Source organism: Staphylococcus sp. GDH8C109P, assembly GCF_017893405.1.
Classification (GTDB): domain Bacteria; phylum Bacillota; class Bacilli; order Staphylococcales; family Staphylococcaceae; genus Staphylococcus; species Staphylococcus cohnii.
Genome location: NZ_JAESMX010000023.1, coordinates 1 through 95310 on the forward strand (window position 1 = coordinate 1; position 95310 = coordinate 95310).

At 32.4% G+C, this 95310-nt stretch carries 96 protein-coding genes, 8 tRNA genes, 1 pseudogene and 1 riboswitch; of the genes and pseudogenes, 15 read left to right on the forward strand and 90 right to left on the reverse strand.

Going from position 1 to position 95310, the window contains the following annotated elements; genetic code table 11:
- Nucleotides 1–29: 29 nt before the first annotated feature.
- The 18 genes from KA867_RS11805 to KA867_RS11890 all read right to left on the reverse strand — a co-directional run bounded on the left by KA867_RS11805 (nt 30) and on the right by KA867_RS11890 (nt 15576).
- A tRNA-Gly gene (locus KA867_RS11805) sits at nt 30–103 on the reverse strand.
- A 33-nt stretch (nt 104–136) separates the two neighbouring features.
- A tRNA-Leu gene (locus KA867_RS11810) sits at nt 137–219 on the reverse strand.
- 350 nt (nt 220–569) lie between these two features.
- Complete coding sequence (locus KA867_RS11815) at nt 570–1022, reverse strand: SprT family protein (RefSeq protein ID WP_210138154.1); 453 nt, start codon at nt 1020–1022, stop codon at nt 570–572.
- On the reverse strand, nt 1015–3165 hold the full coding sequence (locus KA867_RS11820; RefSeq protein WP_210138155.1) for a Tex family protein: 2151 nt from the start codon (nt 3163–3165) through the stop codon (nt 1015–1017). Before KA867_RS11820 ends, KA867_RS11815 begins: the two co-directional genes overlap by 8 nt.
- 144 nt (nt 3166–3309) lie before the next feature.
- Entirely contained in the window at nt 3310–4080 is a 771-nt protein-coding gene (sigB, locus tag KA867_RS11825; RefSeq protein WP_210138156.1) for an RNA polymerase sigma factor SigB, read from the reverse strand.
- On the reverse strand, nt 4055–4537 hold the full coding sequence (gene rsbW / locus KA867_RS11830; RefSeq protein ID WP_019468013.1) for an anti-sigma B factor RsbW: 483 nt from the start codon (nt 4535–4537) through the stop codon (nt 4055–4057). The genes sigB and rsbW overlap by 26 nt, the downstream gene beginning before the upstream one ends.
- Nucleotide 4538: 1 nt before the next feature.
- Complete coding sequence (locus KA867_RS11835) at nt 4539–4865, reverse strand: anti-sigma factor antagonist (protein WP_019468012.1); 327 nt, start codon at nt 4863–4865, stop codon at nt 4539–4541.
- Between the two features lie 68 nt (nt 4866–4933).
- The gene (locus KA867_RS11840; RefSeq protein ID WP_210138157.1) at nt 4934–5935 is read right to left on the reverse strand and encodes a SpoIIE family protein phosphatase; all 1002 of its coding nucleotides are present in this window, start codon (nt 5933–5935) and stop codon (nt 4934–4936) included.
- 343 nt (nt 5936–6278) lie between these two features.
- Complete coding sequence (locus tag KA867_RS11845) at nt 6279–6641, reverse strand: type II toxin-antitoxin system PemK/MazF family toxin (protein ID WP_019468010.1); 363 nt, start codon at nt 6639–6641, stop codon at nt 6279–6281.
- The gene (gene mazE, locus KA867_RS11850; protein WP_019468009.1) at nt 6638–6808 is read right to left on the reverse strand and encodes a type II toxin-antitoxin system antitoxin MazE; all 171 of its coding nucleotides are present in this window, start codon (nt 6806–6808) and stop codon (nt 6638–6640) included. The genes KA867_RS11845 and mazE overlap by 4 nt, the downstream gene beginning before the upstream one ends.
- A gap of 87 nt (nt 6809–6895) precedes the next feature.
- Complete coding sequence (gene alr, locus KA867_RS11855; RefSeq protein ID WP_210138158.1) at nt 6896–8044, reverse strand: alanine racemase; 1149 nt, start codon at nt 8042–8044, stop codon at nt 6896–6898.
- Between the two features lie 105 nt (nt 8045–8149).
- Nucleotides 8150–8500 (reverse strand): holo-ACP synthase, encoded by a 351-nt coding sequence (gene acpS / locus KA867_RS11860; protein ID WP_210138159.1) that lies wholly within the window; start codon nt 8498–8500, stop codon nt 8150–8152.
- Between the two features lie 35 nt (nt 8501–8535).
- Nucleotides 8536–9027 (reverse strand): PH domain-containing protein, encoded by a 492-nt coding sequence (locus KA867_RS11865; protein WP_210138160.1) that lies wholly within the window; start codon nt 9025–9027, stop codon nt 8536–8538.
- Complete coding sequence (locus tag KA867_RS11870; protein WP_210138161.1) at nt 9020–10525, reverse strand: PH domain-containing protein; 1506 nt, start codon at nt 10523–10525, stop codon at nt 9020–9022. The genes KA867_RS11865 and KA867_RS11870 overlap by 8 nt, the downstream gene beginning before the upstream one ends.
- Nucleotides 10518–10997: a PH domain-containing protein gene (locus KA867_RS11875; RefSeq protein ID WP_210138162.1), complete on the reverse strand. Its 480-nt coding sequence runs from the start codon at nt 10995–10997 to the stop codon at nt 10518–10520. Before KA867_RS11875 ends, KA867_RS11870 begins: the two co-directional genes overlap by 8 nt.
- Nucleotides 10998–11221: 224 nt before the next feature.
- Nucleotides 11222–12739 (reverse strand): degradosome RNA helicase CshA, encoded by a 1518-nt coding sequence (gene cshA / locus KA867_RS11880; RefSeq protein ID WP_019468003.1) that lies wholly within the window; start codon nt 12737–12739, stop codon nt 11222–11224.
- Between the two features lie 398 nt (nt 12740–13137).
- Nucleotides 13138–14493 carry a UDP-N-acetylmuramoyl-tripeptide--D-alanyl-D-alanine ligase gene (locus KA867_RS11885; RefSeq protein ID WP_210138163.1) on the reverse strand — a complete coding sequence of 452 codons (1356 nt, stop codon included), beginning with the start codon at nt 14491–14493 and terminating at the stop codon, nt 13138–13140.
- Nucleotides 14494–14505: 12 nt separating this feature from the next.
- Nucleotides 14506–15576 (reverse strand): D-alanine--D-alanine ligase, encoded by a 1071-nt coding sequence (locus KA867_RS11890; protein ID WP_210138164.1) that lies wholly within the window; start codon nt 15574–15576, stop codon nt 14506–14508.
- Nucleotides 15577–15835: 259 nt separating this feature from the next.
- On the opposite strand from KA867_RS11890, the gene KA867_RS11895 reads away from it, so the two are divergent.
- Nucleotides 15836–17023, forward strand: a complete 1188-nt coding sequence (locus KA867_RS11895; RefSeq protein WP_210138165.1) for an FtsW/RodA/SpoVE family cell cycle protein — start codon at nt 15836–15838, stop codon at nt 17021–17023.
- Between the two features lie 437 nt (nt 17024–17460).
- On the opposite strand, the gene KA867_RS11900 is transcribed toward KA867_RS11895, so the two are convergent.
- The 3 genes from KA867_RS11900 to csoR all read right to left on the reverse strand — a co-directional run bounded on the left by KA867_RS11900 (nt 17461) and on the right by csoR (nt 18374).
- On the reverse strand, nt 17461–17601 hold the full coding sequence (locus KA867_RS11900) for an Lmo0850 family protein (RefSeq protein WP_002482742.1): 141 nt from the start codon (nt 17599–17601) through the stop codon (nt 17461–17463).
- 258 nt (nt 17602–17859) lie between these two features.
- Nucleotides 17860–18066 carry a putative copper chaperone CsoZ gene (csoZ, locus tag KA867_RS11905; RefSeq protein WP_107384548.1) on the reverse strand — a complete coding sequence of 69 codons (207 nt, stop codon included), beginning with the start codon at nt 18064–18066 and terminating at the stop codon, nt 17860–17862.
- Nucleotides 18067–18080: 14 nt separating this feature from the next.
- On the reverse strand, nt 18081–18374 hold the full coding sequence (csoR, locus tag KA867_RS11910; RefSeq protein WP_210138166.1) for a copper-sensing transcriptional repressor CsoR: 294 nt from the start codon (nt 18372–18374) through the stop codon (nt 18081–18083).
- Between the two features lie 129 nt (nt 18375–18503).
- On the opposite strand from csoR, the gene cls reads away from it, so the two are divergent.
- A complete protein-coding gene (cls, locus tag KA867_RS11915; protein ID WP_210138167.1) occupies nt 18504–19988 on the forward strand; it encodes a cardiolipin synthase in 1485 nt (494 codons plus the stop codon).
- Between the two features lie 277 nt (nt 19989–20265).
- Nucleotides 20266–20910, forward strand: a complete 645-nt coding sequence (locus tag KA867_RS11920; RefSeq protein ID WP_210138168.1) for an HD domain-containing protein — start codon at nt 20266–20268, stop codon at nt 20908–20910.
- Nucleotides 20911–21109: 199 nt separating this feature from the next.
- Here the strand turns inward: KA867_RS11920 and yidC are convergent, their stop codons facing one another.
- From yidC to KA867_RS11955, 7 genes are all read right to left on the reverse strand, one after another.
- The gene (yidC, locus tag KA867_RS11925; RefSeq protein ID WP_210138169.1) at nt 21110–21979 is read right to left on the reverse strand and encodes a membrane protein insertase YidC; all 870 of its coding nucleotides are present in this window, start codon (nt 21977–21979) and stop codon (nt 21110–21112) included.
- Between the two features lie 86 nt (nt 21980–22065).
- Nucleotides 22066–22704 (reverse strand): thiamine phosphate synthase, encoded by a 639-nt coding sequence (gene thiE / locus KA867_RS11930; RefSeq protein ID WP_210138170.1) that lies wholly within the window; start codon nt 22702–22704, stop codon nt 22066–22068.
- Nucleotides 22705–22706: 2 nt separating this feature from the next.
- A complete protein-coding gene (gene thiM, locus KA867_RS11935; RefSeq protein WP_210138220.1) occupies nt 22707–23486 on the reverse strand; it encodes a hydroxyethylthiazole kinase in 780 nt (259 codons plus the stop codon).
- Nucleotides 23479–24300 (reverse strand): bifunctional hydroxymethylpyrimidine kinase/phosphomethylpyrimidine kinase, encoded by an 822-nt coding sequence (gene thiD, locus KA867_RS11940; RefSeq protein ID WP_210138171.1) that lies wholly within the window; start codon nt 24298–24300, stop codon nt 23479–23481. Before thiD ends, thiM begins: the two co-directional genes overlap by 8 nt.
- The gene (gene tenA / locus KA867_RS11945; protein WP_210138172.1) at nt 24293–24982 is read right to left on the reverse strand and encodes a thiaminase II; all 690 of its coding nucleotides are present in this window, start codon (nt 24980–24982) and stop codon (nt 24293–24295) included. Before tenA ends, thiD begins: the two co-directional genes overlap by 8 nt.
- Nucleotides 24983–25062: 80 nt before the next feature.
- A riboswitch (TPP riboswitch) is annotated at nt 25063–25160 on the reverse strand.
- A 297-nt stretch (nt 25161–25457) separates the two neighbouring features.
- Nucleotides 25458–26159: a transglycosylase family protein gene (locus KA867_RS11950; RefSeq protein WP_107385184.1), complete on the reverse strand. Its 702-nt coding sequence runs from the start codon at nt 26157–26159 to the stop codon at nt 25458–25460.
- A 445-nt stretch (nt 26160–26604) separates the two neighbouring features.
- Nucleotides 26605–27024 (reverse strand): single-stranded DNA-binding protein, encoded by a 420-nt coding sequence (locus KA867_RS11955; protein ID WP_210138173.1) that lies wholly within the window; start codon nt 27022–27024, stop codon nt 26605–26607.
- Between the two features lie 189 nt (nt 27025–27213).
- Here KA867_RS11955 and KA867_RS11960 point away from each other — a divergent pair, with 189 nt between their 5' ends.
- Entirely contained in the window at nt 27214–27654 is a 441-nt protein-coding gene (locus KA867_RS11960; RefSeq protein WP_210138174.1) for a YwpF-like family protein, read from the forward strand.
- A 51-nt stretch (nt 27655–27705) separates the two neighbouring features.
- Here the strand turns inward: KA867_RS11960 and fabZ are convergent, their stop codons facing one another.
- From fabZ to fdaB, 27 genes are all read right to left on the reverse strand, one after another.
- Nucleotides 27706–28143, reverse strand: a complete 438-nt coding sequence (gene fabZ / locus KA867_RS11965; RefSeq protein WP_046207765.1) for a 3-hydroxyacyl-ACP dehydratase FabZ — start codon at nt 28141–28143, stop codon at nt 27706–27708.
- Nucleotides 28144–28203: 60 nt separating this feature from the next.
- Nucleotides 28204–29469: a UDP-N-acetylglucosamine 1-carboxyvinyltransferase gene (gene murA / locus KA867_RS11970; RefSeq protein WP_210138175.1), complete on the reverse strand. Its 1266-nt coding sequence runs from the start codon at nt 29467–29469 to the stop codon at nt 28204–28206.
- A 101-nt stretch (nt 29470–29570) separates the two neighbouring features.
- Nucleotides 29571–29804, reverse strand: coding sequence for a DUF1146 family protein (locus KA867_RS11975; protein WP_019468304.1), 234 nt, complete (start codon nt 29802–29804; stop codon nt 29571–29573).
- Between the two features lie 381 nt (nt 29805–30185).
- The gene (locus KA867_RS11980; RefSeq protein ID WP_019468303.1) at nt 30186–30590 is read right to left on the reverse strand and encodes a F0F1 ATP synthase subunit epsilon; all 405 of its coding nucleotides are present in this window, start codon (nt 30588–30590) and stop codon (nt 30186–30188) included.
- 18 nt (nt 30591–30608) lie between these two features.
- Nucleotides 30609–32021, reverse strand: a complete 1413-nt coding sequence (gene atpD / locus KA867_RS11985; RefSeq protein ID WP_210138176.1) for a F0F1 ATP synthase subunit beta — start codon at nt 32019–32021, stop codon at nt 30609–30611.
- 21 nt (nt 32022–32042) lie between these two features.
- On the reverse strand, nt 32043–32909 hold the full coding sequence (gene atpG / locus KA867_RS11990) for an ATP synthase F1 subunit gamma (protein ID WP_107384838.1): 867 nt from the start codon (nt 32907–32909) through the stop codon (nt 32043–32045).
- Nucleotides 32910–32939: 30 nt separating this feature from the next.
- The gene (atpA, locus tag KA867_RS11995; protein ID WP_210138177.1) at nt 32940–34454 is read right to left on the reverse strand and encodes a F0F1 ATP synthase subunit alpha; all 1515 of its coding nucleotides are present in this window, start codon (nt 34452–34454) and stop codon (nt 32940–32942) included.
- Nucleotides 34455–34474: 20 nt separating this feature from the next.
- Nucleotides 34475–35014 (reverse strand): F0F1 ATP synthase subunit delta, encoded by a 540-nt coding sequence (locus tag KA867_RS12000; RefSeq protein WP_210138178.1) that lies wholly within the window; start codon nt 35012–35014, stop codon nt 34475–34477.
- A complete protein-coding gene (locus KA867_RS12005; protein WP_026034759.1) occupies nt 35014–35541 on the reverse strand; it encodes a F0F1 ATP synthase subunit B in 528 nt (175 codons plus the stop codon). Before KA867_RS12005 ends, KA867_RS12000 begins: the two co-directional genes overlap by 1 nt.
- A 97-nt stretch (nt 35542–35638) precedes the next feature.
- Nucleotides 35639–35845 carry a F0F1 ATP synthase subunit C gene (gene atpE / locus KA867_RS12010; RefSeq protein ID WP_002482721.1) on the reverse strand — a complete coding sequence of 69 codons (207 nt, stop codon included), beginning with the start codon at nt 35843–35845 and terminating at the stop codon, nt 35639–35641.
- A gap of 38 nt (nt 35846–35883) precedes the next feature.
- Nucleotides 35884–36606, reverse strand: coding sequence for a F0F1 ATP synthase subunit A (gene atpB, locus KA867_RS12015; RefSeq protein ID WP_019468297.1), 723 nt, complete (start codon nt 36604–36606; stop codon nt 35884–35886).
- Between the two features lie 27 nt (nt 36607–36633).
- Nucleotides 36634–36984 (reverse strand): ATP synthase subunit I, encoded by a 351-nt coding sequence (locus KA867_RS12020; RefSeq protein ID WP_210138179.1) that lies wholly within the window; start codon nt 36982–36984, stop codon nt 36634–36636.
- A 154-nt stretch (nt 36985–37138) separates the two neighbouring features.
- Nucleotides 37139–38269: a non-hydrolyzing UDP-N-acetylglucosamine 2-epimerase gene (gene wecB / locus KA867_RS12025; protein WP_210138180.1), complete on the reverse strand. Its 1131-nt coding sequence runs from the start codon at nt 38267–38269 to the stop codon at nt 37139–37141.
- A gap of 22 nt (nt 38270–38291) precedes the next feature.
- A complete protein-coding gene (gene upp / locus KA867_RS12030) occupies nt 38292–38921 on the reverse strand; it encodes a uracil phosphoribosyltransferase (RefSeq protein ID WP_019468295.1) in 630 nt (209 codons plus the stop codon).
- Between the two features lie 16 nt (nt 38922–38937).
- Nucleotides 38938–40176, reverse strand: a complete 1239-nt coding sequence (gene glyA / locus KA867_RS12035; RefSeq protein WP_210138181.1) for a serine hydroxymethyltransferase — start codon at nt 40174–40176, stop codon at nt 38938–38940.
- Between the two features lie 21 nt (nt 40177–40197).
- Complete coding sequence (locus tag KA867_RS12040; RefSeq protein ID WP_107384845.1) at nt 40198–40722, reverse strand: TIGR01440 family protein; 525 nt, start codon at nt 40720–40722, stop codon at nt 40198–40200.
- 143 nt (nt 40723–40865) lie between these two features.
- On the reverse strand, nt 40866–41288 hold the full coding sequence (locus tag KA867_RS12045; RefSeq protein ID WP_210138182.1) for a low molecular weight protein arginine phosphatase: 423 nt from the start codon (nt 41286–41288) through the stop codon (nt 40866–40868).
- Nucleotides 41285–42328 carry an L-threonylcarbamoyladenylate synthase gene (locus KA867_RS12050; RefSeq protein WP_210138183.1) on the reverse strand — a complete coding sequence of 348 codons (1044 nt, stop codon included), beginning with the start codon at nt 42326–42328 and terminating at the stop codon, nt 41285–41287. The genes KA867_RS12045 and KA867_RS12050 overlap by 4 nt, the downstream gene beginning before the upstream one ends.
- 95 nt (nt 42329–42423) lie before the next feature.
- Nucleotides 42424–43263, reverse strand: a complete 840-nt coding sequence (prmC, locus tag KA867_RS12055) for a peptide chain release factor N(5)-glutamine methyltransferase (RefSeq protein ID WP_210138184.1) — start codon at nt 43261–43263, stop codon at nt 42424–42426.
- On the reverse strand, nt 43247–44323 hold the full coding sequence (prfA, locus tag KA867_RS12060) for a peptide chain release factor 1 (protein ID WP_210138185.1): 1077 nt from the start codon (nt 44321–44323) through the stop codon (nt 43247–43249). The genes prmC and prfA overlap by 17 nt, the downstream gene beginning before the upstream one ends.
- Nucleotides 44323–44922: a thymidine kinase gene (locus KA867_RS12065; RefSeq protein ID WP_019468288.1), complete on the reverse strand. Its 600-nt coding sequence runs from the start codon at nt 44920–44922 to the stop codon at nt 44323–44325. Before KA867_RS12065 ends, prfA begins: the two co-directional genes overlap by 1 nt.
- A gap of 202 nt (nt 44923–45124) precedes the next feature.
- On the reverse strand, nt 45125–45382 hold the full coding sequence (locus KA867_RS12070; RefSeq protein ID WP_019468287.1) for a type B 50S ribosomal protein L31: 258 nt from the start codon (nt 45380–45382) through the stop codon (nt 45125–45127).
- Between the two features lie 134 nt (nt 45383–45516).
- The gene (rho, locus tag KA867_RS12075; RefSeq protein WP_107384850.1) at nt 45517–46833 is read right to left on the reverse strand and encodes a transcription termination factor Rho; all 1317 of its coding nucleotides are present in this window, start codon (nt 46831–46833) and stop codon (nt 45517–45519) included.
- A gap of 843 nt (nt 46834–47676) precedes the next feature.
- Complete coding sequence (locus KA867_RS12080; RefSeq protein WP_210138186.1) at nt 47677–49107, reverse strand: aldehyde dehydrogenase family protein; 1431 nt, start codon at nt 49105–49107, stop codon at nt 47677–47679.
- Between the two features lie 417 nt (nt 49108–49524).
- Nucleotides 49525–49845, reverse strand: a complete 321-nt coding sequence (locus KA867_RS12085; RefSeq protein WP_019468284.1) for a winged helix-turn-helix transcriptional regulator — start codon at nt 49843–49845, stop codon at nt 49525–49527.
- An 87-nt stretch (nt 49846–49932) separates the two neighbouring features.
- Entirely contained in the window at nt 49933–51192 is a 1260-nt protein-coding gene (locus tag KA867_RS12090) for a UDP-N-acetylglucosamine 1-carboxyvinyltransferase (RefSeq protein WP_210138187.1), read from the reverse strand.
- Between the two features lie 362 nt (nt 51193–51554).
- Nucleotides 51555–52415, reverse strand: a complete 861-nt coding sequence (gene fdaB, locus KA867_RS12095; protein WP_107505277.1) for a class IIb fructose-bisphosphate aldolase FdaB — start codon at nt 52413–52415, stop codon at nt 51555–51557.
- A 219-nt stretch (nt 52416–52634) separates the two neighbouring features.
- On the opposite strand from fdaB, the gene KA867_RS12100 reads away from it, so the two are divergent.
- On the forward strand, nt 52635–53156 hold the full coding sequence (locus tag KA867_RS12100; protein ID WP_210138188.1) for a DUF2529 family protein: 522 nt from the start codon (nt 52635–52637) through the stop codon (nt 53154–53156).
- A gap of 81 nt (nt 53157–53237) precedes the next feature.
- Here KA867_RS12100 and KA867_RS12105 read toward each other — a convergent pair whose 3' ends face one another.
- From KA867_RS12105 to KA867_RS12120, 4 genes are all read right to left on the reverse strand, one after another.
- The gene (locus KA867_RS12105) at nt 53238–54848 is read right to left on the reverse strand and encodes a CTP synthase (protein ID WP_107384758.1); all 1611 of its coding nucleotides are present in this window, start codon (nt 54846–54848) and stop codon (nt 53238–53240) included.
- Between the two features lie 325 nt (nt 54849–55173).
- A complete protein-coding gene (gene rpoE, locus KA867_RS12110) occupies nt 55174–55716 on the reverse strand; it encodes a DNA-directed RNA polymerase subunit delta (RefSeq protein WP_210138189.1) in 543 nt (180 codons plus the stop codon).
- 107 nt (nt 55717–55823) lie between these two features.
- Complete coding sequence (locus KA867_RS12115) at nt 55824–56684, reverse strand: GNAT family N-acetyltransferase (RefSeq protein WP_210138190.1); 861 nt, start codon at nt 56682–56684, stop codon at nt 55824–55826.
- Nucleotides 56685–56770: 86 nt separating this feature from the next.
- On the reverse strand, nt 56771–57136 hold the full coding sequence (locus tag KA867_RS12120; RefSeq protein ID WP_210138191.1) for a VOC family protein: 366 nt from the start codon (nt 57134–57136) through the stop codon (nt 56771–56773).
- Nucleotides 57137–57227: 91 nt separating this feature from the next.
- On the opposite strand from KA867_RS12120, the gene coaW reads away from it, so the two are divergent.
- A complete protein-coding gene (coaW, locus tag KA867_RS12125; protein WP_210138192.1) occupies nt 57228–58028 on the forward strand; it encodes a type II pantothenate kinase in 801 nt (266 codons plus the stop codon).
- Between the two features lie 137 nt (nt 58029–58165).
- Here coaW and KA867_RS12130 read toward each other — a convergent pair whose 3' ends face one another.
- The 3 genes and pseudogenes from KA867_RS12130 to KA867_RS12140 form a co-directional block, all read right to left on the reverse strand.
- On the reverse strand, nt 58166–58831 hold the full coding sequence (locus tag KA867_RS12130) for a DUF2750 domain-containing protein (protein ID WP_210138193.1): 666 nt from the start codon (nt 58829–58831) through the stop codon (nt 58166–58168).
- A gap of 153 nt (nt 58832–58984) precedes the next feature.
- Nucleotides 58985–60190 (reverse strand): L-aspartate--L-methionine ligase LdmS, encoded by a 1206-nt coding sequence (ldmS, locus tag KA867_RS12135; RefSeq protein ID WP_210138194.1) that lies wholly within the window; start codon nt 60188–60190, stop codon nt 58985–58987.
- Nucleotides 60187–61372, reverse strand: a pseudogene (locus tag KA867_RS12140) (M20 family metallopeptidase). The gene ldmS and the pseudogene KA867_RS12140 overlap by 4 nt, the downstream one beginning before the upstream one ends.
- Before the next feature lie 257 nt (nt 61373–61629).
- On the opposite strand from KA867_RS12140, the gene KA867_RS12145 reads away from it, so the two are divergent.
- A complete protein-coding gene (locus KA867_RS12145; RefSeq protein WP_210138195.1) occupies nt 61630–62100 on the forward strand; it encodes an S-ribosylhomocysteine lyase in 471 nt (156 codons plus the stop codon).
- 975 nt (nt 62101–63075) lie between these two features.
- On the opposite strand, the gene KA867_RS12150 is transcribed toward KA867_RS12145, so the two are convergent.
- The 4 genes from KA867_RS12150 to deoC form a co-directional block, all read right to left on the reverse strand.
- Nucleotides 63076–63429, reverse strand: a complete 354-nt coding sequence (locus KA867_RS12150; RefSeq protein WP_210138196.1) for a DoxX family protein — start codon at nt 63427–63429, stop codon at nt 63076–63078.
- Nucleotides 63426–64622 carry a phosphopentomutase gene (gene deoB / locus KA867_RS12155; protein WP_210138197.1) on the reverse strand — a complete coding sequence of 399 codons (1197 nt, stop codon included), beginning with the start codon at nt 64620–64622 and terminating at the stop codon, nt 63426–63428. Before deoB ends, KA867_RS12150 begins: the two co-directional genes overlap by 4 nt.
- An 11-nt stretch (nt 64623–64633) precedes the next feature.
- Nucleotides 64634–65935: a pyrimidine-nucleoside phosphorylase gene (locus KA867_RS12160; protein WP_210138198.1), complete on the reverse strand. Its 1302-nt coding sequence runs from the start codon at nt 65933–65935 to the stop codon at nt 64634–64636.
- A gap of 67 nt (nt 65936–66002) precedes the next feature.
- Nucleotides 66003–66665 carry a deoxyribose-phosphate aldolase gene (deoC, locus tag KA867_RS12165; protein WP_019468268.1) on the reverse strand — a complete coding sequence of 221 codons (663 nt, stop codon included), beginning with the start codon at nt 66663–66665 and terminating at the stop codon, nt 66003–66005.
- 179 nt (nt 66666–66844) lie between these two features.
- On the opposite strand from deoC, the gene deoD reads away from it, so the two are divergent.
- A complete protein-coding gene (gene deoD, locus KA867_RS12170; RefSeq protein WP_019468267.1) occupies nt 66845–67555 on the forward strand; it encodes a purine-nucleoside phosphorylase in 711 nt (236 codons plus the stop codon).
- 250 nt (nt 67556–67805) lie between these two features.
- On the opposite strand, the gene KA867_RS12175 is transcribed toward deoD, so the two are convergent.
- The 9 genes from KA867_RS12175 to KA867_RS12215 form a co-directional block, all read right to left on the reverse strand.
- Entirely contained in the window at nt 67806–68255 is a 450-nt protein-coding gene (locus tag KA867_RS12175; RefSeq protein ID WP_019467684.1) for a Dps family protein, read from the reverse strand.
- A gap of 179 nt (nt 68256–68434) precedes the next feature.
- Nucleotides 68435–69298 carry a ribokinase gene (gene rbsK / locus KA867_RS12180; protein ID WP_210138199.1) on the reverse strand — a complete coding sequence of 288 codons (864 nt, stop codon included), beginning with the start codon at nt 69296–69298 and terminating at the stop codon, nt 68435–68437.
- A gap of 23 nt (nt 69299–69321) precedes the next feature.
- Nucleotides 69322–69705 carry a thiol-disulfide oxidoreductase DCC family protein gene (locus tag KA867_RS12185; protein ID WP_210138200.1) on the reverse strand — a complete coding sequence of 128 codons (384 nt, stop codon included), beginning with the start codon at nt 69703–69705 and terminating at the stop codon, nt 69322–69324.
- A gap of 326 nt (nt 69706–70031) precedes the next feature.
- Entirely contained in the window at nt 70032–71399 is a 1368-nt protein-coding gene (locus tag KA867_RS12190; protein WP_210138201.1) for an EVE domain-containing protein, read from the reverse strand.
- Nucleotides 71400–71471: 72 nt separating this feature from the next.
- Nucleotides 71472–72452 (reverse strand): YeiH family protein, encoded by a 981-nt coding sequence (locus KA867_RS12195; RefSeq protein ID WP_210138202.1) that lies wholly within the window; start codon nt 72450–72452, stop codon nt 71472–71474.
- Nucleotides 72453–72646: 194 nt separating this feature from the next.
- Nucleotides 72647–72877, reverse strand: coding sequence for a hypothetical protein (locus tag KA867_RS12200; RefSeq protein ID WP_210138203.1), 231 nt, complete (start codon nt 72875–72877; stop codon nt 72647–72649).
- A gap of 22 nt (nt 72878–72899) precedes the next feature.
- On the reverse strand, nt 72900–73838 hold the full coding sequence (gene manA, locus KA867_RS12205) for a mannose-6-phosphate isomerase, class I (protein WP_210138204.1): 939 nt from the start codon (nt 73836–73838) through the stop codon (nt 72900–72902).
- Nucleotides 73839–74394: 556 nt separating this feature from the next.
- Nucleotides 74395–75093: a FadR/GntR family transcriptional regulator gene (locus KA867_RS12210; RefSeq protein WP_210138205.1), complete on the reverse strand. Its 699-nt coding sequence runs from the start codon at nt 75091–75093 to the stop codon at nt 74395–74397.
- Nucleotides 75094–75224: 131 nt separating this feature from the next.
- Nucleotides 75225–75884: an SDR family oxidoreductase gene (locus tag KA867_RS12215; protein WP_210138206.1), complete on the reverse strand. Its 660-nt coding sequence runs from the start codon at nt 75882–75884 to the stop codon at nt 75225–75227.
- A 149-nt stretch (nt 75885–76033) separates the two neighbouring features.
- On the opposite strand from KA867_RS12215, the gene KA867_RS12220 reads away from it, so the two are divergent.
- Together KA867_RS12220 and czrB are read left to right on the forward strand one after the other, a co-directional pair.
- Nucleotides 76034–76333 carry an ArsR/SmtB family transcription factor gene (locus KA867_RS12220; protein WP_019467693.1) on the forward strand — a complete coding sequence of 100 codons (300 nt, stop codon included), beginning with the start codon at nt 76034–76036 and terminating at the stop codon, nt 76331–76333.
- A gap of 26 nt (nt 76334–76359) precedes the next feature.
- Nucleotides 76360–77313 carry a CDF family zinc efflux transporter CzrB gene (gene czrB / locus KA867_RS12225; protein WP_210138207.1) on the forward strand — a complete coding sequence of 318 codons (954 nt, stop codon included), beginning with the start codon at nt 76360–76362 and terminating at the stop codon, nt 77311–77313.
- A gap of 125 nt (nt 77314–77438) precedes the next feature.
- Here the strand turns inward: czrB and KA867_RS12230 are convergent, their stop codons facing one another.
- A complete protein-coding gene (locus KA867_RS12230; protein ID WP_019467695.1) occupies nt 77439–78170 on the reverse strand; it encodes a metallophosphoesterase family protein in 732 nt (243 codons plus the stop codon).
- A gap of 131 nt (nt 78171–78301) precedes the next feature.
- Here KA867_RS12230 and KA867_RS12235 point away from each other — a divergent pair, with 131 nt between their 5' ends.
- Nucleotides 78302–79390: a hypothetical protein gene (locus KA867_RS12235; protein WP_210138208.1), complete on the forward strand. Its 1089-nt coding sequence runs from the start codon at nt 78302–78304 to the stop codon at nt 79388–79390.
- A 237-nt stretch (nt 79391–79627) separates the two neighbouring features.
- Here the strand turns inward: KA867_RS12235 and KA867_RS12240 are convergent, their stop codons facing one another.
- The 4 genes from KA867_RS12240 to glmS form a co-directional block, all read right to left on the reverse strand.
- The gene (locus KA867_RS12240) at nt 79628–80479 is read right to left on the reverse strand and encodes an HAD family hydrolase (protein WP_210138209.1); all 852 of its coding nucleotides are present in this window, start codon (nt 80477–80479) and stop codon (nt 79628–79630) included.
- A gap of 51 nt (nt 80480–80530) precedes the next feature.
- A complete protein-coding gene (locus KA867_RS12245) occupies nt 80531–81331 on the reverse strand; it encodes an ABC transporter ATP-binding protein (protein WP_210138210.1) in 801 nt (266 codons plus the stop codon).
- Between the two features lie 26 nt (nt 81332–81357).
- A complete protein-coding gene (locus tag KA867_RS12250) occupies nt 81358–81717 on the reverse strand; it encodes a DUF2200 domain-containing protein (protein ID WP_210138211.1) in 360 nt (119 codons plus the stop codon).
- A gap of 702 nt (nt 81718–82419) precedes the next feature.
- Nucleotides 82420–84225: a glutamine--fructose-6-phosphate transaminase (isomerizing) gene (glmS, locus tag KA867_RS12255; protein ID WP_210138212.1), complete on the reverse strand. Its 1806-nt coding sequence runs from the start codon at nt 84223–84225 to the stop codon at nt 82420–82422.
- Between the two features lie 644 nt (nt 84226–84869).
- Here glmS and KA867_RS12260 point away from each other — a divergent pair.
- From KA867_RS12260 to KA867_RS12275, 4 genes are read left to right on the forward strand one after another with little or no spacing between them, the layout of a single operon-like run.
- On the forward strand, nt 84870–86405 hold the full coding sequence (locus KA867_RS12260; RefSeq protein ID WP_210138213.1) for a PTS mannitol transporter subunit IIBC: 1536 nt from the start codon (nt 84870–84872) through the stop codon (nt 86403–86405).
- A gap of 37 nt (nt 86406–86442) precedes the next feature.
- Entirely contained in the window at nt 86443–88473 is a 2031-nt protein-coding gene (locus tag KA867_RS12265; protein ID WP_210138214.1) for a BglG family transcription antiterminator, read from the forward strand.
- 5 nt (nt 88474–88478) lie between these two features.
- Complete coding sequence (locus tag KA867_RS12270) at nt 88479–88913, forward strand: PTS mannitol transporter subunit IIA (RefSeq protein ID WP_210138215.1); 435 nt, start codon at nt 88479–88481, stop codon at nt 88911–88913.
- A complete protein-coding gene (locus tag KA867_RS12275) occupies nt 88913–90016 on the forward strand; it encodes a mannitol-1-phosphate 5-dehydrogenase (protein WP_210138216.1) in 1104 nt (367 codons plus the stop codon). Before KA867_RS12270 ends, KA867_RS12275 begins: the two co-directional genes overlap by 1 nt.
- Before the next feature lie 339 nt (nt 90017–90355).
- Here KA867_RS12275 and glmM read toward each other — a convergent pair whose 3' ends face one another.
- The 10 genes from glmM to KA867_RS12325 form a co-directional block, all read right to left on the reverse strand.
- On the reverse strand, nt 90356–91711 hold the full coding sequence (glmM, locus tag KA867_RS12280; RefSeq protein WP_210138217.1) for a phosphoglucosamine mutase: 1356 nt from the start codon (nt 91709–91711) through the stop codon (nt 90356–90358).
- Nucleotides 91712–91736: 25 nt separating this feature from the next.
- The gene (locus tag KA867_RS12285) at nt 91737–92669 is read right to left on the reverse strand and encodes a CdaR family protein (RefSeq protein WP_210138218.1); all 933 of its coding nucleotides are present in this window, start codon (nt 92667–92669) and stop codon (nt 91737–91739) included.
- Nucleotide 92670: 1 nt separating this feature from the next.
- Nucleotides 92671–93477 (reverse strand): diadenylate cyclase CdaA, encoded by an 807-nt coding sequence (cdaA, locus tag KA867_RS12290; protein WP_019467737.1) that lies wholly within the window; start codon nt 93475–93477, stop codon nt 92671–92673.
- A 141-nt stretch (nt 93478–93618) separates the two neighbouring features.
- Nucleotides 93619–94524: an arginase gene (gene rocF, locus KA867_RS12295; protein ID WP_210138219.1), complete on the reverse strand. Its 906-nt coding sequence runs from the start codon at nt 94522–94524 to the stop codon at nt 93619–93621.
- 258 nt (nt 94525–94782) lie between these two features.
- Nucleotides 94783–94855 (reverse strand) — tRNA-Lys (locus tag KA867_RS12300).
- Nucleotides 94856–94858: 3 nt separating this feature from the next.
- Nucleotides 94859–94933: transfer RNA gene (locus KA867_RS12305), tRNA-Gln, on the reverse strand.
- Between the two features lie 4 nt (nt 94934–94937).
- Nucleotides 94938–95021 (reverse strand) — tRNA-Tyr (locus KA867_RS12310).
- An 18-nt stretch (nt 95022–95039) separates the two neighbouring features.
- Nucleotides 95040–95115, reverse strand: a tRNA-Val gene (locus tag KA867_RS12315).
- Between the two features lie 14 nt (nt 95116–95129).
- Nucleotides 95130–95201: transfer RNA gene (locus tag KA867_RS12320), tRNA-Glu, on the reverse strand.
- Between the two features lie 3 nt (nt 95202–95204).
- Nucleotides 95205–95279, reverse strand: a tRNA-Asn gene (locus tag KA867_RS12325).
- Nucleotides 95280–95310: the final 31 nt, after the last annotated feature.

Here is a 95310-nt window from a genome sequence, read left to right on the forward strand (position 1 = left end):
TTTTCAATGTTCATTTTAATATTTCTCAATGGAGCGGGTGATGGGAATCGAACCCACAACATCAGCTTGGAAGGCTGAGGTTTTGCCATTAAACTACACCCGCATATTTTTATAAATGATATGTAAAGTATTTTGATGCGGCCGAGAGGACTTGAACCTCCACGGGATAAATCCCACTAGGCCCTCAACCTAGCGCGTCTGCCATTCCGCCACGGCCGCTCGGTTGACGCTAAAAACTTTCGTTTATCAAGTTAACGTATTTCATTATAATATGTTTGAAATGTTTTGTCAATAAGTTTTTAAAATTTCTTTAACAAACTTAATAACTCCTTCATTTAATTTCATATTATTTTCGCAACGTTTAATATCATATAACATAAATTATACAACGTCAACACATACAAATAACAAATTAGAGTAAATATTCATTTTAAGTTGTTTTGTCTACTTAAATAAACAATATTCATATAAATCTAATGATTTTCATCTAAAAATAACAAATAATAAGTGGTTCATAATAAAAAGAGAGTTGAAAAGTATCAACTCTCTTTTTAATTAAATTCACGTTTTTAAACACGTTTTTTTTCTATCAGTTTACCTTTACAGTGTCCACAAAACATCTTATTTATATTCACTTTTCTTATTCTAGTATATTTCGCACCACAATTTGAACATTTATAGATGTACCTGACCCTATCTTCATAACTTTCAATCGCTGAACAAAATCTCGGAGATCCTGTCTGTGCACTTAACACTTTGAAATCTTTATCTCTATGCTTATATCCCTTTCCTTGAATATGAAGATGGTAATGACATAATTCATGCTTAATAATATCAATAACGGCATTTTCTCCAAATGCATCATATTGTTTTTCATTTATTTCTATATTGTGTGTATTTAGTATATAACGACCGCCTGTTGTTCTAAGACGTTTATTAAAATAAGCGTTATGTTTAAAAGGCCTTTCAAAAACTGTGATAGAAATATACTCTGTCATTTTTTGTAGCTTTTCATTATCCATGAGGATCAATCATAGTTAATGAAACTTTTCCTTTCTTGTCATCGATGTCTAATATCCAAACATCGACAATATCTCCAACACTGACAACATCCATAGGATTTTTAACAAATTTCTTAGATAATTTTGAAATGTGTACAAGCCCATCTTGTTTAACACCAATATCCACAAAAGCTCCAAAGTCAACGACATTTCTTACAGTGCCACTTAATTTCATATCTTTTGATAAATCTTCTATTGATAAGACATCTGATTTTAAAATTGGTGTCTCAAATTCATCACGAGGATCTCTATTAGGTGCAATTAATGATTTGATAATATCTTCAAGCGTTGGTTTTCCAATGTTTAATTTTGCAGCCATGCTCGTCAAATCCACATGATTTAATGCCGCTTTCAAATCATCATTTCCTAAATCTTCTGCACCAAAACCTATTTCATTTAGCAATTTATAGGTTGCATGGTAGCTTTCTGGATGAATTGATGTATTATCTAAAGGTTCATTGCCATTTATAATTCTTAGAAAACCAATACTTTGTTCAAATGTTTTAGCACCTAATCTTTTAACTTTGGCAATATCCTTATTATGTTTAATAGGACCATTTTCTTCACGATACAAAATTATATTTTGAGCTATAGAAGAAGACAAACCAGAGACATATTGCAGCAATGAACGTGAAGCCGTATTTACATCAACCCCCACTTGGTTAACAGCTGTCTCAACAACAAACGTTAACGCGCCTTCCAACGCTTTTTGGTTAACATCATGTTGATATTGACCAACTCCAATTGATTTTGGGTCAATTTTTACAAGCTCACTTAATGGATCTTGCACTCTTCTTCCAATCGAAACAGCACTACGTTCTTCTACTTGAAAATCTGGGAATTCTGAACGAGCGACTTCTGAAGCTGAATAAACGGAAGCTCCAGCTTCATTAACTATAATGAATTGTGTTTTTAATTTATGCTTCTGAATCATTGAAGCTACAAATTGTTCTGTTTCTCTACTAGCAGTACCATTACCAATAGCAATTAAATCAACGTCATAATTATTTACAAATTGAATAAACGTTTTCTCCGCGTCTTCTTTTTTATTTACTGGTGGATGTGGATATATGACTCCTTTAGCAACAAAAGTACCAAAAGGGTTTATTACAGCTAATTTACATCCTGTTCTAAAAGCAGGGTCCACACCTAAAATTTGTTTACCTTTCATTGGTGGTTGTAATAAAAGATTTCTTAAATTCTCGCTAAATACATCAATAGCATGATTTTCAGCTTTTTCCGTTAAATCCCCTCTAATTTCCCTTTCGATTGAAGGCATAATTAATCTTTTTAAACTATCAGAAATCGCATTTTCAATGATATTCGAACCATCGTGATGATATATTACTTCATACTTGCGAATAAAATTTTCAATTCCTTGAATATCCATTTCTACTTTGACTGTTAATATTTTTTCTTTTTCTCCACGATTAATTGCTAATGTTCTATGGTTAGCAATTTTTTTTATTGGTTCTGAATAATCGTAATACATTGAAAAAATTTCTTGTTCATCCTCAGCATTCTTTTTCTTTTGTGTAACGATTTTTCCGTGTTGGAAAGTATCTTTAAGAATTTTAGTTCTATATTTTGGTTCATCCGAAATTTTTTCAGCGATAATGTCTTGTGCGCCTTGTATTGCTTGTTCTACATTTTCTATTTCTTCATTTAAAAATTGTGTTGCTTTTTCTTCTATTGTCATGTCTAAACTAGAACTTTTAATCCATTTTGCAAGAGGTTCTAAACCTTTTCTTTTAGCTTCCGTAGCTCTTGTTTTCTTCTTCTGTTTATAAGGTCTATATAAATCTTCAACTCTCTGTAGTTTAGTTTGCTTGAAAATGTCATTTTTTAATTCTATAGTCAATAAACCTTGCTCTTCTATATTATGTATAACTTCTTCTTTTCTTTTTTGAAGATTGACCATATATTGATATTCATCATTAATTTGCTTTATTTCTACTTCATCTAAACCGCCAGTCTGCTCTTTACGATAACGCGCAATAAATGGCACCGTATTTTTTTCTTCAAGCAAAGTTAATACTGCATTAATTTGTTTGCTTGAAAATTTATATTTTTCTTTTATAGATTGTATTAAATTACTATCCATAGTATCCTCCACTCATAAATAAAAAAATTAATTACTATTACTAATATATTCTAACATATTACGTTATATTGATTCTTTTTATAAAAGTAAACGAAGTATAAAAAAGCAGAATTCATCGAATGAATTCTGCTTTTAGCATGTATTTTATTGATTTGCTGCTTCTTGCAGTTTTTTTATAGCCGTTCGTTGTAAACGAGATACATGCATTTGACTTAAACCTATTCTTTCACCTGTTTCTTTTTGACTCAAACCTTCAATAAATGTGCACTGTATAATTTCTCTTTCACGTTCAGACAAAATTGGAAGTATTTTTTCTAAAATCATACGCTTTTCTGTTAAATCATAATTATCATCTTGTTGCCCCATAATATCTAATAATGTAACAGTCGAGCCATCTTTATCCGCTTCTATGGAATGATCTACACTTAAAGCATTGTAACTTTGCCCCATTTCCATAGCTTCGAGCACATCTTCTTCATTGACTTCTAACTTATCAGCAATTTCTGCAATAGAAGGTGAACGCTCTAATTCATTTGTTAACTCATCAGTAACTTTCTTAATACGGGGACCGATTTCTTTAATTCGTCTTGGAACATGCACACTCCACGTTTTATCACGTAGATAACGCTTAATCTCACCAATTACAGTTGGTACTAAAAAAGCTTCGAACTTTCTATCAAAAGATAGGTCGAATCGGTTAATTGCGCCAATTAAACCAACCATACCAACCTGAACGAGATCTTCGTGATGAGATTGACCTTTTGAATATTTATATGCCAATGATTCAATCAACTTTTTATAATGTTTAACAAGTTTATCTTGTGCATCTGTATTCTCATTATTTTGATGCTCCATTATCCACTGGTTGATTTGTTCAGGTGATACGTCATTAACTGATTTCGACTCTCTCGCCATTATTTCGCACCTGCTCTTTTTTTATATACTTAATCATGCTAATGGTTACACCAGAGTTTTTATCTACTGTAACTTCATCCATTAATGATTCAATTAAAAATAAACCAAGACCTCCTTCTCTAAGGAAATCTATATTTTCATTATCTTTATATGGTCCTAATTTTGCTTTAGTTTCTTCATAATCAAAACTTTCACCTTGGTCGGAAATAACTATTTTAATTTTATCATCGAAAATTTCAAAACAAAGGTTAATCATACCTATATCTGTAGCATCGTTTTTATATGCATGTTTTACTGCATTTGTTACTGCTTCACTCACTGCAATTTTGGCATCTTCTATATCGTCATATGAAGCTCCAGCACGAGAAAATACACCTGATAATGTCAAACGTATTAAACTTACATACTCTGCTGATGCTGGTAAACGCATTTCTATATAATCTTGTTTAAGTTGCATGTTATTCGACCTCCGTTCCTTCATTAACATGCATCAAATCTTTTAAACCTGTGATATCAAATAGTCGACTTATTCGATCTGAAGCACCTAAAATATATAATTCTTTATCATTTTGATTTAAAGCTTTTAATGTTCCCACAAATAACCCTAAACCAGTTGAATCCATATAACTTACATTTTCCAAATTTACATATATGTCATGTGTTCCCTCTTGTCTCATCGGCACGAGCACCTCTTCAAGTTCCGGAACAGTATAAACATCTAATTCTCCGCCAACTTTGACTTCATAATGTGTATCATGTGATATTGTTTCAATATTTAGATTCATAAATTACACTCCTAAGCATAGTCTCATTAATAACCGTTATACCCTTTTATTTTAATCATTAATCTTCTTTAATTCACTCTTTTTATAATCAATATTGTTAAATCATCTCTTTTTTCTGGATTCTGTATTTTTAAAATTGCCTCATATAAAAGTTGAACGATATCTTGTGGATGCATATGTTTATACTTTTTTATCATGTCGAGTAGGTAACTTTTATCTAAAAAGTCGCCTACTTCATTTCTAACTTCAGTGACACCATCTGTAAAAATGATGACTAGGTCATCTAAATGAACTGGTATTTCTTGCTGATTGTATCTTGTTTGTTGGCTGACACCTAAAACGCGACCTCTCACTTTAATTTCTTCGAATGTTTCGGTTTCAGCTCTATAAATATACCCTGGTTCATGACCGGCAGAACTACAATATAATAAGTGATTTAATTCTTCATATAACCCATAAAACATTGTTACGAACATATTTTGATTCACATTTTTTTCTACCACACGGTTCAATCTTTTAAGCCCATCGCTTGGCAATTGTGAATGCCCATATGAATCCATACCAAATTTGATCATACTCATAGCTAATGCAGCAGGTATACCTTTACCTATAACATCTGCTACCGCAAAACTCATCGTACCATCTTTATGATCTATTAAGTTAAAGTAATCACCGCTTACCTTTTGCGCCGCTACAGAAATTACACCGATTTGTATACTATCAAATTGAGGAATATCAGTCTTAAGCATCGTTTGTTGTAAACGAGATGCTAAGTCGATTTCTTTATCATGATATTGTAATCGATTTACAAGATCTTGATAATCTCTATAATTATAGCCAAATCCTTTTACTACCTCTTTAAGCACATTAAATGTTTTAGTAATTTGTTCATTATCTAACTCTAAGACTTGAACATAATTTTTATGAATTTCAACGATGTCTTCAGGTAGTAAGTCTTTTCTTTTCACTTCTTCAGTAAAGCCTTCACACTTTTTTAATAAATCTGTCTCATTTATTGTGTGTAGACTTTCGTCAATTAGCGCTTTATATTGATTTTTGAACTCTTTCACTCAGTATTTCCTCCTCAAAATGCAAATATAAATCGCATACATCGGTTTTAACATGAATATATTCTGTTATATGTATGTGTATTAAATGATTAAACAAGCAATACAGTTTTCATTTCTACCAAAACAAAATATTTTTAAATATATGATTTACGTTGATATCGAAAAAAGCTTTAGGATAACCTAAAGCTTTTCAACTTAAACATCCTATTCAAAAATATTTGATTACAAACACATGCTATGTTTTCTCTGTTCTATTTCAAATTATCTTGCAATTAAGTGTTTGTTGCATGTATAAGGAATTGATGTCTATCATTCGCTATTTTATTACGCTCGCTTTTAAAAATTATGTTCTATGATTTCTAATATTATGTAAACCTAGGCTAATATCTATAGCATTATTAACTTCTTGCATTTTTTCTTCAGATAAATATGTCAGCTTTTCTTTTAATCTATTTTTATCTAAAGTCCGTATTTGCTCTAACAATATAACAGAATCTTTGTCGAGTTTATACTTGCTTTTTTCTATTTCTACATGTGTAGGTATTTTAGCTTTATTAATCCTACCTGTAATTGCAGCTACAATTACGGTAGGACTATACTTGTTACCAGTATCATTTTGTATAATGACTACGGGTCTTATTCCCCCTTGTTCAGAACCCTGTACTGGTGACAAATCAGCTAAATAAACGTCTCCTCTTCTCATCATTCATTGTTATTCTTAGATATAATGTAGACTTCATTGCAATCGCAAGCTTCACATTCAAATGGAAATGCTTCCGCCGCAAGGGAGAGATTCAAGTCAGCCATTTGAGAATAGCCTTCTTTTAAAAGTTGTTCAATACTATGATTTCTGTTTTGATTAAAACTTGCCATGAATAAAGACCTCCATGTGACTAAAATAGAATATATTGAGATTTCTTGTTAGATATATAATAACAAATTTTAAATACAGTGACTATACTATTTTAGTAATTCATTGAGGATTTCTAGGTCTTGGGTACCATAATATATACGTGGTAACCTTCTGCTCAAACGACATAAAACTTCATAATTGATTGTATGTTGTTGATATGCCAGCGCTTCCACAGATTGTTGACTGTCCGAATGATGATCCAACAATATCACTTTATCTCCTGTTTGAATTTCTTCTGGAATTTTAATAATTATTTGATCCATGCAAACTTTTCCAACAATTTCACATTGTCTGCCATTAACATTGACAGAAAATCCGGTCATCATTCTTGGAAAACCATCTGCATATCCAACGGGAATGATACCTATTTTTGTAGGTTCTGTTGCTGTGTAAATGCTGCCATAACTAACAGATTCTCCAGGTTGTAAGACTTTTGTTTGTACAATTTCACTAATCCATTGTGCGCTTGGCTTTAAATGTATTTTCACACTGTCTTTGACATAAGCAGAGGGATAGTAACCATATAATGATATACCCACTCGTACTGTATTACAAAATTGGCTATCTTTCATTAATGCACCTGCAGAATTTTGTGAATGTATATATTGTGGTTTTTCATCTTCATTGACAATTGATTCAAATAAACTTTGTTGTTGATTCATCGATTCTCCAGGCTCATCTGCACAAGCAAAATGTGTAAACACGCCTTCAAATACTAAATGCTCATGATTATTGATCAACTCAATAATTTCTTTGTACTCATTTGTATCTTTAATGCCTAATCTTCCCATACCAGTATCTATTTTTACATGCAACCATAAATCTTTGTCGTTATCTACTGGAATTTCTTCTAATGCTTCAACTAACCATGCTTTTGATGGAACGGTAATGGCTACACGATGTTGTATGGCTTTATTTATATTATATGTAGGTATAACTCCCAGTATTAAAATTTTGGCATCTATACCGTGCATTCTTAATTCTATCGCTTCATCTAAAGTTGCTACGCCAAAAAAATCAGCCCCATGATCCATTAGATGCCGTGCTATTTTCACACTGCCAAGCCCATAAGCATTTGCTTTTACGATTGGCATCACCGTTTTATTTGGATGTAATTTTTGAAAAACTTGAAAATTTGCCACAATTGCATTTAAATCTACGTTTAAATAAGTGGATCTATAATACTTATCAGTCATGAAACGAGACCTCCATTTCAAAAAATAAAATTACGCTTTGACATACATTAAGTTAAGTTTATAACAATTAAATAAAGATAGCCAAATCTTTATATTAAAATAGTTCTATTTTTCTATAATGACTTGACTCACCGCGTAATGTTCTGTATGTGAAATACTTACATGAACTGTAAAACCATCATAATTTATACATGGTTTACCAAGTTCATCATTAAAACAGTCAATTTCATTTAATGCAATCTTTTTACCGAGTCCGGTACCGAGCGCTTTGCTAAAGGCTTCTTTACAGGTGAACCTTCCCGCTAAAAATTCTATTTTACGAGATTCACTTTTAAACTGGTGAAAGCAATTTTGCTCATTTTTTGACAAAACACGTTCTACTAATTTGTCTTGTCTGTGGTAAAGTTTTTTAATTCTATCAATTTCAATTAAATCAATGCCAATACCATATATCATTAGTTACTCCTAACTTTCTATGACAAGTATTTATATTATAAACTCTGTTGCATAGAATAATTACCTTTTTTTATTTCTTGCTTTAAAGCATTTGCTTTATTTTTGTCAATTAACTTTATTTCAGTATTCCCACCAGCTGTAGACAAGGTTAAACTCGCTAAATTATATTTTCGCATTATGATACCCTCACGTGTATCTACATTTTGAATACGAAACAAAGGAATGTTTACTACATTAACAAACCACAAACCATTTCTAACCGTTATTTCTTGATTTTCTAGCTTATATCTAAATATTTTATATCTATAAATTGGTGCTATAATCCCACCTATTATTATAACAATTAATGCAAGTGTGATATTAATCGTCCATAACCAAAACAATACTTTAGAACTTATGAAATGTAGCCATATTTTATCAATTATTGTAACAATTGATAAAATTAAAATTAATAGGATTCCTGTAATTATAGAAGTAATACACATTACTGTTTTACCAGATTTATGCATATAATTATATTCATTCATCAAAATCACCTCTCAAATACCATGACTTTAGTGCCTCTACATTAGTGACATCGCTATATTTCAATCCTATTTCTGCACTACCAGCAGCCTTGGCAATTATAAACTTAAAGTTCGTTAGGCTACTGCGAATTAGAAAAGGATTTTCTGACATCTGCATCCCTAATAATTTATTGTGTTTAAAGTATGTGCTTTTAAATCCAAACATGGTTACATTCCGTACAACTAATTCATCACGATTTAAATTCAAGCCTGAATACTTAATAACGATAAAACTATGAAGAATCATTAATAAAATTAAGCCCCCTGCAATAACAAACGACCAGGTAGACCAATAATAAGTACCAATCGCAGCACCAATAAGTAATACTAGAGACTCTCTCCAAAAATATCTATGAAATCCTCTCCAAGGCATGCCTAGTTTCGGTTTCGTAAATTTCATATCCGGAATAAGATGCTTTATAAGTTCAAATGCTTTTTTTCTCTTAATAAATGGCAAGATCATTACATTGCCACCTAGTGTAACATCATCTTTATCTAAACTATCCATGTCACTGGTAATAACGAAATGAATTGAAGTATAGCCAAATAACTTCCTTAAAAATGATTGACGTTCTACGATTGCTTGCACTCGGTCAGTCGGTACAGTAATGCTTTTGACATTAAACAAACCATACTGAATATTTAATTGTGTCCCTTGCTGCGTAACCGTATAATTGAAATTTCTTATTATCTCAATGACAGTTCCAAAAATATAACTTGCTACAATGACTAATATGACAATCATTAAAATAATCATAAAAGTAGCTTGAAAGATTTCAGAAAATGTATCTGTAATTTTGTCCCAAGGTATAATGTCATTAAGTGCAAACATAATTGGTGAAAGTGTTGCAAAAGCTACACCAATTACACCACTCGTTAAAGCCATAAATAAAAGTTCTTTAAAATTTAGTTTATAGATATTCATAGCTGGTGACTGCATATTTTGCTCTTTTTCAGTATCCTGCTCTGCAAACGAAGTATCAGTGTCATTGATTTCGCTATTTTGAGTTAAGCTTTGTTGCTTTTCTTTTAAGGTTTGCTGGATAAAATCACTTTGCTTTTTTGATACTGTATCTAACTCTATACCATCACTTGGTGTTTTAATTTGAAGTATTACCCCACCAACAATTTGATTAATAATACCTTGTGAGGTATCTAGCGTTTGAATTCTCCGTATATTTAACTCTTTTTTTTCTTTGCTAAAAATACCGGTAGCCAAGATAAAATGATCATTTTCAATCCAGTATCTAGTGTTATAAACCTTTAATATTTGTAATACAAACGAGATTAAAAAAATAATAGTAACAATTCCTGGATAGATATATGATTTATAATCGGTAAAATCAAAGTCACGTAAATTGAAAACTAAAAAAATGATAATTAAAATAATATTTTGCTTAATCGCTTCAATTATTCCAGTAATATAAGAAATTGGATGTAATTTTTGAGGACTATACATCGTAATCAGCTCCTCGTAAGTATTCTAAAATATTATGTTCAAATACTTCAATTTCCTTTGTTAACATCAATGGGAAATCAAGTGAATGTCCAGCTGTCATCAAAGTTAGCTTTGATATATGTAATTGCCTTAATAATGGGTTGCTTTTTCTTTTTAAAAATTGTGTACGTTCAAATTTAACAATTTCATACTTTTTAAAAAATAATCCCTTTTTTATTTCTATATAGTGGTCTTTCACACAATAAAATGTGTATTTATACTTCAACCAAGGTCTTAATAGCATATAGATAACATCAAAAATTATTATTGCAATAAATATGTAAATTAAAAAATGCCACCAATTATAATGACTCCATAAAAACACTAATGCCACCATAAATATTAAACTAACAATCAATTCAAGAACTTCAAGTATGTAATAATATCTCATTGCTTGCTTAGGGCTACGCCTAAATTGTTGGTCGTTAGTCATAATTACACTCCTTAATAAAATTTTTCAATTCATTATAACATAGCGATATGCTTGCTTCATTATAGTCTTAGAACTAGATGATCATTCAAATATTTTCTGATTGGTTTTATAATTATGCACATTTTCTAATCGTTTTTAACGCGTCTTTATTACTTTAATATATAAAAAAGTCACCCCAATAAATTGGAGTGACTAAACCTAAAATTCATATATGATAAAGTATTTTATTTTTTATGGTCGGCGAATGTGCGACCTTTCATTGATTTTTTGTTGTTTCTATCTGATGATCTATCATTTTTCTTTTTATTGTTGAAGCCGCCTTTATTTGGACGACGATTTCTGCTATCGAATTTGCCGCCACCACGTTTATGGTTTCCACCGCCACGTTTTGGTCCACCTTTACCTTGACGACCTTTGCCTCGAGATAATGGTTTTTCAAATGTTAATTGAACATCAACTTCATCGTTTGATTCAACTAACTCTTGTAGTAATGCTGCTACTAAATTCACATCATTATATTCTTCAAGTAATTCTGTTGCAATACGTTCTAGTCTTGGTTCGCTATCTCTTGACATCCAGTTTTGAACTTTACCTTTAATATCGTCTTCACGTGCTTTAAGCACTTCTTTACGATGAGGTGGTCTCAATGCTGTCATTTGTCGTTTGTTTGCTTGTTCTATTTGACGGATATAATCCATTTCAATTGGATTAACAAAAGTGATTGCTACACCTTTTTTACCAGCACGACCTGTACGGCCAATTCTGTGTGTATAGCTTTCCGTATCTTGAGGTATATCAAAATTGTAAACATGACTTACGCCAGATATATCAAGGCCTCTTGCTGCAACATCTGTAGCAACTAAGATATCCAATTGATCGTTTTTAAATTTCTTCAATACTTCTAAACGTTTAGCTTGTGTGATATCACCATGTAAACCTTCAGCTTTATAACCTTTTGAAATTAACGCACTTGTTAATTCGTCAACACGACGCTTCGTACGACCAAAAACAATTGCTAACTCAGGTTGATGTACATCTAAGAAATTTGTAAATGTATCAAATTTTTCTAATTCTTTTACAATTGTGTAATATTCATCTATTTGAGGATCTGACATCTCATTATTCATAGTTTTAACAATTTCTGGTGATTTCATAAATTGTTGCACTAAAGTTTGAATAGCTTTTGGCATTGTAGCTGAAAACAGCATTGTTTGACGCTGCGCAGCTGGTATTTTATCCATAATAAATTTCATATCATCAATAAAGCCCATATTCATCATTTCATCTGCTTCATCTAATATTAATGTATGAATATCGTTTGTTTTTAATGTACGACGATTTAAATGATCGATAACACGTCCAGGTGTTCCTACAACAATTTGTGGGCCCTTTTTAAGTGATTTAATTTGACGATCTATTGGCATACCACCAAATACAGTTACTATCTGTACATTTTGACCTGTCGCAAACGTTCTAAGTGATTCAGCAACTTGCATCGCTAATTCTCTTGTTGGTGCTAATATTAATGATTGAACTCCGTCTTGTCCTGCCACTTTCTCAATAAGTGGAATACCAAAAGCGCCAGTTTTTCCTGTACCTGTTTGCGCTTGACCAAGAACATCCTTACCTTCTAAGGCAAGAGGGATACTCTCTTTTTGTATAGGAGTGGCCTCATCGAACCCCATTGATACTAGGGTTTCTACCGTTTTATCTGAGATCCCTAATTCTTTAAAATTTTGCAATATAATTCTCCTTTATTTATCTGTATTTCTCTACATATATGTTCATCTAAGTTTCTTCAACTTCTTTATAGTACCACCTCAAGACTATAATCGCAATAAACCAAATTTATAATAATGGTCTAAATTTCCTCATTTATAATCACAATATACTGAGAAAATACTGTGATATATAGGTTGTAAGCGTTTAATTTTATTTTTCGGTATTTATTTTTTTCTTTCGAAAAAAATTTGTAGATTTATTTATCTTGATAATTATTAGTGTTTTCAAATATTTAGTAGTTTAAATATACTGATTCAAATTACTAAATATTGCTACATATCATTATTTTATAAACAAACAAAAATAAAACACCACTATTTACATTATTAAAAGTAATGAAAATGTGGTGTTCATAATTTTAAATGAGGGCTTCTACAACTTCTTCTAATTGCATCCCTCTTGAACCTTTTATTAATATTTTATCTTGTGGTTCAATATTTGTTTTTAATGACTTAATCAGTGCTGTTTTATCTGTATAGTGTTCCGCGGACTTCACAAATGTTTTGCCTGTATGATGAATGTGGGCCGCTTCTTTTCCATAAGTATATAACGCATCGATTTGTTTATTAACTAAATAATCTCCAACAGCTTCATGCATTATTTGACTGTCCGGACCCAATTCTAAGACATCACCCAGTACAAGGATTTTTCGGCCTTCCATGCTACTGAGTGTATCAATTGCTGCTTTCATACTAGTTGGACTCGCATTATATGCATCATTAATAACAAGTATATCTGAATCAGTATGATGTTGCTCCATTCTCATACCTGTGAGTTGAACATCTTGAATATTTTGATATATCGTGTCGTAACTCAAGTTCAATCTTTTACCAACAGCTATCGCTATAGTCGCGTTTTTCATATTATGTTCACCTAAGATAGGTAATTCATAATTTTCAGTCCCATTAATATTAAAAACAATACCTGCATCATCTATATTGTTAATTTGACAAACCAAATCATTATTTTCTTTTTTACCTATACTAATTAAATCTAAATCCACTAATTTATCAACATGTGGCTTTAATAAAGGTTCATCACCATCATAAATAAATAAGCCATGAGGTTTAAGGCCAATTGTAATTTCGGATTTAGCTTTCGCTATACCTTCACGAGACCCTAGATCTTGCATATGTGATTCACCAATATTAGTAATGATCGCAATATCTGGATTAGCTAATTGTGATAATGCTTCAATTTCATGAAAACCTGACATTCCCATTTCTAAAATAGAAATTTCTGTATCTTGATCTAATTGCAAAATGGTTAATGGCATACCGATTTCATTGTTATAATTTCCTTGCGTTTTTTTTACTTTGAATTGAGGCTTCAATACACTTTCAATCATGTCTTTAGTCGTTGTTTTACCGTTAGACCCAGTAACAGCAATCACATGCGGATTAACAAACGCCAAATATGCTTTGGCTAATTGCTGCAATGCTTCCAATGTATCATCTACCCAAATAATAGGACCAGAAATTTGAGGATCTAAAACACTGTCTTTCTGATAAAATGCTGCACCAGCACCATCTTTCAATGCCTGATTCACAAATTTATGTCCATCGACGTGTTCTCCTTTAAATGGAATAAATAAATTCTGTTCGTCAATTTTTCTTGAGTCTATAGAAACACCTTTAATTGTGTAATCTAAATAATCATTATTAATCTCGCAAGGAATCCAATCTTGGATTTGTTCTAAAGTTACTTCAATCATGATTTAACCGCCTCAGTCAATTTTGTATTTATTTTTCTTTTTATCTTCGTGTTTTTCTTTTGCTAATTCAATTAATTTACTTATGAGTTCTGCATAACTGACACCCATATTTTCCCATAAACTTGGATACATACTATAAGCAGTGAAACCAGGCATTGCATTTGTTTCATTAATAAAAATTTGATTATCTTCAGTTACAAAGAAATCTGCACGCAATAATCCTGAACAATCTGTTGCTTTAAAAGCCTCTACAGCCATATTTCTTAAAGTCATTTTCACTTCATCATTTAAGTCAGCTGGAATATCTAATTTGATTTTCCCATCTTTATATTTAGCTTTATAATCATAAAAGGCAACATCTTTAACTACCTCGCCAGGCCATGTCGTTTCAGGATAATCATTACCTAAGACAGCCACTTCAATTTCTCTAGCATCGATGCCTTGCTCAATCACTAATTTACGATCGAATTGAAATGCTTCTTCTATACCTCTTTTTAATTCTTCCTCATCGTTACACTTACTAATACCTACGCTAGAGCCTAAATTCGCAGGTTTCACAAATACAGGATATTCTAACTTATCATGTACTAATTTAAGAATATTGTTTTCGTATTTTTGATATTCGCTTCTTAAGAAACTTACATAGGGTAACTGAGGTAATCCTCTATGTGCAAATAGTTGTTTCATTACAAGTTTATCCATTGAACTTGAGGCTGCTAGCACGCCATTACCAACATACGGTATATCTAATACTTCAAATAAACCTTGAATTGTCCCATCTTCACCATTCGGTCCATGTAATAATGGAAAAACTGCACTATATGCTGTGCCTAGGCTTCCTTCATTCAATAATTTGGAGATTTCTCCAGCAGGAACTTCTGCTAATCGTAACGTATCTATGTCATCTATAGGATCTACGATATTTTCTTTCTTTTTCCAATCACTATCGTTTGTTATGTAAATAATGTCCACTTGATATTTTTCTTTATCAATCGCATTTAAGACATTTTGTGCCGTTAATATTGAAACATCATGTTCAGCACTTTTACCTCCATATACGATACAAACATTTTCTTTAGCCATATTTTAGCCTCCATATAGAATTCTTAAACTACATCATATCACGATTTATTAGCATTTTGCATTTGTTATGTAGTAGTAAAATCATTGTTTTTTATTAGTATATTGAAGTTTTTTAAGTATTTAAAGTGAAAACTTTAAATACTCGTACAATAATTATTTGAGTTTTACATACCCTACTTCTAGCAAAATCGTATAAAGTTCGGTAAAATCTATATATACTACATATATTTGAAATAATAGTTTTCCAAAGGAGTAAGAAATGAATACTTCACGTCAATCAAAAAATAATCATTGGATCCGAAAAATAGACTGGATTTTAATTGGCTTCATCGCATTATTCGCTATCATTAGTATTACATTAATTAGTTCTGCAATGGGTGGAGGCCAATATAGCGCTAACTTTAGTATACGTCAGATATTATATTATGTTTTTGGGGCGATCATCGCATTGTTAATCATGTTAATTTCACCTAAAAAACTTATGAAATATACATATTCTCTTTATATTATACTTTGTTTCTCATTGTTACTATTACTGATTATTCCAGAAACTCCTATCACACCGATTATTAACGGAGCAAAAAGTTGGTATACAGTTGGTCCAATCAGTGTCCAACCATCTGAATTTATGAAAATAGTTATGATTTTAGCATTAGCTAAAATTGTAACAAAACATAATCAATTTACTTTTAACAAATCTATAGAAACTGATTTTAAATTATTCTTTAAAATTATCGGTATAGCCTTTATACCAATGGTACTTATATTATTGCAAAATGATTTAGGTACAACATTAGTTATTTTTGCGATTATTATTGGTGTTATGATAATCAGTGGCATAACGTGGAAAATACTAGCTCCGTTATTAATAGGAGCAGTCGTTATCGCTTCGACAGTAATATTATCTGTAATTTATAAACCTTCTATATTGGAAAATAGTTTCGGTATTCAACCTTATCAATTAAGTCGTATCAATTCGTGGCTTGATCCTTATACTTATAGTAGTGGGGATGGATTTCATTTAACTGAGTCACTTAAAGCGATTGGATCGGGTCAATTATTTGGAAAAGGATTCAATCAAGGTGAAGTTTATATTCCAGAAAATCACACTGATTTTATTTTCTCAGTTATCGGGGAAGAATTTGGTTTTATTGGTTCTGTCATTTTGATATTGATTTTTCTAGCGTTTATTTTTCATCTAGTACAACTTGCCACTAAAATAGAACTACCATTTAGTAAAATTTTCATCATTGGATTTACGACGATGATACTCTTCCATATCTTAGAAAATATTGGTATGACTATTCAACTATTACCAATCACTGGTATACCATTACCATTTATTAGTTATGGTGGTAGCTCATTATGGAGTTTAATGTGTGGTATAGGTGTTATATTATCAATTTATTACCACCAATCTAGACAATATACAACTCAAAACAAATAAATATTTGTCTCAAACTGTCGACAAAGCCACCGACTTTGTTGGCAGTTTTTTTGTGCACGCTTTCTAGGGACACTGCCTTAGACTATAGTCTTCGGCTAGTGCTCTTCCCGCAGGAGTCGGCCCAAATCACTGCTAATATTATACGTAAAATATTATGATATATAAAAATAAACAGTGGTGGTGTTTATTTTGTTGAATAAATCAATTGATAAAAGAGAGATCAAAATGTTTCCAACGCTTTTATTTATGGATGTAACTAATCCATTCAATCACACACATCAAATGCGCTATGATGCAATTTAATTTATTTAAAATGATTGCTTCTGTACAATCTGTCAAGACTGACTGTCAATATAACAATAAGAGGCTGAGACAATAAATTTGTCTCAGCCTCTCAAAGTTTGCATATATGCTTTATGCTTAGTATGGGTAACTCACTATTTCAATTCGTTAGCGGCTTTCACAGTCGTTGGTAAAGTATGCATGACTTCTAATCTTGATTTAGTTTTCTTTATGTTTACCCCTAATGATGATAATAGTTTAACTACATTTTGAATCTTTTCGTTATCTTTACTCATATCATCACTCCTAACTTCTAGCTTCTATTCTATTTTACCCTATTTATTTACAAATTACTACATGTTATTGAAATTTTCTTTATTTTTATAAAATAATTTTTGTTTTATTACGTAGTTTTAAAATTTTCACTTAATAACTATTTTAACTATTAAAATTCAAAAATAGAATATAAATCAGTGCGAGTTTATTAATGATTTCATACCAATCTTTTATGACATGATTTGAGTAAGATAACATTTCAATAGGCATAGGCTAACTTAATATAAAATTTCAAATCCTAAATCATATATGTCTTTTTCTAAATTGTTTAAGCTCGCTGGTGTTTCAAATTCTATAAACACTTGAGCTTTTTCAATATCAACTAAGACATGGTTCACACCAATGATTTGTGATAATTTATTTTCTATTTGAAGCTTATCTTGTTTATGATTTATTTTACTTAAATATATAATTTGTGATTCCATTAACGTCACCTGATCTAGTCTTTCATTAACTTTTGAAAAGTCACTAATAACTCATCCATCGCTTCTTGTTGCTCACCTTGATTTACTTTATCCATGATACAACTTTTCATATGATGATCCAGCAGTTTCGTAGCAACACTGTTAAGTGCTGATCTTGTTGCTCTTATTTGTGTAAGTACATCATCACAATATACATCTTCATCTACCATACGATTGATTGCTCTCACTTGACCTTCAATACGATTTAAACGAGATTTTAAATTTGATTTAATTTGTTCAGAATGATGCGCTTTTTGCAAATCGGCCATGATTCAACGCCTCCTCTTAATATACATTTATAATATACCCCTATCAGGTATTAGTCAAGTGATAAAAACGTGGTACCATGTTACAATGATTAAGAATTTATTAATTGAATAGCAATTTGGAGGTTTAATATGATAGATATTTTTGCTATAACGTACAACCATACGAACGTCATCATTAATGTCATTCTGATTGGCGCATTTATATTAAACCTAATCTTTGCATTTACAATTATCTTTATGGAACGACGATCTGCAGGTTCTGTTTGGGCATGGATATTGGTTTTGGGTCTTATACCTATTTTAGGTTTTATCGTATATTTACTTTTTGGTCGCCAAATCCAACGAGAACATATCTTTAGTTTAGATGAAGAAGATAAAGTCGGCATTGAAATGATTGTAAATGAACAACTAGAAGCCTTGAAAAATGATGACTTTTCTAAAGGCAATCATCAAATCGTGAAATTTAAAGATATGGTGCAAATGTTATTGTATAATAATGCGGCTTTCTTAACTACTGATAATGATGTAACCATTTTTGTAGATGGAAAAGAAAAGTTTGACTCACTCATTGAAGATATATATAATGCCAAAGATTATATACATATTCAATACTATATTTTCCGTAATGATCAATTAGGAAAAAGAATATTGACAGCATTGGAACATAAGCTTAATGAAGGTGTCGAAGTGAAAATGCTTTATGATGATATGGGCTCAAGAGGTTTATCGATTAAAGACTTTAAAGGTTTTAGAAAAAAAGGTGGACTCGTAGAAGCATTCTTTCCTTCTAAATTACCACTAATTAATTTGAGAATGAACAACCGTAATCATAGAAAAATTGTTGTTATCGATGGACATATCGGTTACGTAGGTGGGTTTAACGTCGGTGATGAATATTTGGGACTTAAGAAAAAGTTTGGCTATTGGAGAGATACACATCTTCGTATTGTTGGTGATGCTGTTAACGCTTTACAACTACGCTTTATGCTAGACTGGAACTCACACTCAACACGCGATAACTTAAAATATGAAGAACGCTATTTCCCAGATGTAGATTCAGGTGGCACAACGGGTGTACAAATTGCGTCAAGTGGTCCTGATGAAACGTGGGAACAGATAAAATACGGTTATTTAAAAATGATTGCTTCTGCAAAGCATTCTATTTATATACAATCTCCCTATTTTATACCCGACCAAGCATTTCTAGACGCTGTTAAAATTGCGTCATTAGGTGGCGTTAATGTTAATATCATGATACCCAATAAACCGGATCATCCTTTTGTTTATTGGGCAACATACAATAATGTTGCTTCTTTATTAGATGCTGGTGTGAATATCTTCCACTACAATAATGGTTTCTTACATTCTAAAACACTCGTGATTGACGATGAAGTTGCCAGCGTTGGTACAACAAATATGGATCATCGTAGCTTCACATTAAACTTTGAGATAAATGCATTTATCTATGACACACATATTGCTAAAGCTTTAAGAGTGGCCTTTGAAAAAGATTTAAACGTTTCTTATAGACTAACGAAAGCATTATATGAACAAAGAAGTTTATGGGTCAAATTTAAAGAAGGCATCTCCAGGTTATTATCTCCTATTTTATAGAATAATTTATAGTCCGAGGCTTATCATATGTCTCGGACATTTTTTATCTTAGTAATTGTACGTAGCTAAATTAAAATGTGTTTCTTTACATATGAATTTTTAATGTATATACATACTTTTGGGTCATTCTTATTTAGCCATACAGCGTTTTGTCTTAGAAAATCTTAATAATATTGATTTTTTCTCACTACTTGAACATATTAAAATACTTTCTAAAAATATTTTAACTTCAAATTTTATTTACTAATTTTATTTTCTAAAATGGAGGCAATTTTATATGACGAATAATGACATAATCTCTAAAGCAGAAGACTATATGACTTCTTTTCACTGTGATGATACAACTGGACATGATGTTGCACATGTAAAACGTGTTACAAGATTAGCAAAATATATTGCTATAAATGAACAACAAGGCCATTTACTCACCATTCAATTAGCAAGTATTTTACATGACACCATAGACGAAAAACTTACCAATACCAAAGAAGCAAAAATAAAGTTAGTACAATTTCTTAATCATTTGGAACTTGATTATACGTTACAACAAAATATATTACATATCATTGAACATATAAGTTATAAAAATGGTAAGAATGATCATATTCAATTGTCCATTGAAGGACAAATTGTACGTGATGCAGATCGTTTAGATGCTATTGGTGCAATTGGTATAGCGCGCACGTTTCAATTTGCAGGTTATTTCGGTGAACCTATGTGGATTGAGCATCAATCCTATAACATAGATGAATCTAATCAACCATATTTTGATTGGGAACCTTCTGCAATTAAACACTTTTATGAAAAATTATTTAAACTTAAATCGCTTATGCATACTAAAACTGCAAAAGATTTGGCACAACAACGCCATGAATTTATGAAAAATTATGTAGATGCTTTTTTTAAAGAATGGTATTTTTAAAATCTCAAGTATGTTTATTTCAGACGTTGTAGACCATCTTTTTATATTTGATAGCTACGACACTTTCGAAACTAAGATACATTTATTTTAAATATAAAAAAACAGAAGCACTTGAGATAATCATCTCAAGTGCTTCTAAACTTTATACCTGCTATATATTATGTACCAGGTTTGTCATTTTAATTAATGATGTGACGCACTATTTCTTTTTAGATTTCTTAGGTGCTACTTGTGTATTCTTGCCTTTGCTAGCTTTTTCAGAATTATTCTGCTTCATTGCTTCAATCATTGGAGCAACTTCTTTTTTAGCAAGGTTAGAGTAATACATGTTGGCAACTTGAGTTTGTACAATCAAGAATGCCGCACTGACTGACCAATAAAGACCTAATGCAGACGCAGAACTTAAAGAAATCCAAACAATCATAATTGGAGAAATAATCATCATCATATAACCCATTTGACGTTGTTCATTCGGCATACTCTTACTTGATACAAATGCTTGTAAGAAGTATAAAATACCAGCGATAACTGTAATCCAAATATCAGGTTGTGACAAATTGAACCACAAGAAATTTGGGTGTTCAGTAAATCCACCACTTGAAGGATATTTTAATACGAAGAATAAGCCCATAATGATTGGCATTTGAATTAAGATTGGTAAACAACCTAACATGCTCTTCATTGGATTCATATCGTATTTTTTATATACTTCCATCATTTCTTGGTTTGCAGCCATTTTTTCTTCTTGCGTTCTTGAACGCTTAACTTTTTCTTGAACTGCATCGATATCTGGTTTTGCAACCTTCATCTTTTCTCGCATCATATGACTATTTTTATAGTTTGATAACATGAAAGGCAATAATACAACACGTATTGCCAATACAAGTACTACTATTGCTAAACCATAATCATTGTTAAAACTTGTTCCCAACCAATGAATTAATTTGTCCATCGGTTCTACAAACGTATTAAAGAAAAATCCATCTCTATTTTCAGGTTTAGAATAGTCACAGCCTGCTAATAAGACCATTACACCTAATAATAAAGGTAGTAGCGCTTTCTTTTTCATTTTTCCACCTCTAATGATATATTCACATAAAATTTATTTTATCATACTCAAAGGAAAGTAGAAAACAAAAAAAGAAATTTTCCGCATTATTCAACAGTTTGTAAAAATTGTTGTACAGTTTCTGGGATATTTGAACTTTTCGCGATAGCTGAAATGATTGATAATCCATCTGCACCATGATTCATAATTATTTCAGCATTTTTTGTATGAATACCTCCAATTGCAACGATTGGAAAACCTTGAACTTTAGTTCTTAATGTTTGAATCATTTCCGGTCCTACTGGAGCTTTAGCATCTGATTTTGACCCAGTATGATACATTGGCCCAACACCGATATAATCAACATTGGATAAGTCCGATACTTGATATTCTTCTAAATCACTTACACTAAGTCCTATTATTTTATCGGTAAATGCACTAGCAAATATATCTACATTTGCATCATTTTGTCCTACATGTATTCCATCTGCATCTATAGCATTTGCTAAGTCTACATCATCATTAACAATAAAAGGAACATTGTAATTTTTACATAAAGAGAATAACTTTTGTGCAAGCTCTATTTTGGCATTTCCAGTTAATGAGCCCTCCCCTTTTTCTCGAAATTGAAACATTGTAATCCCAGATTCTAAAGCTTCGGTCACAACATCTATGATTGATTTGTCCTTTGGTATATCTTGTGTTCCACAAATAAAATATAGCTTTAAATACTCTTTATTAAACATTGTTACACCTCTTGCTTATTATGATATTGTACATATGTTTCAAAAGTAATGTTATATAATGCATTTAATAACTCTACTTTAAAAGTGCCTGGTCCTGCTGAAATTTGTTCGGCTTGTTCAGCAGCGATATTATATATAGAGACCGCTTCTATTAATGCATTTATGGATGGATTTTCTGATTCAACAAAAGTTGCAACTATAGCTCCTAATAAGCAACCAGCACCAGTTATTTTTGCCAATAATGAAGATCCATTAGATAGTTTAAATATGCGTTCATTTTGAGCAATGATATCCTCTTTGCCAGTGATGACAATCGCCGTATTAAAATGTTCATATGCTTCATTTGCAATTGATACTGAATCTAAACTATTGTCACTGTCAGTTCCTTTCATTTTCGTATCACTGTTAATTAACGTTAAAATTTCAGAAGCATTTCCTTTAATAGCAGCAACTTTTATTTCATTCAGGAATTTTTTGCAAAAATCCTTGCGATATTGTGAAGCACCTACAGCAACAGGATCAAATATAATCGGTTTGCCAAGTTGATTCGCTGTTTTTGCGATTTTTAAAATATCTTGTTCTCTTTCTTTTGTTAACGTACCAATATTTATTAACAATGCTTTTGCAGCTGTCAGCATATCATATGCTTCTTCAGGCGCCTCACTCATTGCTGGACTAGCACCAAGACTTAACAAACCATTCGCGGTAAAATTTTTCACTACATCATTCGTATAACATATTACAAGCGGTTGATCCGCCCTTAATTTTTCCAAATTATTCATCATCTAAACCAACTTCCTTCATATATGCAAAATGGTTTACTGGTCCTCTACCAAAACCAATTTCAGGTGTATGTTTAATACTAAGAGAAATAAATTTTTTTGCTTTTTGAACTGCATCAAACATAGATTTACCTTTTGCTAACTCTGCGGTAATAACGGCTGAAAAAGTACATCCTGTACCATGTGTATGTTTTGTATCGTATCTTGGTTCATCAAAAGTATATACATCATCTTGTGTAAATAAATAATCTATAGATTTATTTTCATCATTTGAATGTCCACCTTTTATAACTACACCTTTGCTACCAATTTCATTGATAAATATTTTGCCAGCTTGATAAATCGATTGTTGATCATTAATAGTAATGCCTGTAATTTCCTCAGCTTCTGGTAAATTAGGTGTCGCTATTGTAGCATGAGGCAATAAAATGTTTTGTAAGTTAGCTTTGGCATCATCATTCATTAGTGAATCACCACTTTTCGCTAACATAACCGGATCAATTACATAAGGAATATCATCGTATTTTTTTAAATATGTTTGAATAATCTCCATCATTTCTTTCGATGCAATCATACCCGTTTTCAAAGCATGTGGCAGTTCATCGGAAAATATACTTTCCATTTGCTCTGCTAACCATGTTGAATCTAGATTATGAATGTGTTGTACGCCTTTCGTATTTTGGGCCACAATACTAGTTATTGCAGCCATACCATATACGCCACATGCGTGAAATGATTTCAAATCTGCCATGACACCTGCGCCACCTGTAGGGTCTGTTCCTGCAATCGTTAATGCTATTTTAGGTTTATTCATTCGTTTGACCTCCATATAACCAATTTTCTTGTATATAAGCCATATTAAAGAAATTTCGTTCATGTATCGTACTTTGTAAGAAACAAGATTTTATTGCCCTTCTTTCTTCAATAGAAATATTTTGAGTTAACTGGTCCATTAAACCATCGAAAATATTTACCAATTCATCCATTTCTGTACTATAAAATTCAAACCATTTTGCTAAAATTGAATCTTTATTTAGTTCATTATCTTTCAAGGCTTCGTTAGCAATTACCTGATACACATACGGACATGGCGCCATTGCTGCAATTGTATATGCAGCATTTTCTTTTGAATAAGCATTGAAATACATATGTTTGATATAATGGTCTCCACTTGGTGGCCAAACTTTTTCTTGGACGATTTCATCATAGTTTTCTTGTACGTATGCCGCTAATATTTCATGTGCTTCTACTTCACCATCAACGATAAATTGGATTTGTTCTACTAAAAATTGGACTTCTTCCAATCTATTCATTTTTGGTATTAGCAATGCATATATATTTGCAAATTCCTTTAAATACGAAGCATCTGCTCTTAAATAAAATTTCAAAGCTTCGTTAGAAATCGTACCGTGTAACATTTCTTGAATAAATGAATCATTATAAATATCCTCAATAATTGGTTTTGATGCTTCTTTTAATTCCTGTGAAAATAGCAAATTTAGCCCTCCTAATTAAAAAAACTACATCCCCGTAAGAATGTAGTTTATTAATAAATATATTAGAGCAATTTCCCAAATATTAATGAACGCTACTTTCCTACGTTGGTCTTAACCAAATCAGGTTATAAGGGTCTGAATTTCTCATCTCAGCCATAAGGCTCCCCTAGTAGTTTTTATGTTGTATTTATATAAAACATATCAAAGTATACCACCTATTGCAATAAAATGGTTTATAGCAACTAAGACCAATTGATAAAAAAATTTAGCAAAAGAGAATTTATGGTGTGAATTTACTCCAAACAGTAATACAGAAATATGATTTAATTGCCACTTATGTACTTCCGATATTTGCAATAGAAAAAATGAGTTAAGCCCTAAGTTTACCTGAGCTATTTTCTATATAATAAAAAAGCTAAGACAATTAAATTGTCTTAGCTTTGTATAATAAAATAATTTGTTACATATTATTTTATTATGCAGTAACCCATTGTGAAGCGCCAACTTCGTCATATAATTTTTGAGCTGCAGCATCTTGAACTGATTCTGGTGCGTTAGCTGCTGGTTGACCTTGATATTCAGCTGGAGCTACTGAATCCCATGTACTTTGTAAGAATTGGAACTTACCTGAAGCACCTGATGATGGGTTTGTAGCATGAATATCGCCACCTGATTCACGTTGCGCGATTTGTTGTAAGTGTGCATTCACACCTGATGAACTATTTGAAGCTTCATTTGAACTTGATGATTGAGTTGAAGCTTTTGTAGTTGCTTCTTGTTGTGGTTGTTGTGTTTGTTCAGTTTGTGGAGCAGCTTGTTGAGCTGGTTGCTCAGTTTGTGCTTCTTGTGCTGGTTGTTCAGTTTGTGTTTGTTGAGGTTGTTCAACAGAAGTTGTTTGTTCTGATGAAACATCTTCACTAGAACCTCCACCAAAACTCCATGACCATGTTTGACCATCTGATTCAAAATTATAGTTTGTACCATTGAAATTAAAATTATAGTTATATGCACCCTCTTGTACAGGTGATGCATTTAATTGTTCTGGATTAGATTGTGCTAAGTTTGCTAATTCTGCTTTGTCTACACCTTGTTCAGCTGCGTCTGCTGAGTTTCCTGCTGCGAATCCTGTTACGCCTAAGCCTACTGCTAATGTTGAAGCTAATACTGTTTTTTTCATTTTTAAAAATTCCTCCTATAAGGTAAATAATTTTTTCGTTATGATTAATTTGCAAGTACAACTATAACATCTAAAAAACAGTAGCAGGTTACAGTCAAATAAAAAAGTACACCTTTTCTTTACACGGGGATTACATTTTCAAAATAGTACAAAAGCATAACTTTTCACTTCAAAAACTGCTATGAAAGTTTATACTAGTAATAATAAAAATTATGTTGTGTAATAATATTGTAATTTATCTGATTATTCTGTATTGTATTAGCCTGAATTTCAGCTTTTTTTAATACTGGATATGTTTTCGATAGAGTATGTATATTAGCTATTCCTATTGAATCATTCTTGAATAAATAGGAATAGCCTGATAGAAGTATAATTAAATAGTAGGATTAAATGTATATTAGATTTGATGGGTTAAATTAACGGGGAGTTGGGAATGCCTGAAACTTTATACAATTTCATAAATATCGTTTTCCTCTATATGAAATTTATTAATAAGTTCTTGATTTGGGACTATTGGAAGTGGATCAAAAAGTGCTTCATCTTCATTTTTAGAGCGTGGGGACATAAATTTAATAGTTTCAATAAAAACTTCTGATACAAAATGCATCTGTCCTTCTTTTTCAAATTTTCTCGATTGCATTTGTCCAGTTATACCAACTAATGAGCCTTGATTGATATATTTTTCGACATTATTAGCAATTTTTCCGAATGCCTTACAGAATAAATAATCACAAATAGTTTTTTGATTTTTATCTTTATAATTTCTTGAAACAGCTACGCAAAATGTAGCTAGTTTATTTCCCTCCTTCTCATAAATTTTAGGGTCTTTTGTTAGTCTCCCTACAATGACGATACTGTTAATCATATGTCACCTCCTTTATAAGCTAATCATAAAAAATTCATATGATTCCGTCAAAGCACATTTTTTAAAATTTAAAATAGTAATCGATTACTTATTTCTACTTTTTTCACCTTTCTCATAGAAAATTACGTTATAATAATAATATAAATGCATTTTTTGTAGAGTTTAAATTAATTAAATGGATGTGAGACGATGAAAACATTTAAAGCCGTTCGATTTCAAATCGTATCAGAGAATGGTGGCGTAACTGAGTACGAATTAGAAGATGGTGTCATTATTAATAAGGAAAACAGTGGCACTGGCTGGTTGCTTGAAATCGTCATTTCAGATTATCACTATGAAACTATGAAAGCATATATGGAAAATGAGACATTATTAGACATACGTGTCGTTATCACTAGACCTGCTAATGATCCAGCTTTGTTTGATGCAACCATTAAACATATCATTCAATTAGAAGATACAATTTCTGTTGTTTGTGAATGTCATATTTACACGTTGAGACAAGTTTACGCTGAAAGTTTATTAGAACAATTAATAGATGAAGGTTTAACTGGCGACGAATTGAAGAAATCATTTAATAGATTGATGCAATCTAAACCAAGACTTAAAGACGAAAAAATTGATAAATAAAAAATAGTGTCACAGTCTGTTGAAAACAGACTGTGACACTATTTTTATTTACTATTTATCTTGCAAAGCAAATGTTAACTCACAACTACATGCTAATTGTCCATCAACTGTTGCTTTAGCACTACCCTTACCTATTGGACCTCTGAGCTTCGTTATTTCAACTTCTAAGCGCAAAGTATCTCCAGGGGTTACTTGTTTTTTAAAACGACATTTATCGATACCAGCAAATAGTGCAAGTTTACCTTTATTTGCTTCGCTATTTAACATAGCAACTGCACCTGTTTGGGCTAAAGCTTCAGTAATTAATACACCAGGCATTACAGCATATTCTGGAAAATGACCCTGAAAGAATGGTTCATTACCTGAAACTTGCTTAATTGCCACACATCGTTGACCTTCATCGTATTCTACGACACGATCAATTAATAAAAATGGTTGCCTATGTGGAATAATCTCTTTTATTTGGTTGTAGTCAAAAATTGTTTCCATAATTTGCTTCCTCCAACTATACTTCTATCTATTTCCTATTTATAAATATATATTATATCATTAATCTTGTGTTCTTTTGATATCAGCACCTAATGCTTTTAATTTACCATGTAAATCAACATATCCTCTGTCTAAGTGTTTTAATTCAGTAACATATGTTGTACCTTCAGCCACTAAGCCTGCTAAAATCAATGCTGCTGCAGCACGTAAATCTGTTGCTTTAACTTGAGCACCTTGAAGTTCACTTTTACCTTCAATTTTTGCACTTCTACCTTCTACAGTGATTTTAGCATTCATTCTTTTAAATTCACCGACATGCATAAATCTATTTTCAAACACCGTTTCAGTTACTACTTTGTGCCCATTTGCAGTTAATAATAACGCCATCATTTGTGATTGCATATCTGTAGGGAATCCAGGATGTGGAAGTGTTTTGATATCTACTGGTTTCAATTCGTTTTCGACACTTACACGAATGGCATCATCAAGATATTCTAGATTAACTCCCATTTCTTCTAGTTTATAAACTAAGCTCGTCATATGTTCTTTGATTGCACCGTTTACTAAAACATTTCCTCTTGTAATTGCACCGGCAATTAATAATGTACCTGCTTCTATTCTATCAGGTATAATTGAATGCTCGACGCCATATAAAGCTTCAACGCCTTCAATTGTAATCGTGTCTGTACCGGCTCCTAATACATTTCCACCCATTTCATTGATATAATTAGCCAAATCAACGATTTCTGGTTCTCGTGCGACGTTTTCTAAAATAGTTTTGCCATCAGCTAAAGAAGCTGCCATTATAATATTTTGAGTCGCACCTACGCTAGGAAAATCTAAGTGAATCGTTGTACCTTTCAATCCATTAGTAGTGTTTGCGTATATAAAACCACCATCCATATGGATTTCTGCACCTAGCTCTTCAAAGCCTTTAATATGCTGTTCAATCGGTCTAGAACCGATAGCGCAACCGCCTGGTAAAGCCACTTTAGCATGACCTAAACGTGCCAATAATGGCCCCATAACAAGAATACTTGCTCTCATTTTACTTACATATTCATATGGTGCTTCTTCATTTAATTGTTTCGTTGCATCTACTGTAACTTCTTCTTGCTCTTTATTATAAGTAACATCAGCATTTAATGTTGATATTACATTATTAATTGTTTCTACGTCACTAAGTGCTGGTACATTTTTTAACTTGCTCACGCCTTTTGATGCTAATAGTGATGCTGTCAATACTGGTAATACTGCATTTTTTGCACCTGAAACTTTCACTTCACCAGTTAATTTTTTACCACCATTAATTTCTATCTTATCCATCTTAAATCCTCCACTTAACTACTTATAAATTGCCTTTAATTTTCAATCAAACTTACTACTAAATTATATCGATAATCATGCGTAATATACAATTATTTGAATTATTGTGCCAAATATTTTATTTGTGTAGAAAATTGTAACAAATCTACAATAAAATTACTGACTGAAGTTCCGATTAATATTGCTAAAAATATCATACAAATTTGAACTTGTACTGGAAAACCTTTTTTAAAAAATTGTTCCAATCTTACTGCATTTAATGCCCAATAAGCAATGCAAATACAAAGGACATGTAAGATGAGATGTACAATTGAAAACTGTCCCAAATATTCCATAAGTTATTCTCCTTGCTAAACACTATTTATATATTTTACACGAAACACTATGCAAAAGATACTTAATAATGAGATAACTGACATTTAAATAATAAAGCGTCAATTTAATATTATTTTCCCATTATATATGACATATATGCATACCAATTAAAATTTAATACTTTTAATTATTTTAGTCATTTATCAATTATTTTCTTCCTTTATAAATGATTATCAAAAATCATATGTAAAAGTAAGTCTTCATAAAAAATATATTAATCATTATAATCTTACATTAAAAATTTGATCCTAACATGTCTTAATCAAAAAATAGAAAAAAGTCGACAAAGTTTTACACTTTGTCGACTTTTTTGATAAACGTCATAGAATATCTTATATTCATTATTGTAATTGAGCGACACGAAGACGGTTATTAGCACGATCTAATGCGCGTTTGGCTCTATTTATGTCACTGCTATCTTCTTCATTGTTTAAATGAGATTCTGCTCTTGATTTTGCTAATTCTGCTCTAGCGACATCAATTTCATTCGCAGGCTCTGCAGTTTGAACAATGATTGATAATTTATCTTGTCTTACTTCAACAAAACCTTCACTCACTGCAATATATTCTGAACCACCGTCAAAATTAATTTTGGCATAGCCAATTTCAAGTGCTGCAACTGTTGGAATATGTCCATACATGACACCGATTTCTCCAGCAGTAGTTTGTAATACTGCAAGAGTGACATCTTCTCGGTCGTAAACAGAACCATTAGGAGTGACAATATTTAGGCTTAATGTATTCATTATCCATACCTCCTAATTTTAAACTTCAACACCCATATCTTTAGCTTTTTCAATTACTTCATCCATGCTTCCAACCAGACGGAATGCATCTTCTGGAATATGATCGTAATCACCATTTAATATTGCTTTGAAGCCTTCTACTGTTTTTTGAACAGAAACATAAGATCCTTTTTGACCAGTAAATTGTTCAGCAACGTGGAAGTTTTGTGATAAGAAGAACTGAATACGACGCGCGCGTTCTACAGTTTGTTTATCTTCTTCAGAAAGTTCATCCATACCTAAAATAGCAATAATATCTTGTAATTCTCTATATTTTTGTAAAGTAGATTGTACTTCACGTGCTACTTCATAATGTTCTTGGCCAACAATTGATGGGTCAAGCGCTCTAGAAGTAGATGCTAATGGATCAACTGCAGGATAAATACCCATTTCAGTTAATTTACGCTCTAAGTTTGTAGTTGAATCTAAGTGCGCAAATACTGCGGCTGGTGCTGGGTCAGTATAATCATCGGCTGGTACGAATACCGCTTGAATTGATGTTACAGAACCTTTAGTTGTAGAAGTAATACGTTCTTGTAATTGTCCCATTTCAGTTGCTAACGTTGGTTGGTAACCAACAGCTGAAGGCATACGACCTAATAACGCAGAAACTTCTGAACCAGCTTGAGTAAATCTAAAGATGTTATCAATGAATAATAGAACATCTTGTCCTTGTTCATCACGGAAATATTCAGCCATAGTTAAACCAGAAAGTGCTACTCGCATACGCGCACCAGGTGGTTCGTTCATTTGTCCAAATACCATAGCTGTCTTTTTAATAACACCACTATCACTCATTTCAAAGTATAAGTCATTACCTTCACGCGTACGTTCACCTACACCAGCAAAAACTGATATACCGCCGTGCTCTTGAGCAATATTATTGATTAATTCTTGAATTAATACGGTTTTACCAACACCGGCACCACCGAATAATCCTACTTTACCACCTTTAATATATGGTGCTAATAAATCAATGACTTTGATACCTGTTTCTAAAATTTCAACTTTAGTAGATAACTGATCAAATGCAGGTGCTTCTCTATGAATCGGATCACGACGCACTGAGTCATCTATGTTTTCTTCTAAATCTATCGTATCACCTAATACATTAAATACTCTACCTAACGTTTCATTACCAACTGGTACGCTAATACTATTTCCGCTATCTCTAACTTCTGTACCACGTTTAACACCATCAGTAGAATCCATTGCGATTGTTCGTACTACGTCATCGCCAAGTTGTAATGCAACTTCTAACGTTAATTCAACAGTACCTTCTTCTCTTTCTATATCGAGAACTAAGGCATTATTAATTTCTGGAACTTCATTGTGCTCAAAGCGAACATCAATTACTGGACCCATAACTTGTGTTACACGGCCTAATCCCATGCTATTTTCCTCCTTTAATCATTATTCAAGTGCAACTGCGCCACCAACGATTTCAGTAATTTGTTGAGTGATTGCTGCTTGTCTCGCTCTGTTATACTCGATAGATAAATCATCAATGATATCTGTCGCATTATCAGATGCATTTTTCATAGCCGTCATACGTGTAGCATGCTCACTTGCTTTTGCATCTAAAATCGTTCCATATATTAAACTTTCAACATATTGAGGTAAAATAACACTTAATATTGCTTCTTTGTCTGGTTCAAATTCATACGAAGACATTTGACCATGTCCTAAGCTTGAATCTTCTGGAGACAATGGGAGCACAGTTTTCATCGAAGGTGTGTTTTCTAAAACACTTACGAAGTGACTGTAATAAATTTTTACCTCATCCACAATCTCGTCGTTATACAAATCTATCGCTTTTTTAGCAATTGCTTGTATCTCTTTAAATGAAGGTTGATCAGGAACTTCTGTTAAAGAATCATGAATCTCATATCCTTTATTTTTAAGAAAATCAACACCTGTTTGACCTAGAACTAAGATAGAATATTCATCACTACTACTATGTTTGCGTTCAATATCTTTCATCAGATGTTTCAATACATTTGCATTGTATGCACCTGCAAGCCCTTGGTCACTAGTAATTACGATATAACCACTTTTCTTCACTTCACGCTGTTGTAACATTGGATGATGTGAATTTTTGTCCGCACCAGCAACGGCTGTAATTGCATCTTGCATTTTAGCCATATATGGTCTGAATTGATTCGTGTTTTTTTCAGCACGACGCAATTTCGAACTAGAAACCATGTTCATTGCTTTCGTAATCTGTTTCATCTTTTTTGTTGATTTTATGCGTGTATCGATTTCTTTAAGAGATGCCATTATCTCACCACCTTTTATCTACATTAACTATTATGCTTCTTCTGATTTGCTAAAACTCTTCTTGAATTCATTAATTGCTGATTCAAATGATTCATCATTAGGTAAAGCACCCGTCGTTTTGATTTCATTTAATAAATCAGATGCATTCGATTTAGCCCATTGATTCAACTCGTCTTCAAAACGCGTAATATCAATTACTGGGATATCATCTAAATGTCCTTTTGTTAAAGCATAAATAATTAAAACTTGATTTTCTACAGGTAGTGGTTTGTTTTTATCTTGTTTTAATATTTCAACTGTACGTTTACCACGTTCTAATTTTTTAGCAGTAAATTCATCTAAATCAGACCCAAATTGCGCGAATGATTCTAATTCACGATATGATGCTAAATCTAGACGTAAAGTTCCGGCAACTTTTTTCATTGCTTTAATTTGTGCAGAACCACCAACACGTGATACTGATTGTCCTGCATTAATCGCTGGTCTAACACCAGAGAAGAATAAATCAGATTGCAGGAATATTTGCCCATCTGTAATAGAAATTACGTTTGTAGGAACATAAGCAGCAATATCGCCTGCTTGTGTCTCAATAATAGGTAACGCTGTGATTGAACCGCCACCTAAATCATCATTTAATTTAGCTGCTCTCTCTAATAATCTACTATGTAAGTAGAATACGTCACCAGGATAAGCTTCACGACCTGGAGGTCTACGTAATAATAGTGATAATTCACGATAAGCTGCAGCTTGTTTTGTTAAATCATCATAGACGATTAAAACATCTTTGCCAGCAAACATGAATTCTTCAGCCATTGCTACACCAGAATATGGCGAGATATAAAGCATAGGTGCTGGATCTGCTGCTGAAGCAGAAACAACAATTGTATAATCTAATGCACCTTCTTGACGTAATTTTTCAACATTTGCTCGAACCGTTGAGTCTTTTTGTCCGATAGCAACGTATATACAAATTGTATCTTGATCTCTTTGGTTCAAAATTGTATCAATGGCAACCGTTGTTTTACCTGTTTGACGGTCACCAATAATTAATTCACGCTGCCCACGACCGATTGGTACAAGTGCGTCAATTGCTTTGATACCTGTTTGTAATGGTTCATCTACAGATTTACGATCCATTACACCAGTTGCTTTCTTCTCTACAGGACGTGTTTTTGTTGTATTGACTGGTCCTTGACCATCAATTGCTTGTCCTAGTGGGTTAACGACACGACCAAGTAACTCCTCACCAACTGGAACTTCCATGATACGTCCAGTTCGTTTTACTTCGTCTCCCTCTTTTATATCCGTGTAAGGGCCTAAAATTACTACACCGACATTGGATTCTTCTAAGTTTTGTGCTAAACCTAGAACGCCGTTATTAAATTCAATAAGCTCACCAGCCATAACGTCATTTAATCCGTGGATTAAAGCGATACCATCACCAATTTGCAGAACTGTACCTACATCAGTAACAGCCATTTCTGACTCATAATTTTCTATTTGTGAGCGAAGTAATGCACTGATTTCTTCAGCTTTAATGGCCATCTATGTCACTCCTTCGATTTTTATTTCACTCTAATAAATTGCTTTTCAAGTTTGGCAAGATCATTTTTAATACTTGCATCCATCACTTTCGTACCGACTTTAACTCGGATACCACCGATAAGATCTGGATTTATTTCATTTGTTATCATTAGTTTTGAAAGTTTTGTACGTGATTTTATAATTGAATCAATACTTGCGATTTCATCCTCAGATAGTTTATAAACTGATTCAATAACTGCAAAGTCTTGATTATGATATTCATTATATAATGTTTCAAAAGCTAAAATTATTTCATGTGTATATGTAAGGTGACGATTACTTGCAAGCACCATAAACATATTCTGTAAATATTGATTTGCATGTCCAAAAATAATAGCAACAAAACGTTGACGTTGTGCTACATCTTTTTGAGGATCTGTGTCTAATTCTTTTAATTTCCCAACTTCAGGTTGTACTGCTTCGTCAATTGTTGAAAATTCTTCATACATTTGATCGAGTAACGCTTTTTCTTTAGCAGTATCAAATAACGCTTTTGCATATTTTTTTGCTACATTAGCCATTATTTATCGCCTGCCTCTTTAATGTACTTTTCAACTAATTCTTTTTGATCTTTTTCTGAAATTTCTTTTTGAAGTACTTTTGAAGCAATTAGTACTGAAAGTTCAGAAACTTGATTGTTAATATCCGCAAGTGCGCGTTCTTTTTCACTGTTAATTTCATTTTGTGCTGTTTCAATCATGCCATTAGCTCTAATGTTGGCTTCATGAATGATTTCTTCGTGTTGTTTACGGGCTTGTATTTTAGACTCTTCTAAAATTTTATGAACCTCTTCTTGTGTTTCTTTTAGTGTTTGTTTGTTTTGTGCTTCTAGTTTTTGAGCATTTAATTTAGCTTGTTCAGCATCGTCGATATCTTTATTAATATCGCGTTCACGTTTGTCCATCACTTCTTTAAGTGGGCCCCAAGCAAACTTTTTCAAAAGTAAAAGTAATATGGCAAATGTAGCAATCGTAACAATGATTGTTCCCCATTGTACACCACCGCCACTAGCCGCACCTAGAACGAACATATTAGTCGTAGCAGTCACTTTCATAGACACTCCTTTCATCCAGTATGATCATAAGATATTTTGATAAAAACGAACGGCGAGAGCCCAGAAGACTTCGCCATAAAGACTAGTTTACTTATAGTGACATGAAAGCAATAACTACACCTATAATTGGTAGCGCCTCAACTAAACCGATACCGATGAACATAATACCCATTAATTGACCACGTGCTTCAGGTTGACGAGCGACACCTTCTACTGTTCTTGAAACGATAAGACCATTACCAATACCTGCACCAAGTGCTGATAAGCCGATTGCGATTGCTGCTGCGATTAAATTCATTTAAAAATCCTCCTAATTTGTTCTTTTTATTTTTTTATTTAATGACTCTTTTGTACTTTGTGTGACATATATACCATCGAAAGCATTACAAATATATATGCCTGAATCGTACCGATAAAAATTGAGAACCCTTGCCATACGATTAGGCCAGGTAATCCAATTAGCCAACCCCATGCTGGGAAGTCGAATACTAAACCTGCTAATAATCCTAACAATAATTCACCTGCAAAAATATTTCCGTAAAGTCGCAATCCTAGCGTCAATGTTGAAGTGAATTCTTCAAATACATTGATAGGCAATAGGAATATTGGCTTTGTATAATTTTGAAAATATCCTTTAGTTCCAACCATTTTAACTCCATAATAATGTGTTAATAGTATTATCAGAGTTGATAATGTTAATGTCACAGTTGGATCGGCTGTGGGAGATTTCCACCACAGGGTATGTCCCGAAATTAATTGGAACGGTAATCCAAGCATATTACTAACAAATATGAAAAAGATTAATGTCACGGCTAAGAAATGGAACTGACCGCCTTTTGACCAAGCCATGTTACTTTCAATAATCCCTCTTACGAAATCAAAAACCCACTCGATAAAGTTTTGTTTGCCTGTTGGACGTTTCTTGAGGTTACGTGTACAAATAATAGCTATTACAAAAACAATAAACGCCGTAATCAACATCATCATAATCGATGATAGATTAAACACGATGTCTAGACCGAACACATTCCAACTGACTAGAGGGTCTTTATGATCCATGCTTTCTCACCTCTTTCATTATAAATTTTATTTCTTGTGTAAAAATGGTTTGAAAACAATTAAAACATAAGAAATCATTAAACCAACTACTACTCCAAAAATGTTTATATCGTCCTTATAAAAATACCATGTCGTACAAGCTAATATCACAGTCAAATATCTCCAAATGTTGCCCGTTGAAATATGTATGTTATCCTTTTCTTTTGCTTTCGCCAAATAATATTCAAAAGTAAAAGTATTGATTAGCGATCCGATCATACCAATTATAAGACCTAATATAAATGCAGAGTATGTGAAAATAAACACAATTACTAGTACAATAATACAATATAAATAATATTGTATGTACTGATTAAAAATGATGTTGAAACGTTTCATTTCAGTGCCTCGCTTCACCTTATCTTTCATATATGAAAAACATTCCAATCATACAATTTTAATAATAATATAGGGTACTTTACGTGTCAATTCTATTCAAATTGTAATTTAATTTTTTACAAGAATGTCACAAAAATGTCACAAAAATACATAATTATTTGAAAGAAGAAGGTTTTTTTTCAATTAAACCGAAAAAATATTTAATATTTTGACAAATTCTATATGATGCATTGCCGTCTCCATATGGATTTTGAGCTGTGCTCATTGTCTCATATAAATTTTTGTTGTCTAATAGTTCTTTGGTTGCTGCAAAAATGTCCTTTGTATTTGTACCTACAATTTTTAATGTACCCGCTGCCACACCTTCTGGCCTTTCTGTTACATCCCTTAGTACGAGCACTGGTTTGCCTAATGAAGGTGCTTCTTCTTGTACTCCACCAGAATCAGTTAAAATTAAGTAAGACTGGTGTGCAAAATTATGAAAATCAACAACTTCTAATGGTTCTACAAGCTCGATTCTCGTATGGTTCGACAAATAATAATCTGCAATTTCCCGTACTTTAGGATTTTTATGTATTGGATATACGACAACAACATCCTCATATGCTTCGACAATATCACGTACTGCCTTAAAAATATGTGCCATAGGTTCTCCAATATTTTCTCGTCTATGCGCAGTTAAGAGAATAATACGTTTATTTTTATGCTTAGCTATAATTTCTGATTGATAACCATTATGAATTGTCGTTTTCATAGCATCAATCGCAGTATTACCTGTCACTACGATTGTGTCTTCTGGTTTGTTTTCAGCGATCAAATTATTTGCAGCATTATTGGTAGGAGCAAAGTTTAAATCAGACATTACTCCTACCATTTGTCTATTCATTTCTTCAGGAAATGGAGCGTATTTATTCCAAGTTCGCAAACCAGCTTCGACATGTCCGATTGGGACTTGATTATATAATGCTGCTAAGCTTCCAGCGAATGTACTCATGGTATCTCCGTGAACAAGTATCATATCTGGTTGCGCTTCTTTTATCACATCCTCTAATCGAATGAGTATGCGAGAAGTTATTTCAGACAATGATTGACCCTGTTTCATAATATTCAAATCATAATCAGGTGTTATGTCAAAGCTTTTCAAGACAGAATCTAACATTTCTCTGTGTTGCGCAGTCACTACAACGATTGGTTGTAATTCAGAATCTTTCTCCAACTCTAAAACGAGTGGTGCCATCTTTATCGCTTCAGGACGTGTCCCAAAAACAGTCATAACTTTTTTCATACTACTCCACTCCTGGGTTAAACTATTTTGTACCGAATAAACGGTCACCAGCGTCACCTAAACCAGGTGTAATATAAGCATGGTCATCTAATTTCTCATCTAAAGCTGCGATATAAATATCAACATCTTCATGTGCTTCTTGTAATTTTTCTACACCTTCTGGAGCTGCAATCAGACACATAAATCTGATGTGTTTAGCACCACGTTTTTTAAGTGAATTAATCGCTTCAATTGCGGAAGCACCAGTCGCTAGCATTGGATCAACTACTACAATTTCTCTTTCTTCAATGTCTTGTGGTAGTTTTACAAAATACTCAACCGCTTCTAGTGTTTCGGGATCTCTGTATAACCCAACATGACCTATTCTTGCTGCTGGCACTAAATTTAAGATACCTTGTGTCATACCAAGTCCCGCTCTTAAAATGGGAATAAATGCTAATTTTTTACCTGTTAGTCTTTTAGCTATCATTTTAGTGACTGGTGTTTCAATTTCTACATCTTGTAACTCTAGATTTCTAGTTACTTCGTATGCCATCAACATACCAACTTCGTCTACGAGTTCTCTAAACTCTTTTGTACCTGTATGTACATCTCTAATGTAACTTAATTTGTGTTGAATAAGTGGGTGATCAAAAACATGTACGTTGCCCATAATTACTTCCTCCAATTTAATTATATAAAGGATGTTTCGTAGTTAATGCTTTAACTCTTTCTTGTCCTTCTTTTAATGTTGCTTCATTTTCAGGGTCTTTTAACACTAGACTAATAATTTTGGCTACTTCTTCAAATGCCGCTTCATCAAAACCACGTGTTGTAGCAGCTGGCGTACCAAGTCTTAAGCCACTTGTTACAAAAGGTTTTTCTTGATCAAATGGAATTGTATTTTTATTACAAGTAATACCTATTGAGTCCAAGGCTTCTTCTGCCACTTTACCAGTAATATTGACTGATCCTTTTACATCTACGCATACTAAATGATTATCAGTACCACCAGATACCACTCTAAAACCTTCTTTATTTAATGTATCAGCTAATACTTTTGCATTTTTTATAACTTGTTGTTGATATGTTTTGAAATCATCTTGAAGTGCTTCACCAAATGCTACAGCTTTAGCAGCAATAACATGTTCTAAAGGGCCACCTTGAATGCCTGGGAAGATTGTTTTATCAATTTGTTTTTTGTATGCTTCTTTACATAAAATCATACCACCACGAGGACCTCGTAATGTTTTATGTGTCGTCGTAGTTACAAAATCAGCGTATTCTACTGGGCTTGGATGTAGTCCCGCAGCTACTAATCCAGCGATATGTGCCATATCTACCATCAATTTAGCACCAACTTCATCAGCAATTTCTCTAAAACGTTTGAAATCTATTGTTTTTGAGTATGCAGATGCGCCAGCAACAATTAATTTAGGTTGATGTGCTTTTGCTACTTTTAAAACTTCGTCATAGTCTATTTGTTCGCTCTCTTTGTCGACACCATATTCGACAAAGTTATAAAATTGACCACTAAAGTTTACTGGTGCCCCATGAGTTAAGTGTCCACCATGACTTAAATTCATACCTAATACAGTATCTCCGTGTTCTAATGCAACGAGATAAACAGCCATATTTGCTTGTGAACCAGAATGTGGTTGAACGTTAACATGTTCTGCACCAAACAATTGCTTTGCTCTTTCAATAGCTAATGTTTCAGATACATCTACGTATTCACAACCACCATAATATCTTCTGTTCGGATAACCTTCAGCATACTTGTTAGTTAATACGGAACCTTGAGCTTCCATAACTGCTTCCGACACAAAGTTTTCTGATGCGATTAACTCTATGTTGTTATTTTGACGGTTGAACTCGTTTTGAATCACTTCATAAATTTCTTTATCTTGATCTTTAATAAATGACATTAGTAAACCCTCGTTTCTGTATTAGTTATATTTTGCTCTTTCGCCACCAATTTTCTTAGGTCTTGAAGAAGCGATTGTAACAATTGCTTCGCCAATTTGCTTCACACTTGTACGCTCAGGTATCGCTACATGTTTAATATGCATACCGATTAATGTTTGGCCAATATCAATACCTTTTGGAACGTTAATTGTTTCAACGACTATAGGGTCAGCCATATGTTGATATGCATATGTAGCTAAACTACCTCCAGCATGGACATCAGGTACAACGGTTACTTCTTCCATCGTTAGGGGGTCGAAATTTGCTTTTTCAATAGTAATTGCTCTATTAATATGTTCACAGCCTTGAAATACGAAAGAAACGCCTGTTTCCGTTTCAATCTCTTTTAATGCTTCAAATATATCTTTTGCTACTTCCATTGATCCAACACTACCTATGCGTTCGCCAATCACTTCTGAAGTAGAACAACCTATAATGCAAAGCTCATCGTCCTTAAAGAAAGATTTAGACTTTAGTTCATCTAATAACGCTTTTAAATCCTCCATGTTCAACACCCCTTATTTATTTTGATAAAAAGTATGCCAAAATACATAAGTCCAATCAGACAAATTTAATTGCTAGCAAATTTGCTACACGTTATTATTATAACGTATTTAATGAGTTACTCATACCAATTTCACATATTTATTTACTCTAATATTTTATTTTTTAATTTTTCAATCAATGAATTTAATTCATTATAAATTTCAAGATAATCTGATTTAGTTCCTCCAAATGGGTCAGCGACATCATCACCATGCAATACATATTCACCTAAAGTGAATATTTGTGTGCCTCTTCCATACATTTGTTTAATTGCTTCTTTATGGCTTGTTGACATTGTCAAAATAAGATCTGCATTCATATCAATTTCAGTGAAATTTCGAGCATTTTCTGGTATTGGTAATTGTTTTTCTCTTACGATAGCGCGTGTATATTCTGATGTAGGCGCACCATCTATTGCAAACAATCCACGTGATGCAACTTCAATATCTGGCATTTTAGCTTTTGCAATACTTTCTGCCATCGGACTTCTGCAAGTATTTCCAGTACATACAAAAACGATTTTCATAAAGTTTCTCCTTTAACAATGGTATAATTTGCTGCCTTTTGCATACGATTCATGATAGCAACTGCATCATCACGATTTTCAAATCCAAATATATAAGCCTCTTTAATATTTTCATTTTGGTCTATGTCGTGCAATATTTGATACAAATTATGATTTGCACCTTTAATATCTCTTTCATTTTCACACAGTGGAATGAAAATTGCATTTTCAGGAATATATTTAAGCTTATCTTTTGGAAATATAAAAGCGACATTACGCCAATCTTTATCCGAAGATAGTTGTTGATGAACCGCGTATACAATTGTTATTGGGGTATCTGGTGCATAATGTTTATATTTCATTCCTGGAGCTATGGGCTTTTCTTGATTCAAGTCCTCTTTTGTTGAAATAGAGCCAGGCAACACATTTTCAATCATAGATTTGGTAATAGACCCTGGACGAGCTATCCTAAACGGATATTGTGTACAATCTAACACTGTACTTTCTAAACCTTCTTCACTTTGGTCACCATTGACAATACCATCAATTCTTTGGTTTAAATCACGATATACGTGTTCAAAATTAGTAGGAGAAGGTCTACCACTTAAATTAGCACTGGGCGCAGCAATCGGTATATCTACAAACTCTAATATTTTCCTTCCAATCGGGTGACTCGGCATCCTAACTGCTATGGACGAAAGTCCACCACTTACACTTTCACATAAATAACCTTTTTTAAGTGGTAAAATAAATGAAATTGGCCCAGGCCAAAATTGATTCATTAGCATCCTAACTTCTTGTGTAATATGCTTTGTAAATGCGTCTAATTGTTTAACATGATGTATATGAACAATAAGAGGGTTATCTGACGGTCTACCTTTTGCTGCATAAATATTTTTGATAGTCTGTTCATTTCTTGCATCACCACCTAAACCATATACGGTTTCAGTCGGTATTGCGATGAGTCCACCAGCTTCAAAAACATTTTTAATTTCGTTATAAGTATCTAAATTAACGTCATCTGTCAGATGATTCCTCAGATTCCATATTTTTGTTTTCATCTATACACACCCTTTCATCTTAATTTCAATTTTAAAACAAAATAAGAAGTTATGCACCTTCATGACTTATCATGTTCAGCACACAACTTCTTAAATTACCATTTGAAAGAAATAATTCTATCATTATTGTTAATATCTTTTATTATTTGAACACAAACAGCAGGATATTTTTCTTCAATTTTTTTCTTTAAAGTAAGGCCTTGTTTATAACCAATTTCAAACACAACTATTGCGTTGGGCAATAATACATCTGGCAATTGTTCTAAAATCTTATCATAAACTTGAAAACCATTATCTTCAGCAAATAAAGCACTGGTAGGTTCATATCTCAATACTGTATCTTCCATTAAACTTTTTTCGCTATCAGCTATATAAGGTGGATTTGAAATTAAGCCATTCACTTTAATATTTTTCTCTATCAAAGGATTTAAAGCATCACCTTGTAGAAATGTAATGTCTACATCATGATACTGAGCATTGTTTTTTGCCACCGATAAAGCTGCATCGTATAAATCTGTAGCTAAAACGTCCAAGTATTGATTCATTTTTTTAAGTAAAATAGGTATGTTCCCACTACCTGTTCCTATATCTACAACTTTATCCCCGGACTTCACCAAATTATAAAAATGTAGTACTACTTCTTCTGTTTCAGGTCTCGGAATTAAACAGTGTTCATTCACTTTAAATATTTCACCATAAAAAGATTGTGTGCCTACAATATACTGAATAGGTTCACCTTGTAACATCCTTGCTTCGGCATTATCAAACAACGCGATGTGTGCTTCTGTCATAATTTCGTCAGCCTGCAACAAATAATCTGTTTTTTGCCATTGAAATAAATCAAGCATTAACCATTCAGCTCTTGTTACTTCAATATTTTTGGCTTCACATTTGCTTTGCGCAATCTTCAATCTTTCTCTATAATTCACCGTCATTCAGTTCTTTCAATTTATCTGCTTGTTCAGCTAAAGTTAGTGCATCAATAATCTCGTCTAACTTACCTTCCATAACTTGCTCTAATTTTTGCAATGTCAATCCAATACGATGATCCGTCACACGACTTTGTGGGTAATTGTATGTTCTAATTCTCTCTGAACGATCACCTGAACCGACAGCTGATTTACGTTGTGCTGCATACTTTTGTTGTTCTTCTTGTAATTTCATATCAAACAAACGTGCTTTTAACACTTTCATTGCTTTTTCACGGTTTTGAATTTGAGATTTTTCTGATGAAGTAGCAATGACACCCGTCGGCAAGTGTGTAATTCGAACGGCAGAATCTGTTGTATTTACGTGTTGCCCACCTGCACCACTAGAACGATAAGTATCAATTTTAATATCTTCATTACGAATTTCTATCTCAACATCTTCAACTTCTGGTAATACCGCAACTGTAGCTGTAGATGTGTGAATACGTCCGCCTGACTCTGTTGCTGGTACACGTTGTACACGATGTGCACCATTTTCGTATTTCAATTTACTATATGCGCCTGTGCCTGAAACAGAGAAACTAATCTCTTTGTATCCACCATGGTCACTTTCAGTAGCTTCTACTATATCTGTCTTATAACTATGCGCTTCAGCGTATCTAGAGTACATTCTAAATAAATCACCCGCAAATATCGCAGCTTCGTCTCCACCAGCTGCTGCACGAATTTCAACAATTACATCTTTTTCATCATTTGGATCTTTTGGAATTAACAAGAATTTTAATTCTTCTTCTAATTCTGGAATTTTTTGGCTCAATTCTTGTTTTTCATCTTTGAGCATTTCAACTTCTTCTTCATCTTTTGTTTCTTGTAACATCTCATCTATTTCGGTTACATCTTCTTTAACTTGTTTATATTCTCGATATACTTCAACTGTTTTTTGCAAATCAGCCTGTTCTTTTGAATATTTTCGTAAATTGTCTGGGTTATTTACGACTTCAGGATCACTTAACATTTCATTTAATTGCTCGTATCTTTCTTCTACAATGTCTAATTGATCAAACACTACATTTCCTCCTTCTCATGATTACTTGGTGCAACGATATGATGTGCCCTACATCTAGGTTCATAGCTTTCGTTTGCGCCGACGAGAATCACAGGGTCATCTATTTTTGCTGGGTTGCCATCAATTAACCGTTGTGTACGGCTTGACGACGAGCCACATACTGCACAAACAGCTTGTAGTTTAGTCACTTCTTCACTTACTGCTAACAAATGAGGTATCGGCTCAAATGGTTCACCTCTGAAATCCATATCTAAACCTGCAGTAATCACTCTATGTCCCTTTTCAGCTAATTCTTCTACAATATGAACAATGTTGTTTTCAAAAAATTGAACTTCATCGATTGCTATAATATCAAATTTTGATAAATCGTGTTTATAAATCTCAGCTGCTGTTGAGATATTAATTGCCTCAATTGCATTGCCATTATGCGAAACAATCTTATCTTTATGATAGCGGTCATCTATTGCTGGCTTAAATACAACCACCTTTTGTTTAGCATATAGTCCACGTCTTAAGCGACGAATTAATTCTTCAGATTTTCCACTAAACATACTTCCAGTTATACATTCTATCCAGCCGGAATGATAAGTTTCATTCATTATGCGTTCCACCCTTTTTCAAAACATAATCGGTTTATTATATCATATTTTCTATCTTAAAATATCAATTTCTCTTAAGTTCTCTGTAATTTTATATGTAATTAATGTACTAAAATATTGTCACTCTTCAGTTTTAACCTATCCATCATCCATATTAAATAAAAAAGCATTCTCATAAAATGAGAATGCCTTATTACAACAATTATTCGTTGCTTGATTTGAATCCGAATTTCTTGTTGAAACGTTCCACACGACCATCCGCAGCAGCGAATTTTTGACGTCCTGTGTAAAACGGATGTGAATCAGAAGAAATATCTAAACGAATAACTGGGTATTCATTTCCATCTTCCCATTCCATCGTTTCTGATGAAGATTTTGTTGAACCACTTAAGAATTTAAAGTCTGTAGTTGTATCTAAAAAGATAACTTTGTGGTATTCAGGATGAATATTTTGTTTCATTTTTTTTCAGCTCCTTTGCCCTGAACCATCTGGAACAGAGTTGTTTGTGAGTTTTTTTACCCAATACTTGATAATTATAATTGTTATAAAACTAAAACGCAACCCTAAATCACATTTTTAAATGATAAGCCACTTTAAATAATTGGCTTTCCAGTTTTAGTACTCTCCTTGGCAGCTTCCTGTAATTGTTCAAAGAATTCTTGATTCGTTTTTGTTCGTTTTAATTTTCTTACAAATCTTTCTGTAAAATCAAGTGAATCTGTAAACATATTACGCAGTTGCCAAAGTGATTCTAAATCTTTTGGTGATATTAGTAATTCCTCTTTACGTGTAGAACTTCGGCCAATATCAATAGCTGGAAAGACACGACGTTCAGCTAATTTGCGGTCAAGATGTAATTCCATGTTTCCTGTTCCTTTAAATTCTTCATATATCATATCATCCATACGAGAACCAGTATCCACTAACGCAGTAGCTAATATCGTCATACTACCACCAGCTTCAATATTTCTAGCTGCACCAAAGAACGCCTTAGGTTTGTGTAAAGATGCTGGATCTAAACCACCTGAAAGTGTACGTCCACTTGGTGGGATAACCAAGTTATATGCACGCGCAAGTCTTGTAATTGAATCCATTAAAATAATGACATCTTTACCAATTTCGACTAAACGCTTTGCACGTTCTAATAGTAATTCTGCTACTTTGACATGGTGCTGTGGAGGTTCATCAAATGTTGAATGAACAACTTCTGCTGATTCAACAGAACGCTCTATATCAGTAACCTCTTCGGGTCTTTCACCCACAAGTAGCACAAATAATTCTGCATCAGGTTTATTAATTGCGATGGCATTTGCAATTTCTTTCAATAATGATGTTTTCCCAGCTTTAGGTGGGGCAACAATCAAACCACGTTGTCCTAAACCGATTGGAGTAATTAAATCCATAATACGTGTAGAATAATTTTCTTTTGTTGTTTCTAACTTGATGCGTTCTTCTGGGTATAAGGGTGTTAACGCTTGGAAATGTGGTCTTTTCTTAACTTCTTCTGCATTCTCATCATTGACAAAATCTACTTGCAGCAAACCATAATACTTTTCATTATCCTTTGGTTTTCTTACTTTACCAGTTACTTTATCGCCTCGTTTAATTTCAAAACGACGTATTTGACTAGCAGATATATAAATATCTTTTTCACCTTTTGAATAATTGACAGTTCTTAAGAAGCCGTAACCATCTTGTTGGATATCATCTAAGATACCTTCCATATAATAGTTTCCATCTTTTTCCATCTGTGCTTCCATAATTGCAAGAACTAACTCTTTTTTATTTAATTTACTATAGTTTGTTAATTTCAGTGATTTTGCTTTTTGAGTGAGATCTTTAGTAGTGTAATTTTTATATAACTCGTGGAACGATTCGTACTGAGGTGATGTTCGTACTTTTTCAGGCATTATCTTGCACCCATTTCATAAATAAGTTTTAAATAACATAATGAACTACGCTATTTACCTTTATAACTATAGCAAATATTTTATTTAATTACAAAATGTATTTCAATAATTGAAATTTATAAATACTGCTTTAAAGCTAATTAGTTAATAAAACAGTATGTTAAATTGTAAAACTTTACTTTATAATTCAAATTTTCTAAATTTAATAAGCCCCAAGATATAAATATCTTTAGTTCAAGCGTAATTATCAAATGCTATTAAAACAATATAGAAGTCGCTATTTACATATCGCGATGTACTGATATTAGGAATTAAAATTTCAATTTCAACGAATAAAATAAGCTAATCTTAGTTTATAGCGATTTGAAAACGTGCTGATGCCCAGGGAAATGATTTGAATGAGAGACTACAGGCTCGAATCATATCTCCAGGCAAAGCATGCACGATTGAAATCGCAAGATTTAAAAAATGACTAATCCACCATTTATATTCATGTCCAGTTAAATTATTTAGTAAATTCAAAAATTTAAATTTCTATTTGGTGGTATATGATAAATCATGTTTTCCACTGTTATAAAATAGTTACTTCTTTAGATAATACGAAAATGTTTTTGTATAAAGACACAACACTTATAGCGAATTGAAAACGTGCTGACGCCCAGGGAAATGATATGAACGAGAGACTACAGGCTCGAATCATATCTCCAGGCAAGCATGCACGATTGAAATCGCAAGATTTAAAAAATGACTAATCCATAAGCCTACGGATTAGTCATTTTTAAGCGTGAGATTTTTGTCTCAGTTTATTTTTGTTACAACATCTCACTAAGTTTTTATAATAAATTATGAATTATAATATCCTGCAATGGATTTAACTTCTAAGAATTCTTCTATACCATAATCTCCCCATTCGCGTCCTAAACCTGATTGTTTGTAACCACCGAATGGTAAATCTGGTTTACGTCCTGCTTCGTTAATTTCAACTGTTCCAGCCTCAATTGAACGGGCTACTTTGTGAAGTTTTTCTTTATCTTGTCCATATACATAACCAGCTAAGCCATATTTCGTATCATTCGCAATTTCAATAGCTTCGTCTAAATCATTATACGTAATTACAGACATTACAGGACCAAAAATTTCTTCTTGTGCAATAGTCATATCATTTTCAACATTATTAAAAATAGTTGGTCTTGCAAAATAACCTTTTTCTAAGTTTTCAGGTTTTCCAGGACCACCATATAATAATTCGGCACCTTCTTCTACACCTTTATCAATATATGATTGCACTTGATCAAATTGTTTTTTGCTAATAATTGGTCCTACTTGTGTACCTTCTTCACGAGGATCACCAACTTTAACTTGGCTAAATTTTTCTTTAACAGCTGTTAAGAATTCTTCTTTTATACTTGCTGGTACTAAAGTTCTTGTTCCTGCAGTACAAACTTGTCCTGTGTTATTAACGACTTTGCCAGTAGCTGCACTTGCAGCGCCATCGATATCAGCATCATCTAAAATGATATATGGAGATTTGCCTCCTAATTCCAATGATACTTTTTTGAAGTCTTCAGCTGCTTTTTTCATAATACTCGCACCAGTTGGACCAGAACCAGTAAAGGACATCATTCTTACTTTTGGATGTTCGCTAAGCGGATTTCCCACACCTTGACCGTCGCCATTTACTAAGTTAAACACACCTTTAGGTACGCCAACTTTATCAAATATTTCTGCTAAAATAATTGCTGCAAATGGTGTTTCTTCTGATGGTTTTAACACGACCGGACTTCCTGCCGCAAAGGCTGCAGCTAATTTTAATGAAGTTTGGTTAGTAGGGAAATTCCACGGTGTAATTAACCCTGCAACACCAATCGCTTCTTTGACGACTAAATCGTCACCGCGTCTTTCTTCAAATTCAAAATTATCTAATGCGTCTCGTGCTGCTTCAAAATGATCTAATCCCATTTGGTAATGGACATTTTCAGATACTTTTAAAGGAGCTCCTAATTCGTCGGTTATTGCGTCAACGATATCATCTTTTCTATTTTTATATTCTTGAACGATTTTATCTAAAAGTTCTTTTCTTTCTTCTACAGAACTGTGTCTAAATTCCAAATATACTTTATCTGCCGCTTCTACCGCTTTATCAACATCTTCTTTATTACCTTTAGCAATTTTACCTGCTACTTCTTCAGTTGCTGGGTTGATAACATCAAGTGTTTCTCCGCTTGAACTTTCTACCCATTGTCCGTTGATATATTGTTTAGTGAAGTTTCTCATCTATTATTCACTCCTTAATTTGTGTTCATATTTTCATTCTAACCTAGATTTTTAATTTTAAAACATATCTGCTCATATTAAATCTTTTCAAACGTTGTTATTACAGGCTTTTACGCATAATAATCGCATATTATTCTAATAGCATTAACGAATGTCATGACGATATGAAATAACACTTATAACTTAAAAATTTTGCTTATTATCTTATAATTATTAAGCATAATACATATGATGATCACCTAAGTCATTTTAAATTATTGCAGAAAAGATAACTCAACAATAAATAAAAAAGCTATAAAGCAATCTTTGTTTAAAGATTGCTTTATAGCTAACCTAAGTGTGTTAAAAATAACCTCGACGTAACATTTATCTATAAATAAATATTACGTAGAATATCAAACTAAAAAGCTAAAATCTTTAGCCTTCTAACTCGATATATTCTTGGGCCCATTTTTCCATAGGAACCAATGCCGTTGCCAAGGCATCACCTTTATCTGTAAGTTGGTATAAAATGTTCATCGGACTAGTAGAAATAATCTTTTTCTCTACAAGCCCCCATTCATTTAGGTCTGTTAATTTTATGCTAAGTGCACGAGGCGTAATTGTTTTCAAATCACGCTTCATATCAGAAAAATGAGCAGATTTTTCTGTGCATCTAGACAAGTAATTAATGATAAGACCGTTCCAACTTCTGCCTACTATTTTAAAGGTCTCTTCTAGATAAGGGCAAACCTCCATGGTCATCACCTCATATCAATTATATTTACCACTGCATAAACTATAATTATGTTTTATTCATTCAGTATAATTATTATACCACATATTTTATATTTTTTCAGTCCAAATGTCTGCACCAAGTGATTTTAGTGTTTTAACAATGTTAGTATAACCACGATAAATATGCTTTACATTGTAGATTGTAGTAACACCTTCAGCCAATAAACCAGCTACAATAAGACAAGCACCTGCACGTAAGTCACTCGCGTATACTTCTGCACCAGTTAATTTTGATGGTTTGATCGTAGCAGTACCATTATCTGATGTAATATTAGAACCCATTTTTTTAAGTTCTTCTACGTGCTTGAATCTAGCAGGATAAATTGTTTCAGTCACAAAAGATACGCCATCAGCCATAAATAATAACGGCGTGATAGGTTGTTGTAAATCTGTGGCGAAACCAGGATATACTAATGTTTTGATATCTACACTAGCATATGGTGCACTCCTCTTAATTATTGCACTATCATCGCTAACATTGATGTCTACACCAAGCTCTTTCAACTTAACAGTTAATGGCTCAACATGAGTAGGAATAATGTTATTAATCACAATATCTTCACCACAAGCTGCTGCAATACACATATATGTTCCTGCTTCGATTCTATCTGGAATCACCTGATGATGTGATCCATGAAGATGTTCAACACCTTTTATTTTAATAGTACTCGTACCAGCACCTTTAATATTTGCACCTAAACTTGTTAAAAAGTTTGCTACGTCAACAACTTCAGGTTCTTTCGCTGCGTTTTCAATTACAGTTTGCCCTTCAGCTCGAACTGCTGCCAACATAATGTTAATTGTAGCACCTACACTAACAATATCTAAAAATATATTAGCTCCTATTAAACGATCAGCTTCAATTTTCATAGATGTTTCACTGGATTCATCAATATGCGCACCTAATGCTTTAAAACCTTTGATATGTTGATCAATCGGTCGTGGGCCTAATGGGCAACCGCCAGGTAAACCAATCACGCATTTTTTAAATCTACCTAACATTGCTCCCATCATATAGTATGATGCACGTAATGATTCTACTTTGTTATTAGGTAACGGCGCATTTTCAATTTCATTTGGATCAACTTCAAGAGTCATACCTTCTAAGTTTGCCTTAATGTTCAAATCACCTAGTAAACTCACAAGCGTTTCAACATCTGAGATTTGTGGCAACCCCTCTATTGTAACTTTATCTTCCGCTAAAATTGTTGCTGGAATAATTGCTACAGCACTATTTTTTGCTCCATGATTATTAACTTCACCTTTTAGTGTTTGACCGCCTCTAATTTTTATTACTTCTTGAGCCATTCGCTTGATCTCCTTTGTCTTTCAATCAGTATTTCAATTTAATTACATTATTTGCATTATAAAGTAAAAAAATACAGTTTGCAAAACACACCAATGAAACAAAACCTTTTTAATTTAAAATTATGTATTGCTTCACTTTTATATATACTATAATGATATATTTATTCCCGATTTAATAGGATTCAAATCCTATTTGTCTTATTTCTGTTTAAAAATTATGTTAATTTTTTCAATTTACTTAATTTTAATGCTCATAGATTATAACATAAAAAAATAAGACTGCGACATTAAAAATTGTCGCAGTCTTATCTGTTTAACCAACTAGATTGTTATAAAATACTAACTTTTTTATCATAAGCTGATTATTTCGCTCTATTTGATGTACCAAACTCTTTAATTTTACCAATTACTGTTGTTTTAATTGCTTCGCGTGCTGGTCCTAAATATTTACGAGGATCATACATTTCTTGATCATTGTCTAAAGCTTCACGTACTGCTTTAGCAGAAGCAATTTGGTTTTCTGTATTAACATTGATTTTTGCAGTTCCAAATGGAATCGCTTTTTGAATGTCTTTAGTTGGAATACCAGTTCCACCATGTAATACTAATGGTAAACCTGTTGAAGCACCGATTTCTTCCATTTCTTTAAATCCTAATTTTGGTTCACCTTTATACGGTCCATGAACTGAACCTAATGCTGGTGCTAATGTATCAATACCTGTTTTTTCAACAAGTTCTTGACACTCTTTAGGATCTGCGTAAATAACACCTTCAGCAACAACATCGTCTTCTTGTCCACCAACTGTACCTAATTCAGCTTCTACTGATACACCATGTTCGTGAGCATATTCAACTACTTTTGATGTAATTGCTATGTTATCTTCAAATGATTCATGAGAAGCATCAATCATAACTGAAGTGAATCCAGCATCAATAGCTTCTTTACATTTATCAAAACTTGAACCATGATCTAAGTGGATTGCAACTGGAATCGTAATTTCTTTATCATGCATTAAGCCTTCTACCATTTTAACTACTGTATAAAATCCACCCATGTAACGTGCTGCACCTTCAGAAACTCCTAAAATAACTGGAGCATTTTCTTCTTGTGAAGCTTCCAATATCGCTTGTGTAAATTCTAAGTTATTTAAGTTGTATTGGCCAACTGCATAACCATTTTCTTTTGCATCGATTAACATTTCTTTCATTGAAACTAAAGGCATGAAAGTTCCTCCTTAGTGCATTAAGCACATATTTTTACAATTTAATTATATCAAAATCCCAAGCGATTTGCATTCTTCTATTCAATTGTAAGCGTTTTTAATTTATTTTTTAAATTTATTACTTTTAAATCAGTCTTAATTTTCTTGTTTTTATATAAAATTGCAATATTTACTACCATTATTTACAATAAGTTGAGTGAATAGAATGGAGGTACATAAATGTCTAAAATTTTGAATACACAATTAAATGGTGTTTTTAATCGAATAGAAGCACAAGCTTTAGATATTCAAATGGCAGCTCAATGCTTAATTCAAGCCATTGGCGGTGAAGGTAATGTATATGTTAAAGGTTATGGAGATTTGAATTTTTTTGAAAGCTATATATTAAACAGTAATGAAAAATTAGAGTCTAGTACAGCGCTACGCTCACTCAATACATTTGAAGATATTGATACAACAGATAGAGTGTTGCTTTTTTCTCCTTATTATACTGAGGATGTAGAAAAAGACGTTAACGCACTAATTGCAAACGATGTAGATTTTGTCTTAATTTGTAATAAACCAAAGACAGAAAACTTTCAGGATCATTTATTTCATTTTGTTAATTTAAGTACACCTAGACCAATTATCTATACGGAAGATTACGATAAAATTGTTATACCACATCCTATTGCATTTAACTATATTTATTATGATATCTATACACAAATGGTTGAAATGGTTAGAGATTTAAATCTTTAACTTTTCATCAAATTTAATAGACAATCTGACTTAAAAAAGGCTGAAACGTATGTTATCGTTTCAGCCTTTTTACAACCATATTTACTTAATTTGTTGGTGTTTCAAAGATGCTTCTATAAACGCTTTGAATATAGGTTGCGGTCTATTAGGTCTAGATAGGAATTCTGGATGGAATTGACATGCGACAAAGAAATCATTTTCAGGAATTTCTACCATTTCGATTAATCTACCATCTGGACTAGTTCCAGAGAATATCATGCCTTTTTCTTCTAATTGATCTCTGTATTCATTATTGAACTCATAACGATGACGATGTCTTTCTTCTATATCAACTTCGCCATAAATTTTATGCGCTAAAGTTCCTTCTTTAATATGGCATGGGTATAAACCTAATCTTAAAGTACCTCCTAAATCTTCAATATCTTTTTGTTCAGGCAATAAGTCAATAATCGGATGTGGTGTCGAAGGATCTAATTCTGCAGAGTGTGCATTTTCAAAACCAAGTACATTTCTAGCAAACTCTACTGTAGCAAGTTGCATACCTAAGCAGATGCCGAAATATGGTACATTATTTTCTCTCGCGTATTTGATAGCGGAAATTTTACCTTCACTTGCTCTGAATCCAAATCCACCAGGAACTAAAATGCCGTCAACATCATTAAGGATATCGTGTACATTTTCATCAGTTACTTCACTAGAATCTATCCATTTAACTTCAATATCTTTTTTAAATGGATAACCTGCATGTTTTAATGATTCAACAACTGATAAATATGCATCTTGAAGACTGACATATTTACCAACTAAACCAATAGTTATTTTACCATCTAAACTATTAACTGTATCCAATAAATATTGCCATTCATCTAATTGAGTATCGTACTTAGCGTTAAGTTCTAAGCGTCTAATTACGATATCATCCATGTCCTGTTTACTTAATTGTAAAGGAATTTCATAGAGTGAATCTGCATCGCGACATTCAATTACACTTTCTTTGTTAATATCACAGAACAAAGCAATTTTATCTTTTAAATCTTGCGTTAATTCATATTCTGTACGTACTACGATTAAGTCAGGTTGAATACCTAACCCACGAAGTTCTTTAACACTATGTTGCGTTGGTTTTGTTTTCATTTCACCGGCAGCTTTTATAAATGGTAAAAGTGTACAATGTACATACATGACATTTTCACGACCTAAATCACTACGAATTTGTCTAATCGCTTCAATAAATGGTAATGATTCAATATCACCAGTAGTACCACCAATTTCAGTAATAACTACATCAGCATTTGTACTTTCTCCCGCTAACAGTAAACGTTCTTTAATTTCATTTGTAATATGAGGGATTACTTGGACCGTACCACCAAGATAATCACCACGACGTTCTTTTTTCAAAACATGTGAATAGACTTTACCAGCTGTAACATTTGAATATTTATTTAAATTAATATCAATAAATCTTTCATAATGTCCTAAGTCTAAATCTGTTTCCGCACCATCATCAGTAACAAATACTTCACCATGTTGGTATGGACTCATTGTACCTGGATCAACATTTAAATATGGATCAAATTTTTGTATTGTAACTTTTAATCCTCTATCTTTTAATAAACGTCCTAAAGATGCTGCTGTGATACCTTTACCTAATGAAGATACAACTCCACCAGTTACAAAAATAAACTTTGTCATTTTCTGCCTCCTATTATTAAAACAGTCATTCTCACAATACCAACAAAAATTTATGGTATGTTTCATTAATTATTGAAATGGTTATAATTTATCTAAACGTCAAAGTTTTATAATTTTTAAATATCATTATATTCACTATAAATAACGTCATAAATTAAAATTTTATAAAATTTGTATAGTAATTCAAATAAAAAAATCGCTCCCTCTCACAGCATTTGCAAGGGGGAGCGTATAATATTTATACACGTCGTCCTAATTAAAGGAGCCCGAATAAAATTTTATCATTTTCGCAGAAAAAGTCAAATGAATATTGATAGATTATTGATTAATTTTCTTTTTCTTCGTCCTCTTCATCATATTCATCTTCGTCTTCTTCTAAATCTTCATCTTCGTCATCATCTTCATCAATAACGATTTCATTTTCAGGAATTTCTTCGTCAACTTCTTCTTCGTCAGGTTCTTCGATTGTTTCTTGGTCATCAGTAACTGCTGGGATGTCATCATCGTCGTCGGCTTCATCTTCACCAAGTAATTTTAATGTCTTATCTTCTTCATCGTCGTCGTCTAAAATGTCGAATTTTTGGATAGTTGGTGCTATTTTTTCTTCAATATCAGCTACTGAATACCAATCACGTAAGCCCCATATATTTTCTCCAACATTTAGGAAACGACCATCTGTATTTAAGTCTGTATAGAATTGAACAATTCTATTCTCAATTTCGTGGTCTTCGTAATGACCTAATGCTTTAAATTCATCAATAATATCATATAAGTTCATTGTATCGCCTTTTTCAAGTAATAATGTATAGGCCATATCAATAAATGATTTCTCGTCAACCATTTCTTTAGTGTAATCTTGAATTCTCATTATTTATTCTTCCTTTCAGAGGCATTTATCCAAATCAGTACTATTCATCTTAAGTAATAATAACAAAAGTAAATTATAAATGACAATCCCTGATTTCGCAAACACTATTAATAATTTATATATTTTTCAAATACGGAAAAATCTTCAGCTGTTTCAATTTCAACAAAATTACTATTAATACATAATGGTTTTAATTCATTATTTTCCCCATAAAGTGTAATCGTTATAAGTTTTATACCTTTAAAATGCTTTCGAATATATGTAGGTAATTGTCTTAGTGCACTTTCTGCTATACCGTTATGTCTCTCTGATTTATCGACTTCAATTGAATTGATGTTCATACGTTGCCCATGTTGCTCAATTGCTATAAAACCTACTTTATCATCATCTTTCATCATATCAATGATATAAACGTCATAAGATGATGTATCTCCATTTGCTATTAATTTTAAAGAAGACACATGTTTAGAATCTAAATCTAAATAATAGAGACGTTCTTTGCCGATAGGTCCTTCTTCTTTCGTAGCAGCATGCATAAAACCTGCACGTTCATATACATTCCATGCACCTTTATTTTCTGCATCTACGACTAAGTATAAATGATTAAAATTTGGAAATAACTTTTGGACATATTGTGGCAAATACATCATCATTTTTGTACCATATCCAAACCCTTGAAAGTCTTCATTTACAGATAAAGAGCGAACATATATAACCTGTTTAGGTGTATCGTAACCTTCATGTTGATAATATTGATGTAATACAAAGAAACCGACTACTTCACCTTCATCATTTAAAGCGATGTTAGCCACTCTGTCTTCGTCTTTTAACGCATCATCAAGCACGTCTTTTGGCAAAGAAGAATATATCTGTTGACGCTCGCTCAATTTAAAATGATATAAAGCTGATTTATATTTGTCTTCAAAAACTTGAATTGTAATATTTTCAAATGATTCTTTAATAAACATATTTTATCCCCTATTGTGTTTAGCTTTTATTAGTTATTAATACCACTTTTGCATTAATATAATCGAAATTTGAACATTTTATCTTATTAGTCTAAGAAACAATTCATGAGCCAATTAACTTCAAACTGATCTTTCACTTGTCCATGCATCGCATTAAAAAATGTTTTAGATAGAGGCATATGTGGGTCTCCTGCTTCACTTAATTTATCATACACTTGTTTTTGAGTTGCCAAATCATCGAAAGTTAAAATAATGTTCGTATTGTCATTGCTCCATTCACGTCCATATGTACTGGAAATATGCAATACAACTGTTTCATTAACATGAAGTTCCGCATGTAAGGTTTCCCCATTTGTCTCATTTAATATTTTTTCGTTACCACCAAACGCATTTTTATAATATGCAAGTGCCTGTTCTACATCATCTACTTTAATAAACGGGCTTAAATTCATTAAAATCATCCCTTTCAAATTTTCTATAGTTGATTTTCCCTCATTTTATTATAATATAAGTTATAATGTAAATTTTTTAGGAGGTACACAGATGAAAATAGGCATTGATGCCGGCGGAACACTTATAAAAATTGTTCAAGAGGATAATGGCAACCGGCAATATACTACAAAATTAACTACGGAAATTAATGAAGTCATTGATTGGTTAGGACAACAATCATGTGAAAGTATTAGCTTAACAGGTGGTCAGGCTGGAACAATTCAAAATAAGTTAAAATGTGAATCACGTATTTTTGTAGAGTTTGATGCTGCTGCAAAAGGTTTAGAACTTTTGTTAGAAGAACAAGGTCATCATTTAGATAATTACATTTTTACTAATGTTGGTACCGGAACATCACTGCATTATTCAAATGGCGAAAAGCAACAACGTGTTGGCGGTGTAGGAGCAGGTGGCGGTATGATACAAGGCCTGGGTTATTTATTAACTGGATTAAAAGACTATAAAGAATTGACAGATACTGCCCAAAAAGGTGAGCGAGAATTTATTGATTTGAAAGTAAAGCATATCTATAAAGATAGTGAACCTCCGATTTCAGGTGATTTAACTGCAGCTAATTTTGGTCATGTGCTACACAATTTAGACAAAGATTTTTCAGATTCTGACAAATTAGCTTCATTGATTGGTGTCGTGGGGGAAGTCATTACTACGATGGCTATTACAGTAGCGAGAGAATACGATACTGAAAATGTAGCTTATATTGGTTCTTCTTTCCATAATAATCATTTACTTAAAGAAGTTGTTAAAGATTATACGATATTGCGTGGTTTCAAGCCATTTTATATTGAACACGGTGCCTTTTCCGGCGCATTAGGTGCAATACATTTACAATAAAATTTACCATGACATAGGTATAAAGAATTGAACTTTCTATACTTATGTCATGGTAAAAAAATGGAAACAGCTATTTCATTTGATGATGACTATTCCTTCAAAATAACTACTTCCATTAGTTCATATATTCATTTACATTAAAACGGTAATTGATCTAATACTTTTTGAGCTGAGACTACAGTACCTACAACACCTGATTTCAAATCGATTGCTACTGCTTTATCATCATCTCTTAAAATATCTAACCATTCTGCGAAGACTTCACCTTCTATTTCAATGATATCGCATTCTTCAAAGTCTTCATTTCTTACTTTTTCTGCTCTATTTCTAATACTCCATACTGGCATAATATGTGGTTTTTGATGTTCGTCATCACTAATCATGATAAATTGTTTTTCATTTTTATTTGTTAAACCAAACACAGCGTCTTCTTTCGCCACATCTATTATAAATTCTTTGAGACGAATTTCATCTAAATCTGACATTAATTCATTTGTAAAATCAATAATATTGACTAAATCACCATCTGTTTGAGATGACGCATTCATCAACACTTCTTCACCTTGTGCAAACATATCATCCATTTCATAAGTTACAAAACGATCAATATCGATTTTTTTAAGCTTATCATAATCGGTGTCATGTTTATTTAAGAAAGTTTCAGCTGTTTCTTTTTGAGTCCAAACACAAATGACATCCTTCCCTAAAATTTCATGTCTAATTAATTGTTTTGATTTTGTTGCTATATAAAAATATTCGTTTACTAGAATATCTTGAAAAAATGAACTTGCTTTATAAGACATCATTACACCTTCAATTCATTAAAATATTTAACTATATTTAAAATATAAATGAGTATATTACTATAGTCAATTAACGTCATACAATAAATATTAAAATTTTAATATATCTAAACAATAAACTTAAGTTATCAAATACTATTAAATGAAATTTTACTATATTTCTGATTTTATTTTTAATTCTTCTAAAAATTGTTGTTCTAACTTTTCAACACGTTTTTGTGACTGTCCATGCCAAATACATGCAAATCTTGAAGGCACGTTTTCATTTTTATACCAATCGCCATCATAATATGATAGTGGAAATAAGCACCCCATGTTTACATATTTTATAATTGTCTGAAAGAAATGTTCATTATCGTTAGGTGAAATATAACTATAAAACTTTTGATATCCAGATTGCATTAATGGATCTAATAAAAGCATACTCGTCGATCCATTTTGTCTAAAATTCAAATCAATCGCAAATATATCACCATGTTTATCTAATAGTAAATCAAAGCCTGCAATTCCAAAATAACCTTTGGTCACGCCTATTTCCATAATTTCTTTGCCAGCTTGAATGACTGATTCAGGTACATCTTGTACATTTTGATTGCCACTATAATGACCATATTTGTCTGTAATTTGCTCTGATGTTCCAATATAGTGAATTTCCCCGTCCTTTTCACATGCAAATTGCACACAATAATTAGCAATTTCTTGAATTTTTTGTTCAATAATAATTGTGTCAGTTTCTGCTCTTGCTTGTTCAATACGGGATTTTGCTTTAATTAAATCAGCTTCGTCATAACAAATCATCACACCATAGCCACCTGCAGTTGGTAGATCATCACCTGGCTTCAAGACAAAAGGGAATTCCCAATCTGCAATCGCACCTTCGAAATCTTCTATTTTTACCACTTCACGTGCAGGTAAATATTTTTGATTAGTCCATTCTGGAATACGTGCTTTATTATTTAAAGCAACAAAGATATCTTTATCCATAGCGTAATATTCTTTTTCTAAAATAGATTCACTATGAATGTATTGAAAATAAATACGTTTATTATCTTGTTTAGCGAGTTCCCTTATTGTTTGTTCGTAAGTAGCTTGGTTGTCAAAAGTGTAAATATTTGTAGGCATTGGCTTGCCAATCATTTCCAATAATATTTCTAATTTCTTTGTGGCGCTAGCTTTATGAACAATAACAGGCATTTGATCAGCAATAATTAATTCTCTACCAGTCAAAAAATTAGATTGATGTTCTTCTGGTTCTAACCATGGATTTGATATATAAGATGGTCTAGAACTATATACGACATCATCATTGTATAAATCACTAAGTGTTAATTTAGGGCGTTGAGTACTTAGTTTTTTCATTTTTTGTTCCCCTTTATATAGTGATGCTGTTCAATTATTTCGTTTAATTCTGCTTGATTTTCTATTAATTCCAATCCCATTAACGCAAGGACTTTAGCACCTCTTATTAAAGCTTGATCTCCATGAGCACTCCCTGCTGCTTCACGAAAACGATGCGTATGGCCTACTAAATTCCTAGAACCTATTTTAATATGAGGATGAATCGTTGGCACAACGTGACTTACATTACCCGTATCTGTCGAACCAAAACCAAAATCATCATCTATGACCGCTTCTCCCATTTTCGTCGCATATTTTGCAAATAAGTCATCTAATTTAGGTGTCTTAATAAATTCATTGACACCATTTTGTATAGGGCCAAATTCAAAGTCGCAACCTGTTTGAATAGCAGCACCCTTTGCAATTTGCCCTACTCTATCAGTTAATATATCTAATTCTTTACGTGATGTTGCACGTGTATAAAAACGCGCATGAGTATAGTCTGGAATAATATTAGCAGCTTTTCCACCATCTAATATAACGCCATGAACCTTTTGACTTTTTTTTGATATGTTGTCTTAACTGAGCCACACCATTAAAATACGCAATCATTGCATCTAAAGCATTTCTTGCTTCTTCAGCGTTTTCAGAAGCATGCGTACTTTTACCGTAAAATTTAATATCTAAAACATCTACCGCTAATGTATTAATTGTTTTGTAAGTTTCATTACCTGGATGAACCATTAAAGCAACATCCATTTCATCTACAATCCCTTCTTTAACATAAGCAGCTTTTGTGCTCCCATTGACACCGCCCTCTTCGGCTGGACAACCAAGTATTACTACTTTTCCACCTGTTTGTTCAATCACTTGCTTCAAAGCTATACCAGCAAATGTACTTGCCGTACCTATAATATTATGACCACAAGCATGACCTAGACCTGGTAAAGCATCATATTCTGCTAAAAATCCAATGGTTGGACCATCGATGTCTGAATCATAACGCGCAATGAAACCCGTAGCATAACCTGCAATGTTGGTTTCAACTTCAAAATCATGCTTTTCCAAATCTTCAATTAACGTTCTTGAGGCAAATATTTCTTCATTCCCTAATTCAGGTCTTTGATGGATGAGGTGGCTCATCTCTATGTATGATAATTTTTCATTTTCTATATAATCCAATATGATTTGTTCATGTGTCATTTTCAATACAACTCCCTTGTACTACAACATTTTACACGTATTATTATTATTTAAATTATAAAAATGAATATTCAATACTAAACGTGCAAAATACATTTTGATTATTACTTATTCTATCCGTTTTGGTTAATTCTGTCATTATTTTTCTGAAATTTTAAAAAATGATAATTACTTCTATTTTCTAAAATTTATAGAAATTGTAAATACTACTACGTCTTGTTACAATTATGATAATTATTATTTTAGGAGGACATCACATGCCAAAAATGAACGTTGAAAGTTTTAATTTAGATCATACCAAAGTTGTAGCACCATTTGTTCGACTTGCAGGTAAAATGGAAGGTGCTAATGGGGATGTTATCCATAAATATGACATTCGTTTCAAACAGCCCAATAAAGAACATATGGAAATGCCTGGTTTACATTCATTAGAACACTTAATGGCAGAAAATATTAGAAATCATTCAGATAAAGTGGTTGATATCAGTCCAATGGGTTGTCAAACTGGATTTTATGTATCTTTTATAAATCACAGTGATTACGATGATGTGTTAAATATCATTGAAAAAACACTTCAAGATGTATTATCCGCGACAGAAGTTCCTGCGTGTAATGAAGTACAATGTGGTTGGGCTGCTAGCCATTCATTAGAAGGTGCAAAAGAAATTGCACAGGCATTTTTAGATAAAAAAGATCAATGGCATGATATTTATGGTGAAGATAAATAATATCTAATTACCAATATAACGTTAGATATCAAAAATCGAATTGATTTAAAAAGATTAATATAAAAGGTTGAGACAAATAATTTGTCTCAACCTCAGAATGTAATCGAACCCTTTGTATTAATTTGCAAAGGGTTTGTTTATTTATATAGTTTTGAAAATAGTAGTGTCCTTTCAAACTATTATCGAGCCTTTTACTAACTTCATTGCTATTTTTTTAAAATTTATTTCAGCACAAATTAGCATGACACCCGTGGTATCCATGTATACTTTGTCATGCCCTCTATATCTCGTTCATCGCATACTATGCTGTTCTTTTGCATCGCCAAATCTTCTCTCAATTGTTTGACTTCGCAAATAATATTGTTTCTTTACGGTATCAACAGTGCTTTTCAATGATATAACAATCATTATCTTCACATGCAGGTAGACTATAAGCAAATTGTTTTTCTCGTTCTCTTTTAACATATGCGTCTCTGAATTAGTAATATTTTTAGTGTGATATTGGCAGTGATTTGTGATGACTCCTGCGGGAATAGCACTAGCCGAAGACTACTGGCTAAGGCAGTGCCCGCGGAAAGCGTGCACAAAAAACTGCCAACAAAGTCAGAGACTTTGTCGACAGTCTGAAGCTGATACAATTAATTTGTCTCAGCCTTTTTAATGTTTCCAATTTTATACATACATGCCTGTCAGAAATCTATTATGGTAAGGATTGGTGATCTCCCACTTATATTATTCCACCGACTATTCACATGTTCCAACATCGCTATATTTATTGTAATTTGTAAAAAATGGGACTTTCGTATAAGTCTAGTATCTTCAAGCTTATGTCGTAACCATGATATATAAAACAGCGTAAATGCTAATTTCTAATTAAGCTCAATAGAAATTAGCATTTACGCTTTCACTATAATAATTTAAACACTTATCGCTTTATAATTTATAAACCAGCCACAAAGCGATTGATTGACCAATCTATAATTTGTTCACAACTTTTATCAAGACAAATTGTAGTGGGATTCTACCGTATAACAAACTTTCTGGTAGTTGTTTGTCACCTAGTGGCAATTTTTTCCTTGCCATATAAATATTTGCTGGTAATACAGCTAATAAAAATACATTAATCACTTTCTTTAGATATTGGCTTGGTCTGCTCATTATTAGAAGTAATCCAAAAATCATTTCAATAAGACCAGAAATGATAACAGCTGATTTTCTAAACGGTAAATAATCAGGCACAATTTTTCTAAAGCGCGACTCATGTTTAAAATGTAAAATACCAATAATCATGAAACCACAGCCTAAAATTAAGCTTAATAATCGTTTCATTTATCGACACCCATTTCTTTCAAATAGCTACGACCAAATTCAGGTAATTTAACACCAAAATTATCTGCAATAGTAGCCCCTATAGAACTAAAGGTATCATCCATAGATAACTCATGATAATTTTTTATTTTAGGACTAAACATAAGGACTGGGATGTATTCTCTAGTATGATCAGTCCCTGGTGCCGTTGGATCATTGCCGTGATCTGCAGTAATGATGACTAGGTCGTCATCCTTTAGATGTTTGATCAGTTCTGGTAAACGCTCGTCAAAATCTTTTAATGCTTCAGCATAACCGTTTTTATCACGTCTATGTCCATACAGTGCATCAAAATCCACTAAGTTCAAGAAACTTAAACCCTTAAAGTCCTTAAAGTCACGTTGTACAGTTTCTATTAGTTTATCCATACCATCCATATTATTTTTAGTTCGAATTGCTTCAGTAACACCTTCACCATCATAAATATCATTGATTTTTCCTAAAGCAATCACATCAAATTGATTATCTTTTAACTCATTCATCACTGTGCGTCCAAATGGTTTTAATGCATAATCGTGTCGATTAGAAGTTCTAGTAAAAGCACCAGGCTCACCAACATATGGTCGTGCAATAATTCGACCAATTAAATATTTGGGATCCTTTGTTAATTCTCTTACTTTTTCACAAATATCATACAATTCTTCAAGTGGAATAATATCTTCATGTGCTGCAATTTGAAGCACTGGATCTGCTGATGTATAGATAATCAGGTCTCCAGTTTTCATCTGATGTTCGCCCCACTCATCAATAATTTGTGTGCCAGAAGCAGGTCTATTTGCCACTACTTTACGACCTGTCATTGTTTCAATTTCACTAATCAGTTCTTGTGGAAAGCCATCAGGATAAACTTTAAAAGGTTGCATAATATTTAATCCCATAATTTCCCAATGACCCGTCATTGTATCCTTGCCTACAGAAGCTTCACTCATCTTAGTATAAAACGCGTCAGGTTTAGACACTTTTTCAATATTAGGTAAAGCGGCAATATTACCTAGACCTAAGCTTTGTAAATTAGGTAATGATTTATCAAAATCTTCAAGCGTATGCTTCAAAGTGTGACTGCCTTCATCGTTAAAGGCTTTTGCGTCAGGTCCTTCGCCTATACCCACTGAATCCATGACAATTAAATGTACCCTCTTAAATGGTATCGTCATCATTCCATCTCCTATTCAGTAATTATTTTATGAATCAACGTAGGAACTTCACCTTGTGAACTAATCGCAATACTTTGATTTAATTTTTCCTTAACATCATCAATTTGCTCACGGTTACTATGAATCGTTAATAAAGCTTCGCCTTCATCAACTGAATCTCCTACTTTTTTGTGCAAGACAATACCTACACTTAAATCAATATCGTCTTCTTTAGTTTGTCTTCCTGCACCTAACATCATAGATGCAACACCGATTTCATTGGCTATGATTTCAGTTACCGTACCTGATTTTTGCGAAAGCAAATCAATTTGATAACGTGCTTGCGGTAGTTTACTGACATCATCAACGACAGAACCATCACCGTCTTGATTTTCTAAAAATGTGCGGAAACTTTCTAGCGCTGAACCATCTTGAATTGCTTTTTCTAATAATGCTTGAGCCTCATCCAAATCTTTAGCTTTACCGCCAACAACTACCATTTGCGAACCTAAAGTCATTACTAGCTCAGTTAAATCTTTTGGACCTTGTCCTTTCAACGTTTCAATCGCTTCTTTAACTTCTAGAGCATTACCTATTGCATTACCTAATGGTTGACTCATGTCTGAAATAATTGCCATCGTGTTTCGACCGACATTATTACCAATACTAACCATCGCATGTGCGAGTGCTTCAGCGTCTTCGATTGTTTTCATAAAGGCACCGTTACCAGTTTTTACATCCAATACAATAGCATCAGCGCCAGCAGCAATTTTTTTGCTCATAATAGAAGATGCGATTAATGGTATTGAATTGACTGTTCCAGTCACATCACGTAAGCCATAAAGCTTTTTGTCTGCTGGTGTTAAATTCCCAGTTTGTCCTATTACAGCTACTTTTGCTTCATTTACAAGTTCAACAAATTTATCTTCACTAATTTCAACGTGAAACCCTTTAACTGATTCTAATTTATCAATTGTGCCGCCAGTATGTCCTAATCCTCTACCACTCATCTTAGCCACAGGAACACCAACAGAAGCTACTAATGGAGCTAATACTAGTGTAGTTGTATCACCAACACCACCTGTAGAATGTTTATCAACTTTAATCCCATTAATCGCTGATAAATCAATCACGTCACCTGAATTAACCATTGCCATTGTAAGTGCTGCTCTTTCTTGATCATTCATATCTTGGAAAAAAATTGCCATCGCTAAACTCGACGCTTGATAATCTGGTATTTCACCACTGGTATAAGCATTAATAAAGAATTCTATTTCTTCATTTGTTAAAGCTTGACCATCACGTTTCTTTTCAATAATATCTACCATTCTCATTTGAGTTGGCCTCCCCTGTTAGACAATTATGCCTTCTTATGTCTCATTTTAAACTTAAAGATAGTGATTAATAATCTGAATTACTTTCTAATCCTTGGATAATTTGTACACCTGCACTAGCACCAATTCGAGTCGCACCAGCTTCTAGCATTTTATTAAAATCTTCTAAGTTTCTGACACCACCTGAAGCCTTAACTTCTAAAGCATCTCCAACTGTATCTTTCATTAACTTAACATCTTCAGGCGTAGCTCCACCACCGGCAAATCCAGTTGATGTTTTCACAAAGTCTGCGCCTGCTGCTTTACTTAACTCACAAGCTTTTACTTTTTCATCATCAGTTAAAAGACAAGTTTCAATAATTACTTTCACTGTCTTACCGTTTGCTGCTGCTACAACACCTTCAATATCTTTTTGAACTTCGTCATAACGTTCATCTTTTAAGGCACCAATATTGATAACCATATCTACTTCTGATGCACCATTTTTAATAGCATCTTCAACCTCAAACACTTTCACTTCAGTATTTGTAGCACCTAATGGGAACCCTATTACTGTACATACTAACACATCAGTGTCTTGTAATTTATCTGCTGCGTATTTTACGTGCGTCGGGTTAATACACACTGATTTAAAATGGTACTCGATTGCCTCATCAAGAATTTTATCGACTTGGTCTCTTGTAGACTCCGGTTTTAGTAAAGTGTGATCTATATATTTTGCATAATTCATTCTAATTCCTCCTAAAATTTTATCTGTCTGAAATTATTCTCATTCTTGAAAGTCATTACTATTCTAAAAAATTAATAACATCACAACAAGTGCTTTACCTCTATATTACAAAAATTCGCAAAAATAATAAACAAATGTTATCTTTATTTTGATAAAAGAATTTAAAGGAGAAGAAGTATATGACAAAATCTACACCACATATTCAACCTAATGGAGTTAAAATTGCTAAAACTGTTTTAATGCCTGGCGATCCCTTAAGAGCAAAATATATTGCTGATAATTATTTGGAAGATGTAAAACAATTTAATGAAGTTAGAAACATGTTTGGTTATACAGGTACTTACAAAGGAAAAGAAGTTTCTGTAATGGGTTCTGGTATGGGTATTCCAAGTATTGGTATTTATTCATATGAACTTTATAATTTTTTCAATGTCGACACAATCATACGAATTGGTTCATGTGGCGCTTTGCAAGAAAATGTTAACTTATATGACATTATAATTGCTCAAGGTGCTTCTACGAACTCTAGTTATGTAGAACAATATAATATTCCTGGACATTATGCACCTTTAGCTGATTTTGATTTAATGTTAAAAGCGAAACAAAAAGCAGACGAAATTGGTGCTACTACACATGTTGGTAATATTCTTTCTTCAGATACATTTTATAATGCTGATCCAACATTTAACGAAAAATGGCAACGTATGGGCATCTTAGGTATTGAAATGGAATCAGCTGCTTTATACTTAAATGCAACTTATGCTAATAAAAAAGCATTAGGTGTTTTCACAGTAAGTGATCATATTCTTCGTGATGAAGCAACTACTGCAGAAGAACGTCAAAACTCATTTACTCAAATGATGGAAATTGCTTTAGAAATTGCTGAATAACATTTGAAAATGTTTAACTTACCTACAAAAATAAAAACAGCTTGGGATTAAAAATTATAATCCCAAGCTGTTTTTGTACGATTTAACTGGAATTACTGAACACAAAATTTTATAATTGCTCATTTATGAAGTATGTAGATGTTATGTTCTTATAGCTTTATCACAAAAAAGACAGAAACTAAATGATAACATCATTTAATTTCTGTCTTTTACTCTTTTATGCATGAAAGTTGATTATCTATCTATATTTTTATTTTCCTAAATAAGATTTTAACATCCAATTATGTTTGTCAATATTTGTTTGCATACCGATAAACATATCTTCTGTTACATCATCTTCAGCTTTAGAAGCTACTTCAATCGCTTCTCCTAATTGTTTAGAAACATTATCAAAATCTACTGATAATGCTTCAACCATTTGTTCAGCTGTATAACCTTTGCCAGCTTCATCTATAATTGATAGCTCTAAACTTTCTTTCAATGTTCCTACTGGATTACCACCTACTGCTAAAATACGTTCTGCTAAATCATCTATATATTGACTTGCTTCATCATATAATTCTTCAAATTTTGTGTGTAGTGAGAAGAAATTTGGCCCTTTTACATACCAATGAAAATTGTGTAATTTGGTGAATGCAACTGTCCAGTTTGCTACTTGCTGATTTAATACTTTTACAACTTCTTCATTATTTTTTGACATATCAAAAATCTCTCCTTTGAATTATTGTCATAATTAAGCGACAATCGATTTTCTATTACAATAATTATTATATTATAATAATTATAATCTGTAAAGTGATTTCCCCTCCTAAATTATAATAATTATAATTTAGGAGAGAGCTTAATTATCTACTTACATTATACCCTGAATCACCCGATTTATTCTAGTTCTTTTCTGTATGGCATTGCACCTTGAGCACCTAATCCAGTAACTGAAAAACTAGCAGCTAAATTGGCAAAATTAACTGCTTCTTCTAATGATTTATTTTCAATTAGTGCAACTGCTAATGCACCATTAAATGTATCTCCAGCACCTGTAGTATCAACCACTTGTTTTTTATACCCTTTTACAAGTTGTTGAGAATCACTGTAAAACAATGCCCCCGAAGCACCTTTAGTCACAATTAATTTTTCTGGATACATCATTAAAGCTTTATCAACCTTATTGTCAAATAATAATTCACTTTCTGATTCATTTGGTGTCAACCAATTAACTTTTTCAATTATCTCTTTGTCTAATAAACGAAATGGTGCAGGATTTAACATTACTCTCATTTCATGTTTTTGTGCATAGTCCACTACTTCTTTTATGGTCTCTTCCGGTATTTCATGTTGCATTACAATAATATCGCCAGCTTCAAAAAATTCAAGTTTTGGAATTACTTTATCTGGCGTAACATAATTATTTGCTGCCGGCACTACAATAATACGATTATCATCATCAAATAACGTTATATGTGCAGTTCCAGACGCTTCATTTTCAATAACATCCATATACGCTGTATTTACATTGTTGCTACTAAGATTTGAAAGTATTTGTTGCCCATTTTCATCATCGCCTACAGCTCCAATCATATAAACATGATCGCTTAAACGCGCAGCCGCAACAGCTTGGTTAGCCCCTTTACCTCCAGGATTTGTAAAAAATGATTCTCCCATTACAGTTTCTCCTACATTAGGTAAAATATCTGTTTTCACCACTAAATCGATTGATGCGCTACCAATCACAATTATGTTCCCCATATTCTTTTCCTCCATCTATTCATTCAGTCAATAAAAAATGATTGTTCATAATCATTAGGTTTGTGCCAATGTGTTTTCCACATTCTGTTTCTATTATCCGCAAAAAGTTGATAACCAAAATCTCTCAGAAATTTAGGCGTTAAATATAATAATAATCCAATCCATTTATAATTTGTCAAGGATGAAATCAGTGATGCTATTGCATCTGACTTATATTTAAATCGATCTCCTTCTTGCAAAATAACACTATCGTGTTGCTGCGTTTCAGGATATTTGGCAAACATATTTTGAGCTGTATCACCTTGAAGTTTTGCAAATTGGTAGCGACTAGACAGCCCATTTTGTATAAGCCAAATTGCGTAATTATAACAGTATACACAATTACCATCGTAATAAATTATTGGCATACGTTCATCTCCTTTTTATGATTAGTTATCATAAAATATAAATTAATTATTCACAGTTATATTATATCCTAAAATGATAAAAATAAATCATGATATGAATTATCTTAATATGTATCACTAAGTATTACATTTACATACAAAAAAGGATGAGGCAGAAATCTAATTTTACTAAAAAGATTTTGTCTTACTACTCCGACAAGGATGACTAGCATTGATAATGTATAAAATAATGAGTTAAGCTGAAGTCCAATCATCTTCTGACAATATAAAAGCGTCTGGATCTCATCAATGATGCCCAGACGCCTAATCATAATTTTACTGTCATTTTAATCTTGATTAACCTTAACAATTCTTGTGTACTTTAAAAATTGTTCAGTATATTTTTGCTTTATATCATTAATGCTATCGTATGTGATGCCGACGATATGCCAATTCGGATTAAAATGATAAAATGAATCTTTTTTTCTAGACCACTTCACCATACTACCGTCCTTATTATATCTTGGCAATGTCATTTCATAACCTTCTAAAACGTTAATATATGTTTGAAAAATGTCTGGGTCTATACGATTAAAATTATCTATAACTAGATAACTTTTATCATTTCTTGGCATAAGATTAGTAATGAAGCCCTCTCTATAATACAAAGCACCAGCCTCATTTGGTAAATACTTCCCATAAAGCATATCTTCTGTAAAATCTGGATGACCTGCTGTAATTACTGGATTAGCATTCGTCTTTTGTAACAAATTTTCTGCAGCTTTTAAACCTTCACCTTTATCAACTACTAACAGAATAAATGGTTTTATATCATCATCTGCTTTATCGATAACACCTTGACTTTTAACCGCTTCAAATTGAGATTTCATGCCATCGTTTTTACTCATTTCAAGTATTGCATCAAACTGTGTGCGTGACATGCTCGCAATAGCTTGTTTTGCATTTTCTTGTAAATAATATAAATTTTTTAATTTGGGGTGTTTATTTAAAGTACTCAATGTTACAGGTTCGATTTCTTTTTCAAAATAAACTTCTATCGCAGTACTGTTTGTGCGACCAGGAATTGGCGATTTTTCATGTAAATGTTGACTTACTTCACCTACACCAATCACTGATTGTTCTCTATGTTTATTATAAAAAACGAGTTGGTCACCAATTTCAAGCTGTCTATAAAAATGGTATCCATTTCGTTTAATGCCATTATATGTGTGTGTAAACAAGGTATTATAAGAATTGGGTTCGAATTCCTGTTCTTCTGATATAAAGAAGTACCTTGGTATTTTCGTTTCACCTTTACCTAAACTCACGATTAAGTCAAATTCATCTTTTGTAATTTGATTAAACAATGTTTCTTTCATATTAGTAATTCGAAATTCTAATTGTTCACTTCTTTTTAAGTAATCAGCAGTTAATGGTTTCAATTGTTCTAATAACTGAAAATGCACGCGAATTTTATTTTGTGCACCTGTTTGTACACTAGTAATTTCACCAAATCCTAGTAAACCAGTATCCATCTGTACTTGATAAAATATAACTTTATCTCCTACTTTAGCTTGTTTAAAAGATCGGAAACCTTGTGACGGATTAAATTGTGCACCTGATTCAAATAATGTTGTTTGACCCACTAATGGTTCGTTATGATTCCAGCGATTATATCCGCAATTCAACCAAAAATAACTTGTTTCCTCTGCCATTTAGATACTCCTTATCTCATATAAAAAATTCTATTTTCTCATTATATTTAAAAATCAATACTCAAACAATGATTATAATAAATTAATCAATTTCATTGATATTAAACTTGTTATTATTACTACTATCCAAGTCACTAAACCTAATAAAATCGGTTTTGCACCAGCTTGTTTAAACTGTTTGAAATCTACATTTAATCCTATACCTGCCATTGCCATCGTTATTAAGAATAATGATATTTGTTGGAATATATGAATAACTGTAGGTGAAAAATTAAAAATTGTACTAATCAGTGAAGCTACAATAAACCAAACAATAAACCATGGAAAAATCTGTTTAATCGATGTGCCTGTTTGTTTTGATTTTTCTTTGCGTATCGTTCTATATGTAAAAAATAATACTACTGGAATAATCATTAATGTGCGTGTCAATTTTACGATAGCACCAGTTTCTAAAGCCTTACTTCCGTAATTAGATGTAGCAGCAATAACACTAGATGTATCGTTAATTGCCGTACCACCAAAATAGCCAAAAGCCGTTTGACCCATGTTCATCAAATGACCAAGTGGTGGGAATATAAAAACTGCTATTAAATTGAATAAAAATATAGTAGAAATTGCGAAAGCTACTTCATTTTCTTTCGCTTTGATGACTGGGCTTGTAGCAGCAATTGCAGATCCACCACAGATAGAAGTACCGACACCAATCAGAATGCTAAGATTTTCATTAATTTTAAATATTTTCATCAATATAAATACGATTATAAATGCTGCTAATAAAGTTATGATTATTATTGGTAAAGATCTCCAACCAATTGAACCAATAGATTGAAAGCTCAATGTAAAACCAAGCACAATAATACTATAATGCAATATTTTTTTACTACTAAATTGGATACCGGCACGATATTTCTTTGGAATTTCAATAAAATTATTTAAAAGAATACCTATAACAATTGCAAAGATTGCACTTCCAATTACTGGAAATTTACTTCCCATAATCGATGCAATAAGTGCGATAATAAATGTCATCAATATACCTCGAGATTTCGACATTTAGCCCACCTCCAATTTAAATTCTATTTTACCATAAATAATTTATCGCTAAAGAATATTTTATAATCTTTTAATTATAATCACTAATATTCATTCTGTTAAAAATAAATTTGATTTAGTTAATGACGCAAATGAGCTTTTGCTAATAAAAAAAGTACCTTTTACTTCAAAAGTAAAGATACTAAATTTATTGACTATTGAACCATCGTCAACGCACCCAAAATTGGCATTAAATTAATGAGTACACCACCAAGTTTTAATAATCCATTTATTTCTTTATTAGGTATCGTAATTAATGCAGTAATGATACCAATTGCACCAATGACAATTGGTAAGAAAAATGAAGGGAAAATAGGTATTTTTAAAAATATTCCCGCACCAGCTAATAATCCGCAAATTAATGATACATATAAATACTTATACATTTTGAAACACTCCGTTTTTTATCTATAAATAACTTATTATTAATTCATAATTCCCTTCAAAAATTGTATCTAAATCGTCTGAAGTTAGTATGAAATTTTGACCTTGTGTTACATCATAAATGTCACCATCAACAATGACTTGTCCAGAACCTTTTAATACGGAAACTAAAACAAACTCTCTAGGCTTCATATAATTCAATGTACCAGATATTTCCCACTTAACCATTGTAAAAAAATCATTTGAAACAAGTTGAATACGTTTATGATTTTCAACAATTTCAGTGTCTGTTGCTATATTAATATTTTCTTGAGCAACTTCGATGACTTCTTTCGCTTTTGCTTGATTCAATCCTCTGCTATCATGTGCTGCTTCTTCTCTATCAAAATCATAAACTCTATATGTGACATCAGAAGATTGCATTGTTTCATACACAAGTACACCAGCACCTATAGAATGTATCGTTCCTGCTGGTATAAAATAAAATTCGCCTGGCTTGACTTTAACTTTATTAAATAAATTCTCATAATCTGTGTCGTCGATTTGGTCAACTACAGTATCTTTACAATCTGCATTCACGCCATATATGATTTCTGCGCCCTCTTCAGCATCTATAATATACCAACATTCTGATTTACCATATTGCCCATTTTCATTTTCATAAGCATAGGCATCATCGGGATGCACATGAATCGACAATGATTCCTTAGCATCTACAATTTTTGTCATTAACGGAAACTCTTGACTCGGAAAATCACCAAACAATTCCCGATGATTTTTCCATACCATATCTAATGTTTGTCCTTTGTATGGACCATTCAACACTTCACATCTGCCATTTGGGTGTGCTGAAATCCCCCATGCTTCTCCAATATTTTCAGCGGGCAAATCATAACCGAGTGATTTCAACTTTGTGCCACCCCAAATTTTTTCATGTAATACTGGTTTTAAAAATAATGGCATTCACCACACCTCCAAACTTAGTTTTTATATTGTTTAATCTGATTTATACAATTTAGAAAAATATAAAGTTATACTATTTATATTACATTTTAAAATTAATTTTACAGAACTATTGAAATTGTATCACATATCTTAATGCTTTATAAACTGTCACTTCAACGTTTTGTCATATTCAAATCATTAATTATTATATCAATACGTTTAAAAAAACGTATAGTTAAATTAATGCCCCACATTCCATTCAACTAAATTTGACAATAAAATTATTCAATTGTCATAAATTTTTTAAAATAAAGCCTTGCCTTCTCAACATTTTTAACATTATAATGACACTAGAGTCTTCGGAAGACTCATATTCTTTTACATATAAGGTAATAAATTATGATTATTTTGAGCAGACGATCACTGTTCAAAATGTAAAATTTGCAAAAAAGCCCAAACTAATATTAGTTTGGGCTTTTTATTCCTTGAAATTTAATTATAACTGCCTATACTTTAAGAACTTGGAAAGCATTAAAATAAATTTGAAGATTATAAGTATGTTATGTTCTAAAATTTATTTTTCTCTGAAGTTAGCTAAAATTGTTTCTTTAACTTCTAATAAATGTGACTCCATGGCTTTAACAGCTTCTACGTCATCTTTGTTAGCAATTGCATTATAAATGACTACATGTTCCTCTAGCAATTTATTCATTGTTTTTTGTTTACTATAAATAAATATTTTTCTTGTTTCTTTCATAGAATCTTGCATAAGCTCAGATATATTATTAAGTAATTCAACTAACAAAGAATTGTTACCAGCTTTTGCGATTAATAGATGAAATTCTAAATCAGCTCTTTCTCCTGATGTACCATCTGTTATTGCTTCCCCCATTCGATTCAAAGCTTTTTCCAAATCAACTAAGTTCTCTTCTGTACGGTGACAAGCAGCCATTTTGACGGTTGCACTTTCAACAATCTCTCGTAACTCTAATAATTCTTTTATCTGAACTAACGAATTAAATTTATCTCCAAATTCAAAAAAAGTCGGTTCAATTTGCTTTACAAATGTTCCATAACCTTGTTTTATTTCTAATACACCTATCGTTCTTAATGCATTTAAAGCTTCTCTTACCGAAGCTACACTCACACCATATTCTTTACTGAGTTTTTGTATAGATGGTATTTTATCTCCAACTTGATAATTTCCAGATTTAATGCTTTCCAATAAAGTATCTGCAACTTGTTCATAAATTTTAGTGTTTGAAATCTTCATAGTTACCTCCAAACGATATCTATTATTGTATCAAATTTTCATCATAAAATTTATTAAAATAATAGATATTTCAATTAAAAATGGACCAAAGTACATTAATTTGTAAATTGGCCCACATTTGTAACTATCGATTATTTATTTTTAAAGCTATCTAGAGCTTGTGATATTTCTACATCTCCGCTAATAATTTGGAATTCTGTATTTAAATAGTCGTCACTTGTGACAACTTCATTGATGACTGAAGCAACATCTTCTCGTGGGATCGAACCTCTGCCTTCAAAAAAGGCACCTACTTCAATTTTGTTTGTACCATCATCATTTAATAAAGCACCTGGATGTACAATCGTATAAGGTACTGATGCTTGTTTTAAATATTCATCAGCATAATGTTTGGCAATTGTGTATGGTTTCAAATCTCCACTTGCATCAAATGCTTCTCTTCTAGAATCATATGTTGACACCATCACAAATTGTTTCGCATTATTAACCTCGCTTGCTTTAATAGCTTTAACTGCACCATCTAAGTCTACAATAATTGTTTTATCGGCACCTGTACTACCTCCTGAACCAACAGAAAATACTACACGGTCAAAACCTTTAAATTTTTCAGTTAAAGTTTGAACATCATCTGTCTCAACATCAATTAAAGTTGCTTTGATATTTTTTTCTTTCAGTTGTTCAACTTGTGATTCTTTTCTAACTCCAGCGGTAAAATCTACCTCTTTTTCTTTTAACTGTTCTATTAAATGATGACCAACGCCACCATTTGCGCCAATAACTAAAATACTCATATTGGTACCTCCTTATCGAGTTAATACTAAAAGTCTACCACTTTTATAAGAATTTAAAACAAATATGCATTTTCAATTGACATATTAGCACAATGATATTAATATATGAATATATATTAATATATTCATACGATAGGAGGGGTAAATTTATGAATCCCCCAATAAACACCGAAACTTTAGAGCATGTAACTGATATTTTTAAAGCATTAAGTGAGACAAATCGCATACGCATCATGCATTTATTATCACAAAATTCTAGCAGTGTAGGTCATATTGCGCATACTTTAAATATGGGGCAATCCAATGTGTCACATCAGTTACGCATATTAAAACAGGCCCACCTAGTCAAATCTAACCGAGAAGGCCAATCAATGATATATTCAATTGATGATACACATGTGACTGATTTATTGAAACAAGCAATACATCATGCAAATCATAAACTATAAAACTAAAATGAAAGGTGTGAACTTATATGTCACAACATCACGAACACAATCACACACACAATCATACACATGGACATGTACACACCAATAATAAAAAAATCTTACTTATTAGCTTTTTAATTATTGGTATATTTATGATAGTTGAAATCATCGGAGGTTTTTTAGCACATAGCTTAGCATTATTATCAGATGGTTTACACATGTTTAGCGATTCAATTTCATTAGGTGTAGCTTTATTAGCTTTTATTTATTCTGAAAAACATGCTACTCAATCTAAGACTTTTGGCTACAAACGCTTCGAAATATTAGCAGCGTTATTTAATGGTGTAACATTATTTGTTATCGGTATTTTTATCATCATAGAAGCAATCGATCGTTTCTTTAATCCAATAACGGTAAAATCTACAGAAATGTTTATCATCAGTGTAATTGGCCTCATTGTTAATATCGTTGTTGCTTCTTTTATGTTTAAAGGTGGAGATACAGATCATAATATAAACATGCGTGGTGCTTTTCTCCATGTAATTGGAGACTTATTAGGTTCTGTCGGAGCAATTGTAGCAGCTATTCTTATTTGGTCATTTAATTGGACTATTGCAGACCCAATTGCAAGTATTATTGTCTCCCTGCTTATTATTAAAACTAGTTGGGGCATAACGAAATCATCTCTTAATATTTTGATGGAAGGTACACCAAGTGATGTCAATATGAATGAAATCATTAACGCTATTACAAGTGAAGTGCAAATAAAAAATGTACATGATTGTCATATATGGACTATTTCTAATGAAATAAATGCTTTAAGTTGTCATGCAGTAGTACCTAATGACATGACAATCGAAGAAGGTGAACAACTTTTAAACCAACTCGAACATCGCTTATCACATTTAAATATTCAACATATGACGATACAATTTGAAACAGAATATCATAATCACGACAGCAATACTTTATGTTCAGCAATTTATACAGGAAAATGACATGAGGTAAAAAATAAAAAGTGACTAGATTTTATAGCTTGAAACAAGCACTATCATTCAATCTAGTCACTTTTATGATTTTAATCACTATTAAAATATATAACAAATTCATAACACTTTATACATTATAAAAACTTATCAAATATCAGTTCTTTAGCTGGCACTTGTTTTTCTTTAAAACCTCTTATAAATTCTTCATTATCATAAGGCACTTTAACGCGTTCAAATGAAAATTCATTTTCTTCGATAGTAACAATACCATATACGGCGTATGCGCCGTTATTTAGTCCAACAGATCCAGGATTAAAATAAACCTTTGATTTATCATCAAACAAATGAACTGTATGATTATGACCAAAAACAATTAAATCAGCCTCTTTATCTTCAAAAAGTGATTTTATATTTTCTTCAGTAGGTTCTACAATAGGACTAAATGGTTGGCCATCAATCGGCGTATTCAATTTATCATTGGGAATTTCGTAATGGATAAACATAACTTTTTTATGATTCATTGTTTTTTCAATAACACGAGGTAAAGCATTTAATTTATCGTAATAATCTTCATCTAAGTGGCTTTCAATCCATTGGTGGTGTTCATAAAATTTATCTTTTAAGTCTTCAGGATAAGGCGTATCGTTAACAATTGACATCACCGCTTCATCATGATTACCTGCAATAATTTCCATATCATCTCTTTCGAATATTTCATCAAGAACTTTATTTGTTTCATGGCCTACACCAATATTATCGCCTAAGTTATATATTTTATTTATATCTTTTCTTCTATCAATATCATCCAATACTGTATCTAACGCATCAAAATTGCCATGTACATCAGTAAGAATTGCAAATTTCATGATGATATCTCCTTTCAACATTTTCTCATTTGCTCATTTTAACATTTTATAGCCATTTTGTTACCTATTAATTTTAAAATCTCTAATTTTTTGATAGCATATGCTTATCACTAAAAAGGAGTGCTTAAAATTTGTTTAAATTTCATAAACTAGCATTACAAAATGCAAAACCGCAAAATGCTAAAATATTACTATTCACAATTGTAAGTTTTATCATATTGTTTGCTTTGACTGTACTAACTTTTATACCAGTTCAACCAGCAATATATAAATTTTTAATGTCAATGGCAATGCAACAACCTATTGGAAGTGCATTAATTACATTGATACTAGCAATATTAATTCCATTAGTGGTTTTTATATTTGTAGGATATCAACTTATTGCTGGAACTATATACACTATAGACAATGCAATTAATAAAGACAAGGTTAAATTCAAAGATTTATTTTCAATATTTAAAAAGGGTAAATATGCTAAATCATTAAAATTATCTTTAATCACATTATTAAGTATTATTATTATATTATTACTTAATCTTCTAATAAGTAAGCTATTGCAATTAGGAATTGTACAATTATTCACTGCATTACAAGGACCGTTAAGCAGTTCTGATCATGCACTTGGATGGTCACTAACATTCCAAATTATTGCTGCTACTTTACAAGTATTTATATTGTCATTTGTTTATTGGTTCTTTACAATCCTAATCGTCAACTATACACTAGCCTTTGTTAAAGAACCTAATAGAGGTGCTTGGTCTTCTGTAAAACGTGGCTTTAAAGCTATTAAAAACGGAAATAAAACTTGGTTTAAATTTTATATAGGTATATTATTATTAAATTTACTTGTTATAATCTTAGCCAATCCAGTAAGTCAGTTAGTGTCAATTAGTACTGGTGGTATTTCACAAACATTAGCGATGACTATTATCTATATTGTGTCAGTAATTGTTATAATAATTAGATTAATCGTTTATTACACAAACTTATTAGCAATTATTCAATACTACAATAAAAATGGCGAGCATATAGACAAATCAGAAGTCAAAAAATCAAAAGCTTCTAAGCAATCTGATCAAACATCTAAAGTAACTAATAGTGTTAATCACACAACTGAGAAAGCTACTGATAAAATCAATCATACTACCGACCAGTTTAAAGATAATACAAAAGAAAAAACAACAGACATCAAAGATCAAATTAATAATAAAAATAAATAATATATTTGAATATAAATTTCAAAAGGACTAATCCACAACAAATGGATTAGTCCTTTTAAAATTGTACTTATAGTGAGTTATGATACTTCTAATTTTTATTTTGCTTATACTCAAACGAATTTTCTTATTACAGCATGTATCAGTATATTTTCAGTATCAAAAAAAGACATTTCATCTCATTTAGTAACCATTATTAACTGAGAGAAGTTTCTTTTTTAATCAATCTATGCATACAGTTTATAATAAATGCTTTTTCAAGTATAATGCAGCACCATTTTCTTCATTTGTAAATGAAGTGACATCATCTGCTAAAGCCTGAATTTCTGGCCGAGCATTCTTCATCGCCACAGTATAATTGCCGAAAGCAAACATCGCTCTGTCGTTATCACTGTCACCAATGACTAACGTTTCTTCTTGTTTAATGCCAAAGTAGTCTATCATTTCTTTAATTCCAGTTCCCTTATCAATGCCAAAAGCCATTGTTTCTGCGTTAAAGCGTGATGAATTTGATACACTGATTTGAAGTGTCGTTTGACCATCAATTAACTGATTTCGAAATTGAGTAATCTTATCATAATCTGGTGAAAATAAATAAATTTTTGAAAATGACGTGTCAGGAATATTTGCTTTCCAACTTACTTTTTCAACGATAGATTCTCTTCGAGATGTCCACTCACTGTATCCTACATTTGCAGGTGGTGTTGATTGTTTAAACATTGCTTCAGCCCACGCTTGATCTTCATTAAGAATAATTCGATTGCCGTCGAAAGGAAAAACTTCATAATAAATTGCTTGTGCTTTTGCTCTTTTCACAATTTCATTTACCGTATCGAATGTTAAACTATGTTTAAAAATTGTTTCATTGTGAACGACACCATTAGTACCGTTAGAACTAATAATACCATCCACTTTAAAATTTTCAGGTACAAGGTAATGAATCTCATCATGTGCTCTACCAGTAGCTAAAAATACTTTATAACCATGATTTCTTAATGTTTGTATAACCTCTGTCGTTTCATTATCTACACGATTATCTTTATGTAAAATTGTACCATCCATATCCAAAAATATTGCTTTAACATTTTTCATGTAATTAAAATCCTCCATCATATGTTATCGTATTAAATTATGGCACTTTATCTATGTTTCTGCAATGTCTCCATCTTTTAAAAACAGTGTGTATCGCCCATTATTACATGCAATGTTGACATTTCTTTTAAAGAAATGGCTCAATGTTGCATTATTAAGAATTTCAGATATTTTACCTTGTTTAAAAGGTTTCCCATTTTTCAATAAAAACCCATAATCAATATCTTGTGTAATTTCTTCTACAAAATGCGTTACATAAATGACTGCTAATTGAGGATTTTGCTTATACAATTGTGTCAGTGCACTTAATAAATCTTCTCTTGCAATAAAATCTAAACCTGTGGCTGGTTCATCTAAAATTAATAGTTTAGGACTCCCCATCAAAGCTCTTGCTATCAATACTTTTTGACGTTCTCCAGTAGAAAGATAACCATAATATTGATTTTCAAATTGAGCGATTCCCATTTGTTTTAAATATTTTTTAGCCAAATCTATGTATTGTTGTTGAACATCCTGAAACACACCGATTGACTTAAATATCCCACTAACTACAACATCTAAAACAATTTCACCATCCTGAAATCGATTCATTAAACTACTTGATACAAATCCAATTTGTTGGCGTACATTTTCAGCAGAATATCCTTTTTTACCAGGCTGCATGCCAAATAAAGTCATTTCACCAGAGGTGTTTGGCTCATATGCATTTAAAATATTTAATAGAGTAGTCTTACCTGCCCCATTTAAACCATATAGCATCCATTTTTCTCCCTCATTGATTCGCCAACTCAGTCCTTGAACAATTTCTTTTCCATCTTTTCTTCTTGCTATATTGTTCAATTCAATTAGCATATATATCCCCCTTTTAAAATTTTCATTTATTTTTGATTTTGTCTAAATATTTTTTCCAATGTCTTCCCTTTAGCCAATTCATCAACCATTTTGTCTAAATATCTAATTTCTTTCATTACTGAATCTTCCATATTTTCAACACGAATACCACATATAACACCAGTCACTTTAGTTCTATGTGGATTTAAATATGGTGCTTGTTGAATAAATGATTCATAGTCAGTGCCATCTTCAATCATTTCATCTATTTGTGACTGATTATAGTCGGTCATCCATTTAATGACAGTATCTACCTCATTTTTTGTTCTACCTTTTTTTTCGACTTTTTTCACCAAATGAGGATAAATATTTCCAAAAGCCATGGTATAAATTTTGGGTTTTGCCATTATTTCATACGACCTTTCTTTATTTCTAAAATGTAAGCTTCTACATAGCATATTAAATTTTTTATATTTTTGAAAATATTTCACTTTTACTATACGTTAAAAATAAAAGTTGCGACATCAAAAAGTCTCAGCTCAGACTGTCGACAAAGTCTCTGACTTTGTGGACAGTTTTTTTGTGCACGCTTTCCGCGGGCACTGCCTTAGCCTGTAGTCTTCGGCTAGTGCTATTCCCGCAGGAGTCGGCCCAAATCACTGCCTATATCACACTAAAAATATTATTAATTCAGAGACGCATATGTTAAAAGAGAACGAGAAAAACAATTTTCTTATAGTCTACCTGCATGTGTAGATAATGATTGTTATATCATTGAAAAGCACTGTTGATAATGTAAAGAAACAATATAATTTGCGAAATCAAACAATTGAGAGAAAATTTGACGATATAAAAGAACAGCATGATCCGATGAAAGAGATATAAATGTCATGACAAAGTTACTATGGATATCATATTAATTTGTGTTGCCATGAATCTTTAAAAATTGGCAATACGGTTAGTAAAATAGCCAATAATGGTCTGAAATACCACTACTATTTTGAAAAAACTATATAAATAGACAAACCCTTCACAAATTAATGCGAAGGGTTTGTCTACATTCTGAAGCTGAGACATCAAAATGTCTTAACTCAATATTATTTATTAATTTATTCAACTGTTACAGATTTAGCTAAGTTACGTGGTTTATCCACATCTAAATCTCTGTGTAATGCAGCATAATATGAAATTAATTGCATAGCCACTACAGCAACTAATGGTGTTAATAACTCATGGACATGTGGAATAACATATGTGTCACCATCTTTATTTAATCCATCCATAGAAATTATACAAGGGTTTGCACCACGTGCTGCAACTTCTTTCACATTACCACGAATAGAAAGGTTTACGTTTTCTTGTGTTGCTAAAGCAATTACTGGCGTACCCTCTTCAATAAGTGCAATTGTGCCGTGTTTAAGTTCGCCACCTGCAAAACCTTCTGCTTGAATGTAAGAAATTTCTTTAAGCTTCAATGCGCCCTCTAAACTAACATTATAGTCAATTGTACGACCAATAAAGAATGCGTTTCTCGTTGTTTCTAAGAAATCTGTAGCAATTTGTTTCATTACATCTGCATCATCTACAATTGTTTCAATAGCAGTAGTCACTTTTGCAAGTTCGCGTAGTAACGCAACATCGGCTTCTTTACCGTGTTCTTTCGCTACAATTTGTGACAAAATTGAAAGTACTGCAATTTGTGCTGTATATGCTTTTGTAGATGCAACTGCTATTTCAGGACCAGCATGTAATAATAAAGTATGATCCGCTTCACGTGATAATGTAGAACCAGACACGTTCGTAATTGTTAATGATTTATGCCCTAGTTTTTTAGTTTCTACTAATACAGCACGACTATCTGCTGTTTCACCTGATTGTGAAATATAAATAAATAATGGTTTTTCTGAAAGCAATGGCATATTATATACAAATTCTGAAGCAACATGTACTTCTGTAGGAACGCCTGCCCATTTTTCTAAATACTCTTTACCAACTAAACCTGCATGATAACTTGTACCTGCCGCAATGATATAAATTCTGTCTGCATCTGCTACATCTTTTATAATATCCGCATCCATTTTTAAATTGCCATCAGCATCTTGATATTCTTGAATAATACGACGCATGACTGCAGGTTGTTCATGAATTTCTTTCAACATGTAGTGATCATAAACACCTTTTTCAGCATCAGCAGCATCAATTTGTGCAGTATAAGCCTCTCTATCTTGTACTTTACCTTCTTGGTCTTTAATAATTACTTCGTCACGTTTAACAATGACAATTTCATGATCATGAATTTCTTTATATTGATTTGTAACTTGCAGCATTGCAAGCGCATCTGAAGCGATAACATTAAAATCATCACCTACACCAATCAATAACGGTGATTTGTTTTTTGCAACGTACATAGTGTCACGATCATGACTATCAATAAGGCCTAATGCGTAAGAACCTTCTAATAACGATACCACTTTTGTAAAAGCTGCTTCTGTAGAAAGTCCAGTATTTGAGAAATATTCAACTAATTGAACAATAACTTCAGTATCCGTTTCAGATAGAAATTTTACATCTGATAAATATTCATTTTTTAACTCTTCATAATTTTCGATTACACCATTATGAACTAAAGTAAAACGTTCAGTTGCGGATTGGTGTGGATGTGAATTTTCATAATTTGGCACACCATGTGTTGCCCAACGCGTGTGACCAATACCTACGTTGCCATCTACATCTTTACTATCTGCAACTTTTCTTAGCTCTGCGATACGTCCTTTTGATTTAAATACATTTGTGCCATCATCGTTAACAACAGCAACACCAGCAGAATCATATCCTCTATATTCTAATTTTTCTAATCCTTTTAATAATAATTCTTTGGCATTATCATGCCCGATATATCCAACTATTCCACACATATACATACTCCTCCAATTTAATGGTGAAGGGTATTGAACGTTCGGCGTACAGGAACCTGTTCAATATATGAGGCCAATTTAAATAAATTTCTTAACCTTCATTTTATCGTAAGAAATTTTTAAAAAAAGGCACAGAAATCCCATTCACCTTTAATCTTAATTTTTATTTAATTTGGCTATCTTATTAACTTTGTGCACCAGGTTGCCCTAATGTTTTCCTTAATAAGTTTACGAATGAGCCACATCCGGGATAGCATCCGCCGATGGTTCGATAACTATCCTCCTCGTCTACAAGCTTCGATTTCATATCTATTAAGATTTCTGTTTTAAATCTTAAATGTTAAATATTCAACCTTTTCACTTGCACAGGCGCTTTTATTGATATATTTATGTCAAACTGTCCTCCTTTCCTTCAATACCACTAATTGTACAATGCTTATGCAACCAAATGCAAATTTTTTATTAACTTCATCCTTAAAATAATTGTGAAATTGTTTTATTATTTAAAATTCAAAACTTTTCATAAATCAATAGTCATAAACTTGTCAAAAGCACTGTGACAAATTTGAGATTACTATTTGTTGTTTATTTATGTGAACACACCTACAATAATAGTTAAATACAGAGAAAAAGAGGTGCAAATTATGTCACAAACAGATGCTCAAGATAATAAAGGGATTGGTCGTAAAGTTCAAGCTTTTGGTTCGTTTTTAAGTAGCATGATCATGCCAAATATTGGTGCATTCATTGCTTGGGGCTTTATCGCGGCAATATTTATAGACGGCGGTTGGTGGCCAAATAAAGATCTTGGTGAATTGGCTGGACCAATGATTACTTATTTAATACCATTATTGATTGCTTATAGTGGTGGTCGTTTAATTCACGAGATGCGTGGCGGTATTATTGCAGCTGTAGCAACAATGGGTGTGATTGTAGCATTACCAGAAACACCGATGTTACTAGGCGCAATGATTATGGGACCACTTGTTGGTTGGTTAATGAAAAAAACTGATGAATTCATTCAACCAAGAACTCCACAAGGCTTCGAAATGTTATTCAATAATTTCTCAGCTGGGATTTTAGGTTTTATAATGACAATTATAGGTTTTAAAATATTAGCACCAATTATGGAATTTATCATGCATATTTTATCCGTTGCTGTTGAAGCATTGGTACATGCGCATCTACTTCCATTGGTAAGTATTATTGTTGAACCTGCTAAAATCGTATTTTTAAACAATGCTATTAACCACGGGGTATTTACACCACTGGGTGCAGATCAAGCTGCATCTGCGGGACAATCTATTTTATACACAATTGAATCGAACCCTGGTCCAGGTTTAGGTGTATTAGTTGCTTATATGATTTTTGGTAAAGGCACAGCTAAAGCTACATCATATGGCGCTGGGATTATCCACTTCTTAGGTGGTATACATGAAATTTACTTCCCTTATGTATTAATGAGACCGTTATTGTTTATCGCAGTAATATTAGGTGGTATGACTGGTGTTGCTACTTATTCATTATTAGACTTTGGATTCAAGAGTCCAGCTTCACCTGGTTCATTTATCGTATATATGTTAAACGCACCTAAAGGTGAATTCTTACACATGATTATAGGTGTATTATTAGCAGCAATCGTATCATTTATTGTTTCATCAATTATTTTAAAATTCACAAAAGAAACAGAAGAAGATTTAGAAGCTGCAACAGAGAAAATGGAAGCATCAAAAGGTAAAAAATCAAGTGTATCTTCTAAGTTAACAGGGAATAGTGATGATAACACTTCCACAACTGCTACTGATGCAACTGACACAAATAGTGAAAATCAAACAGAAGATGATTTACTAGATAACTATGATACTGAGAATGTAGACGCGCATGACTACAGTAAAGTAAATCACGTTATCTTCGCTTGTGATGCAGGCATGGGATCAAGTGCCATGGGCGCAAGTATGTTGCGTAACAAATTCAAAAAAGCTAGCATACAAGACGTTGAAGTAACAAATACAGCGATTAATCAATTACCTAGCGATGCACAACTTGTCATTACTCAGAAAAAATTAACAGACAGAGCAATCAAACAAGTTCCAAATGCAATTCATATTTCAGTAGAGAATTTCTTAAATTCTCCTAGATATGATGAATTACTAGAAAACCTTAAAAAAGAAGAAAACTAATCACTCACTAAAAAGATATAAATTGGAGGGTATGGCTATGTTTTTGAGTACACGTGAAAAAGAAATTATCGAAATGTTAATTAAGTATCACGGTCAATATGTCACTATTTATGACATTGCTCAACATTTAGCTGTATCCTCTCGTACTATTCATAGAGAATTGAAGTCTATCGAACCTTTTTTAGCTAGTTTTAATATTGAGTTGGAACGCGTTACGAAAAAAGGATTACAGTTATCTGGTAATTCATCTGCGGTACATTCATTAAAAAATGAATTAATTCAACAAGTTACGATTGATTTGTCTCAAGAAGAACAAAAAGTAATTATTTTATATGCACTTATCCAAGCTAAAGAACCAATCAAACAATACAGTTTAGCACATGAAATTGGTGTTTCTACGCAAACACTAGCTAAATTACTAGATGAATTAGATGATGAACTAGACCAGTATCAGTTAACACTTCAAAAAAAGCGTGGCGAAGGTATTCACCTTTATGGTGCTGAATCAAAAAAAAGAGAATTATTAAGCCAATTAATGGTAAATAATTTAAACAGTACAAGTGTTTACTCTGTAATAGAAAATCACTTTGTATATCAATCGATTAATCAATCTCAGTTACCAATGGTTGATTTAGATAAAATTTTCCAAGTTGAGAGAATTCTTATGGATCATTTGGGGCAACTGCCCTATTCCCTTACAGAATCAAGCTATTTAACCTTAACTGTACACGTTGTACTCAGCATTGATCGAATGCTTAAAGGAGAATATGTAGCTTTAAATGACGATATTTATAATAGTGTCAAAGACACCTTTGAACACCAAGTAGCTTCAGCTTTAGCATTACATTTAGAGCACATCTACGGTGTTCAGTTCAACCAAGCGGAAGTAACTTTCATCACGATTCATTTACGCGGAGCCAAACGCAAAGAAACTACTGAAGTATTTAAAAATAATAAAGATGATCAACGCATTGAAAAACTTATTCATTCAGTTTCAGAGATTTCTCAGCAAACATTTAAAGACTGGAGAACACTCAGCGAGGGGTTAAAACTGCATATTATACCAGCAATCAATCGATTAAATGCTAATATTGAAACTTATAATCCTTTAACTGAAATGATTAAACATAAATATCCACGGCTATTTGAAAGTGTGCATCAGGGATTAATAAAAACGTGGCCAAATTTTAAATTTCCAGAAAGTGAAATTGCATTTATCGTATTACATTTCGGCGGTGCAATTCAAAAACAAGCGACACCTTTTTATAATGTACTTGTCGTTTGTAGTAGCGGCATAGGTACAAGTCGTTTACTCGCTACTCGGCTACAACAAACATTTAGTGAAATTCAACAAACAACACAAGCGTCTGTGGGTAATCTTAATTCCATTGATATTCAACAATATGATGCAATTATTTCAACAGTTAATTTAGATATCAGCTTACCGTACCTCACAGTTAACCCATTGTTACCAGATGCAGATATCAATCATGTAGCTGCTTTTCTAAACATGCAACAAGACAAACCACAAACACAAATATTTGATGACACTGATACAACGTTTGCAAATCCTGAATATCAATTAGAATATATTCGTAAAGGCCTAGAAGTCATTGATTCAATTTATATTGATTATACACATACTCAAGATTGGATTATGTATTTAACTGGACAATTATTTAAACATCATATTATTGAAGATAAACAGTCATTCGCTGAACTTATTAAGCAACGCATGGATGAACAAGGTTTTGTTTTAGACCCTTATCCCATTGCTATGCCACACTTAAAAAGTGATTTAATTAAGAAGCCATTTATCTTAGTCACTATTTTAGAAAAGCCACTTATGCTTAATAGTAATCAAAATGACAAAGTTTCTGTAACATATTTATTAAATATGTTCATACCTCCAGATGATATCATGGCACAATTTATTAGTGAATTATCTGGGAAAATTGGTGAGTATATCGATGGTATCGACCAATTTATGAAACAACCTGAACAATTAACAGATTTACTTAAACAAAGTTATCTGAAAGCATTACAAAATCAATTAAACATGGAGTGAATGATATGAGTGAATTATTTAGCAATGACAATATTTTTATTAACCAAACTGTGAAAGATCAAAACGAAGCAATTGAAAAAGCAGGACAAGCGCTTGTATCAAGTGGAGCAGTTACAGAAGACTATATTCAAGCTATGAAAGATCGTGAACAAGTTGTAACAACATTTATGGGAAATGGATTAGCTATTCCCCACGGTACAGATGAAGCTAAAGCAAGTGTTTTAAAATCAGGCTTAACTTTAATTCAAATTCCTGAAGGTGTCGATTGGGGTGGTGAAGAAGTTAAAGTGGTTGTTGGTATCGCAGGTAAAGATGGTGAGCATCTAGATTTATTATCAAAAATTGCCATCACATTTAGTGAAGAAGAAAATGTTGAACGCATTATCAATGCTTCATCAGCTGAAGAAATTAAGCAAGTATTCGAGGAGGCTGACGCATAATGAAAGCATTACATTTTGGTGCAGGTAACATTGGTCGTGGTTTTATTGGTTATATTTTAGCTGATAATGATATTAAAGTTACATTCGCAGATGTCAATGCTGAAATTATTGATGCCTTAGATTCTAAACAAGAATATGACGTCATATTAGCAGATGAGTCAAACACAACAACTCGTGTACACAATGTAGACGCAATCAATTCAGGACAACCTTCTGCTAAATTAAAAGAAGCCGTATTAGAAGCAGATTTAATTACTACTGCCGTCGGTGTCAATATTTTACCGATTATTGCTAAAACGTTCGCACCTTATTTAAAAGAAAAAGAAACACCAGTAAATATTGTTGCTTGTGAAAATGCCATTATGGCCACAAATACATTAAAAGAGGCAATTCTAGATATCACCGGTCCATTAGATGAACATATTCATTTTGTTAACTCAGCAGTTGATAGAATTGTTCCTCTGCAAACAAACGAAAATATTCTAGATGTCATCGTGGAACCTTTCTATGAATGGGTTGTAGAAAAAGATGCATGGTATGGTCCAGAATTAAACCATATTAAATACGTGTCAAATTTGACACCATATATTGAAAGAAAATTATTGACGGTAAACACTGGCCATGCATACTTAGCTTATGCTGGTAGATATAATAATCAACCGACAATCTTAGATGCAATTAATGATAAAATGATTAAACATGATCTGGAAGAAGTCTTGAAAGAAACAAGTCAGTATATTACCAACCAATTTGATTTTTCAAAAACTGAACAAGCACAATATGTTGATAAAATTATTGAACGCTTTAAAAACCCACATCTTTCAGATGAAGTGACTCGTGTAGGTCGAGGTACAATCCGTAAAATTGGACCGCAAGACAGAATTATTAAACCACTAAATTATCTTTATCAAAATAATTTGAAACATCATGCGTTAATTAAGGCAGCTGCATTACTGTTAAAATATGATGACACAAACGATCAAGAAACAGTAGAAAAAAATAATTATATTAATGAATATGGTGTTGAAGCATTCTTAAAAGATTACGCTAAAATTGATAATCAATTAGCATCTGAAATTAGCAATGAATACAACGTCTTATAGTATTAAATAATTAAAAGATAATATATTTAGTTAAAGCATTGAACAACATAATATTCCAAATCAAAGGCTAATCCGTTTAAATACGAATTAGTCTTTTTTATAGTTAATCTTTTATAGCTTGGACTGTGCTTGTCGAATCTATATTATGATTGTAACAAAATCTTGTAGTTTTTTTATATAATATTCTACTAAACATACGACTCTTTTATTTAGGTGAATTTAAAATATAATTTTATGAACCACCCTATGTATTTGATACATTACTAAAAAAACTGTCAATACATGTACTAACGCAATCATTAAGTACTTGTATTGACAGTTTATAATAAATATAAAAACTTAATCATTTAGACCCATTTTGTCTTTAACTACATCAGCAATTGTTTGAGCATATCGTTGCGCTGCTTCATCAGTTGCTGCTTCAACCATAACTCTTACTAAAGGTTCTGTTCCTGAAGGTCTAACCAAAATACGTCCTTCTCCGTTCATTTCAACTTCTACTCTAGTCATGACTTCTTGAACATCTACATTTTCTTCCACGCGATATTTATCAGTCACACGTACATTGACTAAAGATTGAGGGTATTTTTTCATTTGTTTTGCAAGTTGACTCAAACTTTTACCAGTCATTTTAATAATACTTGCTAAATGCACGCCTGTTAATAAACCATCACCAGTAGTGTTATAATCCATTAACACGATATGACCTGATTGTTCTCCACCTAAATTATAATTACCTCTACGCATTTCTTCAACTACGTAGCGATCTCCCACTTTTGTTTTATTAGATTGAATGCCTTCATCTTCTAAAGCTTTGTAAAATCCTAGGTTACTCATGACTGTTGAGACTATCATATTATTGTTTAATTCTTGATTCTTGCTCATTGCTTGACCAATGATGAACATAATTTGATCTCCGTCTACGATGTCCCCATTTTCATCAACGGCAATTAATCTATCGCCGTCACCATCAAAAGCTAAACCAAAGTCACATTCTTCTTCAACCACTTTCTCAGACAGCGTTTCTGGGTGTGTTGATCCTACATTATCATTAATATTATAACCATTAGGATTACAACCAACTGTAACCGTATCCGCCTCTAAATCTCCAAATAAAAACGGTGCTAGTGATGAAGTAGAACCATGAGCGCCATCTAAAGCGATTTTCATGCCATCTAAGTTAACATCAATCGTAGATTTTAAATAACTTAAGTACTTTTGCGCACCTTCAAAATAATCAGAATAATGCACAATGTCGTCCCCTATTGGACGTGGTAATTCTGGGTTTTCTTGATCTAGTAATTGTTCAATTTCTCTTTCTTGATCATCAGAAAGTTTGAAACCATCAGAGCCAAAAAATTTAATACCATTATCTGGAACAGGATTGTGAGACGCAGAAATCATAACACCTAATTCTGCTTCCATCTCTTTAGTTAAATACGCTACGCCAGGTGTTGATATAACGCCTAAACGCATCACTTCTGCACCGATTGAAATCAATCCAGCAATTAATGCAGACTCAAGCATTTCACCAGAAACACGAGTATCTCTACCAACGAGTACTTTAGGATGCTTCTCACCTTCATTATGGGCTAACACATAACCCCCAAAGCGCCCTAATTTAAACGCAAGTTCTGGCGTTAATTCTTTATTTGCAACGCCCCTTACGCCGTCTGTACCAAAATATTTTGCCATGATTTATATCTCCTTTATAAAAAATCTATTTAATATTAATTTTTGCTGTTGTTTCTTTTGGATTAATTTTTGAAACGTCATCTGGTAATTTAAATTCTACATTTTTTTCAGTTGATTCTGTTACACCATCTAAATCGACTTCTGCAGTAATTTCGTCAATATCTTGAATATCGTTTCTATTACCGAAAATTTCCACTTCTTTTTCATCTAATTTTATATCATCTATTTCTTTACCTTTAGGTAAAGCACCTATTGCTTTAGTTTTAACTTTTACTTTCTTGCTATAATCTTCTACTTTTACACTCAAATTAACTTCATTCGGTTCAATTAATACTTTAATTTTATTAAGGTTTCTGTCAAAAGCAGTGATACGTGCAATATCCGTAGTATCTTTGCTGATTTTATCTTTATCTTTAAACGTAGCTTTTAAATATGCAATTTTATCAATTTGTTTGCTACCACCAGTCACTTTAACTGTTTCAGGTGATACACTTTGATCACTTACTTTATAATTAGCATTTAAATCGTTATCACTCACATCAGGTTCTACTTTAAGTTTTTTAGTAACTTTTTCTTCAAGATTAACTGTTGTTTCTTTTGGCTTAACTGTATAGTCAATGTCTTTATTTAAACCATTGACTTTGAATTGTGTGGTATGCTTTCCAGCTTTCTCACCACTCAGATCAAGCACTGCCTTAATATTTTCACCATTTTCAGCTTTTAATACTTGAGATTGTGGGCCCGATATTTCAATATCTACCTTACTCGGCACATCACTAGCATATAACGATTTACTATCATAATTAACTTGCACTGGTACATCTTGAAGTGTTTCCGTAGATTTTTGTCCTAATTGATCAGCATTAAAGATGTTACCAAACATGTTATTGACAGATAAGAAAAATACTAATGCTAAAACTAATGCTATTAATCTTAACCCCCATTTACTTTCTAACATATTAATTCACACCTTTCTCTTGAAAGTGTGTGCCAAACCAATGTTCAGCCAATAATTCTTCAAATGCTTCATTTGATATATCTTTTCTCAATTTTCCATCAAATGTGACTGAAATTGATCCAGTTTCTTCAGATACTACTACTGTAAATGCATCTGAAACTTCTGAAATACCTACAGCTGCTCTATGTCTTGTTCCTAAACTTTTAGCTATTTTAGCGCTATCTGATAGTGGCAAATAACTGGCAGCACTTGCAATTTTGTTCGCTTGTATAATCATAGCACCATCATGTAAAGGTGTATTAGGTATAAACACATTAGTCAATAATTCTTGAGAAATTTCAGAATTCATTGCTATACCTGTTTCAATATAATCTTGTAATCCTGTTTCTTTTTCAAATACGATTAATGCGCCGATACGACGTTTAGCCATATACTGTACTGCCTTAGATACAGATGAAATGAGTTTATCTTCATCACTATTCAAACTTGTGGAATAGCGTTTAAACAGACTACCTCTACCCAATTGTTCTAAAGCGCGTCTAATTTCAGGCTGAAATATAACAATTAAAGCTAAAACACCCCATTGTATTACTAAATCAAACAAACGAGATGTCGCTGTTAAATTTAACATTTTACTCACTTGTTGGCCGATTACAATTACTACAATACCTTTCAGTAATTGAATTGCTTTTGTACCTTTAAATACTGTAATGAGAAGATAAAGTACATACCATACAATGAGCAAGTCGAGTACACTAGCAATTATTTTGACTGTACTCCAATCATCAAAAAAGTTGGATAAATCCATAACATCTCCTCCGGTTATCTGTTCCCATGTTATATATTATACCAATCATAACACTAACTGTCATATTTAGTATTAAATTTTCATCATAAAATTAAAAGGAATAATATGGAAATAATGCCATATTATTCCTTTTATTTGTTTTTATAATAATGTTTCACCAAAGAAACTACCTACTAATGAAACTGCCTGTTCTGCTGTGTGATTATTCATATCTATCAATGGATTGACTTCTACTAAATCCATTGAAGTGATTAAATTTGATTTATGTAATAACTCAAGTGCAAAATGACTTTCTCTATATGTTAAGCCTCCTAGCACTCGTGTACCAGTTCCTGGTGTTTCAGCTGGATCTAAAGCATCTACATCTAGTGACAAATGAATGCCATCTGTTTTAGATTTCAAATAATCTAAAGTTTGTTCCAACACTTGTTTAATGCCTAGTTTATCAATATCTGCCATTGTATATGTTTTAACATTATTTTCTTTAATGTATTGACGTTCTCCCTTATCTAAATCTCTCATTCCTATAAGCACGATATTTTCTGGTTTAACTTTAGGTGCAAAATTAGAAATGTTCACTAAACGTGAATCACCTTCCCCAGCTAATATCCGCAGTGGCATCCCATGTATATTTCCAGAAGGTGATTCCTCAGGTATATTTAAATCACCATGAGCATCATACCAAATGATACCTAAATTCTCATAGTGTTTACTGATACCTGAAATAGAACCTATTGCTATGGAATGGTCTCCACCTAAAATAAGTGGAAAATTACCATTATCAACACTTTGAGATGCTGTTTCACTAAGTTGATTAGATATTTCTACTATTTCATCTAAATTACGTAAGCCTTTTTGAACTGAGTTAAACTTCTCTAAACGCATTGCAGGAACCTTAATGTTACCTGAATCTTTAACATCAATTCCAATATTTTGTATACGTTCTACAATACCTGCATAACGAATTGCATCTGGACCAAAATCTACCCCTAATTTTTTTTGTCCATAAGTCGAAGGTACACCAATAATCTCTACTAATTTATCCATAAAAAAACCCCTTTGTTTACGTTTGATATTAGGATAATCTAAAGTGATGTGACTTTCAAGTTAATACAAGCGACCTCAGTTATAAGATTTTAAGCAAATTACATAAAGAAACAAAAAAACGATTTTTAATTCAAAAAAACTAAATATAGCAATGTAATTTTATAGTTTTAAACAAAAAAATGTATATACTAAATATCAAAAAAATTTCCCATTTTTAAAAATAACAAAAAAAGCATTCCCAAAGGAATGCTTAAAAAGTGAGCCATAGAGGATTCGAACCTCTGACCCTCTGATTAAAAGTCAGATGCTCTACCAACTGAGCTAATGGCTCTAATGGCTGGGCTAGCTGGATTCGAACCAGCGCGTGACGGAGTCAAAGTCCGTTGCCTTACCGCTTGGCTATAGCCCATTAATGGTGGAGGGGGGCAGATTCGAACTGCCGAACCCGAAGGAGCGGATTTACAGTCCGCCGCGTTTAGCCACTTCGCTACCCCTCCGTATTATTAAATTAGCAATGGTGGAGGATGACGGGTTCGAACCGCCGACCCCCTGCTTGTAAGGCAGATGCTCTCCCAGCTGAGCTAATCCTCCAATATGTATAAAAATGACCCCGACGGGACTCGAACCCGTGTTACCGCCGTGAAAGGGCGGTGTCTTAACCGCTTGACCACGGGGCCATATGGCTCCACAGGTAGGACTCGAACCTACGACCGATCGGTTAACAGCCGATAGCTCTACCACTGAGCTACTGTGGAATAATGAAATATTGCCTGGCAACGTCCTACT

Bases quoted from the DNA above. Each gene is read 5' to 3' on its own strand.
- KA867_RS11815 (WP_210138154.1), bottom strand. From the start codon at position 1,022: ATGGATAATGAAAAGCTACAAAAAATGACAGAGTATATTTCTATCACA.
- KA867_RS11820 (WP_210138155.1), bottom strand. From the start codon at position 3,165: ATGGATAGTAATTTAATACAATCTATAAAAGAAAAATATAAATTTTCA.
- sigB (WP_210138156.1), bottom strand. From the start codon at position 4,080: ATGGCGAGAGAGTCGAAATCAGTTAATGACGTATCACCTGAACAAATC.
- rsbW (WP_019468013.1), bottom strand. From the start codon at position 4,537: ATGCAACTTAAACAAGATTATATAGAAATGCGTTTACCAGCATCAGCA.
- KA867_RS11835 (WP_019468012.1), bottom strand. From the start codon at position 4,865: ATGAATCTAAATATTGAAACAATATCACATGATACACATTATGAAGTC.
- KA867_RS11845 (WP_019468010.1), bottom strand. From the start codon at position 6,641: ATGATGAGAAGAGGAGACGTTTATTTAGCTGATTTGTCACCAGTACAG.
- mazE (WP_019468009.1), bottom strand. From the start codon at position 6,808: ATGGCAAGTTTTAATCAAAACAGAAATCATAGTATTGAACAACTTTTA.
- alr (WP_210138158.1), bottom strand. From the start codon at position 8,044: ATGACTGATAAGTATTATAGATCCACTTATTTAAACGTAGATTTAAAT.
- acpS (WP_210138159.1), bottom strand. From the start codon at position 8,500: ATGATATATGGTATTGGCATTGATTTAATTGAAATTGATAGAATTAAA.
- KA867_RS11865 (WP_210138160.1), bottom strand. From the start codon at position 9,027: ATGAATGAATATAATTATATGCATAAATCTGGTAAAACAGTAATGTGT.
- KA867_RS11870 (WP_210138161.1), bottom strand. From the start codon at position 10,525: ATGTATAGTCCTCAAAAATTACATCCAATTTCTTATATTACTGGAATA.
- KA867_RS11875 (WP_210138162.1), bottom strand. From the start codon at position 10,997: ATGACTAACGACCAACAATTTAGGCGTAGCCCTAAGCAAGCAATGAGA.
- KA867_RS11885 (WP_210138163.1), bottom strand. From the start codon at position 14,493: ATGATTGAAGTAACTTTAGAACAAATCCAAGATTGGATTCCTTGCGAG.
- KA867_RS11890 (WP_210138164.1), bottom strand. From the start codon at position 15,576: ATGGCTAAAGAAAATGTTTGTATCGTATATGGAGGTAAAAGTGCTGAA.
- KA867_RS11895 (WP_210138165.1), top strand. From the start codon at position 15,836: ATGAATACTTCACGTCAATCAAAAAATAATCATTGGATCCGAAAAATA.
- KA867_RS11900 (WP_002482742.1), bottom strand. From the start codon at position 17,601: ATGAGTAAAGATAACGAAAAGATTCAAAATGTAGTTAAACTATTATCA.
- csoZ (WP_107384548.1), bottom strand. From the start codon at position 18,066: ATGGAATCACAAATTATATATTTAAGTAAAATAAATCATAAACAAGAT.
- csoR (WP_210138166.1), bottom strand. From the start codon at position 18,374: ATGGCCGATTTGCAAAAAGCGCATCATTCTGAACAAATTAAATCAAAT.
- cls (WP_210138167.1), top strand. From the start codon at position 18,504: ATGATAGATATTTTTGCTATAACGTACAACCATACGAACGTCATCATT.
- KA867_RS11920 (WP_210138168.1), top strand. From the start codon at position 20,266: ATGACGAATAATGACATAATCTCTAAAGCAGAAGACTATATGACTTCT.
- yidC (WP_210138169.1), bottom strand. From the start codon at position 21,979: ATGAAAAAGAAAGCGCTACTACCTTTATTATTAGGTGTAATGGTCTTA.
- thiE (WP_210138170.1), bottom strand. From the start codon at position 22,704: ATGTTTAATAAAGAGTATTTAAAGCTATATTTTATTTGTGGAACACAA.
- thiM (WP_210138220.1), bottom strand. From the start codon at position 23,486: ATGAATAATTTGGAAAAATTAAGGGCGGATCAACCGCTTGTAATATGT.
- thiD (WP_210138171.1), bottom strand. From the start codon at position 24,300: ATGAATAAACCTAAAATAGCATTAACGATTGCAGGAACAGACCCTACA.
- KA867_RS11950 (WP_107385184.1), bottom strand. From the start codon at position 26,159: ATGAAAAAAACAGTATTAGCTTCAACATTAGCAGTAGGCTTAGGCGTA.
- KA867_RS11955 (WP_210138173.1), bottom strand. From the start codon at position 27,024: ATGATTAACAGTATCGTCATTGTAGGGAGACTAACAAAAGACCCTAAA.
- KA867_RS11960 (WP_210138174.1), top strand. From the start codon at position 27,214: ATGAAAACATTTAAAGCCGTTCGATTTCAAATCGTATCAGAGAATGGT.
- fabZ (WP_046207765.1), bottom strand. From the start codon at position 28,143: ATGGAAACAATTTTTGACTACAACCAAATAAAAGAGATTATTCCACAT.
- murA (WP_210138175.1), bottom strand. From the start codon at position 29,469: ATGGATAAGATAGAAATTAATGGTGGTAAAAAATTAACTGGTGAAGTG.
- KA867_RS11975 (WP_019468304.1), bottom strand. From the start codon at position 29,804: ATGGAATATTTGGGACAGTTTTCAATTGTACATCTCATCTTACATGTC.
- KA867_RS11980 (WP_019468303.1), bottom strand. From the start codon at position 30,590: ATGAATACATTAAGCCTAAATATTGTCACTCCTAATGGTTCTGTTTAC.
- atpD (WP_210138176.1), bottom strand. From the start codon at position 32,021: ATGGGATTAGGCCGTGTAACACAAGTTATGGGTCCAGTAATTGATGTT.
- atpG (WP_107384838.1), bottom strand. From the start codon at position 32,909: ATGGCATCTCTTAAAGAAATCGATACACGCATAAAATCAACAAAAAAG.
- atpA (WP_210138177.1), bottom strand. From the start codon at position 34,454: ATGGCCATTAAAGCTGAAGAAATCAGTGCATTACTTCGCTCACAAATA.
- KA867_RS12000 (WP_210138178.1), bottom strand. From the start codon at position 35,014: ATGGCTAATGTAGCAAAAAAATATGCAAAAGCGTTATTTGATACTGCT.
- atpE (WP_002482721.1), bottom strand. From the start codon at position 35,845: ATGAATTTAATCGCAGCAGCAATCGCAATCGGCTTATCAGCACTTGGT.
- atpB (WP_019468297.1), bottom strand. From the start codon at position 36,606: ATGGATCATAAAGACCCTCTAGTCAGTTGGAATGTGTTCGGTCTAGAC.
- KA867_RS12020 (WP_210138179.1), bottom strand. From the start codon at position 36,984: ATGAAACGTTTCAACATCATTTTTAATCAGTACATACAATATTATTTA.
- wecB (WP_210138180.1), bottom strand. From the start codon at position 38,269: ATGAAAAAAGTTATGACTGTTTTTGGGACACGTCCTGAAGCGATAAAG.
- upp (WP_019468295.1), bottom strand. From the start codon at position 38,921: ATGGGCAACGTACATGTTTTTGATCACCCACTTATTCAACACAAATTA.
- glyA (WP_210138181.1), bottom strand. From the start codon at position 40,176: ATGTCATTTATTAAAGATCAAGATAAAGAAATTTATGAAGTGATTCAA.
- KA867_RS12040 (WP_107384845.1), bottom strand. From the start codon at position 40,722: ATGGAGGATTTAAAAGCGTTATTAGATGAACTAAAGTCTAAATCTTTC.
- KA867_RS12045 (WP_210138182.1), bottom strand. From the start codon at position 41,288: ATGAAAATCGTTTTTGTATGTACTGGAAATACTTGCAGAAGTCCGATG.
- KA867_RS12050 (WP_210138183.1), bottom strand. From the start codon at position 42,328: ATGAAAACAAAAATATGGAATCTGAGGAATCATCTGACAGATGACGTT.
- prmC (WP_210138184.1), bottom strand. From the start codon at position 43,263: ATGACGGTGAATTATAGAGAAAGATTGAAGATTGCGCAAAGCAAATGT.
- KA867_RS12065 (WP_019468288.1), bottom strand. From the start codon at position 44,922: ATGAATGAAACTTATCATTCCGGCTGGATAGAATGTATAACTGGAAGT.
- KA867_RS12070 (WP_019468287.1), bottom strand. From the start codon at position 45,382: ATGAAACAAAATATTCATCCTGAATACCACAAAGTTATCTTTTTAGAT.
- rho (WP_107384850.1), bottom strand. From the start codon at position 46,833: ATGCCTGAAAAAGTACGAACATCACCTCAGTACGAATCGTTCCACGAG.
- KA867_RS12080 (WP_210138186.1), bottom strand. From the start codon at position 49,107: ATGAGAAACTTCACTAAACAATATATCAACGGACAATGGGTAGAAAGT.
- KA867_RS12085 (WP_019468284.1), bottom strand. From the start codon at position 49,845: ATGGAGGTTTGCCCTTATCTAGAAGAGACCTTTAAAATAGTAGGCAGA.
- KA867_RS12090 (WP_210138187.1), bottom strand. From the start codon at position 51,192: ATGGCTCAAGAAGTAATAAAAATTAGAGGCGGTCAAACACTAAAAGGT.
- fdaB (WP_107505277.1), bottom strand. From the start codon at position 52,415: ATGCCTTTAGTTTCAATGAAAGAAATGTTAATCGATGCAAAAGAAAAT.
- KA867_RS12100 (WP_210138188.1), top strand. From the start codon at position 52,635: ATGTCTAAAATTTTGAATACACAATTAAATGGTGTTTTTAATCGAATA.
- KA867_RS12105 (WP_107384758.1), bottom strand. From the start codon at position 54,848: ATGACAAAGTTTATTTTTGTAACTGGTGGAGTTGTATCTTCATTAGGT.
- rpoE (WP_210138189.1), bottom strand. From the start codon at position 55,716: ATGAGAATTCAAGATTACACTAAAGAAATGGTTGACGAGAAATCATTT.
- KA867_RS12115 (WP_210138190.1), bottom strand. From the start codon at position 56,684: ATGTTTATTAAAGAATCATTTGAAAATATTACAATTCAAGTTTTTGAA.
- KA867_RS12120 (WP_210138191.1), bottom strand. From the start codon at position 57,136: ATGAATTTAAGCCCGTTTATTAAAGTAGATGATGTAGAACAGGCACTT.
- coaW (WP_210138192.1), top strand. From the start codon at position 57,228: ATGAAAATAGGCATTGATGCCGGCGGAACACTTATAAAAATTGTTCAA.
- KA867_RS12130 (WP_210138193.1), bottom strand. From the start codon at position 58,831: ATGTCTTATAAAGCAAGTTCATTTTTTCAAGATATTCTAGTAAACGAA.
- ldmS (WP_210138194.1), bottom strand. From the start codon at position 60,190: ATGAAAAAACTAAGTACTCAACGCCCTAAATTAACACTTAGTGATTTA.
- KA867_RS12145 (WP_210138195.1), top strand. From the start codon at position 61,630: ATGCCAAAAATGAACGTTGAAAGTTTTAATTTAGATCATACCAAAGTT.
- KA867_RS12150 (WP_210138196.1), bottom strand. From the start codon at position 63,429: ATGAAACGATTATTAAGCTTAATTTTAGGCTGTGGTTTCATGATTATT.
- deoB (WP_210138197.1), bottom strand. From the start codon at position 64,622: ATGACGATACCATTTAAGAGGGTACATTTAATTGTCATGGATTCAGTG.
- KA867_RS12160 (WP_210138198.1), bottom strand. From the start codon at position 65,935: ATGAGAATGGTAGATATTATTGAAAAGAAACGTGATGGTCAAGCTTTA.
- deoC (WP_019468268.1), bottom strand. From the start codon at position 66,665: ATGAATTATGCAAAATATATAGATCACACTTTACTAAAACCGGAGTCT.
- deoD (WP_019468267.1), top strand. From the start codon at position 66,845: ATGACAAAATCTACACCACATATTCAACCTAATGGAGTTAAAATTGCT.
- KA867_RS12175 (WP_019467684.1), bottom strand. From the start codon at position 68,255: ATGTCAAAAAATAATGAAGAAGTTGTAAAAGTATTAAATCAGCAAGTA.
- rbsK (WP_210138199.1), bottom strand. From the start codon at position 69,298: ATGGGGAACATAATTGTGATTGGTAGCGCATCAATCGATTTAGTGGTG.
- KA867_RS12185 (WP_210138200.1), bottom strand. From the start codon at position 69,705: ATGCCAATAATTTATTACGATGGTAATTGTGTATACTGTTATAATTAC.
- KA867_RS12190 (WP_210138201.1), bottom strand. From the start codon at position 71,399: ATGGCAGAGGAAACAAGTTATTTTTGGTTGAATTGCGGATATAATCGC.
- KA867_RS12195 (WP_210138202.1), bottom strand. From the start codon at position 72,452: ATGTCGAAATCTCGAGGTATATTGATGACATTTATTATCGCACTTATT.
- KA867_RS12200 (WP_210138203.1), bottom strand. From the start codon at position 72,877: ATGTATAAGTATTTATATGTATCATTAATTTGCGGATTATTAGCTGGT.
- manA (WP_210138204.1), bottom strand. From the start codon at position 73,838: ATGCCATTATTTTTAAAACCAGTATTACATGAAAAAATTTGGGGTGGC.
- KA867_RS12210 (WP_210138205.1), bottom strand. From the start codon at position 75,093: ATGAAGATTTCAAACACTAAAATTTATGAACAAGTTGCAGATACTTTA.
- KA867_RS12215 (WP_210138206.1), bottom strand. From the start codon at position 75,884: ATGAGTATTTTAGTTATTGGCGCAAATGGTGGCGTTGGTCATCATTTA.
- KA867_RS12220 (WP_019467693.1), top strand. From the start codon at position 76,034: ATGAATCCCCCAATAAACACCGAAACTTTAGAGCATGTAACTGATATT.
- czrB (WP_210138207.1), top strand. From the start codon at position 76,360: ATGTCACAACATCACGAACACAATCACACACACAATCATACACATGGA.
- KA867_RS12230 (WP_019467695.1), bottom strand. From the start codon at position 78,170: ATGAAATTTGCAATTCTTACTGATGTACATGGCAATTTTGATGCGTTA.
- KA867_RS12240 (WP_210138209.1), bottom strand. From the start codon at position 80,479: ATGAAAAATGTTAAAGCAATATTTTTGGATATGGATGGTACAATTTTA.
- KA867_RS12245 (WP_210138210.1), bottom strand. From the start codon at position 81,331: ATGCTAATTGAATTGAACAATATAGCAAGAAGAAAAGATGGAAAAGAA.
- KA867_RS12250 (WP_210138211.1), bottom strand. From the start codon at position 81,717: ATGGCAAAACCCAAAATTTATACCATGGCTTTTGGAAATATTTATCCT.
- glmS (WP_210138212.1), bottom strand. From the start codon at position 84,225: ATGTGTGGAATAGTTGGATATATCGGGCATGATAATGCCAAAGAATTA.
- KA867_RS12260 (WP_210138213.1), top strand. From the start codon at position 84,870: ATGTCACAAACAGATGCTCAAGATAATAAAGGGATTGGTCGTAAAGTT.
- KA867_RS12265 (WP_210138214.1), top strand. From the start codon at position 86,443: ATGTTTTTGAGTACACGTGAAAAAGAAATTATCGAAATGTTAATTAAG.
- KA867_RS12270 (WP_210138215.1), top strand. From the start codon at position 88,479: ATGAGTGAATTATTTAGCAATGACAATATTTTTATTAACCAAACTGTG.
- KA867_RS12275 (WP_210138216.1), top strand. From the start codon at position 88,913: ATGAAAGCATTACATTTTGGTGCAGGTAACATTGGTCGTGGTTTTATT.
- glmM (WP_210138217.1), bottom strand. From the start codon at position 91,711: ATGGCAAAATATTTTGGTACAGACGGCGTAAGGGGCGTTGCAAATAAA.
- KA867_RS12285 (WP_210138218.1), bottom strand. From the start codon at position 92,669: ATGTTAGAAAGTAAATGGGGGTTAAGATTAATAGCATTAGTTTTAGCA.
- cdaA (WP_019467737.1), bottom strand. From the start codon at position 93,477: ATGGATTTATCCAACTTTTTTGATGATTGGAGTACAGTCAAAATAATT.
- rocF (WP_210138219.1), bottom strand. From the start codon at position 94,524: ATGGATAAATTAGTAGAGATTATTGGTGTACCTTCGACTTATGGACAA.